The following is a 113,901-nucleotide window of genomic DNA, read 5'->3' as shown; positions in this document are numbered from 1 at the left end:
ACGCCGTCGCGGGTCACCGGGTAGGTCGCGACGGTCGCCTTCTGGTAGTTCTGGTACAGCACGTAGACGCCCGTGGCCAGGGCGATGACCAGCACGAGCGCGCCGATCCCGAGGTTGCGACCGAGCCCGCTCGAGGTGCGTGCGGAGCTGATCCCCGCCGCCTGCAGCCGGGCCTGCGCAGCCTGCCGGCGCTCGCGCTCACTCTGTCCCATCAGTGCTCCTCCGTCGCGTCCGCCGGCGCCCGCCGGTCGTGGTCGTGTGCCGCGGCCCGGTCCTCGCGCCCGTCGAGGGAGAACAGCGTCCGCGGGCGCACCACCAGGTACACCGCGGCCGTGAGGAAGGCGAGGTCGCGCAGCAGGGCCAGGCCGTAGCCGGTGTCGTCGGGGTCGACCGGCCCGCCACCGCCGAAGCAGCCGCAGTCGATCGCCAGCCCGCGCGCCCACGCCTGCACCAGCCCCGCGACGAACGCGAGCAGCAGCACGGTGCCCACCACCGCGGCGAGCCGGGTGGCGAGGCCCGCGAGCAGCAGCAGGCCGAGTGCGATCTCCAGCGGCGGCAGCAGGGTCGCGACCGGCACGACGAGCGCGTCCGGCAGCACCCGGTAGGCGGCGACGGCGACGGCCGTGGTGAACGGCTCGGACAGCTTCACCGCCCCCGACACCAGCCAGACCGCGGCCAGCCCCAGCCGCAGCACGGTGCCCAGCACGTCGAGCGGGCGGCCTGCGGTCACGACCGGGGAGCCTAGCGAGCCCGCCGGTTCAGAACTCCTCGCGGGCGGACTCCTGCTCCAGCAGCGCGTCGAGATCGGTCAGCCGCTTCATCGTGGCGACGGCGCGGGCGGTGCGGTTGTTGCCCGCCAGCATCTCCTCGTGGCGGTGCACGAACTGCCAGTAGCCCGCGGTGAAGGGGCAGGCCTTCTCCCCCACCCGCACCTTCGGGTCGAACGCGCAGCCCGAGCACAGGTCGGTCATCCGGTCGATGTAGGCGCCGCCGGAGGCGTAGGGCTTGGTGGCCATCCGGCCGCCGTCGGCGTGCTGGCTCATCCCGATCACGTTGGCGGGCATCACCCAGGCGAACCCGTCGACGAACGCCGTCGCGAACCAGTCGTTGAGCTCCGCCGGCCGGTAGCCACGCTGCATGGCGTGGTTGCCGAGGATCATCAGGCGCGGGATGTGGTGGGTCCAGCCGCGGTCGCGGACCCCGCCCAGGGCGTGCGACAGGCAGTTCGCGGTGACGGCGTCGGCGTCCAGGTCGGTCCACCAGTCCGGCAGCGGGGTGCGGGCCCGCAGGTGGTTGCGACGCGTGTAGCCACGCCCGAAGCGCCAGTACAGCTGCCAGACGTACTCCCGCCAGCCGAGGATCTGCCGGACGAACCCCTCGACGCTGGACAGCCGGGCGTCTCCGTCGTGGTAGGCCTGCTCGGCGGCGTGCACCGCCTCCAGCGGGTGCAGCGCGCCCAGGTTCATCGGCACCGACAGCAGCGAGTGCGCCATGGCCCAGTCCTGCTCCAGCACCGCGTCCTCGTACGGGCCGAAGGTGTCGAGGCGGTGCCGGACGAAGTGCCGCAGCGCCCGGGTGGCCTCCTCGTGGGTGACGGCGAAGCGGCGCGGCCCGTCCTTGCCGACCGTGGGGTACCCGGCCGCGTCGAGGTCGGCGCGGACCTGCTCGTCGATCCCGTCCTCGCGGGGCTTCCAGGGCGCCTCCACCTCCAGGCGCTCGGCGCCCTTCGGCGGGGACTCGCGGTTGTCGTGGTCGTAGTTCCACTTCCCGCCGACGGGCTTCTCGCCGTCCATGAGCACGGAGAACCGCTCGCGCTGGGCGCGGTAGAACTCCTCCATCCGGAAGGTCTCGCGGTCGCCGGCCCAGTCGTCGAACTCGTCCTTGCCCAGCGCGAAGGTCGGGGTGGGCCGGACCTCGGTGACCAGACCCTCCTTCACGAAACGGCGCACCATGTCCGAGGCCGGGAACGACGTGGGCTGGTGCACCACCACCGGGCGGCCGACCTGCTCCAGCGCCTCGCGGTAGGTGTCGGTGCGCAGGTAGGTGGCCCGGTCGCCGAGCTGCTCGGCGAGGTGACGCATCCCGGACAGCACCAGGTGCAGCTTCTGGCGGTGGTGGCGCCGCCGGCCCAGCGCCCGGGTGGACTCGACGATCACGATCTCGCGGTCGGCGAACTCCTCGGTGTCCCACACGTGGGGGCCGAGCTGGTCGGCGAACAGCCAGAGCGGAGCCGTGTCATCGGACGACATCGACCCAGTGTCGGGGTGGTCGCACACCGCCGCGCGGCGAGCGCGGCCGACCTATCGTTGCAGACGTGAACGATCCGGAGCTGGAGGCGGAGCTCGCCGACCACAGCCACGACCACTCCCACCGTGACGTCTCCGGCGGCTGGCTGCGCGCGGCCACCTTCGGTGCGATGGACGGCCTGGTCACCACGATCGCACTGATCGCGGGCGTCGGGGGCGGCGGGGCGGGCCGTGACGTCATCGTGCTCAGCGGGCTCGCGGGTGTCGTCGCGGGGGCGTTCTCGATGGCGCTCGGCGAGTTCGCCTCGGTCGGCACCCAGAACGACGCGCTCGACGCCGAGGCGGCCGTCGAGCGCCGTGAGCTGGCCCAGCACCCCCGCGCCGAGCAGCACGAGCTGGCCGCCCGGTTCCGGGAGATGGGCCTGTCCGAGCAGACCGCCGACGCCGTGTCCCGGGAGGTGCACCGCGACCCCGAGCTGGCGCTGCGGATGCACATCAGCCAGGAGCTGGGCGTGAGCCTGGACGACAAGCCGTCGCCGTGGGTGGCGGCGGTGTCGTCGTTCGCCGCGTTCGCGGTCGGCGGGCTGATCCCGCTGATCACGTTCCTGCTCGGCTACGGCTCGCTCGCGCTCGGCCTCGCCGTCGGCGGCGTCGGCCTGCTCGCCGCGGGGGCGCTGACCTCGCGGTTCACCTCCCGGTCGTGGTGGTCGGCGGCGCTGCGCCAGCTGGCGTTCGGCGCCATCGCCGCCGGCGCCACGTACCTGGTCGGCATGCTGATCGGCGTCAGCGCCGCCTGAGGGTCAGTCCTCCACACTGATCACCCGGGCCGGGCACACGTGCTCGGCCTCCTTCACCGCGTCCCGGTCGCCCTCGGCGGGCGAGTCGGTCAGCAGCTCGACGATCCCGTCGTCGTCCTGGTCGAAGACGTCGGGCGCGGTCACGACACACTGGCCGGCCCCGATGCACAGTTCCTTGTCCACGATCACGCGCATGGTCATCAGAATGCCACCGGCAGCGCGTGCACGCCGTAGACGGCCATGTCGTCGCGGAACGGGATCTCCGAGTCCGGCACGGTGACCCGCAGTCCCGGGAAGCGCCGCAGCAGCGCCGGGTAGGCGATCTGCAGCTCGAGGCGGGCCAGTGGCTGCCCCAGGCACTGGTGCACCCCGAACCCGAACGCGACGTGCCGGTTCGTCCCGCGGGTCACGTCGACCTCGTCGGGGTGCGGCCACTGGCGGGGGTCGCGGTTGGCGGCCTCGGCGGCGAGCACGACGCCCTCCCCCGCGCGGATCGTGACCCCGCCGATCTCCAGGTCCTCGGTCGCGACCCGGCGGCGGCCGACGTGGGTCACGGTCAGGACCCGCAGCAGCTCCTCGACCGCGGCGCGGACCTGCGCGGCGTCGCCGTCGCGGACGACGGCGAGCTGGTCGGGATGGTGCAGCAGGGTCAGCGTGCCGAGCGCGATCATGTTCGCCGTCGTCTCGTGCCCGGCGACGAGCAGCAGCAGCGCCGAAGCGCTCGCCTCGTCGACGGTGAGGTCCCCGGCCGCGACCCGGGCGGCCATCCCGCCGAGCACGTCGTCGCGCGGCTCGTCCAGCCGCTCCCGGACGAGGCCGGCGAGGTAGTCCTGCAGCGCGTCCGACGCCGCGGCCGACGCCTCCGCGCCCGAGGTCAGGTCGACCATGATCCGGCTCTGCGCCTCGAAGAACGCGTGGTCGGCGTAGGGGACCCCGAGCAGGTGGCAGATCACCAGCGACGGCAGCGGCAGCGCGAACGCCTGCACCAGGTCGGTCGGGTTCTCCCCCGCTTCCATGGCGTCCAGCAGCGCGGTGACGGTCTGCTCGACCAGCGGCCGGAGGCGCTCGATACGGCGCACGGTGAACTCACCGATGAGCATCCGCCGGTGCCGGGCGTGCTCGGGGCCGTCCATCATGATGAAGCTGCGCCGGCGCCCCCGGGAGCGCACGCGGCGCGACCGCGACGCGGCCGGGTAGCCGTCGCGGTCGGCATCGGCGGACAGCCGCTCGTCGGCGAGCGCGGCGCGGACGTCGTCGTAGCGGGTGACGAGCCACGGCGTACTGCCGTCCCAGATCCTGACCCGGGCGACCCCCGGCTCGGCGGGGCACTCGTCGTCCCGGATGCGGGCGAGCTCGGCGGGCGGGTCGAAGGGGCACCCGCGCGTCATCGGGTAGCTGGGCACGAGGTCGGTCACGGCGGTCATCGGCATCACTCCCGCCGAGGATGTTAGCAATGCACAGTTTCATTGCGCAACGACCTGTGCAGAGAGCAGAAACAGGAACGACCCCGTCCCGGGATCGGGACGGGGCCGCTGGGCGGTGGAGGTGCCGGGAATCGAACCCGGGTCCTCCGTCGGTTCACGAGGGCTTCTCCGTGCGCAGTCCGCTCTGTCTCTACTCGGATCCACCGGTCACGCGAACAAGCCGGTGTGACGATCCCAGCCGCTGTTGGATGTCCCCTGCGGTTCCGCGGCCGGACCGCAGGGTGAGTCCCCTGAATGATGTCGGGAACCGGAGCGGGGACGCCTCCGGCCCGACAGCCCCTACCTGAAAATCAGGCAGCGAGCGCGTAAGCGCTCTGGGCAGTGCGACTGTTGTCGGCACTTATTTTTTTGCGACGCATGGTTAACGAGATCATCGTCGCCTTCCTCGGCACGCTTCACCTCGATCAACGATCGGAGTCGAAACCGTTCACCCCCTGGTCGGGTCCCGGAGGACCCGCAGTCCACCTGCACTCCGCTCGGACGTACCCGGGCGGACGCACAGCATAACGCCCCGCGCCCGCCCGATCATCCCGGTTCCCGGTGGCGTCTCATCCCGCCGCGACGTCGTAGGTGTGCCCCGCGGCCCGCAGCCGGTCGACCAGCACGTCACCCAGCGCGGTGGCCGGGGTGAGGCAGCCCGCACGGTCGGGCAGCGCGGACCCGCCCAGGGCCAGTGCGAGGCCCGCCTCGCCGAACATGACCGCGGTGGCCCCGTAGCCGGGGTCGCCGGGGCCGGAGACCCGCACCCGGTAGCGACGCCCGGACTCGGTCTCGGCACGCACGTCCATCCGGAACCAGCCGCGCTCGCGGGTCCGCTCCGACGGCCCGGTCCCGGGCGCGGGCAGCACCCGGTCGAGCAGCGGGCGGATCGGCGGCACCATGAACGCACCGACCAGCGCGCCGAGCCCGCCGGTGACCACACCCGCGGTGACCGCCCCGGACACCCCGCGACCACAGCCCTGGAGCTCGCCGTAGCGCAGTCCGCGGCCGTAGGCGTGGTCGAGCAGCGCGTTGGAACGGCGCACGATCCGGGTGTTGTAGGACGCCATCACGAACGGCGCGGTCCAGGTGCCGTCCGGGAGCCGGGCGGGCGGTCCCGCGTCACCCGGCTGCGACGGCGTCGGCTCGGCCGACGGGTCGGGGCTCAGCGAGTGCGGGCGGGCGGCCAGGCGCCGGGCGTCGCGGTCGGTGCGGACGGTGTCGAGCTGCCCGCGCAACGAGTCCACCGTGCCGCCGGAGACACCGCCGCGCATCGTCGCGACCGTGCGGACCTCGGTGAGCCCACCCGCGCCGTCGGCCTGTGCGGCCCGGTGCGCGAGGAACACCCCCAGGTCGGAGGGGACGGAGTCGTAGCCGCAGGAGTGCACGATCCGCGCGCCGCTCGCGCGGGCGGTGTCGTGGAAGCGGTCGATCGCCTCGCGGACGAACAGCACCTCGCCGGTGAGGTCGGCGTAGTGGGTGCCGGCCCTCGCGCACGACCCGACCAGCCCCAGGCCGTACTTCGCGTACGGGCCGACCGTGCTCAGCACGACGCGTGCGCCCGCGGCGAGCCGGTCGGTCGCGGCCGGGTCGGCGGCGTCGGCGACGATCAGCGGCCAGTCCCGCGCCGACGCGGGCAGCGCCGCCCGGGTCGCGGCGAGCTTCGCCTCGGAGCGGCCGGCCAGCGCGATGCGCACCCCGGGCGGGGCGTGCTCGGCGAGGTGACGGGCGATGAGGCCGCCGACGAAGCCGGTCGCGCCGTAGAGGGCGATGTCGACCGGGGCGGCCGCGCCGTTCCCGTCGTTCTGCGGGCTGACCATGTCTAGGAGCTCCTCGGGGTCTCGGCCGCGGGGCCGGGGGCGGCGTGTCGGACGGGGTCGACGCCCAGCAGCGCGGCCGGGGCGTCGTACAGGACCGAGCGCAGGAACGCCGCGCCGAGGCGGGGCTCGGCGGCGGCCCAGCCGGCGATCGCGGCGAGCTGCTCGGCGTAGGCGTAGGGGATGTTGGGGAAGTCGGTGCCGAGCACGATCCGCCCCGGGTGCTCGGCCAGGCGTGCCGACCAGTCCGGCGGCAGCGGCGCGATCCGCTGGGAGAACGCGGTGCCGACCATCGTCGTGTCGAGCACCAGGTTCGGGAACCGGTCCAGCAGCTCCAGCGCGCCCCGGAAGTCCGGCATGCCCGCGTGCGCCAGCACGATCCGCAGATCGGGGTGCGCCGCCAGCACCTCGGCGAAGATCCCGAGCCCCGTGTGCTCGCCGGGGATCGGGCCGTCGCCGCAGTGGACGACGGCGGGCACGCCCGCGTCGGCCAGCAGGCCCCAGGCGTCGCGCAGCAGGGGGGCGCGCGGGTCGAACCCGCCGACCTGGACGTGCACCTTGACCATCCGCACCCCGTCGGAGACGGCACGGCCGAGGTAGTCCACCACGGACGGTTCCGGGTAGAGCGTCGCGGTGCGCACCGCGCGCGGGTGGGCGTCGGCGAACCCGCCGGCCCAGCCGGTGAGCCACTCCCCCATGCCCGGCTTGTGCGGGTAGGTCAGGGGCGCGAACGCGAGCACTCCGAGGCGTTCGAGGATCGCGTAGCGCTCCTCCTCGGGTAGCCGGTACTGCACCGGCCACGGGGTGCCGTAGTGGGTCTCGGCGTCGTCGAAGTAGGCCCAGACCTTGTCGAGCATCCGCTGGGGCAGGAAGTGCACGTGCACGTCGACCAGGCCGGGCAGGTCCAGCTCGGCGGTCCAGCGGGGCACGTCGGCGTCGTCGACCGGTGGCAGGGGGAGATCCACGGCCCCACCCTAGGCGGGCCGTGGCTCAGCCGCGCAGGTCCCGGGCCCGCCCCTTGGCCGCACGGCCGACGGCGCGCGCGATCTCCTTCTGCGCGTCCTTCTTGGCCAGGTCGCGGCGCTTGTCGTAGTCCTTCTTGCCCTTGGCGAGCGCGAGCTCGCACTTGACCTTGCCGTCGTTGAAGTACAGCGACAGCGGCACCAGGGTGAGCCCGCCCTCGCGGGTCTTGCCCATCAGTCGGTCGATCTCCCCGCGGTGCAGCAGCAGCTTGCGGGTGCGGCGCGGCTCGTGGTTGGTCCAGCTGCCGCGCACGTACTCCGGGATGTGCAGGTTGCGCAGGAAGATCTCGCCGTCGTCGATGGTGGCGAAGGCGTCGACCAGCGACGCCCGCCCCAGACGCAGGCTCTTCACCTCGGTCCCCTTGAGCGCGACCCCGGCCTCGAACTCCTCCAGGATCGCGTAGTCGTGCCGGGCCCGACGGTTCTGCGCGATCACCTTCCGGCCCTGTTCCTTCACACGACAAGCCTACCCGCGTACCGCCACCGGTATCCGACCACGGCGGCCCCGGAGCAGTGCCCGTGCACGTCGGCGCCACCTCGTGCAGATTCAGCGCAAGAGCAATGCTCGCGTATCAGACCGATGATCCCAGAAGCGGACGTGACGACGACGGCGCGGGGTGAGCGCTCAGACCTTCACGTAGGCGCGCAGGGTCACGTAGCCGGTGATCCCGGCGACGAGGGCCCCGGTGGGCACGAGCAGCGCCGAGACCACCAGCACGTCGGTGATCCGGACCGGCGGGATCACGCCGGCCTGACCCATCGCGGCGAACAGGTCGTCGACGACCGCGTACTTGGCGGCGACCAGGCCGATCCCGGCGAGCGCCCCGCCGACGGCCCCGGCGATGGCGGCCTCGACCAGGAACGGCAGCTGGGTGGTCCAGCGCGTCGCCCCGACCAGGCGCATCACGCCGACCTCGGTGCGCCTCATGAACGCCGAGACCTGCACCGTGTTGGAGATCAGCAGGACCGCCGCGAGCGCCTGCACGACGGCGAGCGCGAACGCCACGTTGCGCACGCCGTTGAGGAAGTCGAACAGGGTCCCGACGACGTCGCGCTGGTCGATCACCCCGCGCACCCCCGGCCGGCCCTCGACGGCGGCCCGGGCGGCCGCGGCACCCGCCTGCTGGTCGGTCAGGGTGACCCGCAGCGTGGCGGGCAGCGACTGCGGCCGGGCGACGTCGGCGACCGACTGCCCGGCGAACAGCTCGCGGAAGCGGGTCCAGGCCTGTTCCTGGGACTCGAACGAGACCGAGCCGACGCCCGGGGCGGCCTCCAGCGCGCTCCGCACCGACGCGCACGTCGGCCCGCTGCAGTCCGGGTCGGTCTCCGAGACGTCCGGGGTGAGCGCCACCTGGATCTCGAGCCGGTTCGTGTAGAGCGCGGAGATGTCGTCGATGGTGCGCAGCACGAGCAGGCCCGCACCGACCGACATGAGGGTGACCGCGGTGGTCAGCACCATCGCGACGGTCATCGTGACGTTGCGGCGCAGGCCGGAGGAGACCTCGCGGGTGAGCAGGGCGGGGCGCATCTACCGGCCCGCCCCGTACACCGCGCGGGCCTCGTCGCGCAGCACGCCACCGTCGGCCAGCTCGATCACCCGGCGGCGCATCGCATCCACGATGGACGAGTCGTGGGTGGCCATCAGCACCGTGGTGCCCGCGCGGTTGATGCGCTCCAGGACCTGCATGATCTCCCGTCCGGTCTCGGGGTCGAGGTTGCCGGTCGGCTCGTCGGCGAGCAGCAGCGGTGGGCGGTTCACCGACGCCCTGGCGATCGCGACGCGCTGCTGCTCGCCGCCGGACAGCTCGTGCGGCAGCCGCTCCGCCTTGCCCTGCAGCCCCACCATCTCCAGCAGCTCGGGCACCGCGATCCGGATCTCCGAGGGCGTGCGGCCCAGGACCTCCAGCGCGAACGCGACGTTGCCGGCGACGGTGCGCTTGGGCAGCAGCCGGAAGTCCTGGAAGACGCAGCCGATCCGCTGGCGCAGCTTCGGCACCTTGCGCCGGGGCAGCCCGGCGACGTCGAGGCCGTCGATGAGGATGGATCCCGAGGTGGGGACGTCCTCGCGCAGCAGCAGCCGCAGCAGCGTCGACTTGCCCGACCCGGACGGCCCGATCAGGAACACGAACTCGCCCGCACCGACCGTCGCGGAGACCCGGTCCAGCGCCGGGCGCCCGGACGCCGGGTAGCGCTTGGAGACGTCCCGCAGCTCGATCACGGAGCGGGACGGTACCGCCGCCCGGAGTACACGGGCCGTGACGACACGCCCGTCAGGCCGGTCCGGCGGCGACCGGGTCCCGCGACGGGTCGAGCGCACCGGCGAGCCGGTCCAGGACGGGGACCGCCGCACGCAGCGCGACCGCGTCGGCACCGTCCAGGTCGCCGAGCGCGCGCCGGATCTGCCGCGTCCAGGCGGCGTCGAGGAGCTCGCGGTGCCGGACCGCCCGGGCCGTGGGGTACAGCAGCGCACGACGGCCGTCGGCCGGGTCGGCACGGCGCTCGACGAGGTCGCGCTCGACCAGCGACCGGACGGTGGCACTGACGTTGCTGGGCTGCAGCCCGAGACCGCGGGCCACCGCCGACACCGGATGCCCGGGCCGCGCCGAGACCCACCGGAGCACCTCGTGCTCGGATCCGGTGATCGCGTCCAGGCCGACCGCGCGTTCGCCCGACGCCCGCAGCACCCGCGACAGGTCGTGGACGGCGGCCACCAGCGCCGCCCAGTCCTCGCGCTCCTTGATCTCCGTCACAGACGCGATACTACTCGACCATTCATATATATTTTCATAACTGATCGCCCGTGGGAGAGAGGACCGACATGACCGTGGGTACCGAGCAGGCCGCACCGAGGACCGCGCGCGGCCGCACCGTGCCGGACGGCGTGTGGATCGGCGTTCTCGCGCTGCTGACGGCGGTGGCGCCGCTGGCCACCGACATGTACCTGCCCGTGCTGCCGACCGTGGCGACCGAACTGGGGGCGTCGGCGTCGGCGGCGCAGCTGACCCTGACCGCGTTCCTGGTGGGGCTGGCGGTCGGGCAGCTGGTGATCGGCCCGCTCTCGGACAGCTGGGGGCGGCGACGCCTGGTCCTCGCGGGCACGGTCCTGCTGTTCGTCGCCTGCCTGGCGAGCGCGGTCGCGCCGTCGGTCGCGGTGCTCGTCGTCGCCCGGTTCCTGCAGGGCTTCGGCGGGGCGGCCGGCCTGGTACTGAGCCGCGCGATGATCTCCGACCGCACCGCCGGCGCGCGGACCGCGCAGCTGTTCTCGCTGATGATGGCGATCAACGGGATCGCGCCGGTGGTCGCGCCGGTGATCGGCAGCTCGCTCGGCGGGGTCGTCGGCTGGCGGGGCATCTTCGTCGTGCTCGCCGGGCTGGCGCTGCTCATGCTGGTGTCGTCGCTGCTCGCGGTGCACGAGACGCTGCCGGCCCCGGCCCGTACCTCCGGCGGTGTGCGACGGACCTTCGCCGACGTCGGCGCGCTCCTGCGCCGCCGTCGTTACGTCGGCTACGTGCTCGCGTTCGCCACGTCGTTCTCGATGATGTTCGCCTACATCTCCGGATCGCCGTTCGTGCTGCAGCAGACACTCGGCCTCTCCACGACGCAGTACGCCCTGGCCTTCGGGACGAACGCGGCCGGGCTGGTGCTGGGCAACATCGTCAGCAGCCGGCTCGCCGCGCGGGTCGCCCCGCGCCGCCAGCTCGTCGTCGCCGTCGGGGGGCTGGTCGTGCTGTGCGCGGCACTGCTCGTCGTGGTGCTGCTCGGCGCCGCCCGCTGGCCCGTCCTCGTGCTGCTGTTCGCGACCCTGGCCACGCTCGGGTTCGTGATGGGCAACAGCGCGGCGCTGGCGACCGGCGAGGTCCGCGACCGCGCCGGGACGGGCTCGGCCCTGCTGGGGGCCACCCAGTTCGGCCTCGGCGCCCTGGTCTCGCCGCTGGTCGGGTCGAGCGCGACGGCGATGGCCGTGACCATGCTGACCGCGGCCACGCTCTCCGCCGTGTCGCTCACCGCCCTGACCCGCGGCGCGACCGCGCCGCGCTGAGCCGGCACCGCCGTCCCGCCCGCCCCGGCTCGCGACGCCGAGATGCCGATCAGAGCCGTCCGTCGCCCCGCGCACGACCCTCGACTGCATCCCGACGGGCGCGAGCCCGACCGCCCCGCGACGCCGAGATGCACCTCAGCGGGAGTTGTCGATCTCCGCGGCCCGCTGAGCTGCATCTCGACGCACCGCGGCCGGGTCGGTGCGAGGCGCGAGCGCGGAAGTGCGGGGGCCGTCGTCAGGGGGCGGTGATCTCCACCGGCAGCCCGGGGTCGCTGAAGGAGACGGTCACCGCACCCGGGACCGCGGCGCCGGCGTTCTGCGTCCCGGCGGCCGGGGCCTGCGGCTCCAGGCGCAGCCGGAGCAGCCGTCCGCGGTCGGCGGGGGCGGCGTCGGGAGCACCGAGCCAGGCGGTGAACCGCGGGGTCGGCGAGACCAGCCCGGCGAGCTCGTCGAGCCGGGTCCCGACCGCGGGGTCCGGGGCGCCGGCCCGTGCGGCGGCGAGGTCCACCGACCCGGTGTAGGTCGTCGCGGCGACGCCGTCGACGTCGGCTGCCCCCGGCGCGGCGACGACGTCGCGCAGCCCGGGCGCGGCGTGCAGCATCCCGCCGACGGCACCGACCGGGAGGAGCCCCGTGGACAGCGGCTGCCAGCGGTCGCTGCCGCCGAACCGGACCCAGGCACGGTCGTCGAGCACCCTGACCCGGGCACCACGGGTGCCGAGGGCGACGGTGAGGTCCGCGGCGAACGGGGTGAAGCGGGCGGGGCCGGAGGCGCGCACCGGGCCGGTGACCGAGTCCAGCTCGACGTCGACCCGCGCCGACCCGGCGCCGGCGAGCGCGGTGCCCGCGGCGGCCACGGTGTCCTGCGCCGACGGCGCGGCGGACGCGGCCGGAGCCCCGTCGACGGCCGGCTCCGGGGACCCCGTCGTGCATCCGGCCAGGGCGAGGACGAGGAGGGCGCCGCAGACGGCGGACGCCCGGCGACCCCGGCTCACGAGGCCGATTCGGTCTGCTTGCGCCAGCGGATGCCGGCCTCGATGAACTCGTCGATCTGGCCGTCGAGCACCTGCGAGGGGTTGCCCTCCTCGTGCTCGGTGCGCAGGTCCTTCACCAGCTGGTACGGGTGCAGCACGTAGTTGCGCATCTGGTTGCCCCAGGAGGACCCGGCCTCCTTGAACGAGTCGCGCAGCTCGCGCTCCTCCTGCCGGCGCCGCTCCAGCAGCTTCGCCTGCAGCACGGCCATCGCCGACGCCTTGTTCTGCAGCTGGGAGCGCTCGTTCTGGCAGGCGACGACGATCCCGGACGGGATGTGGGTCAGCCGGACCGCCGAGTCGGTCGTGTTGACGCCCTGGCCGCCGGGCCCGGACGCGCGGAACACGTCGACCCGCAGGTCCTTCTCGTCGATCTCGATGTGGTCGGAGGTCTCGACGACCGGGGCCACCTCGACACCGGCGAACGACGTCTGGCGGCGGCCCTGGTTGTCGAACGGCGAGATCCGCACCAGGCGGTGGGTGCCGGCCTCGACCGACAGCGTCCCGAACGCGTACGGCGCGTGGACGGCGAAGGTGGCCGACTTGATGCCGGCCTCCTCGGCGTAGGACGTCTCGTAGACGTCGGTGCCGTAGCCGTGGCGCTCGGCCCAGCGCAGGTACATGCGCAGCAGCATCTCGGCGAAGTCGGCGGCGTCGATGCCCCCGGCCTCGGACCGGATGGTCACCAGGGCCTCGCGCTCGTCGTACTCGCCCGAGAGCAGGGTGCGGACCTCCAGCGAGGAGATCTCGCTGCGGAGCTTCGCGCGCTCGGCGTCGGCGTCCGCGACGGCGGACTCGTCGCCCTCGTCCTCGGCGAGCTCGTAGAGCACCGGCACGTCGTCGAGGCGGCGGCGCAGGTCGTCGAGGCGGCGCAGGTCACCCTGGGCGTAGGCCAGCCGGCTGGTGATCTGCTGGGCGGCGTCGACGTCGTCCCAGAGGTCCGGCCGGCCCGCCTGCTCGGACAGTTCCTCGATCTCCTGGCGCAGCCGGGGCACGTCGGCGACGGCCTCGATGCTGGACAGCGTGGTGTCGAGGTCCTTCAGGTCGGCCTGGACGTCGGAGTTCACAACGCTCGAGGGTACGCGGGGGTGGGACCCGGTTCAGTCCTGGGGGATCGCGTCGATCAGCTTGATCATCGCCCGGGTGTGGGCGACGGCGAAGTCCGCGACCGGACGGCCGTAGGGATCGTCGGTCGCACGGGCGGCGGCGCGGGCCACCGCGAGCCGCTCGGCGTAGGCCTCGCGGGCGGCCGCGACGAGCTCGGTGCGCTGCTTGACCGTCAGCGTCCCCGCGTGCAGCAGCCGCAGCACCAGCGGGCTGCGGACGGCGTCGGCGTCGCCGCCGGTGGCGAGCCAGTGCTTGAACGACCGCTTGCCGGCGGCGGTGATCACGTACTGCTGGCTGGCCCGCGGGCCCTGCTTGCCCAGGCGCAGCAACGCCTCCTCGGTCAGCGCGGGCAGCTCGCGGTAGACCTGGCTGCGGGTGACCGAGAAGAACAGCCCGAACCGCTCACCGGCCACCGCCACCAGCTGCCCACCGGTCATCGGCCCGCCGTGGAGCAAACCGAGGAGGGCGGCGGCGGTGGCGTTGACCGGTGTGACGGGTGCCATCGTCCGACGGTCCCACGTCCGCGCCGGGCGCGCGAGTCCACAGCGCACATCCGCCCTGAGCAGACGGGGTGCACTGTGGCCTCACGCGGCCCACGGAGGGGTCAGGCCCCGATGGTCAGGGAGGCGATCCGCTCGCGGGAGACGGCGACGTCGCCGTACTGGCCGGCGAGCCGCTTGGCGCGCTTGTAGAAGAAGTGCGCCTCGTGCTCCCAGGTGTAACCGATGCCGCCGTGGAACTGGATCATCGCCGCGGTCGCCTGGAGCGCCACGTCGCTGCTCTTGGCCTTGGCGACGGCGACGGCGAGCTCGGCACCGTCGAGCCCGGTGTCCACCGCGTGCGCGGCGTAGAGTGCCGCGTGCTCGGCCATCGTGACCCCGACGTGCAGGTCGGCCAGCGCGTGCTTGAGCGCCTGGAAGGACCCGACGGGCACACCGAACTGGGTGCGCTCGCGGTCGTAGGCGACGGTGCGGGTCAACGCCTCGCGGGCGATGCCGACCAGGTCCGCGGCGACCAGCACGGTCGCCCGGTCGGTCAGCTGCTTCTGCAGCTCGACGGTGGTGCCGGGCAGCGCCTCGGCGGTCCCGCCGTCCAGCGACGCGAGCCGGGTGGTGCCGTCGTAGCTGCCGACCGGCGACGCCGTGGCGCCGGTGATCAGCGCCAGCCCGGGCAGGCCGTCCTCGGCCGGGGCGACGACGACGTCGGCGAGCGCGCCGTACTCCACCACCGGCAGACCGGTCGCGGCGCTGCCCCGGGTGGTGAACGCACCGACCGCCTCGCCCGCGGCGAGCTTCGGCAGCCAGGCCGCCTTCTGCTCGTCGGAGCCGGCGAGCCGGATCGCGTCGGCGGCCAGCACGGTGCCGCGCCACGGGCCGGGGGCGACACCCGCCCCGAGCGCCCGGGCGATCACCTGGGCCTCGACCAGGCCGAGACCGAGGCCGTCGTGCTCCTCGTCGACGGTGACCGCGGTCCACCCCTGCTCGCCCGCGGCGCGCCACAACGACGCCGGGTTGCCGTCGTCGGACGGGTTCTCGACGACCGTCCGCACGGCGGCGAGGTCGAAGCGCTCGGCCAGGTAGTCGCGCACCGCGGCGCCGAACTCCTGCTGGTCGGAGGTGAGTGCGAAGAACATGTGTCCGCTCCCCTTACCGCGGCAGGCCGAGCACGCGCTCGGCGGTGACGTTGCGCTGCACCTGCGACGAGCCGCCCCAGATGGTGACCGAGCGCGACCACATGGCCTGGGCGTGCAGCGGGCGCAGGTCGGTGCCGTCGGGCAGCGCGTCGAGCGTGGCGTCCTCGCCGAGGATCCGGTCGTAGACCTCCCACAGGTCCTGGAACGCCTCGGACCACTGCAGCTTGGTCATCGACGCCTCGAACCCGAGGTCACGGCCCTGTTCCACCTGGGTGAGCACGTGCATCGAGTGCAGACGCAGGCACTCCAGCTCGGTCAGGACGCGGGCGAGGTCGTCCCGGATCACCGGGTCGTCCGCGCGGCCCAGCCTCCGGGCGACCGCCGCGATCTCGTCGTACTGACGACGGAACTCGGTGTACTGCGAGATCCCCGACGCACCGCGCTCGAAGGACAGCAGCAGCATCGCGGTGCGCCAGCCGTCGCCGATCTCGCCGAGGCAGTCCGCGGCGGGGACACGGGCGTCGTCGAAGAAGACCTCGCCGAACTCGCTGGCCCCGCTCATCTGGCGCAGCGGCCGCGCGGTGACGCCGGGCTGGTCCATGTCGATGAGCAGCATCGAGATGCCGCGGTGCTTCTCCGACCCGGCCTCGGTGCGGACCATGGTGAAGATCTTGTCGCCGTGCACCGCGTTGGTGGTCCACACCTTCTGGCCGTTGACGACGAAGTCGTCGCCGTCGCGCACGCCCTTGGTGGACAGCGCGGCCAGGTCGGACCCGGCGCCCGGCTCGGAGAAGCCCTGGCACCACACGACCTCGTTGCGCAGCAGCGGGCCGATGATCTCCTTCTTCTGCGCGTCGGTGCCGATCGCCATGACCGTCGGCGCGAGGAAGGTCAGCCCGAGCGGGTTGACCGTGCGCGGCGCCTGGGCGCGGACGGTCTCCTCGTCGTAGATCGCCTTCATGCCGGGCGTGCCACCGCGGCCGCCGTACTCGACGGGCCACTGGATGCCGGCGAACCCGGCGTCGGCCTTGTCCCGCTCCCAGTCGCGCCGCAGCCGGAAGCTCTCGGAGTCCTCGAGGGACTCCCAGAACCCGGGGTGGGTCCACTCCTGCGGGATGTGGGCGCCGAGCCAGGAGCGCAGTTCCGCGCGGAACTCCTCCTCGGCCGGAGTGAAGGTGAGGTCCATGGATGAGCACCCGTTCTTCGTGTGAGGTCGGCACTGTCCCGCCCCGGAGCCTTCCATACCCGCCGGTAACCTGCCTCCTGCGGCGTGTCCGTGGCCCGGGCGGTATGCAGGGAGTAGCCTTTCGGTATGCGCAGCGAGCGGGTGACGGTCACGCTGCCGGCGGAGCTGGTGGCCGAGGCGAGGGACGCGGTGTCCCGCGGATCGGCGTCGAGCCTGTCCGCCTACGTGGCGGAGGCCGTGCAGGCACGACAGGACCGGGACCGTTCCCTGGCCACCCTGGCCGACCTCTACGGCGGTCCCCCGCCGGCCGACGAGCTGGATGCCGCGCGCCGTTCGCTGCGCCCGGTCCCGCCCGTGGCCGTCGGCTGAGCCCGCGATGATCGGCGGACGCGTACTCGACTCCTCGGCTCTGGCGGCCTTCGCGACCGGTCGCCCCGTCTACATGCGTGCCCTGGTCTGGGCCGCGGTGGAGGAGAACATCGTGCTCGCGGTGCCCAGCGCCGCCCTCGGTCGCGCCTGGTCGATGGTCGATGCCGAGCACCACGCCGCACTGCAGGTCCTGCTGGGTCTGCCGAACACCGTGATCCACGAGCTGTCCCCGGAGAGCGCCCAGGAGGCCGGACTGCTGCTGGCCTCCCAGGGGCTCGACGACATCGTGACCGGCCAGGTCGTCACCGCCGCCCGGCGGCGGGGCTGGCCCGCGGTCACCGGGGACCCGGGGGCGCTGCGCAAGCTCGACCCGATGGTGCCGATCGAGGAGCTGCCCTGAGCGTGCTCAGGCGCTCCCGTCGCGCAGCCGGGTCCGGAGACGCGCCAGCTCGTCGTCGGTGAGGCCGTTCTCGCGCAGCCAGCCGACCGGACCGCCGTGGCGCTCGTCGAGCAGCCGCAGGAACTCGGCCATGACCTCGGCCCGCGGGCGGTGCCGATCCAGCTCGTCGACACCGGGCATCGGCTCGCCCGAGGCGGTCGTCCACTTCCGGAACAGGGCGTCGATCCGGGTCGCGGACAGCGCGTAGTCGGCGGTGATCTCCTCCCGCGGTACCCCGACCGCGGCGCACACCAGCGCGACGAGCACCCCGGTCCGGTCCTTGCCCGCGGCGCAGTGCACGACGGTCGTCCCGGAGTCCAGTGCCGCGATCCGGCGGACCCCGTCGACGACGTACTCACCGCGGCCCTCCAGGTAGGCGAGGTAGTGGGCGAGCATCGGGTGGGCGTCGCCGAGGTCGACCTCGGGCAGCGCGATCCCGGTCTCGGGGATGAAGCTGAGCCGGTGCACCGGCACCCCGGCTGCGGCGAGCGCACCGAGGCCGTAGGTCGTGCGTTCGTGGTCGGTGCGCAGGTCCAGCACCTGCGCGACGCCCAGCTCGTCGGTGAGGTACGCGACGGCGGCCGGCCCCAGCCCCTCCAAGGACTCGGTGCGCAGCAGGACGCCGGTGCGGACGCGGCCCCCGCCGTCGAGCGGGAGGCCGCCGACGTCACGGGCGTTGGCGAGGCCGTCGACGGTCAACCAGCGGTCCGGTACGAGATCGGTCACGACCCCAGGTTAGGCAGCCCGGGGCGCCACGGCAGCGGTCGCAGGGCAGGGTTCACCGGCCGTGCACCGGCGGGCGGCGCAGCGCGGCGGGCAGCACCCGGGCACCGTCGCCGTACGCGGCGGCGGCGTCGTCGGGGTTGACCAGCCGGCAGGTCGTCATCGACAGGCAGCCGCAGCCGATGCAGCCGTCGAGTCCGTCGCGCAGGGCGGTCAGCGCGTCGATCTGCTCGTCGAGCCTGCCGCGCCAGGACCGCGACAGCCGGGCCCAGTCCGACCGGGTCGGCGTCCGGTCCGCGGGCAGCGCGTCGAGGGCGGAGCGGACCTCCTCCAGCCCGACCCCGATGGACCGGGCCGCCCGGACGAAGGCGAGCCTGCGCAGCACGCTGCGCCGGTAGCGGCGCTGGTTGCCCGAGGTCCGGGTCGCGGAGATCAGCCCCTCGCGCTCGTAGTAGCGCAACGCCGAGTGCGGGAACCCGCTGCGCTCGACGATCTCCCCGATGGTCAGCAGGTCGCCCGCGTCCATGCCCGTCCCCGTCCTATTACCCCGCCGCGGCCGCCCCCACACGCCGGTCCGCGCATCGGGACGGCCCGTACGAACCTCGAGCCGACTCCAGTATTGCGCCGTTCGTCGCGAGCCCGCCACCTGCGGGGACCGCCGTCCGTCGGCCGAGGCACACCGTCCACCGGGTTGCGCCCCGCACGCCATCAAGATCACGGAACCGGTGAACGGTGTCTGTCGCGCGGCGACCGACGACCCCGGGGCTGGACCCCCGCGGCGGGGCCCTCTACGGTCATCCCCAGTCATCACGGCCCGATCACGAGCGGGCTGGAGCCGGACTCCCCGACCGGCTCACCCGGGACCCCCGACCCGGCCGTTCGTGCGCGGCGCCGTCCGTGATCTGAAAGGCGTTTCCTTGCCCGGACACCGCTCCCCCGGTGGCCACCACGGGTTCCCCCGACCCGTGGCGACCACACCCGCAGCGACGGCCGCTGCACCGTCCCTCCGTTCCTCGCGGCACGGCGGCCCCGCGCACGCCGCGCGTCGTGCGGGCACCCGCACGGCCGCCACCGGCGCCGCGTTCGGCGTGCTCGCCTCCGGCGCTTTCGCCGCGATCGTCCCGACCACTCTGGACGGGACCTCGACGCAGGCCGACGCCGAGGAGGGCGGCACCACCGCCGCCACGACGCTGGCCGCGTACTCCGCGAACATCCCCTCGGCCACGAAGGCCACGGACGGATCGACCTCCGGCTTCTTCAGCCCGGTCTCCTTCGCCCAGCCGTCCGCCGCGTCGGGCGCGCTGCAGGCCGCCGCCCCCGCCCAGGACGCCGACCTCGCGTCCATGGGCAAGGCGCACGAGATCGCGACGAAGATCGCCGCCGAGCACGCCAAGGCCGCCGCTGCCGAGAAGGCACGCCAGGCCGAGAAGGCACGGATCGACGCGATCGTCGCCCAGGGCGGGCTGGACGGCTGGATCGCCGAGGCCCTGGACCACATGGGACTGTCCCAGGCCTACGCGAGCGGGCTCAAGCGGATCATCCTCAAGGAGTCCAACGGGAACCCGCACGCCATCAACAACTGGGACTCCAACGCCGCGGCCGGCAACCCGTCCGAGGGCCTCATGCAGGTCATCCCCTCGACGTTCGCGGCCTACGTGCACCCGGACTTCGCGGACCGGTCGATCACCGACCCGATCGCGAACATCACCGCGGGCGTCCGCTACATGATCGACCGCTACGGCATCGACACCCTCGACGCGGGCGGCCGGGTCGGCAGCCACGGCGGATACATCGGATACTGAGCGAGACCCTGACCCCACGAGCGGCGGTCACCGGGGGAACCCGGTGGCCGCCGTCGTCGTTGTAGGGGTCGAATCGTAAACTTCCCTTTACCCGATCGTGCCCGCAACGAGGAGCTGCCACTCGTGTCGTCCCCCGGTGGAGCCCCCGCCAGCCGCACCACGACGACGGCCGGGGGCGTCGCGCGCTCCCGGTTCCGTCCGGAGCTGCAGGGTCTGCGCGCCCTGGCGGTGGTGCTGGTGGTCGTCTACCACGTCTGGGTCGGCCGGGTCTCCGGCGGCGTCGACGTGTTCTTCCTGATCACCGGCTTCCTCATCACCGGTGGTCTCCACCGGGCGGCGGCGCGGGGCGGGGTCGACGTACTCGCCACGTGGCGCCGCCAGTTCTCCCGGCTGCTACCGGCGGTCACGGTCGTCCTCGTCGCGGGCGTGGTGGCCGGGTTCTCGCTGCTGCCGGAGAACCGCTGGATGCCGACCGTCCGGGAGACGGTCGCGTCGCTGCTGTTCCTGCAGAACTGGGAACTGGCACACAACTCGGTCGACTACGCGGCCCGCGACAACGCGGCCAGCATCGTCCAGCACTTCTGGTCGCTGTCCATCCAGGGTCAGTTCTACCTGCTCGCGCCGCTGGTCGTGGCCGGTGTCGCGATCGCGACCCGGCGCGACGGGGCCGACCTGCACCGGCGGCTCACCGGCACGCTGCTCGCCGTCGGCGCGGCCTCGTTCGCGTACTCGGTGTACCTGACGCTGGTGAACCAGCCGCTCGCCTACTTCCACTCCGCGACGCGGATCTGGGAGTTCGCGCTCGGCGGGCTGCTCGCGCTGTGGATCTCCCGGATCGAGGACCGGCCGGAGCTGACCCCCGGCACCCGCGCGGTGCTCGGCTGGGGCGGCGTGGCCGCGCTGGTCTCCTGCGGGATCCTGCTCCAGGTCGACCGCGCGTTCCCCGGCTGGGCGGCGCTCTGGCCGACGCTGGCCGCGGCGATGGTGCTGGTCGCCGGGCGGTCCGGGCACCGGTTCGGCGTCGACCGCCTGCTGTCGGGACGGGTGCTGCGCACGATCGGCGACATCTCGTTCCCGCTGTATCTGTGGCACTGGCCGATCCTGACGCTCACGCTGGTGCGCACCGGGCAGGACCGGCTGGACCTCGAGCAGGGCGCCGCCGTGATCGCGGTGTCGTTCGTGCTGGCCTGGCTGACCCACCGGTTCGTCGAGCAGCGGATCGCCGAGCTCGACGTGCGCCACGCGCTGCGGACCGGCGGGGTGCTCGCGCTGACCGTGCTCGTCGCGGCGGGCTCCTGGTACGGGCTGGCCGCCGCGCGGGCGTCGACGCCGGTACTGGCGGGCTCGCCGTCGCACCCGGGCGCGGTGGCGCTGTCCCCGCAGTTCGACCTCGCCTCGCTCGACCCGGCCGACGCCGAGCTGACCCCGTCGCTGGTGCAGGCGCCCGACGACTGGAGCTACCGCGGCACCCACTGGGACTGCGGGCCCTCCGAGCACGGCGCGGAGCTCGAGGTCTGCACCGTGCCCGCGCCGGACCCGGAGACCTCGGAGCGGACGGTCGCCGTGGTCGGCGACTCGCACGCCCAGCAGTACGCCGCCTCGCTCGCGGTGATCGCCGAGCAGCGCAACTGGTCGATGGTGGGCATGTTCCGCGGGGCCTGCCCGATGTCGGTGCGCTCGGAGACCGTCGCCGACGACCAGGGCTGCACCGACTGGAACGCCGCGGTGCACGACCAGCTGGTCGCGATGCACCCCGACGCGGTCCTGTCACTGGCCAGCCGCGACGTGCGGCCCGGGCTGCACGAGCAGACCCCCGAGGGGTTCGTCCAGGCCTGGCAGCGGCTCGACGCGGCCGGGATCCCGGTCGTCGCCGTCCGCGACAACCCGCGCTTCGACTTCAACGTGGTCGACTGCGTCGCCACGCAGGGCCGGGGCGCACCGGCCTGCGAGATCGACCGGCACACGCTGTACCAGCCGTACCCGCCGTGGTCGGCGGTCCCGGGCGTCCCGCCGAACGTGGTGTTCGCCGACGTGGCCGACGGCATCTGCGACCCGGCGGTCTGCCGCAGCGAGGTGGGCAACGTGCTCGTCTACATGGACGACAACCACCTGACCGCGACCTACGCCGAGACCCTCGCCCCGACGCTCGCGACGGCGTTCGACCACCTCGGCTGGTGAGCCTCAGACCGGGCGGACGCTCCGCCCGGCCACCGAGACGACGTCGCCGCGACGGAGCTGGGCGCCCCGGCGGTGCTCCGGTGCCCCGTTGACCGTGACCTCGCCCGCCTCGAGGATCTCGCGGGCGTGCACGCCGTCCTCGGCGAGCCCGGCGAGCTTCAGGAACTGACCGATCCGGATCGGCTCCTCACGGATGGGCACGTCCTGCGGGGGCTGTGGCGTCCTCATGTCCCCAGTGTCCCCGCCGTAGCATCACCCGGCGTGGGTGACCACTACTTCAGCGCCACGCCGTCCGTCGCGAGCCACCGCGGGTCGGTCCGCCTGCACACGTCCGACGTGGACCTGTCGCTGGTGACCGACACCGGGGTCTTCTCGCACAGCCGCCTCGACCGCGGGACGAGGGTGCTGCTCGACACCGCACCCATGCCGCCGGTCCGCGGCCCGCTGCTCGACGTCGGCTGCGGCTACGGCCCGATCGCGCTCACCCTGGCCAGCCGGCGCCGCCGGCTTCCGGTGTGGGCGGTGGACCTCAACGAGCGCGCGCTGGGCCTCACCCGGGAGAACGCCGACGCGGCCGGGCTGGGCAACGTGACCGCCTGCCGTCCCGAGGAGGTCCCCGACGACGTCACCTTCGCCGGGATCTACTCCAACCCGCCGATCCGCTCCGGCAAGACCGCGCTGCACGAGCTGCTGCTGCGCTGGCTCCCGCGGCTCCTCCCGGACGGGCGGGCATACCTGGTGGTGGCCAAGAACCTGGGTTCGGACTCGCTGCAACGGTGGCTGAGCGACGAGCAGGGCTTCCCGACGACCCGCCTGGCCTCCGAGCGCGGCTACCGGGTGCTGGAGGTCGCACCGGCGCCCTGAGCGGGCGGGAGCAGCCCGTCGACGAGTGCGTCGACGACGGTGTCGGTCGGGGTGTCCGGGTCGATGGACAGGGTCAGCCGGTCCAGGAGCAGGCCGTCGACCGCGTAGTGGAACAGCGCGATCTCCGCGGGCCCGCCGGGCAGTCCCGCGGCCCGGTTGTAGGCGACGTCGGCGGCGAACCCGGTGCGCAGCCACTCCCCCATGACCTCGGCGACCTCCGGGCGCCGGGCGGCCTCCAGGCGGAGCTCGAACAGCGCCAGCGTCACCTCCCGCTCCGCACCGAGCCGGCGCACGATGTCGCGGACGTGGTCGGCGAACATCGCGGGCCCCGCCTCCCCCGTACGCAGCCCGGCGACGGTGTCCGGGTCCGGCGCCAGCCGCTGCCCGATCCGGTCGGCCAGCGCACGGACGAGCTCGGCACGGGTCCGGAAGTAGTTCGACGCCGTGCCGGTCGGGACGCCGGCCTCCCGGTCCAGCGCGCGGTGGGTCAGCCCCCGGGCGCCCTCGCGGGCCAGGACGGCCAGCCCCGCGTCGGCCAGCCGCTGCCTGCGGTCGTCGTTGCGTGCCATGCGGGCACCCTAGACGAACCACGACGCCTGTTGTACTTTCGACGACCACGACACCCGTCGTGGTTGTCTCGACCCGGAGGTCTGCGCATGCGCGAGCTCGTCTACTACGTCGCGGTCTCGCTCGACGGCCGCATCGCGGCCCCCGACGACACCTTCGACGCCTTCCCGCAGACCGGCGACCACATCGACATGATCCTGCGGGAGTGGACCGACACGGTCCCGGCCGTCGGGCTGGAGGTGCTCGGGCTGACCGCGGACAACAGCCGGTTCGACACCGTGCTGATGGGCTGGAACACCTACGCCGCGGGCCTGGCGGTCACCGCCGACCCGTACCCGCACCTGGAGCAGTACGTCCTGTCGCGCAGCCGTCCCGCCGACGCGGTGCCCGCCGGGATCACCCTGACCGGGCACGACCCGGTGGAGCTCGTCCGGGAGCTGAAGCAACGCACCGGCGCCGGCATCTGGCTCTGCGGGGGCGGGCGGCTCGCGGCCGCGCTGGCGGGCGAGATCGACCGGCTGGTGCTCAAGGTGAACCCGGTCGTGCTCGGGGCGGGCAAGCCCCTGTTCGACGACGGCGGCGGGTACCGGCCGCAGTCGTGGGACCTGGTGCGGTCGACGCCGTACCGCTCCGGAGTGATCGTCGCCGAGTACGCGCGGGTCCCCTGACAGGACGAAGGCCCCCGGGGTGCTCCCCGGGGGCCTTCGTGAGTGGTAGCGGGGGCAGGATTCGAACCTGCGACCTCTGGGTTATGAGCCCAGCGAGCTACCGAGCTGCTCCACCCCGCGCCGTCCGGGACCGCGTGCGATCCCGTCTGTGTTGTGTCACCACCGTACACCGGCCGTTCACCGGACCTCCGAGGGGGGTCGCTCCCGGCGACGGGGCCGGACCCCACGAAGAACGAAGGCCCCCAGGAGATCCTGGGGGCCTTCGTAGGTGGTAGCGGGGGCAGGATTCGAACCTGCGACCTCTGGGTTATGAGCCCAGCGAGCTACCGAGCTGCTCCACCCCGCGCCGAACGGAACCACGTGCGTTCCGTCTGTGTTGTAAGAGCAACCCTACACGCCGGGCCGGACCCCACCCGCAGGGGGGTCCGGCCCGACGATGATCAGCCGCCGGCGCCCTGGAACGCCGCGACCGCACGGTCCAGTTCGGCCAGCGCCTCGCCCTGCCTGGCGAAGTCACCGGACTGCTGGGCCGCCTTGAGCTCGTTCAGCGCCGCGCGGATCTGCTGCGCCGCGGTCGCCTGCGCCGCGTTGGGCGCCGCCGGGGTCTGGGCGCCCTGTCCGTTCGGCGTGGCCGGCGTCGTGGGCGTCGTCGGCTGGGCGGGCTGCCCGGTCGTCGGAGCGGCACCGCCCGCGGCGGCACCGGCTCCGGCGCCGAACACCTCGTCGAGGGCCCGGGACAGGCTCGCGTCGTAGCCGAGCCGGTCGCCGTAGAACACCAGGACGCGGGCCAGCTGCGGATAGGTCGAGTTGTCCTGACCGCCCGCCCGCTCGATGTACACCGGCTCGACGTAGAGCAGACCACCGGCCACCGGCAGCGTCAGCAGGTTGCCGTAGTCGATCGTGGTCTGGTTCTGCCGCAGCAGGTTCAGCTCGGAGGAGACCTCGGGCGAGCCGAGGAACCGGGCCTGGACCTGCTGCGGGCCGAGCGTCTGGGTCTCGTTCGGCAGCTGCAGCACGGTCAGCTTCCCGTAGGTGTCCGGGTCCGAGCTGGCCGAGACGTACGAGGCGAGGAACTGCCGCCGCAGGCTCACCAGCGCGCTGGTGAGCTGGAACGACGCGCCCTCCTGCCCCGGAAGACCCGCGTAGATGTAGTACGGCGGCTGCGCGTCCTGGCTGCCGCCGTTGCCGCCCTGCACGGTCGGGTCGGACGGGACGTCCCAGAACGACACGGTGGAGAAGAACTCGTTCGGGTCGTCGACGTGGTAGCGGGTCAGCAGCTCACGCTGGACCTTGAACTGGTCCTCCGGGTAGCGCAGGTGGGCCTGCAGGTCCGGGGTGATCGCCGAGCGCGGCTCGACCGTGCCCGGGAACGCCTTCTCCCAGGTCTGCAGCACCGGGTCGGACTCGTCGAAGGCGAAGAGCTTCACGGTGCCGTCGTAGGCGTCGACCGTGGCCTTCACCGAGTTGCGCAGGTAGCTGATCGTGTCGTTCGGCAGCTGCTGGCCATTGGGCCCGAGCCGGGAGTCCGACGTGGCGTCGCCCAGCTGCACGCGCTCGGCGTAGGGGAAGTTCTGCAGCGTGGTGTAGCCGTCGACGATCCACTGCACCCGCCCGTCGACGACGGCCGGGTACGGGTCGTTGTCCAGCGTCAGCCACGGGGCCACCGCCTGCACGCGGTCCCGCGGGTTCCGGACGTACATGATCCTCGAGTCGGCGTTGATGGAGTTGTTGAACAGGATGTTCCGCTCGCCGTAGGCCAGCGCGAACACCGAGCGGTTGAACAGCCCGCCGATCGGGACGCCGCCGGCGCCGGTGTAGGTGTACTGCGCCTCGTCGGAGTCGTACTCCCGCGGCGCGGTACCCGGCTCGGCACCGACGATCGAGTACTGGTTGTCGAGCAGCTCGCCGTAGTAGATGCGGGGCTGCTGGACGGGCACGAAGCCCTGCTGCTGGGTGTCGGAGACCTGGAAGTTCGGCAGGCCGCCGGAGCCGCCCGCATCCTCCAGGGCCTCGTTCACCTGGTTCGCCGGAGCGGCCACGATCCCGTTGCCGTGGGTGTAGACCAGGTGCCGGTTGATCCAGTCCTGCTGGTTGTTCACCAGGCCGTTGGCGTTCATCTCGCGCGCCGCGACGACGTAGTCACGGGTCTCGCCGTCGACGGTGTAGCGGTCGATGTCGAGGTTGGGCGAGAACCCGTAGAAGTTCCGTCGCTGCTGGAGCTGGGTGAACGTGCGATTGAGCTTGCCCGGGTCGAGCAGCCGGATGTTGGGGATGGTGTCGGTGTCGGCCCGGACCTGGGCCGGTGTCGCCTCCGACGTGCCCGCGTAGGGCGCGATGTCGACCTTGTCCGGCCCGATGCCGAAGGCGTCCCGGGTCGCCGCGATGTTGCGTTCGATCGACGGGGCCTCGTTGACGTTCGCGTTGGGCGCGACGACGAACTGCTGCAGCACCAGCGGGAACGCCGTGCCGACCAGGATCGAGGAGACGACCAGCATGACCACGGCGACCGCCGGGATCTGCAGGTTCTGGCGGAACGCGGCGACGAAGAACGCGAGCGCGCAGATCACCGCGATGACCAGCAGGATCAGCTTGGCCGGCAGGACCGCGTTGAGGTCGGTGTAGGTGGCGCCGTAGAACGTCTGCGCATTGCGGTTGGACCACAGCAGGTCGTAGCGGTCGAACCAGTACGCAACGGCCTTGAGCAGCACGAACACTCCGGCGAGCACGGCGAGCTGGGCACGCGCGGCGGTGGAGACGAAGCCGGAGCGGCCGGACAGCCGGATGCCCCCGAAGATGTAGTGGGTCACCAGCGCGAGCACGAAGCAGATCGCGACGGCGACGAACAGCCAGTTCAGGCTCATCCGCAGGAACGGCAGGGTGAAGGCGTAGAACCCGATGTCGTTGCCGAACTCGGGATCGGCGCGGCCGAACGGGGTGCCGTGCAGGAACATCTGCACGGTCTGCCACTGCGTCGGCGCCGCGAGCCCGGCGATCAGGCCGATCACGACCGGAACACCGACGGCGAACAGGCGCAGGCGCTGGATGATCGTGGTCCGGTAGCGCGCGACCGGGTCCTCGGGTCCGGACACCGGCACGAAGACCGGGCGGTAGCGGTAGGCCAGCCACAGCGTCAGCGCGACCAGGCCGCCCACCACCAGGGCCACGACCCCGAAGAGCACGATCTGGGTGAACAGCCGGGTGAGCTGGACGCTCCGGAAACCGACCTCGCCGAACCACAGGTAGTCGACATAGAAGTTCAGCAGCCGCGAGCCACCGAGCAGAAGCACTACGAGGACGCCCGCGGCGACCAGCAGGATCCGGGTTCGGCGGGTCAGCGACGGCGCTCCCACAGGGGGCCGCATGGACGACACGGGCACACTCCACAGTTCGGGTACGACTCGTGGAGAGCGCGGCCGGCTGGGGCGACGGCACGGTTCTCCGAGGGCAACTGTACGGAGGTTCGGTGAAGTCGCGGTCGGGTCCCGGTGTGTCGGGACGAAAACGACACATCGGGCGGCACCCACCGGGCTCTCCGACCGCATCGTCGCAGGACGGGCCGGGGTCGGGCGCGCCGTCGTCGTCGCACGATCGTAGGGTTCCCTCCCGTGGGCGTTCGATCTTCGACGTGGGTGACCGCGGTCCTCGTACTGCTGGCCCTCACGGCGGTCGGGACCGTGGTCCCCGCGCCGGTCGTCGCCCTCGGGCCGGGGCCGACCTTCGACACCCTCGGTGAGGTCGAGGGCACGCCTGTCGTGTCCGCGGAGGGCCTGCCGACCTACCCGACGACCGGGCACCTGAACATGACCACCGTCGGCGTCACCGACGGGATCTCGACGCTGCGGGCGCTGGGCATGTGGGCCTCGGGCACCTACCGGCTCGCGCCGCGCTGGTCGCTGTACCCGCCCGGCGAGTCCACCGAACAGGTCACCCAGGCCAACCAGCAGGAGTTCGACGGCTCGATCGCGAACGCCGAGGCCGCGGCGCTGACCCACCTGCGCCTGCCGACCCGGGTCACGGTCGGCGCGCTGACCGACGGCTCGCCGTCGGCGGGGGTGCTGGAACCCGGCGACGAGATCCGCGCCGTCGGCGCCACCCCGGTGACCTCGGTCCAGGGCCTGCTCGACGCCATGGGGACCGCCCGCCCCGGGCAGCCGGTCACTCTCACCGTCCGCCGCGGGGACGCCGCGCCGCGCCAGGTCGCCGTCACCCCGGCCGCCCACCCGGACGACCCGGCGCGGGCCTTCCTGGGCATCACCCCGGCCACCTCCCCAGCCGAGGGACAGAAGCTGACCATCACCCTGGGCGACGTCGGCGGCCCCTCGGCCGGGCTGATGTTCAGCCTGGCGCTGGTCGACAAGCTGACCCCGGGTCCGCTGACCGGCGGCCGGTTCGTCGCCGGCACCGGCACCATCGACGCCGAGGGCCGGGTCGGGCCGATCAGCGGCATCCGGTTCAAGATGCTGAAGGCCCGCGAGGTCGGTGCGCAGACGTTCCTGGTGCCCGCCGCGAACTGCACCGAGGCCGCCGAGGACGCGCCCGACGGGCTCCGGCTCGTGCGGGTCGGGACCCTCGACGAGGCGGTCGGGGCGCTGACCACCCTCGACACCGGCGGTACGCCGGCCGGCTGCTCGTAGTTCCCCGGTCCGCTCCCGGCGAACACCGCCCCACCAGGCCCGATCCACCGGCTGTCGGGGCGGCGACCACCCCCCGGGCCCGCGTACGGTGGACGCCATGAGCGACGTCCCCTTCGGCTTCGGCCCCGCCGACCGTGACCGCGACCGCGAGCCCGGCGACCAGCCCGACTCGGGTTCCGGCGACGCCTCCGGCAAGGACGGGGGCACGTCGGGCAAGGACGGGAAGGGCGAGCCCGAGGGCCCGAAGGACCCGTTCGGCTTCGGGTCGCACCCCCAGTCCGACGACCCGTCGGGCGCCTCCGGCGGCGCGGGCCAGAACCCGTTCGCGGCGTTCGGCATGGGCGGGATCCCCGGCATGCCGGGTATGCCCGGCGGGGGCCAGTTCGACATGAGCCAGCTCGGGCAGATGCTGTCCCAGCTCGGCCAGATGCTCTCCAGCAGCGGCTCCTCCGACGACGGCCCCGTCGACTACGACCTCGCCGCCCGGATCGCCACCCAGCAGCTCGCGCAGTCGACGTCGTCGCTCACCGACGCCCAGCGCACCGGGGTCGCCGAGGCCGTGAAGCTCGCGGAGCTGTGGCTCGACCCGGCGACGTCGTTCCCCTCCTCCGGCGGTGAGGTGAAGGCCTGGACGCCGTCGGACTGGGTGCGGGCCGGCATGCCGACCTGGAAGCGGCTCTGCGACCCGGTCGCGACGCGGCTGTCGTCGGCCTGGGTCGAGGGTCTGCCCGAGGAGGTCCGCGGCGCGGCGGGCCCGATGCTGGGGATGCTCGGCAAGATGGGCGGGATGGCGTTCGGCAGCCAGCTCGGCCAGGGCCTGGCGCAGCTCGGCAAGGAGGTGCTGACCTCCACCGAGCTCGGCATCCCGGTCGGCCCGGAGCGCACCTCCGCACTGCTGCCCGAGGCCGTCGCCCGGTTCACCGAGGGCCTGGACCGCCCGGCCGGTGAGGTCACGCTGTTCCTCGCCGCGCGCGAGGCCGCCCACCAGCGGCTGTTCACCCACGTGCACTGGCTGCGCGAGCGGCTGCTCGGCGCCGTCGAGGAGTACGCCCGCGGCATCACCGTGGACACCTCGCGGATCGAGGAGCTCGCCCGCGGGATCGACCCGTCGAACCCGGAGTCGATCCAGGAGGCCATGCAGTCCGGCATGTTCGAGCCGGAGGACACACCGCAGCAGAAGGCGGCGCTGGCCCGGCTGGAGACCCTCCTCGCCCTGATCGAGGGCTGGGTGGACACCGTCGTCGCCGAGGCGCTGACCGAGCGGCTGCCCGGGGCCGAGGCGATGCGCGAGACGATGCGCCGCCGCCGTGCCTCGGGCGGGCCCGCGGAGCAGGCGTTCGCGACGATCGTCGGGCTGGAGCTGCGGCCGCGGAAGCTGCGGGCCGCGGCGGACCTGTGGAAGCTGCTGGGCGCCGAGCGCGGCGTGGAGGGCCGCGACGCGGTCTGGGCGCACCCGGACCTGATCCCGTCGGCCGACGACCTGGACGACCCGGCCGCCTTCGTGCGCGGCGGTGCGACCGGCGGGGCCGTCCCGGACGACCCGATCGCCGAGCTGGAGCGCCAGATGGCGGCCGACGCGGAGAAGGGGAAGACCGAGGCGTCCGGGACCCCGGAGGAGCCCGGGACGGAGAAGCCCTCCGCGGAGGACACCGACGGCGAGGACGGGACGGACCGGAAGGACTCCTGAGCCCGGCTCAGGTCCCGGTCGCGCGGACCGGCTCCATCCCGGGGCCGGTCCCGCCGAACCCGCCGACCTCACCGTCGGCGTCGGCGACCCCGTCGGGCTCGTCGGCAGTGGCCGGGTCGCCGTCGACACCGGTGATGCCGAGCTCCGCGGCCGCGTTGAGGCCCTCCAGGTAGCCGATGGCCCGCTCCGTGCGCGGGTAGCGGCGCACCCAGGACCAGAAGACGTCGTCGTGCGCGGCGGACAGCAGGTGGGCCAGCTCGTGCACCAGCACGTAGTCGACGACCCAGCCCGGCGCGTCCCGCAGGCGCTCGCTGATCCGGATCGTGGCGTCGTCGGGGGTGCACGACGCCCAGCGGGTGCGCATCGTCGGCACCCACCGGATCGACGACGGCCGCGCGCGCCCCTCCAACCAGCGCTTCGACAGCTCCAGGCCGCGGCGCGCCAGTGCCTCGTCGTTGTTGCGGCCCGGTGAGCGGCGGCGGGCCTCGCTCGCCTCGACGCGCCGCACCATCTCCGCGACCCAATCGCGTTCCTGTTCGGCGGACATCCAGCCCGGGATGAACACGACGAGCCGTTCCCCCTCCCGCCGGGCACTGACCATGCGCTTCCGGCGGGCGCTGCGTCGGACCTCTACCGGGGGACTCGCCATGGCTCCAGGGTAGGCCGCCCCGGTTCGCGGATGCGAACGGCGCGGACGTGTTCCGGCCCCGTCGCCGCACGGAGCGGGCACCGTGGCACCGGTGACCGGACTGCCCGCACGGCTCGCGCTCGCCGCCCACCTCGCCGTCCTCCCGGCCGGGCCACGAGCCCGCCGGATCGGGTCCGGCCCACCCCGGGCCCGGCTGCTGGAGGAGCTGTCCCCCGCCGCCGTCGACGCACTGGACCGGCTCGCCGACGGCCCGTGCCCGACCGGTGCGCTCACCCGGGGCGACGACGAGGTCGCGGTGCTGCTCGCCGTCCTGTGGCGGGCGGGGCTGCTCGCCGACCCGGACGTCGTGGACCGGGTCCGGCGGCGCCGGGAGGGCACGCTGGTCGAGGTCCGCGGCGACGGCGCGCTCGCCGTGGCGGTCGTCGCCGGGCTGGCCCGGGCCGGGATCGGACAGCTGTACCCGCAGGTCGGCGGGGTGACGGGCGCCGACGACGTGCTGGCCGGGCTGCCGGTGGGGCCGGGCCGGGACCGCGGGGAGGAGCTGCGCACGTTCCTGCGCGACGCCGGTGTCGACACCGATCCGCCCCGGCGGGTGCCCGCGGACCTGGTGGTGCTCGCCGACGACGGGCCGATGCCGCCGGAGGCTCCGTCGGAGCACCTGTTCGTGGCCCTGCGCGACGGCCGCGGCGTGGTGGGGCCGCTCGTCCTGCCGGGCCGGGGGCCGTGTCCCGGTTGTGCGGGGGCGCCCGGTGCGGCCGGCGGACCGTCGTCGGCGGCACCGCACGTGCTGGTCGCGACGGCGGCGGTGGCGGTCGGCCAGGTGCTCGCCGCCGTCGACGGGCCGGTGCGTGGCGGCCGGCCGCCCGCGTCGTGGGGAGCGGTGCTGGAGGTCGACGCGGACGCGGCGACGGTCCTCACCCGTCCGGGGTTCCGACGACCCGGTTGTTCCTGCGGCACAGCGGCTGCAGCGGTACCGGACAGCGCACCGGGGCCCACCGCGCCGTGCGGGAATCCCCCGGCCGGGTGGACAATCACCGTGTGAGCGACATTCCCCGAAGAACCGCCTCGCGCACCGCCAAGCTCGCCGGCCTCCCGCTCGGCGTCGCCGGACGTGCCGCAGCAGGGTTCGGGCGCCGTCTCACGGGTGGTGACCGCGACGAGATCGCGGCCCAGCTCGCGACCAAGAGCGCCGAGCAGCTGTTCGAGGTGCTCGGCGAGCTCAAGGGCGGCGCGATGAAGTTCGGGCAGGCGCTCAGCGTGTTCGAGGCGGCCGTGCCCGACGAGTACGCCGAGCCCTACCGTGAGGCGCTCACCAAGCTGCAGTCCGCGGCGCCGCCGATGCCCATGGCCGACGTCGACTACATGCTCACCCAGCAGTTCGGGCGGTCCTGGCGGTCCCGGTTCGCCGACTTCGACGAGACGCCCGCCGCCTCGGCCAGCATCGGCCAGGTGCACCGCGCGGTCTGGAAGCGCGACGGCCGCGAGGTCGCGGTCAAGGTGCAGTACCCCGGCGCCGAGGAGGCGCTGCGCTCGGACCTGCGTCAGCTCGGGCGGATGAGCCGCATCCTGCAGCCGCTGGTCCCCGGTATGGAGATCAAGCCGCTGGTCGCGGAGCTCAAGGACCGCATGGAGGAGGAGCTCGACTACCGCGACGAGGCCGCGTACCAGCGCGAGTTCGCCGCGTTCTACGAGGACGACCCGGACGTGAAGATCCCCCGCGTGGTCGGTTCGGCCCCCAAGGCCGTCATCACGGAGTGGGTACAGGGCCGCCCGCTGGCCTCGATCATCCGCGACGGCACCCGCGAGGAGCGCGACCACGCGGGCAACCAGCTGGCCCGCTTCCACTACTCGGCGCCGGACCGCGCGCACCTGCTGCACGCCGACCCGCACCCCGGTAACTTCGGGATCCTCGACGACGGCCGTCTGCTCGTCCTCGACTTCGGTGCCGTCGCCCGGATGCCCGACGGCATGCCCCCCGAGCTGGTCACGATGACCAAGTACGCGCTCGAGGGGCGCAGCGGCGACCTGATGGCCCTGATGCGCTCGGCCGGGTTCGTCCGCGACGGCGCCCGGATCGAGTCCGAGCAGATCCTCGGCTACCTCGCACCCTTCACCGAGCCGCTGGGGTCCGAGGAGTTCCACTTCAGCCGCCGATGGATCCAGAAGCAGGCCGAGCGGGTCGGTGATCTCCGTAGCCCGGAGGCGGCGATCGGCCGGTCGCTGAACCTGCCCCCGCGGTTCCTGCTGGTGCACCGGGTGACGATGGGGACCGTCGGCATCCTGTGCCAGCTCGACTCCCACGTGCGGCTGCGGGAGATCGTCGCCGAGTGGCAGCCGGAGATGTTCGAGCCGGACGCCCCGACCGGCTGACCTCCCTTCGCTACTCCGGTCCTGCGGGACGGGGGTGTCCTGTCGTCGCTTTGCTCTGCTCACCGATACGCAGCAGCGCAGGTCGGCGCCGCTGGCGGGGTCTTCGGGGGCGTCGTGGGGTCAGGGGCGGACGCGGAGCCCGTCGAGTACCCGGTCGAGCGCGGCCCGCGCCGCGCCCCGGTCACCCGCGCTCCCCGGTCCGGTCGTCCTACCGCCACCCCGTCGTGGGTCCGACCCGCCGGTCGGCGGTTCCGCGCCGGCCCCGGGTCGCTGGCACCGGGCCGCTCCCGGTCGGCGCCGGCTCCGGGTCTCGCTCCCCATGGGCCGTGCCGGGCTCCGCGAGCCACATGGCGTGCTCGTTCATGGCTCCCGACAGCAGTCGGGCCAGCGGCTCGACCGACTGCGCACCGGCGCCCCGCGCTCGCCGGGATCGGCCGGCGCCTCGACAAGGTGCCGTCCCGACGACTCGGCGCCCAGCTCGCGCCGGCGCGCCCCAGCCCAGCAGGCCGTGCCCGTCGACGAGCATGATCCGCGCCGCCGACGGCTCCGTGCGGCGCCGAGGAACACCCGGCACCCGGCGACGAGCCGCCCCCACGGGTCGGGGACCGCCTCCCCGCGTCGACCACCCGATCCGCCACCCGGTCCGCCACCGCTCCAGGACCGCGGCGAACAGCGCCGCGCTGCCGTCGAACTGATGGGAGGGCGAGCCCGTCGTCACCCCGGCCCCGGCGACGACGGTCGGCAGCCCGACCGCGCCGTACCCGTTGTGGGCGAACAGGCAGTCCGCCTCGTCCAGCAGCGCCTACCGGGTCCGCTCGCGCTGTCCGGACCGAACGCCACGCCCCCTCCCCAATTGACGTACCGATGGTACGTCACTAGATTTCACATACCGTATGTATGCGAATGGGAGGGTGCCGTGCTCCGCAGCTGCTACCCGGTCCTCGCGACGGCCGATGTCCCGGCCGCCCGCGCGTTCTGGACCGGCCCGATGGGATTCGAGGTCGTCTTCGACACCGACTGGTACGTCAGCCTCCGTCGCGGACGCTTCGAGCTCGCCGTCCTCGACCGGGACCATCCGACGATCCCGGCGGCGTACCGCGGCCGGTCCGCCGCCGGGACGCTGGTGAACCTCGAGGTCGACGACGTCGACGCCGAGTGGGACCGTCTCGTCGTCCGCGGTGGGCTGGAGGCGCTGCTCCCGGTACGCGACGAGGACTTCGGGCAGCGGCACTTCGTCGTCGCCGGGCCGGACGGGGTACTGGTCGACGTGATCACCGAGATCGTTCCGTCGGCGGAGTTCGCCGACGCCTTCACGGAGTCGCCGGCGCCCTGAACTGGGGTGTTGCGTATCGGTGAGCAGAGCAAAGCGACGAGGAGGCACCCTCTCCCACCGGCGGACCGGCAGGTCCCGGACACGACGGTGCCCCGCCCGGACGTCGGGTCCGGACGGGGCACCGATCGCATCGGTCGGCGGCGGGATCAGCCGGCGCGCAGCCGCGCCCGCTCGGCGCGGGAGGCGGCCCAGGCCGCGATCCGGGACCAGCCGCGGCCCGCGGTGAGCCGGCGTGCGAGCCGGTGCTCGGCCGCCGCCCGTTGTGCCTCCTGCTGATGGGATCTCGCCAGCGCTTCCTGGATGAGCGTCATCACGTTCTCCTGGTTCACGAGGTGGGACGAACGGTCGGTGCGGGGAATCGGTCGCACGGCCGGTACCGGCTTCAGGTCGTTCATGTCTCGGTCTCCTCGGGTCTGGTGGGTCGGCGGCGCCGCGGTGCGCGTCGCGCCCGTACGGCTGCGGTCAGCGGCTCGCGGCCAGGGCCAGGGCCCGGTCGCGCTCCAGGTCGGCCTTGCGGGGACGCCCCCTCGGGCGCTTGCGTGGGATCACCCGACCGTGGTCGAAGATCTCGCCTCCCCACACACCCCACGGCTCGGCGCGCTCCAGCGCACCGTCCAGGCAGGCCTGCCGGAGCGGGCAGCCGCCGCAGCGGGACTTCGCCTCCTCCAGCTCGGCCGGGGCCTCGGCGAACCACAGGTCGGCGTCGCCGTTGCGGCAGGGCAGGGCTGAGCCCACGCTCGGCACGGACCGCAGCCGCACCTCGTCGGGTCCGGCGCCGCCGCCGGACTGCTCGGTGATCATTCCGCCGTCACACGGAACGGATCGCACGTACACGATCGACCTCCTCGATCGAACTTCTCTGTAACTGGTCAGACCGGTCTGGTCGGGATCTGTCATCTCTCGGGACGGAATCGGGGACAAAAAAATCGGGGCCGCGGAACCCGTGTGCGTGGGTTCCGCGGCCCCGATGGGACTCGCTGGGTGCTGAGGGTCAGGTACCCCCTCGGCGCCCGGGAACGAACGCAGCTGTGCACTTGTCATCGAAGATCGGGCCGGTGACCGCGACCGGCATGCCGCCCAGCGGGTACACCTCACCCGTGGCGCGGAGCGTCGACGGCGCGAGCAGCGCCACCCCCTGGTGGCGACGACGGACGCCGGACTCCCCGGTGACCGCGATGCCCGCGTGAGCGACGTCGTGCGCGACGACGGTCTGCTCCGGGACGCACACCGGGGCCGGGACGGACAGGGTGGTGCCGATCAGGTCGGTCGTGTCGATCGTGCCCATCTCGTCACCTCCTCCGGTTCCGTCCGCGGTCTCCCGCGCGACGCGTCTGTGTCGGGAGCATGGCGCTCCACCTGGTGCCGACGACAGTAGAAGTGCTGCGCACGGCACGGCAACCGATTATTCGAAGTCTCGCCGGAAGTTCACGCCGATCCCTACCGAAGAGGGGGTCGTGAACCCTCCGCCGCGTGCTCGGCGAGCACCCGCAGCACGTCGTCGCCGTAGCGGTCCAGCTTGGCCGCGCCGATCCCCGGGATGCCCACCAGCGCCGACGGTCCGGCGGGCCGCTGCTCCGCGATCGCGGTGAGCGTCGCGTCGGTGAGCACGACGAAGCCGGGCACGTCCTGCGCCTTCGCCGCCGCCGACCGCCACTGCTTGAGGCGGTCCAGCAATTCCAGGTCCACATCGGACGGGCAGTCGTCGCAGCGCAGGAGCTTGGTAGCGGTGGTCCCGAACAGCGGGGTCCCGCAGACGCGGCACTTGGGCCGGGCGCCCCCGGGCCGGCGCTCGCCGGCCACCCGGGACGCCGGGTGCGAGTCCGGGATCAGTCCGTACAGGAACCGCGAGCGGCGTCGCTTCGGCCCGCGCCCGGAGGCCCGGGTCAGCGACCACGACATCGACAGCACCCGCCGGGCGCGGGTGACGCCGACGTAGAACAGCCGGCGTTCCTCCTCGACGGCGGCCTCGTCGTCCCCGGCGTGACCGATGGGGAGGGTGCCGTCGGCGAGCCCGACGAGGAACACCGCATCCCACTCCAGGCCCTTCGCCGCGTGCAACGACGCCAGCGTGACGCCGTTGACGACGGGCGCCTGCGCGTGGTCGGCGCGGGTCTCCAGCTCCCCGCACAACCGGCGCAGGTCGGCCTGCCGCTCGACCGCGGCCAGCTCCTCGGCGACGCCGACCAGCGCCAGCAGCGACTCCCACTGCGCGCGCAGCGTCGCGCCCTTCGGCGGCTCGTCGGTCAGTCCGGCGCGGGCGGTGAGCACCGCGCGGGTGACGTCGACGAGGTCGGTGCCCGGCCGCTGGTCCGGCGCCGCGGTGCGCAGCGCGAGCATCGCCCGGCGGATCTCGGGCCGGTTGAAGAACCGCTCCCCGCCGCGGATCTGGTAGGGCACGCCGGCGTCGGACAGGGCCTGCTCGAACGCCTCGGACTGGGCGTTGATCCGGAACAGCACCGCGATCTGCGACGGCTCGGTGCCGTCGTTGATCAGGGTCAGGATCCGGCCCGCGACGGCGGCGGCCTCCCCGGCCTCGTCGTCGTGCTCGGAGAAGTCCGGGTCGGGGCCGGGCGGGAGCTGCCCGATGAGCTGCAGCCGGGACCCGGCGGGCCGGTTGCGGGCGGCGCCGATCAGCTGGTTCGCGCAGCCGACGATCTGCGGGGTGGAGCGGTAGTCGCGCTGCAGGCGCACGACCGCGGCGTCGGGGAAACGGCGCGGGAACTCCAGCAGGTACCGGGGGGAGGCGCCGGCGAAGGTGTAGATCGTCTGGTTGGCGTCGCCGACGACGGTGAGGTCGTCGCGGTCGCCGAGCCAGGCGTCGAGCAGGCGCTGCTGCAACGGGGTGACGTCCTGGTACTCGTCGACGACGAAGCACCGGTAACGGGACCGGAACTCCTCGGCGACGCCGCCGTGCTCCTCCAGCGCGATCGCGGTGTGCAGGAGCAGGTCGTCGAAGTCGAGCTGCTCGCTCGCGTTCTTCAGCTCCTCGTACGCGGCGTAGACGGCGGCCACCTGCTCGGCCGGGCCGGGGGTGTCGCGGCGACGGCGGGCGACCTCGGCCGCGTAGTCCGACGGGGCGACCAGGGTCGACTTCGCCCACTCGATCTCGGAGGCGAGGTCGCGCAGCGCGTCGGAGTCGGTGCCGGCCCGGGCGCGGGCGGCCGCCTGGCCGACGAGCCGCAGCTTGCCGTCGAGCAGCGGCCACGGGCTGCCGCCGACCATCTGTGGCCAGAAGTAGCGCAGCTGACGCAGCGCCGCGGCGTGGAAGGTGCGGGCCTGCACCCCGGAGGCGTCGAGGGCGCGCAGCCGGGTGCGCAGCTCCCCCGCGGCGCGGGCGGTGAAGGTGACGGCGAGGACCTGGGTGGCGGCGACGTGGCCCGAGGTCACGAGGTGGGCGATCCGCCGGGTGATCGTGCGGGTCTTACCGGTGCCCGCCCCCGCGAGGACGCAGACCGGGCCGCGCGGCGCGTGCACCGCGGCCCGCTGCTCGGGGTCCAGACCGTCCGCGCCGATCGGGGCCGCCGGGTCCGGCACGGCGCGGGTCGCACGGGCGGGGCGGGTGGTAGATCGGGACGGCACCCACCCATCCTGACACCCACCCCCGACGGTCACGGGTCGCCCGTCCCGCCCGTCCGGGTGCCGGGCAGGTCACAGCGGGGCGGGAAGAATCCCGCGAGCGGGCCCGTTGCACCCGGTATGGCGGACCTGACGATGTACACGACCAGCTGGTGCGGCTTTTGCCGTCGTCTCAAGCTGCAGCTCGACCAGGCCGGCATCGGCTACCGCGAGATCGACATCGAGCGTGAGCCGGACGCCGTGGCGTTCGTCGAGAAGGCCAACGGCGGCAACCGCACGGTGCCGACCGTCGTCTTCCCGGACGAGTCGGTCGCGACGAACCCCAGCTTCTCCGAGGTGAAGACCCGGCTCGGGGTCTGACACCTCCCCTGATCTCCCACCACGGAGCGCGGCGGCCCGCCACCGGTACCTCACCGGGGGCGGGCCGCCGCTTCGTCTGCGGGGTCAGTTCCCGGCGGCGGCCCAGGACTCCAGCATGGTGCGTGCGATCGAGACCTTCCCCGGCAGCATGACCACCGGTCCGTCGGTGGGGTCGGGCTCGTCCCGGGTGCCCCAGTCGCCGCGGGCCAGTGCCGCCCGCAGCGTGTCCCGGGTGATCCACACGGCGTCGGCGATCTCGCCGTCCTGCGGCGTCAGCGGGACCTCCGGGTCCCCGATCGCGTGGAAGCCGACCATCAGCGACCGCGGGAACGGCCACGCCTGGCTGCCGAGGTACCGCACGTCGGACACGGCGATGCCGACCTCCTCGGAGATCTCGCGGTGCACGCACGCCTCCAGCGACTCGCCGGACTCGACGAACCCGGCGAGCACCGAGTAGCGCCCGGCCGGCCACACCGGCTGGCGGGCGAGCAGGACGCGGTCCGCACCGTCGTGCACCAGGCAGATGATCGCCGGGTCGGTGCGCGGGTACTCCTCGTGGCCGTTGTCGCAGACCCGGGCCCAGCCCGCGTTGTGCGGGCGGGTGCGGGTGCCGTCGATCGCGCAGAACCGGGCCCGGTCGTGCCAGTTCAGCGTGGCGACCGCGCCGGTGAGCAGCCCGGACCCGAGCGGGTCGAGGAACGCGCCCGCGGCGCGCAGGTCCGCCCATTCCCCCTCGCCGGTGAAGATGTCGCTGTCGGCGGTGCGTTCGGTCCCGACGCGCACCGCCCAGTACGGGACGCCCTCGCGCTCGCCGAGCAGCACGGCCTCGGCCGGCGGCTCCGCGGCGACGTCGGTGCCCGCGCGGGTCCGGACGTGCCCGCCACGGCCCGCCGCGTCGTCCCAGGCGGCGGCGTCGACCTCGCGGAACTCGCGGCCCGGTTCGACCTCCCAGTCCACCGGGGTGCGTCCGGACTCGTCGACGACGACCACGCGCGCCGTCGCCCACGTGTCGCGCACGTAGGCCGGGTCCAGGCGCCGGTTCTCGTCGCGGGAGAGCGCGTTGCGCGACAGCACCGGCTCCTGGGTCAGGGAGAAGTCCCCGGGGCTCATCGCCCGCCTCCGCGGACCACGCCGCCGAGCGCGGCGAGCGGTGGCCCGACCACGTCGGCGTCACCGACGACCACCCCGGTGAACCGGGTCGGTGCGAACAGCGCGGTGGCGGCCGCGGCGACCTCGTCGACGGTGACCGCCTCCAGCCGGCGCGGCCGGTCCCGGAGCCAGTCGACGTCGAGCCCGGCGGCGTGCAGCGCGGACAGGGTGCCGGCCAGCGCGGACTGGCTGTCCAGCGAGATCAGCAGCGAGCCGATCGCGTAGCGACGGGCCGAGGTGACCTCCTGCTCGGTCGGCGGGACCGCGACCATGCGGCCGAGCTCGTAGCGGGTCTCGAGCAGGGCGGCGGCGGTGACGTCGGAGGCGACGTCGGCGTCGAGACCGAGCACCGCGCCACCGGGCACGAACTCCTGCCCGGAGTGCGCGCCGTAGGTGTAGCCCTTGTCCTCGCGGATGTTCTCCATCCAGCGCGAGGAGAAGTAACCGCCGAACACGAGGTTCGCGAGCTGGAACGCGGTGTAGCGCTCGTCGGTGCGGTCCAGGCCGGGCGCGGTGAGACGCAGCTGGGACTGCACGGAGCCGGGCCGGTGGACCAGCTCCAGGTCGCCCGCCTGCGGCACCGGCGGGGCGGACAGCCACCGGGCGGGGTGGTCTCCGGTCCACCCCCCGAGCCGGCGGGCGACCTCGGCGATCGCGGCCTCGGGGTCGATGTCCCCGACGAGGACCAGGCTCGCCCCGTCCGGGACGACGAGGTCGGCGTGCAGCTCCCGCACGCGCCCGGGGGTGACCGCGGCGACGGCCTCGGCGGTCGGCATCTCCGAGACGATGGGGTGGTCGCCGAAGCGGCGGCGCATCAGCGCCTCGCGGGCGACGGTGCGCGGCTGCGCGCGGGCGACGGCGATCCGCTCGGCCAGCCGGGACCGCTCGCGGGCGACCTCGACGTCGGAGTGGGTGGCGGCGGTGAGGACGTCGGCGAGGACGTCGAGGACCGTCGGCAGACCGGTGGCCAGCGCGGAGCCGCCCGCCTGCAGGTACTCCGGGTCGACGGCGACGCCGAGTTCCCCGCCGACCGAGGCGAGCGCGTCGTCGATACCGATCCGGTCGCGGCCCGCGGTGCCGGTCAGGATGGTCTCGGCGAGCACCTCGGTGCCCGCGGTGCGGGCGGCGTCGGCGACCGGCTCCGGCGAGGCGGCCGGGATACGCAGGACGGTCTCGACGAGCGGGACCCCGGGGCGGCGCGCGGCCAGGACGGTCAGCCCGTTCGGCAGGGTCTCGGTGAGCACGTCCGGCAGCGGCACCTCCCTGGTGCGGCCGAGCGCGGGCAACGGGCGGGGGCCGCGCTCGGTGCGGCCGATCTCCTCCGCGCTGCGGTGTGTGCGGGCGGCGCTCACGCGGAGCCCCCTTCGGTGTGGTTCACGGTGCCGGGACGGGTCGGGGCGCTCACGCGTCGCCGTCCCCGGACGGTTCGGCGGCCGGCTCGACCAGCAGAACGGCCCGCCCGGCCGAACGCAGCCGGGCGGCCGCGGCGGCGACGTCGGCACCGGTCAGGGCGGCCAGCCTGCCGGGGAGCTCCACGGCGAGCTCGGCGCGGCCGTAGAGCAGTTCGCGGGCGCCGAGCCCGAGCATCCGGTACATGACACGGTCGTCCTCGCGGTGCAGCGCGGCGACCCAGCGGGCGGTCTGGCGCTCCAGCTCCTCGGTGCCGGGGCCCTGCTCGGCGAGGCGGTCCAGCTCCTCGTCGACCGCGGCGGTGACCCGGTCCGCGGACACCTCGGCCGGGTGCACCGCGGTGATCGTGAAGGTGTCGGGGTCGCGGGCGTCGAACGGGCCGCCCATCAGGCCGTTGGACGCCGAGACGTCGGTGACCAGGCCGGCTCCGTCGGCGCCGCCGTGGACCAGGCGGCGCTGCAGCCGCGAGGCCTCGCCGTCGGCCAGGACGGTGGCGAGCATGGCGTGGGCCAGGTAGGCGTCGGGCTCCGCGGCCGGGTCGGGGACGCGGTAGCCGAGCGCCAGGGCGGGTAGCGGGGCGTGGGCGTCGGCCACGGTCTGCCGCCGCTCCGCGCCGGGAGCGGGCTCGGCGAACGACGGCCGCTGCGGGACGGGCCGGGCGGGGATGTCCCCGAAGTGCCGCTCGACCAGGGCGAGGGTGCCGTCGACGCCGTGCTCGGACAGGTCACCGTGCACGGTGACCAGCGCGTTGCCCGGCGCGTAGAAGGTGTCGAAGAACGCGGCCGCGTCGTCCAGGCTCGCCTGCTCCAGCTCGGAGAAGTCGCCGTAGCCGTTGTGCGCGTTCGGGAAGGTGTCGTAGAGGACCGGCGGCAGCAGGATCCACGGGAACCCGCCGTAGGGGCGGTTGTGGACGTTGAGCCGGATCTCCTCCTTCACGACGTCCACCTGGTTGCGCAGGTTCTCGACGGTGAGCTTCGGGGCGCGCAGCCGGTCGGACTCCAGGAACAGCGCCCGCTCCAGCGCCGCACCGGGCAGCACCTGGAAGTAGTCGGTGTAGTCCTGGTGGGTCGAGCCGTTGAAGATCCCGCCCGCGGACTGGACCTGCCGGAAGTGCTCCAGCTTCTCCAGGCTCTCGCTGCCCTGGAACATCAGGTGCTCGAACAGGTGCGCGAAGCCGGTGCGGCCCTCCGGCTCGGAACGGAAGCCCACGTCGACGTGCACCGAGACCCCGACCACCGGGGTGGCCGGGTCCGGGACGACGAGCACGCGCAGCCCGTTGGCCAGCGTGGCCCGGTGCAGCTCGAGAGCGGATTTGTCGGCGATCACGGACACGGGAGCGAGGCTATCCCCCACCCCCGACAACCTGCCCGGTCAGGCGTGCTCGGGCGGCAGGATCACGAACTGGCGCAGCCCGAGGTCGCGGTAGGTGACCGGGCCGCGGGGGCCGGGGGTGTGATCGACGTTGATGCCGGTCTCGGGCAGCCCCAGCAGCTTGTAGCCGTCGAGCAGCCGCGACGGCGCGTTCCAGAACACCCCGGTGCCGGTGTAGCGGTCGATGAAACGGTGCGCGACCTGCTCGTCGGCGGCGCAGATCGTCGCGGCCAGGCCGGAGGTCTCCCGGGCGGCGGTGTCGGCGGCGTCGTCGGGGCCGTCGACGACGGCGACCGTCACGTGCGCCTCGGCGCCGGAGTCCAGCGCCCACTCGTGACCGAGCGGGTGGTCGTGCGGGGGCAGCGACAGCGCGATGCCGCGGGCGTCGAGGGCGGCCTTCGCGACCGGCAGCAGGGTGTCGTAGACGGGCCGGTCGACGAGCAGCAGGTTGAGCCGGTTGCAGACGCCGAGCCGGTCGGTGGAGTCGGTGACCAGGCGCGTGACGTCGGCCTCGGTGGCGCTGGCGTCGAGGTAGAGGACGCCGCCGCCGTCGGCGTGGGCGAGCACCCGGGTGCCCGCGGTCGCGCCGAGCACGGACAGCTTGCGGGTGACGTCCCCGGACCCGCGGACGACGACCAGCGGCACCAGGTCGGGCAACCCGACGAGGGCCTCGGCGCCGGCGTGGCCGGGCAGCGGGACGAGCTGCACGGCGGCCTCGGGGAGCCCGGCGTCGGCCAGTGCGGGGCGCAGCACCTGCTCGACGAGCGCGGTGGCACTGCCGAGCGCGGCGGACCCGGTGCGCAGGACGGCGGCGCTGCGGGCCTTGAGGACCTGCGAGGCGACGTCGACGGTCACGTTCGGCCGGGCCTCGAACACCGCGCCGATGACGCCGACCGGGATGCGCCGCTCGAACACCCGCTCGCCGGTCTCCAGCGTGCGGACCGGCCACTCGGTGGGCGGCTCGGGGGTCGCGGCGAGCACCTCGAGCTGGGTGGCGATGCCGGCGAGCCGCTCGGGGTCCAGCCGCAGCCGGTCGAGCAGGCCCGCCGCCATGCCGTTCCGCTCGGCGGCGGCGACGTCGGCGGCGTTGACCTCGAGCAGCTCGTGCGCCCGGTCCCGGATCAGCGAGGCGGCGGCGCGCAGGGCGTCGTCGATCCGGCCCTCGCCCGCGGCGCGGACGGCCGGGGCGGCGGCCCGGGCGCGCTGCGCGGCCTCACGGACGGCGGCGGACTCCGGCGCCTCGGTCGTCTCCTGCGGGGTGGTCACGGTGCTGCTCACGCAGGTCAGGGTAGGCGGTCGTCGCCACGGGCCCGACCGGGTATCCGGCGAGGACGGCTCAGGGCGCAGCGGCCGGCACGGCGTAGACGACGATGTTCGACTCGTAGCTCCCCGCCGCCGGGTCGAACACCCCGCCGCAGGTGACGAGGACGAGCTGCGGGTCGCCGTCGCGGCGGAACACCTCGCGGGGCAGGTCGTGCTTGCCGTACTCGCGACGCGCGACGACCCGGTAGGCCGCGGTGCGGCCGTCGGCGCCACGGACGACGACCGGCTCGCCCGCGACGAGCTGCGGCAGCACCGACAGGAACCCGATGCCCTGGGTGCGCGAGTCGACGTGACCGGCGATCACGGCGCTCCCGGACGCGCCGCCCGGGAGGACACCGGGGGCCCACCAGCCGACCGTGCGCACCTGGTCGGGGACGACCATCCCGCCGTTCGGGGCGGTGCCGACCGCGTCGACGGGGGCGGACAGGCCGCGGGCGGGGAGCTCCAGGACGGACGGGACGACCGGCGGCGACGCGGCACCGGGCTCGGCCACGGGCAGCGGGTAGACCGCCGAGACGGTCCACGGCTCGCGCGGCGCGATCGGCGCCGGGCCGGTGGAGCGGGGCAGGGGGCCGGTGCGGTCGCCGGGGCCGGGGAGCGGGCCCGCCGGGAGCCCGGCGGACGCGGGTGGGGGCGGGACCGAGGGAGCGGGCGGGCCGGAAGGACCGGGAACAGCCGCCCCCGGCAGCGCCGCGGCGTCGGGCGCCCCGACCACCGGAGCCGGGTCCGGCGGCGCCAGGACCGGCACCGCCCGGGCCACCGGCACCGCACGCGTCGCGGCGGGGGCGGTTCCCGCGGGCACGGCGCCGAGGTCGCTCGCCTCGACGCGGGCGTCGTCACCGAGTGCGAGACCGGCGCCGGCGCCCAGCAGGGCGGCGCCGAGGATCAGCAGCGCGGCCGCTCCCCGTACGCCCCCGGCCGGGCGCCGGCGCCGCGGTGTCACGCGCGGGCGCGACGCAGCCGGACGGCGCCGGCGACGAGCAGCAGCAGCCCGGCACCGCCGAGCGCGACGGGCAGCGCGGCGTCGGACGCCGACGCGGCCTGACCGCCGGTGCCGGCGTCGACGGCGGGCGCGCCGGAGCCGCCCCGGCCCGCGGCGTCACCGGAACCGGAGGCCGAGCCGTTGCCGGTGCCGTTGCCGGTGCCCGCACCGGGCGCGGTCCCGTCGCCGGACCCGGCGGCGTTCCCGTCGGCGCCGTTCCCGTCGGTGCCGTTCCCGTCGGTGCCGTTCCCGGGGTTGTCCGAGCCGGAGCCCGGGGTCGTGGCCCCGGCCTCGGCCGCGGCCTGGTCCAGCTTGGTCTTCAGCTCACCCAGGTTCGTGAGCTGCGCGCGGGCCTGATCGAGCTGCTCCGGCGGCAGGCCGGGGACGTTCAGCAGCTGCTGGGCCTGGTCGCTGAGCTGTCCGACCTGCTCCTGCGCGGCCTGCAGCCAGCCCTGGTCGAACTGCTCACCGGTGCGGGCCTTGAGGTCGTCGACCTGGGACTGGATCTCCGGGGAGACCTGGTCGGGCAGCGAGACGCCGATCGACGACGCCAGCCCCCGCAGCTTGTCGTTGATCTGCTGGCCCTCGCCCTGCACCTGCGGCGCGAGCTCCTTGACCTTGTCCCCGACGCCCTGCTCCAGGCCGATGCCGCCGAGCGCGGCGAGGCCGAGCGCCTTCTGGTGCGCGTCGCCGAACGCCTGGCGCGGGTCGCCGACGCCCGGGACCTGCGGGAGGTTGTCGGGCAGGTTCGGCACCTGCGGCGTCTCGCCACCGCAGGCGGTCAGCCCCACGAGTGCGGCCGCGGCGACGGCGGCACCGACGGTGCGGCTGATCCGGCGCGGGTGGTTCGTGGTCGTCGTCATGCGAGTCATCCCCCGGAGGTAGCGGTGTACGCCTGATGGGCTATCGGCTTACTCCGGACGTTGCAACTCGAACCACACGACAGGTCCTACGCGGGCGGCGAGTGGTTATCGCCGACGGCTGAGCGGTGCCGGGGCCGAGGGCGGCGGGACGACCGGGCCGACGTCGCCGTCGGGGGCCTCGTCGAGGTCCAGGACGACCGGGGCGTGGTCGCTGGGGAGCTTCCCCTTGCGCGCCTTGCGGTCCACCCACACCGCCGCGCGACGGTCGGCCGGGCCCGACCCGGCCAGCACCAGGTCGATCCGCATCCCCTGGTCCTGGTGGAACCGGCCGGCCCGGTAGTCCCAGTAGCTGAACACGCGCTCGTCGGGCCAGCGCTCGCGCAGGACGTCGCGCAGCCCGGTCCCGAGCAGCGCGGCGAGCGCGGCCCGCTCGTCGGGGGTGACGTGGGTGGCGCCGTCGAACAGGGAACGGTCCCAGACGTCGTCGTCGGTGGGGGCGATGTTCACGTCCCCGGCCACCACGGTCGACGCGGGGTCGCCCGTCGCGACCAGCTCGCGCAGTGCACCGAGCCAGCGCAGCTTGTAGGCGTAGTGCGGGTCCTCCGGGCTGCGGCCGTTCGGCACGTACACCGAGGTGACCCGCAGCCCGCCGCAGGTGGCGGTGACGGAGCGCGCGTCCGGGACCTCCAGCCCGCCCTCGGTGAAGACGGGCTCGTCGGGCAGGCCGCGCACGACGTCGTCCAGACCCACCCGCGACAGCAGGGCGACGCCGTTCCACCGGCCCTGGCCGTGGTGCGTGCTCGCGTAGCCGCGCTCGGCCAGTGCCTCGTCGAAGGCCGCGGCGAAGTCGTCGTCGGAGAGCTTGGTCTCCTGGAGGCAGACGACGTCGGGTTCCCGCTCGTCGAGCCACGGCAGCAGCCGCGGCAGCCGGGACTTCGCGGAGTTCACGTTCCAGGTGGCCAGACGCACGCCCCGACCCTACGAGAGGAAGCGCGTCACCGACCGGCGGATGCCCGCGACGTCCAGGCCGTGCGCGGCGTCGTGGTCCTCCGGGCTGCCGTAGCGACGCAGATCGGCGGCGCCGACCCCGAGCCCGAGGACCCGGTGCCGCAGGTCGGCGAGCGCGTCGGAGACGTGCCGCACCGAGGTCCTGGCGAGGTAGGGCTCCACGAGCACGACGTCCGGCTCGGACAGCGTGGCGCGCAGGCCGGCCGCGTCGAACGGGCGGACGGTCCCGGCGTACAGGACGGTCACGTCCAGGTCGGCGACGGCGGCGAGCGTCCGGTCCGCCAGGGGCCCCACCGCGACGACCGTCCCCCGGCGCCCCCGCCGCAGCACCGTCATCGACGGGCCCGCCCCGTAGGGCCGCGCGTTGGACGCGCCCGAGAGCCGGACGTAGACCCGGTCGTCGCCGGGCAGGGCGGCCCGCAGCTGCGCCTCCGCCTCGTCGGCGTGCCCGGGCACGTGGACGGTCCAACCGTCGAGGGTGTCGAGCAGCGGCACGTCGCGCGGGCCGAAGTGGGTCTCCCCCGCACCCGCCATGTCGTAGGACCCGCCGGCCGACACCAGCAGCGCCCCGACGCCCTGGTGCCCGAGGTCGAGCTTGAGCTGCTCGTAGGGCCGTTCGACGAGGAACGGCGCGAAGGTGTGCACGACCGGGCGCATCCCGGTCAGCGCGAGCCCACCGGCGGCGGAGACGAGCAGCTGCTCGCGGATACCGACGTTGATCACGCGGTCGGCGAGGTCGGGCGGGACGTCGACGTAGCCGGCCCCGATGTCGGCCAGCAGCGCGACGGCCCGCGGGTCGAACGCGATCAGCTCCGGCAGCAGCGCATAAAAGCGTTCCCGCAGGTCGGGCGGGGTCACGGGGTCGGAGGGAGTGGGCTGCTGCGTATCGGTGAGCAGAGCAAAGCCGGTCATCGGTGGCTCCCCTTCGGTTCGACGTGCGCGACGACGGCGAGCGGTCGGTCGGGGTGTGCGGTGCGGAAGGCGCGTTCCAGGTCGTCGTGATCGCGGCCGTCGGCGTCGACGGCGACCCAGCCCTCCGCGGTGAAGCGTCCGGCGATCCCACCGGGCCAGCCGTGCGACGCCGAGCTGTTGTCGACGACGACGGCGCTCAGCCCGGACAGCCCGGCGCGGCCCGCGTACTGGATCGCCTCGAAGTTGGAGCCCTCGTCGAGCTCGGCGTCGCCGACGAGGACGACGGTGCGCGCGTCGCGGCCCTGCAGCAGCAGCCCCGACGCGGTGCCGACGGCCAGTCCGAGCCCGTGGCCGAGCGAGCCGGAGGAGATCTCCACCCCGGGCACGAGCGTGCGGTCGGGGTGGTGCCCGAGGGTCGAGTCGTACCCGGCGAACCGGTCGAGCAGGTGGTCGTCGAGGAACCCGCGGGCGACGAGGACGGCGTAGAGCGCCATCGGGCCGTGCCCCTTGGAGACCAGGAAGCGGTCGCGGTCGGGGTCGTCGGGGTGCTGCGGGTCGACGCGCAGGATGCGGTCGTAGAGGACCCACAGGACGTCGAGGGTGGAGGTCGCGGCGGGTTCGTGCTTCTCGTCGCCGGTCATCCGGGTCATCAGCCCGGCGAGGTCCGCGTAGCCGGTCGGTGATCGCATGCGACCACTCTGTGACCTGAAGTCGGCTTCAGGTCAAGGGCCGAGCTACTCCTCGTCCGGCGGGGTCGCCTTGCGGACGTAGAGCAGCTGGTCACCCCGCTCCAGCGCGTCGACGGCGGCCGAGTCGACCCGGTGGAGCTGCTCGCCGCGCACCACGCCGAGCACGATGTCAGGCAGGTGCCGCGGGGAGCCGCCGACCTCGGTCGGCTCGACCTGGCGCTGGGAGATCGCGAAGCCGGCGTCCGGGGTGAGCAGGTCCTCCACCACCTCGACGACGGCGGGCGAGCGGGTCGCGACGCCCAGCAGCCGCCCGGCCGTCTCGTCGGACACGATCACCGAGCTGGCGCCGGACTGGCGGAGCAGGTGCACGTTCTCCGCTTCGCGCACCGCGGCGACGATCGAGATCGACTTGGACAGCTCACGGGCGGTCAGGGTGACCAGCACCGCGGTGTCGTCGCGGTCCAGGGCGACGACCAGCGTCGTCGCCAGCTGCACCCCGGCGATGCGGAGCACCGCGGAGCGGGTCGCGTTGCCGGACACGGTGACCAGGCCCAGCCCGGAGGCCACGTCCAGCCGCGCCCGGTCGGTGTCGACGACGACGATCTTCCCGGGGTCCACGTCGTCGCCGAGCAGCGTCTCCACCGCCGCGCGCCCCTTGGTGCCGTAGCCGACGACGACGATGTGCTCGCGCACGCGCGACCTCCAGCGCTGGATCCGGAACGACTGCCGCGAGCGCTCGGTGAGCAGCTCGACGGTCGTACCGACGAGGACGATCAGGAACAGCACCCGCAACGGGGTGATCACCGCGATGTTGATGGAGCGGGCCATCGGGCTGACCGGCACGATGTCGCCGTAGCCGGTCGTCGACAGCGACACCGTCGCGTAGTAGAGGGCGTCGAGCAGCGAGATCTCGCCCGTACCGTTGTTGTCGAGGTAGCCGTCACGCCCGAAGAAGACGATCAACGTCGTCGCGCCGAGCGCGAACACCGCGATCGCCAGGCGGGTCACCAGCGAGCGCACCGGGCCCGACCGCGGGTCCGGCATCCGCAGCGCACCCTCGACCTGGGGGTCGAGTTCGCTGAGCCGGGTGGAGCCGATCACGTGCGAAGGCTAGCGCCCAGGTCGCGCCGCACCGACCGTCCGGGCCCTATCCTCACTCAGGTGTCGGCCGAGGGGGACCACGAACGTGTGACGCCTGCTGCGCGCACGTCGCTGCGGCCGCGGCTGAGCGCGCGCCGGTTCCGCGGCGGTGCCGCACCCGGACCGGACCCGACCGAGGCCCTCGAGACGGGCGTCGCCGTGGCCGCGGGCCTGCGCGAGCCCGCCGGGTCCGCCGCCGCGACCGAGGCGCTGCGCCGGCTCGCCGGGCTCTGCGGCGCCGAGGCGGCGGGCCTGGTCCGGCCCGGCCTGCCCGACTCGTGGTGGGGCCCCGGCCGCGCCGACGGCGTCGCGCTCGCCGGGCGGGCCCGCGGGCGACGGCTCACCGAGGCCGGCCGCACCGCGCTGCCCGTCGGCGACGGGCCGGTGCTCGTCCTGGCCGGTGGGGTCGGGTCGGCCGCCGCCCGCCGGACCGCCGCGTTCGTCGCCGACGCCCTCGAACGCGCCCGCCTGACCGACGGCGAGGCCGAGGCCGAGGCCGCCCGGCTGCGCGCGCTGCGGGCCCAGATCTCGCCGCACTTCGTCTACAACGCGCTCACCACGATCGCCTCGTTCGTCCGCTCGGACCCGGCGCGCGCCCGCGACCTGCTGGAGACCTTCGCCGAGTTCATCCGGCACTCGCTCGCCGCACGCGGCGACTACGTGCCGCTGGCCGGGGAGTTCCGCTCGGTCGAGGCCTACCTGACCCTCGCCCGCGCCGTGCTCGGCGAGCGGCTGCGGGTGCAGGTGCGGGTGGCGCCGGAGGTGCTGCCGGTGCCGGTCCCGGTGCTGGCGCTGCAGCCGCTGGTGGAGAACGCGGTGCAGCACGGCGTCGAGCGCTCCCCCGACGGCGGGCTGGTACAGGTCAGCGGCGAGGCCGAGGGGGACGTCTGCGTGATCACCGTCGACGACGACGGGCCGGGCATGAGCCCCGAGCACGCCCGCGCCGTACTGGCCGGCACCGCCGAGGGCGCCGGGCTGGCGCTGGTGAACGTCGACCGCAGGCTGCGCGCGGTCTACGGCCCCGATCACGGCCTGGTCATCGAGACCGCGCCCGGCGCGGGCACCCGGATCGTGCTGCGGATCCCGCGGTTCCAGCCCGGGGTGGTGATCTGAGGTGACACCCCCCGCCGAGCCACTGCGCGTACTGGCCGTCGACGACGTCGCCCCCGCCCTCGACGAGATCTGCGCGCTGCTGGCCGACGCGCCCGACGTCGGCGAGGTCGCACGGGCCGGCGGCGCGGTGGAGGCGCTGCGCGCGATCCCCACCGGCCGGTTCGACGCCGTCTTCCTCGACATCACCATGCCCGGGATGGACGGCCTGGAGCTCGGCGGTGTGCTGGCCGCGATGGCCACGCCCCCGGAGATCGTCTTCGTGACGGCGTTCGAGGAGCACGCCGTCGCCGCGTACGGCCTCGGCGCCGTCGACTACCTGCTCAAACCGGTCGGCGCGGACCGGCTCGCCGACTCGCTCGGCCGGGTGCACCGGGCCCGGGCGGGCCGCTCGGCCGCCGGGCCGGGCACCGCGGGGGGGACCGCACCGGAACCGGCCGGGCCCGCGCTCCCCCGCGTCGACGAGCTCGCCGTGCTGCCGGTGGAGGCCGCCGGGCGCACCCGCTACGTCCGCCGCGAGGACGTCCGCTTCGTCGAGGCCCACGGCGACTACGTGCGGCTGCACCTGCCCGGGGGCTCACACCTCGTGCGGATCCCGCTGTCCCGGCTGGAGGAGCACTGGGACCCGCACCGCTTCGTCCGCGTGCACCGCAGCTTCCTGCTGCACCTCCCCGCGGTCCGCGAGCTGCGCAGCGACGCCGGCGGCGGCCTGCTCGCCCACACCGATGCCGGTGACGTGCCGGTCAGTCGTCGCCACGCCCGGGACCTGCGCGACCAGCTGCTCGCCGCGGCCACCGCCGGGGCGCTCGACGGCCACCGCGCCCCCGACGGCGACGGCCCGGGAAGCGGCCGGGGGCGGCCGTGACCGCCCGCCCGCGCCGGGTCGCGGTCAGCGCACCGCCCGAGCGGGGTACCGCCGTACCGCGCCCACAGCCGGCCGCGGCGCTCGACCCGGGGCTGACCGAGCGGGCCCGCGGGCTGCGCCGGGCCCAGCTGCGGCGCGCCGTGGTCACCCTGGCCTGCGCCGCGGTGCTGCTGTTCGGGCTGCCGGTGCTGCTGCGGCTCGCGCCGGATCTGGCCCAGTGGCGGGTCGGGGGGCTCCCGCTGGGCTGGATCGCGGTCGCCTGGCTCCCGTACCCGCTGCTCGGCGGGCTGGCGTGGTGGCATCTGCGCCGGGCCGAACGCGCGGAACGCCCGTGACGGCCGCCGCGGTCGTCGCCCTGCTGCTGGTCACGGTGCTGATCGGGGCACGTGGCGTCGCGGCGATGCGCACCACCTCGGACTTCCTCGTCGCGTCCCGGCGGACCTCGCCGATGCTCAACGCAGCCGCGGTCTCCGGGGAGTACCTGTCGGCGGCGTCGTTCCTCGGCGTCGCCGGGCTGGTGATCAAGGAGGGCACGGGGGCGCTCTGGTACCCGGTCGGGTTCGCCGCGGGCTACCTGCTGATGCTCGCGCTGGTCGCCGCGCCGATGCGCCGCTCCGGGGCACTGACCGTGCCCGGGTTCGCCGAGGCCCGCCTCGGGTCGCGGTCGCTGCGCCGGTTCTGCGCGGTGGTCGTCGTGGTGATCGCGGTGCTCTACCTGGTGCCGCAGATCGTCGCGGCCGGGCAGCTGCTCACGCTGGTGTCGGGCGTCGACTACTGGGTCGGGGTCGTGGTGTCCGGGCTCGCCGTCGGCCTGACCCTGGCGCTGGGCGGGATGCGCGCCGCCACCTACGTGCAGGCGTTCCAGTTCGCGCTCAAGCTCCTGCTGTTCGCCGGGCCCGCGATCTGGCTGCTGCTGCTCGCCGGGCCGCAGCTGCGCGCCGACATGGTCGCCCCGCCGGAGTTCACCCGGTTCACCGCCGAGACCCCGGTGGACTTCCGGCTCGACACCGAGCTCGTGCTGACCGAGCCGACCGTCGTGGTCGTCGACGGGATGCCGGTCCCGCTCACCCCTGGCCCGCACCACGCCGCCGCCGACGCCGTCTGGGTCTTCCCCGACGGTGCCGCCGTGCCCGAGCTGGGCGGCGACGGGGCGTCGCTGCCGGTGCCCGGCGGCGCCGAGTGGGCACTGCCGCTGCTCGGCACCGCCGATACCTCGCCGCTGCTGACGACCTGGTCGGTGCTGGTCGCGACAGCGCTGGGGACGATGGGGCTGCCGCACATCATCGTGCGCTTCCACACCAGTCCGGACGGGCGCGGCGCCCGGCGCACCGCGGCGATCACCGTCGCGATGCTCGGCGCGTTCTACCTGTTCCCGATCGTCTACGGGCTGCTCGGGACGGTGCTCACCCCCGAGCTGTACCTGTCGCAGGGCACCGACACCGCGATCGTCACGCTGCCCGGCCGGGTCACCGGCGGCGGCACCGCGGCGGCCCTGACCGCGATGCTCACCGCGGGGGCGTTCGCCGCGTTCCTGGCCACCTCGCTCGGGCTGCTGCTCGCGCTGTCCGGGGCGCTCGCCCACGACCTCATGCCCTCGGGGCTGCGCCGGCTGCGGCTGACCGCGCTGGCCGCGTCGGCGGCCGTCGTACCGGCGGCGCTGCTGATGGTGCGCGTCGACGTCAGCGCGGCGGTGACCTCGGCGTTCACCGTCGCGGCGTCGACGTTCTGCCCGCTGCTGGTGCTCGGCCTGTGGTGGAAGGGGCTGACCGCGCGCGGCGCGTACGCAGGGATGGTCACCGGGCTGCTCGCGACGGTCGGGTCGATGGCGCTGGGCGCCGCGCTCGGGCTCGGCGGGACGGCGGGCATGCTGCTCGCCCAGCCCGCGCTGTGGTCGGTGCCCTGCGCGTTCCTCGTCATGATCGCCGTGTCACTGGGCGATCACGTTCCGTCGAACGCGGAAGCTACGATGCTGCGGCTCCATCTGGCCGATCGGGAGTGAGCGCTTTAGCGTAGCGGCGACATCGAAGTCAAGACCGCTCGTCGTTCGGTGCCGCGCTCGATCGTCCGGTCGTCGGCCGCTTGCATCTTGGGCCGCCCGGAGCGTGCGTGTGGGGTTCCGCACACGGCCCGAAGGCCCTTTCCTGGGTCCGGTCCCGTGGCCGTGCGTGGCTTGTGCAAGGAGGCATACGTGAGTACGACCGAGTCCGACGAGCAGCCCGGCGGTCCGACGCCGGGAACTCCCGACTGGGCCGCCGCACAGGCGAGCCCCGACTTCCAGGAGCTGCGCAGGCGTCTGCGCGGGTTCGTCTTCCCGGTCACCGCCGGGTTCCTGGCCTGGTACCTGCTGTACGTGCTGCTCGCGACGTTCGCGACGGACTTCATGGCGATCCCGGTGCTGGGCAACATCAACCTGGGTCTGGTCCTCGGGTTGCTGCAGTTCGTGTCCACCTTCGCGATCACCGTGGTCTACATCCGCTTCGCCGGCCGTGTGCTCGACCCGCTGTCGTCGAAGCTCCGCGGAGAGATCGAGGGAACCCGATGAGCCCGACCGTCCTGGCGGCGACCGCGGACAGCAACCCGGCGCTGAACATCTCCATCTTCCTGGCGTTCGTGATCGTGACGCTGGGGATCGTCTTCTACGTCAACAGTCGGCAGGCGAGGAAGACCGCCGCCGACTTCTACACCGCGGGCGGGGGTTTCTCCGGCACCCAGAACGGGTTCGCGATCGCCGGTGACTACCTCTCGGCGGCGTCGTTCCTGGGCATCGCCGGCGCCATCGCGATCAACGGCTACGACGGCTTCCTCTACTCGATCGGCTTCCTGGTCGCGTGGCTGGTCGCGCTGCTGCTGGTCGCGGAGCTGCTGCGCAACACCGGCCGTTTCACCATGGGCGACGTCCTGGCGTTCCGGATGAAGCAGCGCCCGATCCGCGCCGCGGCGGCCACCTCCACCCTGGCGGTGTCGTTCTTCTACCTGCTCGCGCAGATGGCCGGTGCCGGTGCACTGGTCTCGCTGCTGCTCGGCATCTCGGGCGGGTTCGCCCAGGGTGTCGTGATCGCCGTCGTCGGCGTCGTGATGATCGCCTACGTCCTCATCGGCGGCATGCGCGGCACCACCTGGGTCCAGATGATCAAGGCGGTGCTGCTCATCGTGGGCGCGCTGGTCATGACGATCTGGGCACTGGCGCTGTTCGGCTTCAACTTCTCGTCGATCATGCAGGCCGCCGCGGACGGCTCCCCCAAGGGCGAGGGCCTGTTCGCCCCCGGCCAGCAGTACGGCGCGTCGTTGACCTCGAAGATCGACTTCATCTCGCTCGGCATCGCCCTGGTGCTCGGCACCGCGGGCCTGCCGCACGTGCTGATGCGCTTCTACACCGTGCCCACGGCCAAGGAGGCCCGCCGCTCGGTCGAGGTCGCGATCTGGCTGATCGGCCTGTTCTATCTGTTCACGCTGGTCATCGGCTTCGCGGCCGGTGCGCTGGTCGGGCCGGAGGCGATCCAGGCCGCGCCGGGCAAGGTGAACTCGGCCGCGCCGCTGCTCGCCGCCGCCCTCGGCGGACCGGTGCTGCTCGGCATCATCGCCGCGATCGCGTTCGCGACGATCCTGGCGGTCGTCGCCGGGCTGACGATCACCGCGTCGGCGTCGTTCGCGCACGACGTCTACATCAACGTGATCAAGCGGGGCGAGGTCGAGGACACCGAGGCCACCCAGGTCCGGGTCGCCCGGCGGACCGCGATCGTGATCGGCATCGTCGCGATCGTCGGCGGCATCCTGGCCAAGGACCAGAACGTCGCCTTCCTCGTGGCGCTGGCCTTCGCGGTGGCTGCGTCGGCGAACCTGCCGACGATCCTGTACTCGCTGTTCTGGAAGCGGTTCAACACCACCGGCGGCCTGTTCTCGATCTACGGCGGTCTGATCAGCACCCTGGTGCTGATCGTCTTCTCGCCGGTGGTGTCGGGCGCCGAGACGTCGATCTTCTCGGGTGTGGACTTCGCCTGGTTCCCGCTGGCCAACCCCGGCCTGGTCTCGATCCCGCTGTCGTTCCTGCTCGGCGTGGTCGGGACCTACATCGGGCAGAAGCGCCACGACGGCAGCAAGTACGCCGAGATGGAGGTCCGGTCCCTGACCGGTGCCGGCATCGCCAAGGCCGAGGCGCACTGACCGCAGGCCACCCCCACGCGGAGAGCCCGCGTCCCCGTCCCCGGGGGCGCGGGCTCTCCGCGTCCTGCGGCTACACCTCGGCGGCGGAGACGGTCGGCACCCCGGCGACGAGCTCGTGCAGCGCGCGGGCGTCGAGCAGGTCCGCCGGGCGCAGGGTGACGCCGTCGCGGACGTAGTGGAACGCCGCCCGCACCCGGTCCGGCTCGACGTCCTGCAGCGCCGCCCATGCCAGCCGGTACGCGGCGAGCTGCACCCCGACCGCCTGCCTGCGGTCCTCGGCGGGCAGGCGACCGGTCTTCCAGTCCACGACCGTCCAGCCGCCGTCGGGGTCGGCGAACACCGCGTCCATCCGGCCGCGCACGGCGACCCCGGCCAGCACCGTCTCGAACGACACCTCGACGTCGACGGGCCGCCGGTCCGCCCACTCCGACGCCTCGAACGCGGCCTGCAGCTCGGCGAGCTCGGTCGCGTCGGCCTCCGAGGAGACCGACTCGTCGGCGGCGCCGGGCAGCTCGTCGATGTCCAGCAGGCGTTCCGCGCCGAAGCGCTGTTCCAGCCAGGCGTGGAACGCGGTGCCGCGGCGGGCGTGCTGGTCGGGCGGCATCGGCACCGGACGGCGCAGCCGCACGGCGAGCGCGTCCGGGTCGTCGGCGAGCTCGACGAGCCGGCTCACCGACAGCCGCCCGGGCAGCGACACCGTGGGCCGCTGCGCGGCGGCGGCCCGCTCCGCGAGCAGGACGTCGACGTCGGCGGCCCAGCCCTCGGGATCACCCTCGGCGTCGACCACGCCGGCCCCGGGCTCCGCGTCGGGAGCCGCCGGCAGCTCCAGTGCGAGCTGGTCGGCGGGCGCGGCGCGGCGCGGCCGCTTCGGGCGCCGGGCCCGCAGCGCGGTACGGACCAGGTCGGCCCCGGAGCGCACGTCGTCGGCGCGGTCGCCGAACGGGTCCGGCGGCCACTGCGCGGTCCGTTCGACGCCCAGCGCCGGGTTGCCGGTGTCCAGCTCGGGCGGCGGTGCCCACTGCTCCAGCACACCGACCTCGGAGCCGCCGGGGCCCTCCAGGATCTCGGCGAGCTCGGTCAGGAACACCGACGGTTCCTTCGGCTTCTCCCCCGTCGCGGGCCAGCGGTGCCCGGACACCAGCAGCACCCGTTCGGACCGGGTGAGCGCGACGTAGAACAGCCGGCGTTCCTCGGCGAGGCGGCGCTCGTCGAGGGCGTCGTCGTGGTCGTCGAGCGCGGTCTCGACCTGTTTGCGGTCGGCGCCGGGCGGGGGCAGGTGCAGGCCGGGCAGGTCGTCGGCGTCGCCGCGCAGCGGGACCGGCAGCGCGGCCGGGTCCTTCAGCCAGGAGCCGGACATCTTGCGGCCGGGGAAGACCTGCGCGACCAGGTGCGGGACGGCGACGACCTCCCACTCCAGCCCCTTCGCCGCGTGCACGGTGAGGATCTGCACCCGGTCCGGCGCGACCTCCACCTCGCCGGGGGTCAGCCCCTCCTCGGCCTGCTCGGCGGTCTCCAGATAGTCGAGCAGACCCGGTAGCGACGGCACGTCCGCACCGGCGGCGAAATCCGCGACGACGTCGGCGAACGCGTCGAGGTGCGCCCGGCCGGTGGGGCCGGGGCGGGCCATCGTCTCGACGTCGAGGAGCAGGGTCCGCTCGACGTCGGCCACCAGGTCGGTCAGCGGGGCCGCGGTGCGGGCGCGCAGCTGGGCGAGCTCACGGCCGATCCGCCGGATCCGGTCGAACCCGGCCGGGGAGTAGCGCTCCGGGCCACCCGGGTCGTCGAGGGCGTCGACGAGACCGGCCTGCTCGGCCTGCTCGCCGGGCAGTGCGCCGAGGGCCAGGTCGGCGGCCGACAGCGGCCCGGGGCGGGCCGGGCGGTGCGGGACGAGCTCGCGGGCGCGCTGCCACAGCGCGGCCAGGTCGGCGATCCCGAGCCGCCACCGCGGCCCGGTCAGCAGCCGGACGGCGGCCGGCCCGGCGAGCGGGTCGGACACCACCCGCAGCGCGGAGACGAGGTCGCGGACCTCGGGGGTGGACAGCAGCCCACCGAGTCCGACCACCTCCACCGGGACCCGCCGGTCGCGCAGCGCGGCGGCGAGCGCGTCCATGTCGGAGCGGCGCCGGACCAGCACGGCCGCGGTGGGCGGGGTGCCTTCGTCGTGTCCGGCGTGCCAGCGCCCGGCGATGCCGTCGGCGGTCCAGGCCACCTCGGCCGCGACGTCGGGCAGCAGGGCGGCCCGGACGTCGCCGGGGCCGGCGCCGTCGAGCGGGCGCAGCTCCCCCACCCGCACGGTGCCGGGCGCGGTCCGCAGCGGCTCGGAGACCCGGTTGGCCAGGACGAGCACCTCGGCCGGGTTCCGGAAGCTGGTGAGCAGCCCGTGCACGGGCGCGGGGTCACCGCCCGTGGCGGGGAAGTCGGTGCGGAAGCGCGCCAGGTTCCCGGCGCTCGCGCCCCGCCAGCCGTAGATCGACTGGCAGGGGTCGCCGACCGCGGTGACCGAGCGGTGGTCCGGGCCGTCGTCCGGCTCCGGGGCGAGCCCGGGCGGCACGCCGAACAGGGCGCGGAGCAGCACCCGCTGGGCGTGCCCGGTGTCCTGGTACTCGTCGAGCAGCACGGCCCGGTACTGGGAACGCTCGATCCGCCCGACCTCCGGGTCGGCCTCGGCGATCCGGGCCGCGAGGGCCATCTGGTCGGCGAAGTCCATGGCCTGCTCGGCCTGCTTGCGCCGGGCGAACTCCTCGACCAGCGGCAGCAGCTCGCAGCGCATCCGCTGCCCGGCGATGCGGGCCTTGTACCCGGCCGAGGGCTCGGCGCGCTGCCGCTTGCCGGGCGGGGCGTGCTCCAGCACCGGCAGCATCCGCTCGGCGAGGCGCCGCACCTGGTCCGGTTCGACGAGGTGCTCCCCCAGCTCCCCGGCCAGGGAGAGCAGGTAGCCGGTGACGGTCGCGGGGACCCGGTCGATCTCCAGGTCCGCGGCCCAGGTGGAGACGACCCGGTGGGCCAGCTGCCAGGCCGCCGTCGGGCCGAGCAGCCGGGCGGCGGGCTCGGCGGGCAGCCGCAGCGCGTGCTCACCGACCAGGCGACCGGCGTAGGCGTGGTAGGTCGCGACGGTGGGCTCGCCGGCCAGCAGCGCGGCGCGCCGGGCACCCGACGGGTCCAGGTCGTCGAGCAGCCGGGCCCCGGCGAGGCGGCGCAGCCGGGACCGGACGCGGGTGCCGAGCTGCTGGGCGGCCTTGCGGGTGAAGGTGAGCCCGAGGACCTGCTCGGGCAACACCCGGCCGGTCGCGACCAGCCAGACGACGCGGGCCGCCATCGTCTCGGTCTTGCCGGCCCCCGCCCCGGCGACGACGAGCGCCGGCCCGGCGGGCGCGGCGATGACCGCGGCCTGTTCCGCGGTCGGCGGGTGCAGACCGAGCGCGTGTGCCAGCTCGGCGGGGGTGGGGTCCACGCGGACCGTTCTACCCGGCGTCACCGACAGGTCCGCCACCCGGCGCCGTCCCGGCCCGGCCCCGGCGGCGGATCAGCGGCCGGCGTCGTCGACCGGTGCGAGGACGCGGGCCCAGTCGACCTGCAGGCGCACCTCGTCGGGGGTGGTCGCGTCCGGGCCGGGGATCCACCCCGACGCCGGGCCCTGGTCGAGCTGGATGGCCAGGTGCATCGGGGTGGTGGGGATCGCGCGGCGGTCGGTGACCTCCCACTTCTTCACCCCGTCGACGTACCAGGTGATCCGGTCCGGCAGCCACTCCAGGGCGAAGGTGTGCCACTGGGTGAAGTCGCCGGGGGTGTCGGTGGACAGGATGTGGTTCTGCGCGCCGTAGTGGACGAAGGCGGTGGCCGCATGCCGGTCGCCGAACGGGATCTCCATCATGTCGAGCTCCCCGTCGTCGGGGAACCGCTCGGAGTCCGGCCAGAGCAGGATCGCGGGGCTGTAGCCGTTGCCGACGTCGGTGCGGGCGCGGAACTCCCAGCGGCCGTAGAGCTGACCGTCGTGCATCGCGACACCGCCGGAGACGCCCCCGCCCGTGGCCCGGGGGCGCGCGGTCACGGTGAGCAGGCCGTCGCCGACGCCGACCGCGGACGGGCGGCGCAGGCCGTTGCCGAACCCGCCGGGCGAGTTGTAGACGCTCCAGGTGGAGCGGTCGACGCGGGAGCCGTCGAACTCGTCGCCACCGACCTGGCGCCACTGCTGCGGCGGGGGCGGGGGCGGGGGCGGCGGGGGCGGCAGCTGGTTGTCCAGTGCGGAGGTCGCCGGGTCGGCGGCGACGGCCGTGCCGTCCGGCGGGACGAGCACGGTCCAGGTCAGCCCGGCGACGGCGACGAGCACCAGCGCCATCGCGCCGGTGCCGTGCGCGATGCGGCGGCGCAGGCCGGTGACGGCGCGGTCCGGGCGCTCACGACGTTCGGTCCGCCCGGCACGGTCCGCCCGTCCGGCACCGTCCGGGATCTCGGCCCGGACGACCGTGGCACGGGCTCCGCGGTCGGTGGGGCGGATACGGGAGGTCGCGTCGACCGGCTCCGGCGTCGTGGGGACACGCACCACGGGGGTCCTCGCCACCGGGGGCCGGACCGCGGGTGCCTGCGCTGCCGCCGGAGGCCGGGGCGCTCGGCGTGGGCCGGGGACGGGGTCCGGGGCGGTACGCGTCCCCGGGGCGGCGTGCGACGGCGCGGGCACCCCGCGTACGGAGCGGCGGGACTCCGGGACTCGGTCGACGGGGGCGCGGTCCGCGGCGGGCAGGGCGACGGTCGACGCCACGATGTCCTCGGGGCGGGCGACGGGTCCGCGGGCGGCACGACGCCCGTCGACGGGCGGCTCGGGCGAGCGGTGCCGACCGGAGTCCGCGGTGTCCGGCCGGTCCTCGGAACGGTGGGAGCCGGGACGGCGGGCGTCGGACCCGGCGGGGGCGGCGTGGCGCGACGGGTCCGGGCGCTCCCCGGCCCGCGACACACCACTCCCCGATTTCTCCACGCAAGCAGGACGCGCGGGCCCCCGTTCGGTTGCCCCGTCAGGAGGTCGCGCGCGTCACCCCGCCTGCGACCCGGGATCAGGCCGGCGGGTTCCCGACGGTCGCGGGGGCACCGTAGGACCGCAGGACCTCCGGCACCGTGACCGTCCCGTTCGCGTCCTGGAAGTTCTCCATGATCGCGAGCATGGCGCGGGCGGTGGCGCCGGTCCCGTTGAGCGTGTGCACGTTCTCGGTCGGCGCTCCGGCCTCGCGACGGAACCGGACGTTCAGGCGTCGTGCCTGGTAGTCGGTGGTGTTGGAGCACGAGGTGATCTCGCGGTAGCGCTCCTGGACCGGGAACCAGGCCTCGATGTCGTACTTCTTCGCGGCCGGGTTGCCGAGGTCGCCGACGGCGATGTTCTGCACCCGGTAGGGCAGCCCCAGCTCCTGCACGATCGACTCCTCGTGGGCGAGCAGCTCCTCGTGCACGTCCTGGGAGTTCTCCGGCAGGCAGTAGACGAACATCTCGACCTTGTCGAACTGGTGCACCCGGAACATGCCCTTGGTGTCCTTGCCGGCCGCGCCGGCCTCGCGGCGGAAGTTCGTGGAGAACGCGACGTAGCGCGCGGGCAGCGTGTCGAGCTCGACGATCTCGTCCATGTGGATCCCGGCGAGCGCGACCTCGGAGGTGCCGGTGAGGTAGAGGCCGTCCTTCTCCAGCTCGTAGAGGTTCGACGCCTCGGTGGGCAGGAAACCGGTGCCGTACATCGCCCGCTCGTTCGCCAGGACCGGGCCGAGCACCGGGACGAAGCCCTCGCCGGCGAGCTTGTCCATGACGTAGCGGAACAGGGCCATCTCGAGCCGCGCGACGTCGCCGAAACGGTAGGCGAACCGCGACCCGGACAGCCGCGCGCCGCGGGCCATGTCGACCCGGCCCGTCGACGACGCCAAGTCCAGGTGGTCGCGCGGGGTGAAGTCGAAGACCGGCGGCTCGCCCCAGGTGCGGACGGTGACCGCGTCCTCCTCGGCCATGCCGTCGGCGGCGGTCGGGTCGGGCAGATTCGGGATGCGGGCGAGGAGCTCGGAACGCTCGACGTCGGCGGCGGCGAGGGAGTCCTCGGCGGCGCGCAGCTCCTCCTTCTCCTGCTTGAACTGCTCGACCTGCTCGGGGGTGGGCTTGCCCTTGGGCCGCTGCTTGGCCGCGGCGCGCAGGCTGCCGACGCGGTCGGTGGCCTCCCGCCAGCGGGCGTCGACCTCCAGCAGGGCGTCGAAGTCCGCGGACGCGCCGCGACGGGACAGCGCCGTGCGGAAGGTGTCCGGGTCCTGTCGGGCCGCCTTGAGGTCGATCACTGCTGTTCCAGCCTCTCGCGTAGTGGAGGGGCCATCGTAGGACCGGGAATGATCGGGCCCGCGCGGTGGTACTCACCACCATGAGTGTTTCCCTCGGCAGGTACGGCGTCTGGCGGCACGAGACCGGGTTGTCCCCCGATCTCGCCGTGGAGATCGAGAAGCTCGGGTTCGGTGCGGTGTGGGTCGGCGGCTCCCCGCCCGGGGACCTCGCGCTGACCGAGTCGCTGCTCGACGCGACGACGTCGCTGGCCGTGGCCACCGGCATCGTGAACATCTGGGCCACCCCTGCCGACGAGGTCGCGGAGTCCTTCCACCGCATCGAGGCGCGGCACCCGGGCCGGTTCCTGCTGGGGATCGGCGTCGGGCACCCCGAGGCCACCAGCGACTACACCCGCCCGTACGCAGCGCTCGTCGCCTACGTGAACCGGCTCGACGAGCTCGGCGTCCCCACCGAGGGGCGTGCCCTCGCGGCGCTGGGCCCGAAGATGCTCGACCTGGCCCGTGAGCGGTCCGCCGGGACGCACCCGTACCTGACCACGCCCGAGCACACCCGTTCGACCCGCGAGCGCTACGGCGCCGGAGCGCTGATCGCGCCGGAGCACAAGGTCGTGCTCGACGACGACCCGGCCGCCGCCCGCGCCCTGGGCCGCCCGGCCGTCGAGAAGCCCTACCTGGGCCTGGTCAACTACCGGAACAACCTGAAGCGGCTCGGCTGGGCCGAGTCCGATCTCGACGACGGCGGCAGCGACGCCCTGATCGACGCGCTCGTCGCGCACGGCACCCCCGAGCAGGTCGCGGCCCGGCTCGAGGAGCACCTCGACGCCGGCGCCGACCACGTCTGTGCCCAGGTCATCACGCGCGGGATGGCCGAGCCGGAGGGCGACCTGCGGCGGCTGGCGAGCGCGCTGGGGCTCGGCAGCGCGGGCTAGCCCGGGCCGGGTGCGCCCCACCCCCGACGACCTGTCCCTGCTGGGACCGTTGCGACGGCCGGCGCCACTGATCGTGGCGGCGGCCGTCGCCGTCGTCGCGGTCCTGGCCTGGGCCTACCGCGGCGATGCGACCGCCGGGGCGGAGCGACCGGGGCGCCGACCGCCGGGTCCGGGACCGGACCCGCTCACCCGTCCACCACCGTCCGGCCGGTCTCGACTGCGGGGCAGCTGGTGCGGACCGGGCACCGGTCGCAGTCCGGCCCGGCGCGGGCGACGAACACCGCACCCGCCGAGTCCTCGGCGCAGGTCATCAGCACGTCGCGCCAGTGCCCCATCTCCTCCGGGCGCAGCGCCGCCTGCTGCGGCTCCTTCGCCTCCCCGTTGGCTTTGCGGTCGGCCAGGAACAGCAGCCGCGCCCCGCCCGGCTCCACCCCACCCCCGACGAGCTGGTCGAACGCGCCGAGCGAGGCCGCGAGCTGGTAGACGGCCAGCTGGTGGTGCTCGGCGGTGGCCCGGGCCGAGGTGGCCGTCTTCCCGGTCTTGACGTCGACGACGACCGGGCGCCCCTGGTCATCGCGTTCGAGCCGGTCGACCCGGCCGCGGAGCCGGACCCGCCGGGCCGCCCGCGCGGCCCCGCCGCCGCGCCCGGCCGCGCCGTCGCCGTCGGTGTCGACCGGCAGGAGCGCGGCCCCCGCCGGGTCGTCGTCGCCCGCACCGATGCCGCCGGGGGGCAGGCCCGGGTCGTCGCCCTCGCTGTCGCCCTCGCCGTCCAGGTCCAGCTGCACCGGCTGCTCGACGGCCACCAGCTCCAGCCCCTCGGTACGGCTGCGGCGGACCCAGTCGTCGAAGGCGGCGAGCATCTCCCGCACCCGGACCAGCTCGCGGCGCCCGAACCACGGCGCCCCGGAGTCCAGCCGCCGCCACGCCGAGCGCAGCGCCTCCTCCAGCTCCACCGGGTCGGCCCCGGCGGCGCGGGCCTGCACCAGCGCGTGCACCAGGGACCCGGTGACCGCCGACAGCGCGCCGGTCTCGTCGCCGCCGTGCCGGGACAGCACCCAGCGCAGCGGGCAGCCGGCGATCGTCTCGACGTCGGAGGGCGAGATCGGGACGAGCTCGCCCTCGGCGCGCAGCGGGGCGCCGTCGGACAGGTCGGCGACGCCGTACCAGTCGTCGGGGTGGGCTCCGGGGACGCCGTCCGCGGCGAGCCGGGCCAGCTGGGTCGCCGCCCGGTGACGACGTGCGGCCCGTCCCGGGTCGCCGTGGTCGGGCTCGGTGACGGCGCGCCGCAGCTCCCCGACCAGCTCGGCCGTCACCAGGGAGCGCTCGGGCCGGTGCACCGGGCGGGCCTCGGCGGCGTCGGCGGGGCGGGGGTCGAGCTCGTCGAGGAACCGGGAGGGCTGCTCGTCCTCCCCCTGCACGGCGCTGACCAGCAGCGTCGTCCGGGCACGGGTGCAGGCGACGTAGAACAGCCGCCGCTCCTCGGCGAGCAGTGGCGCCGTGCGGGAGACCGCGTCGTCGGGGGCGGCGACCCCACCGACGAGGTCGACGAGCCGTTCATGGCCGAGCAGGCTGCCGCGCAGCCGGACGTCGGGCCACAGCCCCTCCTGCACCCCGGGCACCGCGACGACCGTCCACTCCCGGCCGCGGGCGCCGTGTGCGGTGAGCAGCTCGACCGCGCCGCCCCGGGGCGCCTGCGGGGCCAGCGTCTCCCCCGGCAGCTGCTGGTCGAGCAGGTACTCCAGGAACCCGCCGACGTCGGCGCCGGGCAGCCGGTCGGTGTAGCGGGCGGCCGCGTCGAACAGGGCCAGGACCGCGTCGAGGTCCCGGTCGGCGGCCGCTCCGCCGGGGCCGCCGCGGGCGCTGGCCTCGCTCCAGCGCTTCGCCAGGCCGGTGCGCCGCCACACCTTCCACAACGTCTCCTCGACCTGCTCGCCCGCGCCGATCGAGCGGGCGGCCGTGTCGAGGAGGCGGCCCACGTCGCGCATCGGGGCGGCCTCGGCGGGCGAGAGCATCGGCAGCGGGTCGGGCCGGCCCGCGACGGCGTCGCGCAGCATCCCGACCAGCAACGGGTCGCTGCTCGCCGCGGCCGGGTCGACCTCGCCCGCCTCGACGCGCTCGTCGTCGGCGAAGGTCCGCACGTCGTGCCCCGCGGCGGCGTGCATCCGCAGCAGGCCGCGGCGCAGCCGTCGCATCCGCATCGGGTCACCACCGCCCAGCGGTGAGGTGAGCAGGGAGGTCGCGAGGTCGGCGTCGACCGCGGACGGCCGCCATGCCGCGCGCAGCACCAGGAGCAGCGGCACGACGGCGGGCTGGCGCGGCAGCGGCACCTCGTCCGGTGGTGCGGCCAGCGGGACCCCGGCCGCGGCCAGCGCCCGGCGCAGCGCGGGCAGGGTGCGCCGCGCGGACCGGGACAGCACCGCCATGTCCGACCACGGCACCCCGTCGACGAGGTGTGCGCGCCGCAGCCGGTCGGCGATCCAGCCGGCCTCCGCGGAGGGCGACCCGAACACCCGGACCTGCAGGGACTCCCCCACCCCGGCGCCCGCCGCAGCCGGCACGGCGTCGGGCACCGGTTCCGGTACCGCGTCCGGGGTCGGGTCCGGCACCGCGTGGTCCCCCGGGGCGGGCCCGGGACCGCGACGGGTGCGGGTCACCCCGGCACCGGGCAGCTTCTCGGCCACCCGCAGCCCGGCCGCGCGGACCCCCGGCTGCTGGCGGTGGTCGACGGTGAGGACCTCGGTGGGCGCGTCGAGCACGGTCAGGCCCTGCGGGTCCGCACCACGGAAGGTCAGGACCGCCTGGTCGGGGTCGCCCGCGAGCAGCGTGGACCCCGCGTGCTCGGCCAGCGCCGCGACCAGCTCCATCTGCTGCGGGTCGAGGTCCTGCGCGTCGTCCACCAGGAGGTGACGGACCCGGCGCCGCTCCTGCTCCCGCAGGTCCGGGTCCGCGGCCAGGGTGTCCAGCGCGGCGGCGACGAGCTCGGCGGAGTCCAGCGCCGGGGCCGTCGCCTGTGGTGCGCCCCGCCCCGCCGCCCCGCGGAGCAGCGTGACCTCCTCGTAGGTGCGGAAGAACCGGGCCGCGGCGACCCACTCCTCGCGCCCGTGCTCGCGTCCCAGCTCGGCCAGCTCGCGTGGCCCCAGTCCGCGCTCGGCCGCCCGCAGGAGCAGCTCCCGCAGCTCCGCGGCGAACCCGGGCAGCCCGAGGGCCGGGTCGAGCCGCTCCGGCCAGCCCGAGCCGGTGACGGTGCCGCCCCAGCCGTCGATCTCCCCGGCGAGCAGCTCGCGGACCACCACGTCCTGCTCGGCCGAGGCCAGCAGCCGCGGCGGCGGGTCCTCGTAGCGCGCGGCGTGCAGCCGCAGCACCCCGAACGCGTAGGAGTGCACCGTCCGCACCAGGAGCTCGCGGGTGGTGTGCACCCCGAAGTCCCCGGCGAGCTCACCCCCGCCCGCGGTCAGCAGCGACGTGAGCCGGCCGCGCAGCTCCTCCGCGGCCCGGCGGCTGCCCACCAGCAGCAGCACCGACCCCGGCGGCTCCCCGGCCCGGATGCGGCGGACCACCGCGTCGAGCAGCAGGCTCGTCTTGCCCGTGCCCGGGCCGCCCAGCACCCGCAGCGCGCCGCGCTCGTGCGCGAGCACCCGCGCGGCGGCACCGGTCCACTCCCGCACGGGAGCGGGCCGGGGGTCCGCACGCACCAGGCGCGGCGACGCCTGCTCGGGGGCTGTTCGGCTCATGGGGCGATGAGACCACGGGGCACCGACAGCGTCAGACTGCAGGCGTGGACTCCGAGACCCTGGAACGGGTGCGCGAGGTCGTCCGGTCGATCCCGCCCGGGCAGACCCTCAGCTACGGCGAGGTGGCCGAGCTGGCCGGGATCCGCTCGGCGCGCCTGGTCGGCCGGATCCTCGCCGAGGACGGCCACGACCTGCCGTGGCACCGGGTGCTGCGCTCCGACGGGCGCTCGGCCCCGCACATCGCCGCCGAGCAGGCGGCCCGGCTGCGGGCCGAGGGGATCCTGATGGTCGACGGCCGGCTGCCCCGCGAGCACCGCAGACGCTGAGCCGGTCCTCGGCCTCGCGGAGCTGCCGCGCCTGCTCGACGCCGTCGCGACCGGGGGCTCCGGATCCCGCTGCGGGTGGCGGAGCTGGGCGACGTGGAGCGGGCCTGGACCGCGGACGCTCCCGGACGTCTGGTGGTCACGACAGCCTGAGCGCTCTGCTCACCATGACGCAGCACGTGGCCCGCCGCCCGATCGAGGCGCACGTTCTCGCCCTCGCCGGGGCGGGAACGTGCATCTCGATGCGCCGGGCCGAGCGACGTCACGAGGCTCGACGGGGCTGCCGGGGGCTGCTGCGTATCGGTGAGCAGAGCAAAGGGGCGGCCGATCAGGGCGCCGCGCGACCTTCCACCCAGGTCGCGTCGCGGTCCCGGTCGTGCCCGATGTGCGCGACGAGACCGTGCCCGCCGAACACCTGCGCCAGCACCGGAGCCTGGGCCGTGCCCGTCTCGATCAGCAGCGCCCCGCCCGGCGCGAGCCACTCCCCAGCCCCCGCGGCCACCCGGCGGGCCGGGTCGAGGCCGTCGCGGCCGCCGTCGAGTGCGGTGCGGGGCTCGTGGTCGCGGGCCTCCGGGGGCATCGAGCCGATCGCGCCGCTGGGTACGTAGGGGGTGTTCGCGACGAGCACGTCGACGCGTCCCCGCAGCCCGGTGGGCAGCGCGGCGAACAGGTCACCGGTGTGCACCGCCCCCACCCCGGCCAGGTTCTCCGCGGCACAGACGGTCGCGACCGGGTCGGCGTCGGCGGCGTGGAGGTCGACGGCGGCCCGGCGCGCGACGGCGAGCCCGAGCGCACCGCAGCCGCAGCACAGGTCGACCACGAGCGGGCGCCCGGGATGCGCGGAGCCCGGCAGCGCGGCGACGGCCGCGTGCACCAGCGCCTCGCTGCGACGGCGCGGCACGAACACCCCCGGGGTGACCCGCACGGTCAGCCCGTCGAAGTCCACCCGGCCGAGGACGTGCTCGAGCGGCTCCCCGGCGATGCGGCGGCGCACCAGCACCTCCAGCTCCGGCCCGTCGGCCGCCGCGGCGAGCAGCGCGGCCTCGTCCTCGGCGAACACGCAGCCCGCCGCCCGGAGCCGGGCGACCAGGTCCGGGTCGGGCCGGGGCACGGTCAGGCGGCGAGCACCGCGGCGGCCCCGGCGGCGTAGCGCTTGAGGACGGCGGTCACCACGTCGTCGTGCACGCCCAGCGGGTCGGCGACGACGTCGGCCCCCGATCCGAGCAGCCGCGTCTGGAAGACCCCGGGGGCCAGGAGCCAGGACGCGACCGCGACCCGCTGCTCCCCGGCGTCGTGCAGCCGGGCGACCAGCTCGGTCACCGACGGGCTGCCGGTGGCGGCGAACCCGACCGGGACCGGACGGCCGACCCGGCGGGCGAGCATTCCGGCGCTCGCGTGCACCTGGGCGACCGCGGACGGGTCCGACGAGCCGGCCGCGGCGAGGACGACGGCGTCGCCGTCGCGGTAGCCGGCCGTGCGCAGCCGGTCCAGGGCCGCGGCGGCGAGCAGCGGGTCGGGACCCATGGAGCGGGTGACCGGGAACCGGGCCGGGTCGGCGCCGACCTCGGCGAGCTGGGCGGGCAGGTCGGTGCGCACGTGGTAGCCGGCGGCGAGGAACGCGGGGACGACGACGGCGCCGTCGTGGCCGCGGTCCCGCAGGCCGATCACGGCGTCGACGACCGTGGGACCGCGGACGTCGACGTAGCAGACCTCGACCTGCGGGCCGCGTGCGGCGACGGCCGCGGCGAGCGACCGGATCACCGCGTCGGCGGCGTCGGAGCGCGACCCGTGCGCGACGAGGAGCAGCGGGAGCCCGGTCACCGGGTCACCTCCGGGTCCTCGGCGCAGTGCGCGCCGTGCTCGGGTTCGAGTGCGAGCCGGTAGCCGCGGCGCACCACGGTCTGCACCAGGCCGGGGACACCGAGCGCCGCGCGGAGCCTGCCGATCGCGTTCTCGACGGCGTGCTCGTCGCCCGCCCCACCGGGCTGCGCGGCGAGCAGCTCGGCGCGGGACACGACACGGCCGGGACGCTTGGCGAGCAGCCGCAGCAGCGCCATGGGCGTCGGCGGCAACGGGCACAGCGTGCCGTCGACGAGCACCGCGTGTCCGCGCAGCTCCAGCTGGTGGCCGCCGACCGGGAGCCTGCGGGCGCGGGCCGGGGCGACGGACTCGCAGGTCCGCACCATCGCGCCGAGCCGGGAGCGCTGCGGCTGCACGGTCGGCACGTCGAGCGCCTCCAGCGGCGCCGCGGTGACCGGGCCGACGCACAGCGCCAGCACGGGGCCGCGCAGCGCGGTGAGCAGGTCCTCGCGGAGCCCGCGCTCCCCAGCGCGGGCGAGGATCCCGGCCGCGGCGGGAGCGCTGGTGAATGACAGGACGTCGATCCCGCCGGCCAGGGTGGTGTCGATCAGCCGGTCCAGCGGGCCGAGGTCCAGCGGCGGCGCCCACCGGTAGACCGGCACCGTGACGACCTCGGCGCCCGCCATCTCCAGGGCGTCGACGACGTCGGGCAGCGGCTCGCCGTGCAGCTGCACCGCGATCCGGCTGCCCTCGACGCCGCGGTCGAGCAGGTGCTCCAGCACCTCGGCGGTGGACTCCGACTCCGGGGACCAGGCGTCGACCAGGCCCGACGCGCGGATCGCGCCACGCGCCTTGGGGCCGCGGGCGAGCATCTCCGAGCGGCCGAGCGCGGCGAGCAGGTCCTCGCCCAGCCCCCAGCCGTCGGCGGCCTCGATCCAGCCGCGGTAGCCGATCCCGGTGGTCGCGACGGTGATGTCCGGTGGTGCCGCGACGAGCTCGCGGGTGCGGGTCTCGAGGTCGGCGTCGTCGGCGAGGGCCACGATGCGCAGCGCGGGCCCGTGCTGGATGGTCGCGCCGCGGCGCTCCAGCATCGTGGCGAGTTCCTCGGCGCGCCGGGCGGCGGTGATGCCGACGGTGAACCCGGCCAGCGGTGGCACCACGGCCGCGTCGGGCGCGGCGGCGGTGTCTCGTGCGGCGGATCGGGTCACCGGTTCTCCGTTCCTCCGATACCCCGGCCGGCCGGCGCGGAGGACGCGCGGAGGTCGCCGGGAGCGTCGCGGGTGGTGGTGGGCACGACGGCGTGGGAAGGCCCGTTCACCGTAGCCCGACCTGCAGCGCGTCGCCCATGACCCGCACCGCGAACGCGGGCAGGCTCACAGCGTCGCCGTCGGCACCGTCGAGGCAGCGGCCGTCACGCAGGGCGAAGACCTGCTTGTACAGCGGCGAGGCGACGGTCGGTTCGCCGCCGCGGTCGCCGACGATGCCGCGCGAGACGACCGCGGCCCCGGTGAACGGGTCGATGTTGCCCAGGGCGTACACCGAGCCGTCGGCGAGACGGAACAACGCGACCTGGGTGTCGCCGACGAGTGCGGCGGCCCCCCGGCCGGGCTGCAGCCGGTCCACCGGGCAGACGGTGAGCCAGCCGGTGGGCTCGGTCCCGGCCGGGGCGGGCGCGGCGGTCGTGGTGGTGGTCGCGTCGAGCCGGGTGGTCATCGGGAGGACACCTCCGGGAGGCCGATCAGGACGGGCTCGTCGGGACGGCCGGGGGCCGGGACGTTCTGTCCCCGCTCCTCGACGAACCGGACGGTGGGGTCGGGGGTGTCGGGCGCGTTGACGAAGGAGACGAACCGCTCCAGCTTCTGCGGGTCGGCCAGGACGCCGGCCCACTCGTCGGCGTAGGAGTCGACGTGACGGGCCATCGCGGCGTCGAGCTCGCCGCAGATGCCGAGCGAGTCGTCGACGATCACGGCGCGCAGGTGGTCCAGCCCGCCCTCCATCGCCTCGATCCACGGCGCGGTGCGCTGCAGCCGCTCGGCGGTGCGGACGTAGAACATCAAAAACCGGTCGATCGTCCGGACCAGCGTCGCGGTGTCCACGTCGGACACGAGCAGCTCGGCGTGGCGCGGGGTGAAGCCGCCGTTGCCGCCGACGTAGAGGTTCCAGCCATGCTCGGTGGCGATCACGCCGAAGTCCTTGGACCGGGCCTCGGCGCACTCGCGCGCGCAGCCGGAGACGCCGGACTTGAGCTTGTGCGGACTGCGCAGCCCGCGGTAGCGCAGCTCCAGCTCGACGGCGAGGCCGACCGAGTCCTGCACGCCGTAGCGGCACCAGGTCGTGCCGACGCAGGACTTCACGGTGCGCAGCGACTTGCCGTAGGCGTGCCCGGACTCGAACCCGGCGTCGACCAGGCGGCGCCAGATCGCCGGCAGGTCCTCGACGCGGGCGCCGAACATGTCGATCCGCTGTCCACCGGTGATCTTGGTGTAGAGCCCGTAGTCGCGGGCGACCTCGCCGATGACGATCAGGCCCTCGGGGGTCACCTCGCCGCCGGCGATCCGCGGCACCACCGAGTAGGTGCCGTTGCGCTGCATGTTCGCGAGGAAGTGGTCGTTGGTGTCCTGCAGGGTCGCGCGCTCGCCGTCGAGGACGTGCTCGTTGTAGAGCGTCGCGAGGATCGACCCGACGACCGGCTTGCAGATGTCGCAGCCCGACCCGCGGCCGTACCGGGAGATCAGCGCGGAGAACGAGGTGATGCGCGCCCCGGCGACGATCTCGAAGAGCTCGGCGCGGGAGTGGTCGAAGTGATCGCACAGGGCCTTCGAGACCTCGACGCCCTGCTGGGCCAGGATCCGGGCGAGCGCCGGGACGCACGAGCCGCAGGTGGTACCGGCGCGGGTGCACGCCTTCAGCTCCGGCACGGTGTGCGCACCGTCGGCGATCGCCGCGCACAGCGTGCCCTTGGTGACGGCGTTGCACGAGCAGATCTGGGCCGAGTCCGGCAGCGCGGACGCGTCGGGCTCGGCGCCGCCCTTGGAGATGAGGGTGACCGGGTCGTCGGGCAGCCGGGACCCGACCAGCGGGCGCAGCGCGCCGTAGCGCGACGCGTCGCCGACCAGGACACCGCCGAGCAGGGTGGACGCGTCGTCGGACACGACCAGCTTGGAGTAGGTCCCCTCGACCGGGTCGTTGACGACGATCTCCAGCGCGCCCTCGGTGACCGCGTGCGCGTCGCCGAAGCTGGCGACGTCGACGCCGAGCAGCTTGAGCTGGGTGGACATGTCCAGCTCCTCGGGCGTCATCCGGGCCTCACCGCCGAGCAGCCGGTCCGCGACGACCTCGGCCATCGCGTAGCCGGGTGCGACCAGGCCGTAGGTGCGGCCCTCCAGCGCGGCGCACTCGCCGATCGCCCAGACGGCGTCGTCACGGGTGCGGCAGCGGTCGTCGACCCAGACGCCGCCGCGCTCGCCGACCGGCAGGCCGCAGTCGCGGGCGAGCTGGTCGGAGGCCCGGATGCCGGCGGAGAACACGACCAGGTCGGCGTCGAGCTCGACGCCGTCGGACAGCGTCCCGACCAGCCTGCCGCGGTCGGTGGACACCGCGGCCAGCGACACCCCGGTCCGCACGGCGATGCCCTGCGCGGTGACCAGTCTCTCGAGCAGCGCACCGCCGCCCGCGTCGACCTGCACCGGCATCAGCCGCGGTGCGATCTCGACGACCTGCGGGGACAGCCCGAGCAGCCGCATCGCGCGCGCCGCCTCCAGGCCCAGCAGCCCGCCGCCGACGACGATCGCCGACGGCCGTCCCCTGCGGCCCGGGTCGTCGGCGGCGGCCGCGGCGGCGGCCTTGATCGCGTCCAGGTCGTCGAGGGTGCGGTAGACGAAGCAGCCGGGCAGGTCCTTGCCGGGGACCGGCGGGACGAACGGGTACGAGCCGGTGGCGAGCACCAGCGCGTCGTAGGTCAGGGTGCGGCCGGACGCGGTGGCGACCCGGCGGGCGTCGCGGTCGACCGTCGCGACGGCGTCACCGAGGTGGTAGGTCACCAGCGGGTCGCCGCGCAGCTCGTCGTCGTCGAGGCGCAGCTCCTCCTCGGAGCGTCCGTCCACGTAGGAGGACAGGGCGACCCGGTCGTAGGCGCGGCGGGTCTCCTCGCCGAGGACGGTGATCTCCCAGTCCCCGGCGGTGTCCCGGTCCCGCATCGCGGCGACGAGGCGGTGGCCCACCATGCCGTTCCCGACGACGACCAGACGGCTCATGCTCTGCTCCTTCATGCCGCGCTCTCCTGCGGCGGGTCGATGTCGGCCAGCCAGTCCCGGATCCCGCAGACGACGTCGCGGCAGCTCCCGCAGCCGGTGGCGGCCCGGGTGCGCCGCGACAGCGCGTCGACGTCGTGGGCGCCCGCGCGCCACGCGGTGACCAGCGCGTTCTTGGTGACGCTGTTGCAGCGGCAGACCACGGCACTTCCCGGCATCCGGACCGGGTCGGTGGCGGGCGACGTCTCGCCGGGCAGGGCGCGGCCGAGCAGCAGCGCGAGCCGGTCGGAGGGAGCGGGGGCGCCGGAGTCGTACAGCTCGGTGATCATGGCTGCGGCGTCGGGGAGTCCCATGAGGACGGCCCCGACGACGCGGTCGTCGCGCAGCGCGAGCACGCCGTAGCGGCCGCGGCGGGGGTCGGAGACGCGCAGCTCCTCGTCGCCCGCGGTGGGGTCGCCGAGGGCGGCGAGGTCGATGCCGCGGGCCTTGAGCCGGGTGACCGGGCGGGTGCCGCGGTAGCGCGCGGCCGGGTCGGTGCCGGTCAGCAGGTCGGCGAGGACGGCGGCCTGCTCCCAGCCGGACTGCACGAGCCCGCCCGGGGCGCCGGCGTGCTGCGCGCAGTCGCCGAGGGCGTGCACCCGGCCGTCGTCGGTGGCGAGGCGGTCGTCGACGAGGACCGCGCGGTCGACCGCGAGCCCGGCGTCGGCGGCCAGACCGGTGTTCGCGCGCACCCCGGCGGCGACGACGACGTGGTCCGCGGCGATCCGGGAACCGTCGTCGCAGTCCAGGCCGGTCTCGGGGTCCCAGGCCTTGGCGCCGACACCGCAGCGGACGTCGACCCCGAGCCCGCGCAGCGCGGTCGCGAGCACCTCGCCGGCGCCCGCGTCGAGCTGGCGCTCCATCAGGTGGGTGCGCGGGTGCACGAGGGTGACGGCGACACCGCGTCCGGCGAGCCCGCGGGCGGCCTCGACCCCCAGCAGACCGCCCCCGACCACGGCGATCCGCGCGCCCGGCACGGCCGCGTCGAGGATGCGCCCGCAGTCGTCGAGGTCGCGGAACAGGCTCACGCCGGGGGCCGGGACCTCCGGGGCGCCGGGGTCGGCGAGACCGTCGACCGGCGGCAGCCAGGCGCGGCAGCCGGTGGCGAGGACCAGCTCGTCGTAGGGGTGGACGGTGCCGTCGTCGGCGTGGACGACGCGCGCGGTCCGGTCGAGCGCGGTCGCCGCGACGCCGGTGTGCAGGTCGACGCCGTCGACGACGGGCAGCGTGACCATGGCGGGCCGCAGCCCGCCGGCGAGCACGGCGGACAGCAGCACCCGGTTGTACGCGGGGCGGGACTCCGCGCCGAGGACGGTGAGCGTCACCCGCTCGCCGTCCGGGTCGCGCCGGCGGACCTCCTCCACGAAACGGGCACCGACCATGCCGTGCCCGATCACCACCACGCGCCTGCTCATGACACCGACGGTAGGAACGGGGGGTTACGGGCAGAACGCCGGCCGTTGCACGGGCGTTACGAGGTCCTCATTCTCGGCGGGCGGCGTCCGTGAGCCGGGACCTCGCAGCGGTTCCTCCCACCTCGCAGCCTCTGCAGGATGTGCGAGGTGGGGCGGGACCGTGCGAGGTGCGCCTGTCGCAGCGGGGGCGGCGCCCACCGCCCGCGCGGTGATCCGCAGAGCGCGCGGTGATCCGCAGAGCGCGCGGTGATCCGCTGCTCGCGCGTGTCCCGACGCGCGCGAGCCGCGGATCAGCGCGCGGACCGACCCGCGCCGGTGGGGCTCAGCTCGGCGGCGGTGCCGGTCCCGGATCCGTCGGACGGGTTCCGGCCCGGCGAGGCGGGTTCCAGCCGCACCGCGGCCACCTTGAACTCCGGCATCCGGCTCACCGGGTCCAGGGCCGGGTTGGTGACGTTGTTCGCCGCCCCCGCCCCACCGAAGTGGAAGGGCAGGAACACCGTGTCCGGGCGCAGCGAGGCGACGCAGCGGACGCGCGCCGTCGTCCTCCCGCGCCGGGACACGACGTCGGCCAGGTCGCCGTCGGCGAGACCGTGCCGGGCGGCGGTGTCCGGGTGCACCTCGACGAACACCTCGGGCGCGACGTCCGCCAGCTCGGCGACCCGCCGGGTCTGCGCGCCGGACTGGTAGTGCACCAGCACCCGCCCGGTCGTCACGGTCAGCGGGAAGCCGCCGCCCGTGCCCTCGTCCGGCTCGACGTGGTCGACCGGCAGCATCCGGGCACGTCCGTCGGGGTGGCCGAAGCGCTCGGTGAACAGCCGCGGGGTCCCGGGGTGGTCGTCGGCGGGGACGGGCCAGTGCAGGGCCTCGCCCGCGTCGAGCCGGTCGTAGGACACGCCCGCGTAGTCGGCGATCCCACCGGCCGAGGCGCGCCGCAGCTCGTCGAACACGGTCCGCGGGTCGGCGGGGAACTCCCCCGGCGCGTCGAGGGCCGCGGCCAGTCCGGCGATCACCTCGAGGTCGGTGCGCACCCCGGGCGGCGGGGCGAGCGCGCGACGGCGGCGCAGGACCCGTCCCTCCAGGTTCGTCATGGTCCCCTCCTCCTCCGCCCACTGGGCGACGGGGAGCAGGACGTCGGCGCGCAGCGCGGTCTCGCCGGGCAGCACGTCGGCGACGACGAGCAGATCCAGTGCGTCGAGCCGCTCGGCGACGGCGCGGGCGTCGGGCGCGGAGACGAGCACGTTCGAACCGAACACCAGCAGCGCACGCGGACCACCGGGGCGGCCGAGGGCGTCGAGGAGCTCGACCGCGCTGCGGCCGGGCCCGGGGATCGAGGGCTCCGGCACCCCCCACACCCGTGCGACGTGCGCGCGGGCGGCCGGGTCGGCGATGTGCCGGTAGCCGGGGAGCTGGTCGGACTTCTGTCCGTGCTCGCGCCCGCCCTGGCCGTTGCCCTGCCCGGTGATCGTCCCGAACCCGGAGCCGGGGCGGCCGGGCAGGCCGAGCGCCAGCGACAGGTTGATCCACGCCGTCACGGTGTCGACGCCGTGCGCGTGCTGCTCGGCACCGCGCGCGGTGAGCACGTAGCGCCGCGTGGACTCCGCGAGCCAGCGCACGACGGTGCGCATGTCGGCGGCGGCGACGCCGCAGACCCGCTCCGCGCGCTCGGGCCACCACTGCGAGGCGATCGCCCAGATGTCGTCGAAACCGGTCGTCCGGCCGTCCACGTAGGACAGGTCGAGGTGCCCGTCGACGACGGCGGCGTGCAGCATCCCCAGCGCCAGTACCAGGTCGGTGCCCGGGCGCGGCGCCAGGTGCAGCCCGCCGGAGGCGAGCGCACGCTCCGCGGTCGGGGTGCGCCGCGGGTCGACGACGACCAGGCGCGCGCCGGTCAGGTGCGACATCAGGGGCGGCATGGTCTCGGCGACGTTCGCGCCGGCGAGGACGACCAGCTCGGCGTCGTCGAGGTCGGTGACGGGGAACGGCAGCCCGCGGTCGACGCCGAACGCCCGGTTGCCCGCGGCGGCCGCCGAGGACATGCAGAACCGTCCGTTGTAGTCGATCTGACTGGTGCCCAGCGCGACCCGGGCGAACTTCCCGAGCAGGTAGGCCTTCTCGTTGGTCAGCCCGCCCGCACCGAACACCGCGACCGAGTCGGGTCCGTGCTCGGCACGCAGGGCGGCGAGCCGAGCGGCGACGCCGGTGAGCGCGTCGTCCCAGCCGGTCTCGACGAAACCGGCCGTCCGCGAGGTCCTGACCAGCGGCGACGTCAGGCGTTGCGGATGGGTGAGCAGAGCGCCGGAGGTCCAGCCCTTCTGACACATGCCCCCGGCGTTGGTCGGGAAGTCACGGGCGTCGACCTCGCCGGACGGGCCGACCCACTGCCCGCACTGCAGGGCGCAGTACGGGCAGTGGGTGGCGGTCCGGTCGTCCGGACCCACGGCTCAGACCCGGGCCATCGCGGCGGCCTCGGTGCTCCCGGCCGGTGCCGGGCGCGGCCGCACGTACACGGCCCAGGTGACACCGATGCAAAGGACGTAGAAGGCCAGGAAGCCCCAGAACGCGGGCGTGCCGGACTGCACCGTCATGAACGACTGACGGAAGGCGAGGTTGATGAACAGCCCGCCCAGCGCGCCGACCGCACCGGCGATGCCGATGACGGCGCCGGACAGCCGTCGCGCGGTGTCGAACGAGGTCCCGCGGTCCGCGCCCCCGGCGATCGCGACGCGCGCCCGCCCGGTGAAGATCGCCGGGATCATCTTGTAGGTCGACCCGTTGCCGACGCCGGACAGCGTGAACAGGGCGATGAAGCCGATCGTGAACAGCGTCAGCGACTCGATCCCCGACGCGAAGATGATCACCAGCGTGGCGACGGCCATGCCGACGAAGTTCCACAGGGTGACCATCGCGCCGCCGAACCGGTCGGCGAGCTTGCCGCCGTAGGGGCGGATCAGCGACCCGATGAGCGGGCCGATGAAGGTGACCGCCGCGGCCTGCAGCGGCGTCCGGTCGAACTGGTTCTGCAGGACCAGGCCGAAGGCGAACGAGTAGCCGATGAACGATCCGAACGTCCCGATGTAGAGGAACGACATGATCCACGTCTGGCGGTCGCGGCAGGCCTCGGTGAAGGCGCCGGTGTCGTTGGACATCGCGGCGATGTTGTCCATCCGCTTCCACGCCAGGAACGCCGAGATCGCGATGAACGGTAGGTAGACCGCCAGCAGCACCCGCGGGGAGCCCGCGCCGAGGGTGGCGATGACGAGCAGGCCGAGCAGCTGTGCGACCGGCACGCCGAGGTTGCCGCCGCCGGCGTTGAGCCCCAGCGCCCAGCCCTTCTCCTTCTCCGGGAAGAACGCGTTGATGTTCGCCATCGACGACGCGAAGTTGCCGCCGCCGACCCCGGCGACCGCGGCGACGACCAGCAGCGTCGTGTACGACACGCCCGGCTCCAGCACGACCATCGCCAGGATCGTGGGCACGATCAGCAACGACGCCGCGAAGATCGTCCAGTTGCGGCCGCCGAAGCGGGCGACGGCGAAGGTGTAGGGCAGCCGCAGGATCGACCCGACCAGCGTGGGTACGGCGACCAGGAAGAACTTCTGCGCCGCGGTGAACCCGTACTCGGGCCCCATGAACAGCACCAGGACCGACCAGATGGTCCAGATCGAGAAGCCGATGTGCTCGGAGAAGATCGACTGCCACAGGTTGCGACGGGCGATCGCCGAGCCTGTGCGCTGCCAGAACCCCTCGTCCTCGGGGTCCCAGTGGTCGATCCAGCGGCCGCCGATGCGGCGCCCCGGGGCAGAGGTGGTGGTCACGGATCGGTCTCCTGATCGCCGGCGGTCACGTCGACGACGACGCTAGGGAGCCCCAGTTTCCGACGGGTGGCCCCGTGTGACACCCCCGCAACGCTTATCTCACACGGGTGTCGCGACGGCTGTGAGCCGCCTCAGCGCATCGGGACGCCGAGCGGGGCGTCGCAGAACGCGCCGCCCACCCGGTGGTGCACCGGGTCGGCCGGGTCCGGCTCCGCGCCGTCGAGGAGCTCCTCGGCGAAGACCTCGGCGTCATCGCGCGGGTGGAAGCCGATCGCGGCGCCCTCCGCCGGCGACCACCAGCGACGGGTGTTGGCCGACACGCCCCACACGACGTGGTGGCCGCGGGTGCCGGGGGCGACGGCCGCCTCGACCAGGCGGGCGGCGTCGTCCGGGGACAGCCAGGTCGCGAGCATCCGGGCGTTCGACGGCCGCGCGAAGCAGCTGCCGATCCGCGCGGAGACCACGGTCAGGCCGAACCGCTCGTGGTAGAGCCTGCCCAGCCCCTCCATCGCATGCTTGGACCAGCCGTAGTAGGTGTCCGGGGCGGGCCCGACGGTCGCCGGCAGCGGGACGCCGTCGTCGCGGGTGCGGAAGCCCGCGGCGTGGTTGCTGGAGGCGAGCACGACGGTCCGCACCCCGGCGGCGACCGCCGCGTCGAGCACGGTGCGGGTCCCCTCGACGTTGACGGCGAGGATGTCGTCCCAGCCCGCCTCACCGCTGATCCCGGCGAGGTGGACGACGGCGTCGGCACCGGCCGTCGCGGCGGCGACCGCGTCCGGGTCGGTCACCGAGCCGGTGCGGACCTGCTCGCCGGGACGGGCCTGCAGCTCCGCGGTGTCGAGCAGGCGCAGGATCCGGCCGTCGCGGGCCAGCCGGGGACGTAACAACGTCCCCATGTTCCCCGCGGCGCCGGTGAGCAGCAGCGTGCTGGGAGCGGCCACGTCAGAGCCGGCGGCTGACCAGGCTCGCGACCCGCTCGATCCCGGTGAGCGACTCGGTCGTCGCGTCCGGGTGCTGGGCGTGCAGGGCCAGCCGGTAGAGCACCGCCCGCAGCAGCGACTGCGGCCACTCGGGCAGCTCCGACCAGCGCTCGATCAGCTCCTCGTCGGCACCGCCCCAGGCGACCGCGTCGACGACGACGACCGCCGCCGCCCACTCCGCGGGCCGCCAGAACGGCACGAGGTCGAGCACCGCGGGCCGCCCCGTCGGGTCGAACAGCATGGCGCCGAACAGCTCGCCGTGCACGACCTGCGGGGTGAGCCGGATCGTGCGGCGGTGCGCGGCGAGCTCGGCGAACAGCCGGCCGCCGGTCTCGGGGTGCAGGTCCAGGCGGCGCTCGCCGAACGCAGCGGCCGCGGACCGGGACAGCAGGTCGTCGCGGTCGTCGAGCAGGCGCGGGCGCAGCACGGTCGCGGTGGCGGCGTGCAGCCGCAGCGACGCGGCGACGACCTCGTCGTGCCGCGGCTCGGGGACGCCGGGCACGTGCCGGGACGCGGCCCAGCCGCCCACGACCCACCGGCCGTCCGAGCTGCGGACGGGGCGGGCGAGGCGGACGCCGTCGACCTCGAGGTTCTCCAGGACCGTCGCCGACCAGGCGGCGACGACGTGGTCGGACACCGGCCGCAGCAGCACGTCGCCGCACTGCCAGGCCCGCTGGCCCGCCCACACGACGGGACGGGGGGACGTCTCGCGCACGCCGAAGGCGGTGCGGACGTGCTCGGGCAGGACGCTCGCGGCCGGCGCGGTGGCGAGCGTGCGGGCAGCGGTCACAGCGGGGACGGTACCCGCGTCATCGGCCCGCGATCGTCGCGCCACGCCCGAACCGCGCGACGCGCCACGACCGATCGGGTGAACGGTGGACCGATCGGGGCCGGTGGAGCAGCTACCGGGCCGCGCGCGGGTGCGCTCCCCACGGCCCCCGGGTGGACGGCTCCGTACGAGCCGGCCGCGGGCGGCCCCGTCAGTACCAGGAGCTGCCGCCGCCCTGGTCCGAGTCCGACCCCGACGACCGCGAGCCGGAGTCCGAGGACGAGGAGCGGGAGTCGTCCGAGCTGCTGCTCCGCGACGACCCCGAGTCCGACGACCCCGAGTCCGACGACCCCGAGTCGGAGGAGGACGAGGAGCCCGAGCCGGACGACCGGGACGACGACGAGCCCGGGTCCGACGACCGGGCGGACGAACCGGAGTCCGAGGACCGGGACGACCGCGACCCCGAGGATCCGGAGTCGGAGTCCGATCCGGAGGAGCGGGAGCCGGAGGACCGCGAGTCCGATCCCGAGCCGTCGGAGGAGCCGGACGAGCCGCCGGGCCGGGCCCCGGAGGACCCGCTGCGCTCGGCCATCTGCTCCGCCGCCTGCCGGTCGGCCTCCGCCAGCACCGGCGCCGCCGCCTCCCGCCCCATGGCGGACTCGACGTAGGACCCGGCCACGGCGCTGACGATGCCGCCGGAACCGCGGCTCCCGCCGGACCCCTGCGCTCCCGAGCCGGAGCGCTCCGTGCCGGAGCTCTCCGCCGGGGCGGTCGACGCGGGCGGGCTCGCAGGGGACGCGGCCGCGCGCGGCGCGGGCTCCTCCCGCGGCGCGGGGTCCTTCCGTGGCGCGGGGGCGGACCGGGCGGGGGTCCCGTCGGACGGACCGGAGGAGCCGGAGGACCCGGAGGACCCGGTGTCCGAGCCGCCGGAACCCGAGCCGGACTTCTTCCCGGTCAGCCCGCCCGCGACGTCGTCGACACCCCGGCCCAGCGATTCGGCGGTGTCCCCGACGCCCTGCGCGGCCTCGCCGACGCCGTTTCCGACCTTCTTGACCGGCCCCTCGGACGACGCCGGTACGACCTCGGGCCGATCGGCCTTCTTCGCGGCGCCCGAACCCGCACCCGGACCCGCACCGGAGCCCGCGCCGTCCCCGGGGCCCGGCTCGCCACCGGTCAGGCCGGCGACGCCGTCGGCGGCACCGGACACGGCACCACCCAGCTTCTCCCCCGGGCCTGCGTCACGGCCGGGCGTGCTGCCCGGGCCGCGGGCCGAGGCGCCCTCCGGCCCCTCGGCCCGCGGCCGGGTCTCGTCCAGCGGGCCCCGCGGGTCCGGCGGGCCACTGGTGCCGACGTCGTCGCGCTCGCGGTCCCCGGCGGTCTCCCGGCCCCCGGCCAGTACCTCGGGGTTGCGGCGCACCCCGGACGGCTCCGGGGTGGCGGGGTCCTCGCCGCGGGCGAGGGCCAGCACGTCGTCGGAGACCTTCTCGGTCTCGTCGCCGTCGCCGGGCAGCGGGGCGGTGCGGGCCCGGTCGATGCCGTCGTCGATGGCGGCCAGCCGCTCCGCGCAGGCGTCGCGGTTGCGGGCGCGCAGGTCGCGCTGCTCCTCCAGCGACGCGGCCGCGGCCATCTGGTCGGGAGTCCGGCGGGTGGCCGGCGGCAGGTCGGCGACGATCCGGTCCATCTCGGCGAGCTGCTGCTCGGCGGCGGCCAGCGCGTCCACGGCGTCCTGCCGGGACGTGTAGACCTGCAGCTGCGACTGCAGGGCGGCGCGCTGCTGGAGCAGGGTGTCGCGCTGCTGCTGCAGCTTCGCGACAGCGGCCGGGGTGCGGTCCGACTCGTGCGCGGACGCCTGCCAGGTCCGTTCGCTCGCGTTGAGTGTCCCGAGCTCGTCGTCGAGCGCCGCCAGCGCGATCCGGGCCTGCCCGGCCCACTGGTCGGCGGTGCGGTCCTGCGGCGCCGGGGCCCCGGTCACCGCCGGCGAGGTCGTCAGCGCGTACCCGCCGAGGAGCACGGCCGTCGCCCCGATCAGGGCCAGCGTGCGCCGGTGCCGCAGCGGGCTGCGCGGGGCACGCAGCGGTCCGGGTCGGTCCGGGCCCGCCGACGCGGCCTGCCGCGCCACGACGGGACGACGGGTCGCCGTCCCCCGCCGGGCGGGCTCCACGCGCTCGTCGGCCTCGACGGCCTCGGGCTCACGCAGCCACGGCAGCGTGTCGGCGAGCCGCTGGTCCCCCGCCGCCTGTGCCGCGGCCCGGCGGACCTGGCGGGCCGCCAGCCGGTGGGCGGCGGAGCAGTAGCGCCGCTGTGGACGGTCGCCGGACACGTCCCCCGTGGGCTCCAACGGTGCGTCGCACCCCTGCAGGGCGCATGTGCGCAGCGAGTCCTCCACCGAGCGTCCTCCCGACCTAGTGATCGCGTGCATCCCCATGTCGCGGCGATCGGTCGACATGTTTCGCCCAACGGGCGAAATGCAGGGCTGAACGGACGATGTTCACTCGGACGGTCGCGTGCGATCGATAAGCGGTCACGCTGTGCCACACCAGGAACGGCGACGGCCGCCGTCCCGGGTGTACCGGTGACGGCGGCCGTCGGTGTAGGGCGGAGCGGGTCGGCCCCGGTCAGTAGGTGGGCTGCGACGGGTCGATCTGCTTGACCCAGGACAGCACCCCGCCGCCGACGTGGACGGCGTCGCGGAACCCGGCCTTGTGCAGCGCGGCGAGGGCCTCGGCGGACCGGCCGCCGGACTTGCAGTGCAGCACGACCGGCTTGTCCTGGGCGATCTCCGACAGCGCGGCACCGGACAGGATCCGGTCCTTCGGGATCAGGACCGAGCCCGGGATCTTCACGATCTCGTACTCGTGCGGCTCGCGGACGTCGATGAGCTGGAACTCCTTGCCCGCGTCGATCATCTGCTTGAGCTCGCCGACGGTGATCGTGCTGCCGGCGGCCGCGTCCTGTGCCTCCTGCGTCACGGTGCCGCAGAACGCCTCGTAGTCGATCAGCTCGGTGATCTTCGGCGTCTCCGGGTCCTTGCGGATCTTCACCTGGCGCCAGGTGGTCTCCAGCGCGTCGTAGATCACCAGGCGGCCGAGCAGCGGCTCACCGATCCCGGTGAGCAGCTTGATCGCCTCGTTGACCATGATCGAGCCGATCGACGCGCAGAGCACGCCCAGCACGCCGCCCTCGGCGCAGGACGGGACCATCCCGGGCGGCGGCGGCTCGGGGTAGAGGTCGCGGTAGTTGAGGCCCTGCCCGTTCGGGGCGTCCTCCCAGAAGACCGACGCCTGACCCTCGAACCGGAAGATCGAGCCCCAGACGTAGGGCTTGCCGAGCAGCACCGCCGCGTCGTTCACCAGGTAGCGGGTGGCGAAGTTGTCGGTGCCGTCCAGGATCAGGTCGTAGTCCCGGAAGACGTCCAGCACGTTCTCGCTGGTGAGGCGCTCGTCGTGCAGGCGGACGTCGACGAAGGGGTTGACCTCACGGATCGAGTCGCGGGCCGACTCGGCCTTCGGGCGGCCCACGTCGGACTGCCCGTGGATGACCTGACGCTGCAGGTTCGACTCGTCGACGACGTCGAACTCGACGATGCCGAGGGTGCCGACGCCCGCGGCGGCCAGGTACAGCAGGGCGGGCGAGCCGAGGCCGCCCGCGCCGACGACCAGCACCTTCGCGTTCTTCAGGCGCTTCTGCCCGTCCATCCCGACGTCGGGGATGATGAGGTGGCGGCTGTACCGCTCCACCTCGTCCTTGGTGAGCTCGGCTGCCGGCTCCACCAGTGGCGGTAGCGCCATCTCGTCCACTCCTCGCGGGTTGCGTGCGGGTCTCAGGGCGTCTCAACGCGCCACGTGCGCGTCATCTTCCCGCACCCGCTCCGACCGGCACCGTGTCCCACAGCGCGGCGACGGCGTCGGCCACCGCCGCGGGCCGCTCGATCTGCGCGACGTGCCCGGCCCGGGGCAGCACCAGCAGCCGCGCCCCGGGCAGTGTGGCCGCCGTCCGCGCGGCCAGCCGCGGGGACACGATGCGGTCCTGCTCGCCCCACACCACCAGCGACGGCACCCGCACCCGGGCCATCCGGCGCCAGATCTCGCGCCCGGCCCACAGCCCGAGCAGACCGCGGGTGGCGCCGTCGGTGGCCGCGCCGGCCCAGGGCAGCGTCGCGCGGTGCTCGTGCTCGGAGATCAGCTCCTCGAGCCGGCGGGCGGAGCCGCGCTGCGGGTCGGCGAAGCAGACCTTCACGATCCGCTCGGCGCGGGTCCGCAGCGGCTCCTCGGCCAGCGCCCGCCGCGCGCCGCGCCCGAGCAGCGGCACCATGGCCAGCGCCATCCGCGGGTCCGACAGGCGTCGCGGGTCGGGGCGCCGGTCCGGCACCGCGGGCGAGACCAGGGTGAGGCTGCGGACGAGCTCGGGACGGCGGGCCGCCACCGTCGTCGCGATCACGCCGCCGAGGGAGTTGCCGACCAGGTGCACCGGGCGGTCGCGCCCGGCCAACCAGCACAGCAGCGCGTCCGCCATGCCGTCCGGGCCGAAGTCGGCGACGGCGGTCGGCTCGGACAGCCCGAACCCGGGCAGGTCGACGGACAGGCCGGCCGCCCGTGGGGCGAGGAGCCCGGCGAGGTCGGTCCAGTTCGTGGCCGACCCGGCGAGCCCGTGGACGTAGACGGCGTCGGCGTCGGCGGAGCCGGGGGTCTCGCGCACGTGCAGGGTGACCCCGCCGGAGGTGACCGCGCGGCCCGGCCACGGCGGGCGCTCCGCCGCGGCCCGTTCCGCGTCCGCCGGTCCCGCGGTGCCCGGGGACGTCGCGGCACCCGGCGCCGTCACCGGGGCGGGCACGGTGACGGGCGGGTGAACGGACATCGACGAGGCGGCGACCATCCGACCAGCATGACGTGTCGTGCGCGTCACCCGCCGCGCCGGGTGATCCCCGTCTCGCTGTGATCACCGTCCGCATCCGGCACTCCACGGAGCGCAACGAGATCGCGCCCCGGACGTTGTACCCCGTGGACGACGCGACGGAGGAGGTGGGCATGGGGCGGATCGCGGGATCGGCCGCGGCCCGGCTTGCCGGTTTCGGCGCCGCGTCGGTGCTGGTGTTCACCGCGGCCTGGACGGCGGGCGGTGCGGTGGGCACGCTCTCGGCGACCCCGGCCGCCGACGCGCGTGCCGGCGACGAGCGCGGCGACGACGGAGTCCTCGCGGCCGGCCTGGCCACCGGCGACGCGACGACCGGCGCGGGCGGCGTGCTCACCACCGCGGCCGGCTACACCCTGACCCCGGTCGGGACCGTCCACCCCTGGCGCGAGCCCACCGAGGTCGCGTTCACCGTGACCGGTTCCGACGGCGCCCCGGTGACCCGGTTCGACGCCCCCGCCGACGGCTCCGGGGTCCTGGACGTCGCCGTGCTGCGACGCGACGTCGCCGGCTACATGCGGCTGCGCGCCACCCAGGGCCCCGACGGCGTGTGGCGGGCACCGGTCCGGTTCCCCGGCCAGGGCGTGTGGCGGCTGTACGCCGGGTTCACCCCGACCGGCGGCCCGCACCTGGACCTCGGGACCGACCTGCACGTCCCCGGCACCTACGGTGCCTTCACCTTCCCGGCCGAGAACCGGGCGGGGCTCTGCGGGGGCAGTGACCAGCAGGTCCGTCTCGACGGCGCCCTGGTCCCCGGCGGGGATTCCCGGCTGTTCGCGACGGTCGGGCGCGACGGCACCCCGGTCACCGACCTCGAGCCCGTCGACGGCGGCGCGTTCGGCCGGATGACCGCGGTCCGCCAGGGCGACCTGGCCCGGTTCCCGGTCCGTCCCGAGATCACCGGCGCGGCCGCGACCGACCGGTCCGGCCCCGGGGTGGCGTTCGCGGTGTCGGTCCCCGCCCCGGGCAGCTACCGGCTGTTCCTCGACTACCGCTCCGGCGGTGTGCTGCGGTCGTGCGAGTTCACGCTCCCGACCGCCCCGGGGAGCTGACGGCGGTTGCGTCCGGTCCTGCGGGCCGTCGCCCCGCCGGTGGCGGCCCTGTTCGCCCTGCTGCTGCCGCTCGCCGGCCCGCCACTCGCCGGCGCGGCGTGGGCCCCGCCCTGCGCGGCGGCGGCCCTGCTGGTCGCCCTCGCCGTCGTCGCGACGACGGGGCGCCCCGGTCTGGGCGTCGCCGGGCGTGGCCTGCGGGAGGGCACGGTGACCGCCGAGACCGGCGTCGCGGCGGCCGTGCTCGCCGCGCTGGGGTGGTCGGCCGCGGTGCTGGCCGTCGCGGCGGTCTCGCCCGCGGGTCCGGACGCGGTGCCGGCCGACCCGCTCGCCGGGCCCGTCCTGCTGCCCGGCGCCGCCGCGGTGCTGACCGTCGTCGCGGCCGCGGTGCAGCGCACCGGGCGCCCGGCCGACGGGGACGCCGACGAGGTCCGCGCGGGCCTGCGCACCGTCGCGGACCGGTGGAGCGCCCTGCTCACCCCGCCCGCGGCGCTGGCCGCGGTCGCGGTGACCGCGTTCGCGGCGGGCACCGGCACCCCGTGGCCCGTCGCGGTCCCGGCCGGGATCGCGGTGCTGGTCGGGGCCTGCCCGGTGCCGCTGCTGGCCGCGTTGCCGGCGGCGCTGCGGGCCGCGGACCGGGCGGGCGGGGACACGGTGCGGCTGCCGTCGCCACTGCCCGGGCGTCGCGAGCCGGTGGGCTGGACCGGGCCCGCGGGCGGCCCGGGACTCGTGGGCCGGGTGGACACCGTCGCGCTGGCCGGGCCGGACGTGCTGACCGGCACCGGCCCCGGGACGGTCACCGTGCACGCGGGCCGGGGCGAGGACCCGGCACTGGTGGTGCGGCTGGCCGCGTCGGTCGCGGCGGGCGCGCGGCCCGGGTCGGACCTGCGCGTCGCGGCGCGGGCGCTGGCCGACGCCGTCGACGGCCCGGTGCCCGACGTCGCCGAGGCCGACGAGCAGCCCGGCCTCGGGGTGTCCGGCCTGGTGGCCGAGCTGCGGGAGCCCGGCCCGGGCGACGGCGGCACCACGGCGACCGTCGTCGCGCACGCGGTCCTGCTCGGCGGCCCGGACTGGCTGGCCGAGCACGGGATCCGGGTGCCCCCGCCGCTGTCGGTGCAGCGCGAGCGGGCGGTGGCCGAGGGCCGCGCCGTCCTCGTCGTCGCCTGGGACGGGTGCGCGCGCGCCGTGCTCGCGCTGCCCCGGGCGCCGCACCCCGCGGCCCGACCGGGGGTGACGGAACTGGCCGCGGCCGGGGTCGCGCCGGTCCTGCTCACCCCCGACGACGACGGCGCCGCCCGCGCCCTCGCCGCGGCGTCCGGTCTCGACCCGGCCGACCCCGACGCCGTCCGCCCGGGGCTGGACGCGGCGGCGCGGGCCGCGGCCGTCGCCGGGCTGCGGGTACGCGGCCGCACGGTCGCGGTGGCGGCCGACCCGGCCACCGACGAGGCCGCCCTGGCCGCCGCCGACCTGGCCGTGGAGCTGGTGCCCTGGCCCGCCGCCGACGGGGCCGGACCCGGGGCCGCGGACGGCCCGGACGACGGCCCGGACGCGCGGCCGGACCCGGTCGTGGTGCCCGCACCCGGATCGGAGAGGATCTGCGCCCGTGGCGGCCCCGCTGAGGTGGCCGCCGCCCTGCTGATCGCCCGCCGCGCGCGGGCCCAGGTCCGCGCGTACGTCCGTGCGGCCGTGGTGCTCGCCGTCGCCGGCGTGGTCCTCGCCGTACTGGGGACGCCCGCGGTCGTGGTGGCCGCCGTGCCGGTCCTGGGTGCGCTCGGGCTCGCCGCCCGGGGCCCGCACCGCCGATCGTGAGAGGTTGTCACCCTTCTGCGGAGAAGCCCGTTCACGGATCGTTCGTCAACGCGGTTACCTGCTAGTAGGGTATTCCCACGACGGGTGAGAGGTAGGGGGCCCATGACCGGAACCGCCACGCCACGGGGCGCACGACTGTCCCGCGGTGCGCGGCGCGCCCAGCTGCTGCTGGCCGCCCGCGACGTGTTCGCCGACCAGGGCTACCACGCCGCCGCGATGGACGACATCGCCGAGCGGGCAGGCGTCTCCAAGCCCGTGCTGTACCAGCACTTCCCCGGGAAACTGGAGCTGTACCAGGCGCTGCTCACGACCTACGCCGAGGAGCTCGTCGAGCGGGTCTCCAACGCCATCGAGCGGACCGAGCACAACAAGGAGCGCGTGCAGGCCGCCGTCGCGGCGTACTTCGACTTCGTCGCCGGCGAGGGCAAGGCCTACCGCCTGGTGTTCGAGTCCGACCTGCGGGGCGACCCGGAGGCCGCGGCGCTGGTGGAGAGCGCGCTGGACCGCTGCATCGACGCGGTCGCCGGCGCGGTCACCACCGACGCCGGCCTGGACCAGGACCGTGCGCGGCTGCTCGCCGTCGGTCTCGTCGGGCTGAGCCAGGTCGGCGCCCAGTTCTGGCTGGACTCCGACCAGCGGGTCCCGCGCGACGAGGCCGTGGCGCTGATGGCCTCGCTGGCCTGGCGGGGCATCGCCGGGTTCCCGAAGCAGGGCCTCGACCAGATCTGACGACCCGGCCCCGGCGGCGGGGCGAGCGGCTCAGGCCGCCTGCTCCGCCCCGGCCCGGCGCACCAGCGCGGCGATCCGGTCGGTGACCCCGCCGACCCGCTCCACCGGGAGCATGTGCCCGGCGCCGGGGAACACGGTCAGCTCGGCGCGCGGCAGGCTGCGATGGATCCGCCGGGCGAACCGCGGCGGTGTGAGCCGGTCCCGGGTCCCCACGAGGATCTCCACCGGCAGCGACGAGAACGCCGCCAGCGCCTCGTCGCGCTCGTGGCTGGTGAGGGTCGGGGTGAACCCGGAGACCGTCGTCGGGCGGCAGTCGGCGATCGCCTCGCAGGTCGCGCGGACGGCGAGCCGGTCCGGCCGGGTGCCGAGCAGCAACGGCTGCAGCCCGGCCCGCAGCAGCGTCGGGTGGGTCGACAGCGACCGGCGCCCGGTCCACAGCGGGCTGACGGTCACCTTGTCCTTGCCTGCCAGGAACATCTTCGCGGGCCGCCCGGTCATCCCGAGCGTCGCCGCCGCCCCGAGGCCGCCGCTGGCGGTCGCGACGAGCGCGACGCCGGTGACCCGGGACGCGACGAGGTCGGGGTGGCGCTGGGCCAGCGCCATCGCCGTCATCCCGCCCATCGAGTGCCCGGCGATCACCAGCGGCCCGGTCGGGGCGAGCCGGGTGATCACCTCGGCCATGTCGTCGGCGAGGACGTCGAGGGTCTTGAGCTCGTCGGGGGTGTCGTCGGAGCGGCCGTGCGCGCGGTGGTCGTAGCGGATCACCCGCGGCGCGGGGCCGCCGCCGGGCGCACCGACGGCGAGGGCGTCGGCGACCGGGGCCCAGCAGCGCTCGTCGAGGGTCCAGCCGTGCGCCAGCAGCACCGTGACCGGCGCCGACTCCGGGCCCGAGACCCGGGCGAACAGGCCGGTCCCGTCACGGGTGACGATCCGTGTGCTCATCGCGGGATGCCTCCTCAGATCAGGTGGGCGCGCTTCCACAGGGTCTCCGTCGGGCCGCCGACGATCCCCTGCTCGCGCAGGAACGGCACGAGCTTGCGCGAGGACCAGCGCAGCATCTCGTGGTGGTGCGGGTTGGCCAGCGCCGCCTTCCGCCCGACGGCCGGGGCGATCCCGACGCTGCGGTACACCTCGGGGTGGATGAGGTTGCGGGCGAGGACGAACGCGATCCGCGCGGTGAGGTAGCGGGCCCAGGCGCGCTCGGCGCGGTTGGTCCTCGGCATGATCCGCTGCAGCTCCTCCCGGGCGTAGCGGACGTGCCGCGCCTCCTCGGTGACGTGGATCTTGTTGATCATGCGGGACAGCGGCTGGACGCGCTCGTCGCGCATGCCCTCGCGTTGGAGCTGGTCGAGGATCTCCTCGACGAACAGGGTGCCGGCGAACATCGCCGGGCCGGTCCCGATGGTCTTCATCAACCGGCCCTGCTCGTGGGTGAGCCGCCGCGGGGCGTAGTCCGGCACGCCGTAGCGCTCGGTCGCCTTGGCGAACATCATCGAGTGCCGGCACTCGTCGGCGATCTCGACCAGGGCGTACTGGATGTGCGCGCGACGCGGGTCGCGGTCGTAGGCGTAGCGCAGCAGCATCTGCATGAGGATCATCTCGAACCACAGCCCGATCCGGGCGACGCTGCAGAACTCGTGCACCGACAGCGTGATCCGCTGCTCCTCGGTGAGGCCGTCCCACAGCGGCGTGCCGTAGAGCGACACGCGCTCGGGGACGATGCCGTACCTGCCCTCGACCAGCGGGGCGTCCCAGTCGATGTCGATCGACGGGTCGTAGGAGGTCGTGACCGAGCTCTTGAGCAGCCGTCGGGCGGTGTCCTCGCGGTCGGCGAGGTTCGTCTTGCTGCCGGTGCGGGCGGGAGCGCTCATCGGTCGCGCCTTCCTGCTGGGAGGGGCCTGCGGTGGCGGGTTCCACACCCGGAACCCTTGCTGTTACCGACGGTAACGGTTACCACTGGTAACGTGCCCCAGGACACGAGGGATGTCAAGCCGGACGCGCGCAGCCGCCGACGGGAGGAACGGCGGACCGAGATGGTCTCCGCCGCCGTCGAGGCGATCCGCGAGCACGGCCCGGGGGTCTCGGTCGCCCAGATCGCGGCCGCGGCCGGCATCACCAAGCCGGTGCTCTATCGGCACTTCGCCGATCGCGCCGACCTGCAGCGGGCCGTCAGTGAGCACGCCGCGGACATGTTGATGCAGCGGATCTACCCGGTGCTGGCGATCGATGCCGAGCCGATCGAGCACGTCGCCGCCGTCATCGACGCCTACCTCGGGATGATCGAGGACGAGCCCCAGCTGTACCGGTTCGTCGTCGCGAACCCGGCCGAGCCGGTGCCGGGTGCCGAGATCGCGCAGGACGTCCGCGGCCAGATCGGCGCCCTGCTGACCACCCTGTTCGGGGAGCGGCTGCGCGCCGAGGGCCGCGACTCCGGCGGCGCCGAGGCGTGGGCACACGGGATCATCGGGATGGTCCAGACCGCGGGCGAGTGGTGGCTGGAGCGCCGGACGATGAGCCGAGACGCACTCACCAACTACCTGTCCGCGCTGATCTGGGGCGGGATCGCCGGCGTCGCCGGGATCGACTCCCCCACCGCGAACGCCGACATCCTGCGGCTGGTCCCCGAGCCGCAGGTGCACGACGCCTCGGGGCGCGACCGGTGAGCGGCGACCACGATCACGACGAGGGCTACCGCGGCCCCGCCACCCTGGTGCTCGACGGGGAGACCGTCGACGTCGAGGTGCTCCTCGACGCCCGGCACGAGCCCTTCGACGGCAGGCTCCACTGGTCCGGCCGGGTCGCCGCGCACCCCCGGCTCACCGCGCTGCTCGGCAGCCGCGGCGGCACCGCCGAGGTCCGGACGCCCGGGCACGCCGCCGTCGGCACGCTGTCCGAGCCGGACGTGTGGGACCGGTTCCGGATCACCGGCACCGGCAGGCCGCCGTTCGCGCTGGACGGGCCGCCCCCGCCGGAGACCGACTGACCCGCGCCCACCGGCTCCGGACACGCGTCGGGCCCGGTCCCGCGGACGGGTACCGGGCCCGGACGACTCCGTGTGCGTTCAGCCGCTGAGGCCGAATCCGACCCGGCGCTCCTCGGACGGGCCGATCTCCACGTACGAGATGCGCGCGACCGGGACGACGTAGCGACGGCCCTCGTCGTCGGTGAGGTCCAGCAGCCCGTCGTCGGACTTCATCGCCCCGCTCACGAGCTGGGCCACCTCGTCCGGCGTGCGGTCGCTGGACACCACGAGCTCCCGCGGGGTCTCCGCGATGCCGATCTTGACCTTCACCGGTGGTCCTCCCGATCCGTCACTTCTGATCACCTTGCCCGCGCCAGGCTAGTCCAGATCGGGCCGGAGCATCGGCGAGCCGGGAGCGGACGGCCGGGCCGGGGCTCAGGAGAGTCCGAGCCTGCCCATCCGGCGGCCGTGCGCGGTCTGCACCGTCCGGATGAGCCCGGCCACGCCGCCCTTCTCCCCCGAGCCGAGCACGATGAACTCGGCCAGCTCGTCGCGCTCGGCGACGACCCGCTGGGCGTGGGTGACGGCCTCGCCGAGCAGCCGCCTGCCCCACAGGGCGAGCCGGTCGCGCTGCGCCGGGTTGGCGGCGCAGGCGGCCTGCACCTCGCGCTCGGCGAAGGCGGAGTGCCCGGTGTCGGCGAGCACCCGCTGCACCAGGTCGCCGGTGCCGGGGTCCACCCAGCCCGCGACCTCACGGTAGAAGTCGGCGCCGAGACCGTCGCCGAGGTAGGCCTTGACCAGCGACTCCAACCAGCTCCGCGGGGCGGTCGAGGCGTGGTAGCTGTCGATCAGCGCGACGAACGGCGCCATCGCGTCGGCGACGGTGATCCCGCTGCGGCCCAGGTGGTCCTCGATGAGGCGGAAGTGGCCGATCTCGGCGGCGGCCATCGTCGACAGCTGCGCGCGGCCGGCCAGCGTCGGCGAGGCCCGGGCATCCTCGGCGAGCCGGTCGAACGCCGACAGCTCGCCGTAGGCCAGCACGCCGAGCAGCTCCACGGTCGCGGCCGTCGGCGCGTCGCCTCCAGTGGTCATGACCGTCACCCTAACCGGGCCGCACGGGCCCGCCGGGCGGCCCGCGACGGCCGCCCGGGCCACGGGGCGAGACAACTCACCACACCCGGCGACGCCCGCGCCGTCGTGTTCGCGCGCCGCGACGGGTACCATGCGGGCAGCGCGTCACCGGATTTCGGGCTCATGGAACTCCATGCGGACGCGCCCACCGCGCGGGGACCGGGTAACGGGACGAGCGGCCGACACGGCCGAGCACGTCTCACCGGGACCCGCACCCGAACTGGTGCGCGCAGCGCCTCGGCGGCTCTCCCGCCCGGACCGTCCCCGACGGCCCGGGGCCGGTCGACGAGCCACGCCACGGCTCCTGTGCGCGGAGAGAGGCGATCACACTGTCCCGAGTCGACAGCACCGACACCCCCGAGGCCGACCCGGGCTTCCTGCCCACCGGCATCACCCCCAGCGAGACCCCGCTCGGCGTGACCAACCCCGGCGGCGAGAAGCTCCCCCCGACCTTCGCCGAGCTCGGCGTCCGGCCCGAGATCGTCTCCGCGCTCGCGGAGAACGACATCGTGCGCACGTTCGCGATCCAGGAGCTCACCCTCCCGCTGGCGCTCGCCGGCGAGGACGTCATCGGCCAGGCCCGCACCGGCACCGGCAAGACGCTGGGCTTCGGCGTCCCGCTGCTGCAGCGGATCACCCCGCCCGGTGAGCGTGCCGCGGCCACCGCCGAGGGCGAGGCCGCCGACCGCACCAAGGACGTCCCGCAGGCGCTCGTCGTCGTCCCGACCCGCGAGCTGTGCGTGCAGGTCGCCCGGGACATCGCCGCCGCGGGCAAGAACCTGGGCGTGCGCGTCGTCGCCATCTACGGCGGCCGTGCCTACGAGCCGCAGCTGGAGGCCCTGCGCAAGGGCGTCGACGTCATCGTCGGCACCCCGGGCCGGCTGCTCGACCTCGCCGAGCAGCGCCACCTGGTCCTCGGCCGGGTCAAGGCGCTCGTCCTCGACGAGGCCGACGAGATGCTGGACCTGGGCTTCCTGCCCGACGTCGAGCGGATCCTGCGCATGCTCCCCGAGGAGCGGCACACGATGCTGTTCTCGGCCACCATGCCGGGCCCGATCGTGCAGCTCTCGCGCGCCTTCCTGACCCGCCCGACGCACATCCGCGCGGAGGAGGCCGACCAGGGCTCCATCCACGAGCGGACCAAGCAGCTCGTCTACCGCGCGCACGCGATGGACAAGGTCGAGCTGGTCACCCGGGCCCTGCAGGCCAGGGACCGCGGCCTGACAATGATCTTCACCCGGACCAAGCGGACCGCCCAGCGGGTCGCCGACGACCTCGCCGAGCGCGGCTTCGCCGCCGCCGCGGTGCACGGTGACCTCGGCCAGGGCGCCCGTGAGCAGGCGCTGCGCGCGTTCCGCGCGGAGAAGGTCGACGTGCTGGTCGCGACCGACGTCGCGGCCCGCGGCATCGACGTCACCGGCGTCACGCACGTCATCAACTACCAGTGCCCCGAGGACGCCAAGACCTACGTGCACCGGATCGGCCGCACCGGCCGCGCCGGGCGCGAGGGCGTCGCGGTCACGCTGGTGGACTGGGACGAGACCCCCCGCTGGAAGATGATCTCCGACGACCTGTCGCTGGGCATCGACGAGCCGGTCGAGACCTACTCGACCTCGGACCACCTGTTCACCGACCTCGACATCCCGACGACGGCGTCCGGGCGGCTCCCGCTGTCCGCGCGTACCCGCGCCGGGCTCGACGCCGAGTACATCGACTCCGAGGGCGACCACCAGGGTGCCCGCAAGCCGCGCGGCAGCCGTCGTGACGGCGCCGGGCGCGACGGCGGCGGCCGCGAGGGCAGCCGCGACGGCGACGGCGACGGCGACGAGGGCGGTCGCCGCCCGCGGCGCAACCGGTCCCGTTCCCGGACCCGCGGCGGGGTCGCGGTCGAGGCGGGTGCCTCGGCCCCCGCCGAGGGTGCCGCCTCCGCGGGCTCCGCCGAGGGCGCCCCGCAGAACGGGCCGGACGCCGGCGCGTCGGCCGAGGGCGGGGCGGCCAAGCCGCGCCGCCGTCGTCGCCGCGGCGGCTCGCGGCGCGGACCCGGCGGCGGCGAGTCCGCCGACGGGGCCGACGCGGCCGCCAGCTGACCCCACGCGTGCTGCGCGGCCGACCCCTGCGGGACCGGCTCCCGCTCCCGGGCGTCCCCGCCGAACGACGACACCGCGGCGACCGACTGGTCGCCGCGGTGCTCGTGCTGCTGCTGGCCGGGGTCGCGGTGCTCTACGCCGTGCAGAGCCCGGCCGCACACACCGAGTCGGTGACGGCAGCGACCGCGCCCACCCCACCGCCGCCGGTCGGCCCGGTCCCGGCCGGGTTCGGCGAGCTGTGGCGGGCGGCCAGCCCGGACACCCCGGTGCCGCTGGCGGTCGGGGACGGCGTCGTCGTCGCCGCGGGGGCGCGGGTCTCCGGGCACGACGCCCGCACGGGCGCCGAGCGCTGGAGCTACTCCCGTGACCTGCCGCTGTGCACCACCGGGTTCGCCGACGGCCGCGTGCTCGCGCTCTACCGCAACGACGAGTACTGCTCCGAGCTGTCCACGCTCCAGCCCGACTCCGGGGCCCGTGGACCGGCCCGGACCCTCGACGCCCGGCCCGGCACCCGGCTGATCGGCCAGGACCCGGTGGTCGCGACCGGCCAGGACTACGTCGAGACCTTCCGCTCCGACCTGGTCCGCACCGCCGAGTACGGCACGGTGCGCGCGCTGGAGGAGCCCGGCTCGCAGCCGCGGTCGGGGTGCACGTTCCGCTCCTTCGCCGCCGCCGAGGACCGCGCCGCGATCCTGGAGCGCTGCCCCGGCGAGCCGTCCGAGCGGCTGACGGTGCTGCGCCCCAGCGGGACCGAGGGTGACCGGCCCGCGTTCGACTCGTCGTCGGTCACCGGTACCGACGGCGCCCAGGTGGTCGCCGCGTCGTCCGAGCGCGTCGCCGTCCTGCTCCCGGGCGCACCCCGCCTGGCCCTCTACGACCGGTCCGGGCGCAGCATCGGCGAGTTCCCGGTCGACGCGGGGGCGACGGTCGCCGCCCCCGCCGACGGTGTCGCCCGCACCACGGCCGACGACCGGCGCCGCTACTGGTGGACCGGCGGCGCGACGGTCGCGCTGGACACCCGCAGCCTCCAGCCGCTCTGGAGCCTGCCCGGCACGCTGGGCCCCGGGACCCGCTACGGCGACCGGCTGCTCGTGCCCGTCCCCGGCGGCATCGCCGACGTCGACCCGGCCACGGGTGTCGTCGCCCGGACCCTGCCGGTGGACCGCGGCCCGGTCACCGCGCCGGTCCTGCTCGCCGTCCAGGGCGCCCTGCTGGTCGAGCTGCGCGGCGACGAGCTCGTCGTGCTGGGGCCCGCCGGCTGAGCCGGCGTCGGCTCCGCGCGGCTACAGGAACCAGCCGAACCCGAGCACCAGCGACGCCGTCACGACCACCCCGAGCGCGGCGAGCAGACCGGCGCGGTCCCGCCGCCGGTCCGCGACGACCTGGCCGACGACGGCGACGACCGCCGCCCCGACGTGCGCGACGATCGCGCCGGAGCCGGGCCCGGGGACCCCGCTGTTCCCGGCCGCCCACTCCACGGCGACCAGCCCGAGGGCGAGCACGACCAGCCCGCCGGCGAGCACGCCGGCCAGGCCGCGCACCAGCCGGGCCCCGGCGCCGTCGACGTCGGGTCCGGGTGTGCGGCGCCGCGCCCGCCGCCGGCCCTCCTCGGCGCGGCGGCGGTCGGCCCGCCGGCCGGGCGCGCGGGCGGCGGGGTGCTCGTCGGCGCGCGGTGGCTCGCCCGCGCCGGAGGACAGCCCGCGGCGGGACCCGGCGTCGCCGCGGCGCGGTGCGCGGCGGGCCCCGGGCAGGGCCTCGGTGGGGTGCGGACCGGCCGGAGGCCCGAGGCCGCCGCGCCGCCCGGGCGGGCCGGACGGCAGGGCCGGCGGGCGGGGGCCGTAGCCGTCGGGGCCGGGGTGCGGGCGTCCGTGCGACGGCCCGGCGCGGTACGGGGCGGGCGGGCCCGGCGGGCGGGGCGGGAGCGGGGGGCGGCCGCGGGGCGGCGGGCCGGGGAACTGCGGGTCGGCGGTCACGGTGCGAGCAGGTCCCACGGTCGCGGCTCCGGGACGGCGGCGCGGCCCGGGGCGCAGTTCCGGCGGACCGCGCAGGTCCCGCAGTGCGCGCCGGTGCGGGCCGGGAAGAGCGCGGCGGCGTCGCCGCCGTCGGCCAGCGCGGTCGTCGCCCCGGCGGCGGCGTCGGCGGACTCCGCGGCCGCGGCGACGTGCCGGTCGAGGGAGGCCTGGTCGTGGGTGTGCGCGGCGACGGTCCCGGTCGGCACGTGATGCAGCTCGACCGTGCGGCAGGGACGGCGGAACACCGCGGCGGTGGCGACGGCGTAGAGCGCGAGCTGCCGGGAGTCCGCGGCGTCGGCCGCGGTCGGCACCCGGCGCCCGGTCTTGAAGTCGACGACGACGGCCTCGCCGTCGCGCGCGTCGATCCGGTCGACCCGGCCCTCGACCAGCAGCGGCCCGGCGGGGGCCCGCACCCAGCGTTCGACGGCGAGCGGCTCGTCCCGCCCGGCCGGGCCGTCGACGGCGGCGGCCAGCCAGTCCCGAGCGCGCTCACGGTACCGGGCGGCCTGGGCGTCGTCGGCGAACCCCTCGCCGGTCCAGTGCCGGTCCACCAGGGACGCGGCCTGCTCCGGGGTGCGCCGCTCAGCGGGCAGGGCCGCCAGCGACCGCAGCGCCAGGTGCACGACCGCACCGAGCGTGGTGTGGGCGAACCCGCCGCCGCGCGGCGGGGCCGGGCGGTCGACGTGCACCATCCGGTAGCGGCGCGGGCAGGCGTCCCAGGTGTCGAGCCGGGCCGGGGTGACCCGGTGCAGCGCGGTCGCACCGAAGCCGGGGTCGAGCAGGTCCAGGCCGAGCTGACCGTCCGGGGTCCCGGTGGCGGGAGCGGTGGTCCGGGCCATGGGCGCCACGGTACTCCGGGACGGTCACCGACCGTCGATCACTCCCGGCGACGCACCGTCACGCGGTGCCGCCGGATCCGCCGTGCAGCACGGGGACGCCGGTGGCCCGTTCGGTCAGTGCCGCGTAGACCTCCGAGTCGGTCGTCTCCTCGGCGAGCGGGGTCGTCTTGTTCGTGCCGTGGTAGTCGCTGGAGCCGGTCGTGAGCAGGCCGTGCTCGAGGGTGATCCCGCGCAGCAGCTCGCGGTCGGCCGGGGCGTGGTTCGGGTGGTCGACCTCGATCCCGCCCAGCCCCCAGCCGACGAGGTCGACGAGCACCGACGGCTCCACGACCACGCCGCGCCTGCGGGCCAGTGGGTGCGCGAACACCGCGACCCCGCCCGCCGCGACGATCATCTCGACGGCCGTCTCGACCCGGGTGTCGGCCCGCGGCACGTAGTAGGGGCTGTCGTTGTGCAGCAGCTCGGAGAAGGCCTCGTCGACCGACCCGACGACGCCGGCCGCGACGAGCGCGCGGGCCAGGTGCGGCCGGCCCGCGCTGCCGCCCTCGGGCAGGTGTGCGAACACGGTGTCGACGTCGACCGGGTACCCGTCGGCGGCCATTCGCCCGATCATCGTCTCCAGTCGCTGCACGCGCTCGGACCGCAGCCGCTCCTGCTCCGCGACGATCGCGGCGTGCTCCGGGTCGAACAGGTAGCCGAGCAGGTGTACCGAGCAGCGCGGCTCGCCCGTGCGGCCGGTCGGGCTCAGGCAGGAGAACTCCGCGCCGCGCACCAGCGCGAGACCGGCCGGCAGCGCGGCCCCCGCCTCGGCCCACCCGGCGGTGGTGTCGTGGTCGGTGATCGCGACGACGTCGAGCCCCGCGGCGCCGGCCGCCCGGACCAGCCCGGCCGGGGAGTCGGTGCCGTCGGACGCGGTGGAGTGGGCGTGCAGATCGATGACGGACACGTGACCGACACTAGCGCCGCGCGGCGCGCGCGCATCCCGCGACGGGACACGCGGGTCAGCGCCGCCAGCGCGGTTTGGCGAGCATGCCGGTCGCGCGGGTCTTGCCCTTCTCCCCGAAGACCAGCTCGGAGAGCGCCTCGTAGATCTCCTCGGGGCGCGGCATGTAGTCGATGCGGTTCAGCGCCTGGATCTGGCCCGCGGACTCGACGACCATCGTCCCGTAGCCGAGCATGCGCCCGGACAGCGAACGCTGGAACGTCAGGTCGGTGACCTTGCCCAGGGGCATCATGCCGACGTTGTGCACGATGATCCCCTGGGCGATCATCACCCGCTTGTCGGTGATCACGATCCGCTCGATCCACCAGAGGATCGACAGCGCCGTGTAGCGCAGGACCGCGACGACGACCAGGTAGAACGCCAGGTTGTCGACCACGACGTCCAGCACCGGGTCGACCCCGGGCCCGTCGAGCAGCTGCTCGACACCGATCACCACGATGATGAACAGCGCCGTCTGCCAGATGTGTTTGACCATCACCGCCCAGTGCTGGCGCACACGGATGACGCGCCGCTCCGTGGGGAGCAGGTACTCGTCGATCTCCCGGGGCGCGAGCACGGGCTCAGATCAGGTTGGTGACGAAGGTCGAGACGGACTGCGCCGCGTCGTAGAGGATGTTGCCCACGTTCGAGACCGAACCGGCCGCACCATTGGGATTGGTGATCACCAGGAAGATCCCCAGCGCCACCGCTACCAGGATCAGGATCTTCTTCACGTTCCCTGCCCACCCGTTTCTCGGTGTGTCGGACACACAGACATGTCATTGGTACCGGAGGGCCGACTGGCCCCGGTACCGGCACCCGAGCAGCGTACCGTCGTTCCGGATGACCGACAGTAGCCGACACGTCGCCTGCGTGGGTGGAATCGTGTTCGACCCGGACGGACGATTGCTGCTCGTCCGCAGGGCGAACGAGCCTGGTCGGGGGCTCTGGTCGGTCCCCGGCGGCCGGGTCGAGGCGGGCGAGAGCGAGCACGAGGCCGTGGTCCGCGAGCTCGCCGAGGAGACCGGTCTGACGGTCGTCCCCGGGCGCCTGGCCGGGGTGGTCCTCCGCGGCCCGTACCGGATCGCCGACTACGTCTGCACCCTCGCGACCGGCGACGGCATCCCGCGGGCCGGCGACGACGCCACCGACGCCCGGTTCGTCGACCGGGCGGACTACGCGACGCTGGCCGTCGTCGAGGGCCTGACCGAGACCCTCGGCGGCTGGGACTGCCTGCCCCGGACCTGACCGCCACGGCGGGTGCCCGTCCGGCCCCGCGGTATGCGTGTGGGTGACACACGACGGCCCCCGCTCCGGGACGGAGTCGGGGGCCGGTGCCGGCGTGGTGTGCCGCGGGTCAGACCTGCGGCGTGGGGCGGCCGGGCTGCTCCCCGCCGCGGCTGTCGCCGTAGGACCGCTTGGGCACCATGACCTTGCGGCGGAAGGTGCACACGACGGTGCCGTCCTGCTTGTAGCCGCGGGTCTCGACGTACACGACGCCGCGGTCGTCCTTCGACTTCGACGGGGTCTTGTCGAGGACCTCGGTCTCGCCGTAGATCGTGTCGCCGTGGAAGGTCGGCTTCGTGTGCTTGAGCGACTCGACCTCGAGGTTCGCGATCGCCTTGCCCGACACGTCCGGCACGGACATGCCCAGCAGCAGCGAGTAGATGTAGTTGCCGACCACGACGTTCTTGCCGAAGTCGGTCGTCTCCTCCGCGTAGTGCGCATCCATGTGCAGCGGGTGGTGGTTCATGGTGAGGAGGCAGAACAGGTGGTCGTCGTACTCGGTGACCGTCTTGCCGGGCCAGTGCTTGTAGACCGCACCGACCTCGAACTCCTCGTAGTAGCGCCCGAACTGCACCGTTCACGCTCCCATCACGCTGTCGATTCGTTGCGGGGGTAATCTATCCGGTGGCCCGCGCGAGGAAGGGCGGTCCGGCTCACACGTGCACGGTCGGGGATGTCACATCTCGGTGACGTCCGCCCGCGCACGGACGAGACACAGGACGTCCACCGGAACAGCTAGGGAGGTGAGTGCGGTGTCCGCGTCCCAGACACCGGCGAGCAGTAGGTGCCGCCTCCCGCTGCACACGGCCCCGGAGCACGTCACGGGCTGATCCCGGCGGGAGGCGAGTTCCGGCCCGGCGGCCGCCCTGCGCGGTCGCACCGTTCCCCGGTGCCGCTCGCCCCCCGAGCCGCACCGGCACGCCCGGAGGTGGTCCTCGTGATGCCCTCGCTCTCCCAGCTCCGCCCCACCATCCGCCCGTCCCGCCGCGCCGAGCGCGCCGCGGCGCGGGCCGCCGCGAGCCCGCCCGTCCGGCTGCGTGTTCCACTGTCCGCCTACGTCGTCGACTGCGCCGTCTACGTCGACGGCCGCCGGCTCCCCGGCCGCTGGACCCACGACGAGGCGATCGCCGAGGTCCGCGAGCGCGGCGAGGGCTTCGTCTGGATCGGGCTGCACGAGCCGGACTCCGAGCAGATCGCCGGCGTCGCCGAGACCTACGGGCTGCACGAGCTCGCCGTCGAGGACGCGGTGCACGCGCACAACCGCCCCAAGCTCGAGCGCTACGACGACACGCTGTTCATGGTGCTCAAGACCGTCCGCTACGTCGGGCACGCCGACCCGACGACGTCGAACGAGATCGTCGAGACCGGTGAGGTCATGGCCTTCCTCGGGCGCGACTTCGTCGTGACCGTCCGGCACGGCCGCCACACCGGCCTGCGGGAGGTACGGCGGCGGCTCGAGGACGACCCGGAGCAGCTGTCCCTCGGCCCGGCCGCGGTGCTGCACGCCATCGCCGACCACGTCGTCGACTCCTACATCGAGGTCTGCGGGCAGATCGAGGACGACATCGACGCCGTCGAGGCCGAGGTGTTCTCGCCGCGCTCGACGATGAACCCCGAGCAGATCTACGTCATGAAGCGCGAGATCCTCGACCTGCGTCGTGCGGTGATGCCGCTGGTCGGGCCGATGCGCAAGCTCGCCGAGGGTTACAGCGCGCTGGTCCCGCACGACGTGCGGTCCTACTTCCGCGACGTCGACGACCACCTCGGCGGCGTCGCCGAGCAGGTGGCCGGTTTCAACGAGCTGCTGACCACCCTGGTCGACGCGGTCCTCGCGAAGATCAGCATGCGGCAGAACAACGACATGCGGAAGATCACCGCCTACGCGGGCCTGATCTCGGTGCCGACGATGATCGCCGGCGTCTACGGCATGAACTTCGACTCGATGCCCGAGCTGCACTGGGACTTCGGGTACCCGATGGTCCTGATCGTCATCGCGACGCTGTGCGGGCTGCTGTACCGCAACTTCCGCCGCAACGGCTGGCTGTAGGCCCGGGACGCCCGCCGGTCAGACCCGGCGGGTGCCCGTCGGCGGGGTCGGCGGCTCGTCGTCCCCGGCGGGCGGGGGCGCGTCCCCGGGGCGTGGCCGCGGGGGGCCGGGGCGCCGGAGCCCGACCGGGCGGCGCGGACGAGGGCCGGGCGTCGGGCGCCGGGGGCCCGTGGTGCCGGGTCCGGCAGGTCCGGGCTCGGCAGCGCCGCGGTCGGGTCCGGCGGCACCGGGGTCGGACTCGGCGGCACCGGACCCGGGTTCCGCGGCGCCGGGGTCGGAGGGCTCGGGACGGGGGTCCGGCAGCCCGTACCGCAGCGCCCGGGCCACAGCGTGCCCGCGCGGGCGGGTGTCCGGGTCGTCGTCCTCGGTGGGGGCGGGGTCGTCCGCCGCACCGGACGGGGCCGGGTCCGCGGCGCCGTCGGCGTCACCCTCCCCCACCTCCACCCCGTCGTCCTCGAGCACCTGCTCCGGGAGTGTCTCGGCGTAGCCGGGGTCCTCGGGGCCGCCCTCGTCGACGGGTTCGGTCGTGTCCCCGGGAGCCGGGGCGGGCTCGTCCCGGAGGGGCCGCCACCCCGCGGCGGCGATGGCCGAGCGGCGGGCGCGGCGTTCCTGGCGCTCCCCCACGACGTCGGGCTCGTCGGGGCGCCGTCCCAGGAACGTGTGCACGAGGTGCTGCTGGACCCCGCCGACGGTCTGGACGCGGACGTCGTCGAACCCGGCCCGTTCCATCCGGTGCACCATCTGCTCGGGCCCGCCGGCCGTCGCGATCCGCCTGGCCCGGTAGCGGGCGAGGTCCGCGGCCCCCCAGCGCAGCGAGGCCATCGGGAGCATCCAGGTCCAGTTCGCCGTCGTCCAGCGCATCCGGCTCCGGCCGCCGACGGCGTAGTCGTGCACCGCCAGCGGGGCGCCGGGCGCGAGCAGGCTCAGCAGCCGGCGCAGGCCGTGCTCGGCGTCGGGCAGGTTGGACACCAGGAAGGACGCGAGGATCCCGTCGAACGGGCCCTCGATGCCGGCCTCGGCGAGGGTCTCCAGCCGGGAGTGCACGAACGTCACCCGGGGCGACCAGTTCTTCTTCCGGGCGACGGCGAGCATCTCCGCGGACGCGTCGACCGCGACCACCTCGGCACCTCCGACGCTGGTCAGCAGCGCCTCGGTGGACACCCCGGTGCCGCAGCCGACGTCGAGCAGACGCAGACCGTGGCCGTCGCCCAGGCCCATCCGCGACGCCGACACCCGCAGGTGGGTGCGGTAGCCGGGCAGGGTCGCGACGAAGGCGTCGAAGCCCGCGGCACCCCGCCCGTAGGCACGGTGCACCGTGGCCGGGCGGATCTGGTCGCTCTCCTGCCACGCCTCGCCGCTCACAGTGCCTGATCCTGCCCGCAGCAGCCCGTGTCCGGAACCCGACGCGCCCTCCCCGGTGGGGTGTGACACCCACCCGGGAGGGCGCGCTGGGCCGAACGTGCAGCTCCGGCCACCCGTGCGGCGCAGCGGGTCCGGCCGGAGGCGGGGTGCCGCCTCAGCAGCAGCGGCCCTGCGGGTTGCTCTCCTGGTACGCGGTGCGGGCCCGCCAGTACTCCCGCTCGGTCATCGGCGGGTGGTCGTGTCCGCTGCGACGGTGGTGGTCGAGGTAGCGGTCGTACAGATCCGCCCCGATCACCCCGCGCCACCAGCCGTGCAGCGCCCGCAGCCGGGCCAGCGTCGTGGCCGCCACGGTCGGTGCCGCCACGGTCAGTGCCCCGACCGGGCCGGGGTGCCGACCGTCTCGGTCCACTCCTTCTCCAGCTCCTTCTCCGCCGGGGTCGCGACCAGGCCGGCCGGGGCGTAGAGCCGCGAGGGAACCGGTTCCTCCTCGTGGTCCGGGCGGCCGCCCGTCGAGATCGACGTCCGGGCGGCCAGGACCGCGGCGACGATCACGACGAGCGCGAGCGTCACGAACAGGATCGACAGCGTGCCCTGGACGAAGGTGTTGCGGACGACGGCCGCCATCGCCTGCGGGGTGCCCGCGGTGCCGAAGCTCGTCTCCCCGGACGCGATGGCCTCCCGGAAGGCGAAGTGCTGCGCCCAGTACCCGATCTTCGGGTTCGAGGAGAAGATCTTGTACATCGACGCCGTGACCGTCACGACGGCGGCGAACGCCAGCGGCACGACGATGATCCACAGGTAGCGCACGTGCCCGCGCCGGGCCGCGATCGCCAGGCAGACCGCGAGCGCGATCGCCGCCAGGAGCTGGTTCGCGATGCCGAACAGCGGGAAGAGCGTGTTGATCCCGCCCAGCGGGTCGGTCACGCCCATCAGCAGGATCGCGCCCCAGGCACCGACCATCAGCCCGGTGCAGATCCAGGCGGCCGGCCGCCACGAGGTGTCCTTAAACCTCGGGGCCACGGTGCCGATCGCGTCCTGCAGCATGAAGCGCGCCACCCGGGTGCCGGCGTCGACGGCGGTGAGGATGAACAGCGCCTCGAACATGATCGCGAAGTGGTACCAGAAGCTCATCATCCCGGGCCCGCCGATGAACTGCTGCATGATGTTCGCCAGGCCGACCGCCAGCGTCGGCGCACCCCCGGTGCGGGAGACGATCGACTCCTCGCCGACCAGTGCCGCGGTCGTCGCCAGCTGGTCGGGGGTGACGTTGACGTTCATCAGGCCGAGCGAGTTCACGAACGCGGCCGCGCCCTCGACGGTGCCCTCGGTCAGCGACGCGGGCACGTTCATCGCGAAGTAGAGCCCGCGGTCGATCGACAGCGCCGCGACCAGCGCCATGATCGCCACGAAGGACTCCATGAGCATGCCGCCGTAGCCGATGAAGCGGGTCTGGCGCTCCTTCTCGACCAGCTTGGGCGTGGTACCCGAGGAGATCAGGGCGTGGAAGCCGGACAGCGCGCCGCAGGCGATCGTCACGAACAGGAACGGGAACAGCGACCCGGCGACGACGGGGCCGTCGTCGCGGCCGGCGAACTCGCTGAACGCGGGCGCCGCGACCTCGGGGCGGACGACGATGATCGCCACCGCGAGCAGCACGATCGTGCCGATCTTCATGAACGTCGACAGGTAGTCGCGCGGGGCGAGCAGCAGCCAGACCGGGAGCACCGCGGCCACGAAGCCGTAGACGATCACGCCCCAGGCGATGGTGGTCCGGTCCAGGGTGAACAGCGCCTGGCCCCAGCCGGTCTCGGAGACCCAGCCGCCGGCGACGATCGCGCCGATCAGCAGCACGAAGCCGATCCAGGAGACCTCGGAGACCTTCCCGGGCCGCAGGTACCGCAGGTAGACGCCCATGAACAGGGCGATCGGGATGGTCAGCGCCACCGAGAAGACGCCCCACGGGCTCTCCCCGAGCGCGTTCACCACGACCAGCGTGAGCACCGCGATCAGGATGATCATGATGGCGAGGGTCGCGATGATCGCCGCGATCCCGCCGACCCGGCCGAGCTCCTCGCGGGCCATCTGGCCCAGCGAGCGCCCGCCGCGGCGCATCGAGAAGAACAGCACCAGATAGTCCTGGACCGCGCCGGCGACGATGACGCCGACGATGATCCAGATCGTGCCGGGCAGGTACCCCATCTGCGCGGCCAGGACCGGTCCGACCAGCGGACCGGCACCGGCGATCGCGGCGAAGTGGTGGCCGTAGAGGACCCGCCGGTCGGTCGGCAGGAAGTCCTGGCCGTTCTCCTTGTACTCGGCCGGGGTGGCGCGCCGGTCGTCCGGACGCAGGAGCTTGTTCTCGATGTAGCGGGAGTAGAACCGGTACGCGATCGCGTAGGTGCTCACCGCGGCGAACACGAACCAGATCGCGTTGACCGTCTCCCCGCGCACCAGCGCGAGCATCACCCACGCCAGCCCGCCCAGCAGGGCGATCCCCGCCCACACCGCGATCTTCCACGGTGTCCACGCCCGCTGTTCGGCGAGGAGCACCTCCTCGTCCACCGCCGCCGGCGGGAGCTCGCGCCCCGCCGGTCCGCCCGACACCTGTGTCATCGCGCCCCTCCGATATGTCCGACGCGCGAACTATAGGAGGCGGTGTGCCCGGTGGGAACCGATGTCCGCTTGCCGGCGCACGACGGCCGCCGCCACCCGGTCGGGTGACGACGGCCGCGGGGTCGTGCGGGCGGGGCGGGGGCCGGTCAGAAGCCCCCGCCGGGGCCGCCCATCGCCAGCTTGGCCAGCATCTCGCGGGCCCGCTCGGCGTTGCGCGGCTCGCACAGGACGTCGTAGCGGCCCGCCACCATCTGGCTGGCGGACTGGAAGTCCCGGCGGCCCTTGCTCGCGCTGTAGCTGACCGCGGCGAAGGCCATGAAGAACACCGCCCCGGACACCAGGCCGACGACGATGGGCAGGAAGTTGCCGTCCGGGGAGAACACGAACAGCAGGACACCGACGAACAGACCCAGCCAGGCACCCTGCGCCGCGCCGGAGGCGAGCACCCGGCCCCAGGTCAGGCGGGCGATGACCCGCTCGACGAGCATCAGGTCGACGCCGACGATCGTCACGTCGGCGACCGGGAAGTCGGAGTCGGCGAGGTGGTCGACGGCCCGCTGCGCCTCCTCGTAGGTGGCGTAGGAGCCCACCGGCCACCCGGTCGGCGGAGTGGGCAGCTGCGGCAGGCCCGGAGCCGGACGAGTCTGGCCGCCGAAGGGGTTGGTCATGGCGTGCTCCTCGTGGAAGATGTCCTGTCTCGTCGTCGGTGCAACGTTCGACCCGACCGCGACGTGCCCCGAACACTAGTCGCGGAGCCGCAGGTCACACCCCACCGACCGGACGACACGGCCCCGCACCCCGGGACGGGGTACGGGGCCGTGGACGCGGGTGCGGTCAGCGCAGCTTGTAGTCGCGCAGCAGACCCCGGGAGATGATCGTCTTCTGGATCTCCGAGGTGCCCTCGCCGATGAGCAGGAACGGCGCCTCGCGCATGAGACGCTCGATCTCGTACTCCTTGGAGTAGCCGTAGCCGCCGTGGATGCGGAACGCCTCCTCGGTGACCTCCTTGCAGTACTCCGAGGCGAGCATCTTGGCCATGCCGGCCTCGACGTCGTTGCGCTCGCCGCGGTCCTTGAGGCGCGCGGCGTTGACCATCATCAGGTGCGCGGCCTCGACCTTGGTCGCCATCTCGGCGATCTTGAACGCGATCGCCTGGTGCTGGACGATCGGCTTGCCGAAGGTCGAGCGCTGCTGGGCGTACTCGACGCCCAGCTCGAACGCCCGGATCGCGATGCCGCAGGCACGGGCGGCGACGTTCACGCGGCCGACCTCGACGCCGTCCATCATGTGCGCGAAGCCCTTGCCACGCTCCCCGCCGAGGATCTGCTCGCCGGAGATCCGGTGGTCCTTGAACACCAGCTCGGTGGTGTCGACCCCCTTGTAGCCCATCTTGTCGATCTTGCCCGGGACGATCAGGCCGGGGGCGACCTCGCCGTAGCCGGTGGGCTTCTCCACCAGGAACGTGGTGAGGTTCTGGTGCGGACGCTCGGCGCCCTCGTCGGTCTTCACCAGCACCGCGGTCAGGTTCGACGTGCCACCGTTGGTCAGCCACATCTTGGCGCCGTCGATGACGTAGTCGTCGCCGTCCTGCTTCGCACGGGTCTTGATCGCCGCGACGTCCGAGCCGAGATCGGGCTCGGACATCGAGAACGAGCCACGGGTCTCGCCCGTGGCCATCCTCGGCAGGTACTTCTCCTTCTGCGCCTGCGTGCCGTGCTGGCGGAGCATGTACGCCACGATGAAGTGGGTGTTGATGACGCCGGAGACGCTCATCCAGCCGCGGGCGATCTCCTCGACCACCAGGGCGTAGGTGAGCAGCGACTCGCCGAGGCCGCCGTACTCCTCCGGGATCATGAGGCCGAACAGCCCCATCTCCTTCATCCCGTCGACGATGTCCTGCGGGTAGGTGTCCGCGTGCTCCAGCGCCGTCGCGTGCGGGATGATCTCCTTGTCCACGAACGAGCGGACGGTGGACAGGATCTCGGTCTGGATGTCGGTCAGACCGGCGGTCTGGGCGAGCCGGGCCATGCTGATTACTCCTCGGTGAGCGTCGTCGGTCGGCGGGCGGTCGGGGCCTCAGCGCTGAGGTTCGTTGCGCGAGCTGCGCTCACGCCTCCGGCGGGGTCCACTTGTCGGTGCGGGTCATGCCCGCCGCGCGGCCCTTGCCCGAGATCACCAGCGCCATCTTGCGGCTGGCCTCGTCGATCATCTCGTCGCCGATCATCGCCGCGCCGCGCTTGCCACCGGCCTCGGAGGTGAAGTACTCGTAGGCGTCGAGGATGTTCTCGGCGTGGTCGTAGTCGCTCTGCGCCGGGGAGAAGGTCTCGTTGGCGGCGTCGATCTGGCCGGGGTGCAGCACCCACTTGCCGTCGAAGCCCAGTGCCGCGGACCGGCCGGCGACCCGGCGGAACCCGTCGACGTCCTTGATCTGCAGGTACGGGCCGTCGATGGCCTGCTTGTCGTGCGCGCGGGCCGCCATCAGGATCGACATGAGGATGTGGTGGTAGGCGTCGCCCACGTCGTAGCCGGGGGGCTGCTCGCCGACGACCAGCGACTTCATGTTGATCGAGGCCATGAAGTCGGCCGGGCCGAAGATGATCGTCTCGACCCGCGGCGACGCGGTGGCGATGGCGTTGACGTTGGTCAGGCCCAGCGCGTTCTCGATCTGCGCCTCGATGCCGATCCTCCCGACCTCGAGACCGTTGGTCTTCTCGATCTGGGTCAGCAGCAGGTCGAGCGCGACGACCTGCTCGGGGGTCTGCACCTTCGGCAGCATGATCGCGTCGAGGTTGGCGCCGGCGCCCTCGACGACCTCGACGACGTCGCGGTAGGTCCACTCGGTGGTCCAGTCGTTGACCCGGACGACGCGGATCTTCTCGCCCCAGCCGCCCTCGTTGAGGGCCTCGACGATCGTCGTCCGCGCACCGGGCTTGGCCAGCGGGGCGCAGGCGTCCTCCAGGTCCAGGAAGACCTGGTCGGAGTTCAGCGTGCGAGCCTTGTCGATGAACTTCTGGCTCGATCCGGGCACGGCCAGGCAGGACCGGCGGGCGCGGAGGGTGGTGCTCACAGGCGGGCTCCTCGTCGAGATCGTCCTCGCCCGCGTCGCGGCGACGACGTCGTCACGACACGGGCGTTCGGGCTGGGGACTGATGCTGGCACGACGACGGCCGCGGCGCCCCGTCCAGGTGATTGGTTTCTCACCCGCCGGTGGTCAGGTGGGGTTACCCGTCGGTCACCCCTGTTCGGGAGGTGGGGTCAGGGAGCCCCTGGCCACCGCGACGACGGTCCCGCCGACCCAGCTCCCGACGGCCCGGCCGCCCTCGGTGCGCACGCCGGCGTACAACGTGGACGGACGGCCCATCTCCACCCCCTGGGTCACGACGAAGGAGTGCTCGCCGTCGTCGGTGACCAGGCCGCGGTCGGCGAGGAAGATCCCGAGCGCGACGGCGGCCGAGCCCGTCGCCGGGTCCTCGGGGACCCCGATCCCGATGCCGAACATGCGGGCGTGGACCCGCTCGGCGGTGGCGTCGACGGCGGCGACGAGCAGCCCGGTCGCGCCGCTGTCGGCGACCGCGGCGGCCAGCGCCGCGGGGTCGGGCACCGCGCGGGCGACCGCACCGGCGACGACGAGCAGGATCGCGAAGTCGGTCCCGGCACCGGCCACACCCGGCACGGCGGCGCCGTCGACGTCGTCGGGGCCGAGGCCGAGCGCGGCGGCGAGGCGGACGGCGTTCAGCTCGGCGCCGACCGACGGCGCGCCGCCCCACACCCGGGCGCCGGTGTCGTCGACCCGCACGGGCAGCAGCCCGGCCCCGCACTCCTGCACGCGGTCGCCCTCGCCGATGACGCCGTCACGGGCCAGCACCCAGGCCGTGCCGACGCTGGGGTGCCCGGCGAAGGGCAGCTCGGCGAGCGGGGTGAAGATCCGCACCCGGTAGTCGGCGCCGCTCTCGCCGTCGCCGGTCGGGGCCAGCGGGAACGTCGTCTCCGACAGGTTGAACTCCCGCGCGATCGCCTGCATCCGGGCCGTGGACAGCGCCTCGGCGCCGTGCACGACGGCCAGCGGGTTACCGGCGTACGGACGGTCGGTGAACACGTCGACGATGTCGTAGCGGAGGGGTTCGGGGCCCTGGCCGGGATCGTGCTGCGGCTCGTTCACGGCGGGCGAGCCTAGTCACACGTCCGGGGCGGTCGCGGTACCGCCGGGGGTTCTAGTCTCGGCGCCATGGCCTCGGTACGGGTGTTCGTCGCGCGGATGGCCGGCCTGGCCGTCTACGGCCCGGACGGTGAACGGATCGGCAAGGTCCGCGACGTCGTGGTCTCGCTGCGCGTGGACAGTCATCCACCGCGGGTGCTGGGCCTGGTCGTGGACCTGTCCGCACGCCGCAGCATCTTCGTGCCGATGCTGCGGGTCGCCGACATCGCGCCGACCGCGGTGACGCTGGCCAGCGGCTCGGTGAACCTGCGCTCGTTCGACCAGCGCCCGAACGAGACCCTCGTGCTCGGGCAGCTGCTGAACTCCCCCGCGACGGTGCGCGAGGGCGGGACCGAGGGCTCGGTCATCGACGTCGCGGTCGAGCCGAGCCGGACCCGGGACTGGGTGATCACCAAGGTGGCGCTGCGGTTCCGGCGGACCCGGCTGGCGCGCAGGCCGCGGGTCGAGGTGTTCGGCTGGGAGGCCGTGTCCGGGCTCGACGTCGCCGCCGCGCAGGGCGCGGACCGGCTGCTCGCGGTGTTCGACTCGATGCGCCCGGCCGACGTCGCCGCGGCACTGTCGCGGCTGCCCGACGACCGGCAGCGCCACGTCGTCGACGCCCTGGACGACGAGCGGCTCGCCGACGTGTTCGAGGAGTTGTCCGAGTCCGACCAGCGCGAGCTGCTCGGCTACCTCGACGACGACCGCGCCGCCGACGTCCTGGAGGCGATGAGCCCGGACGACGCGGCGGACCTGCTCGGCGAGCTCGACGACGACGAGGCGGGCCGGCTGCTGGAACTGATGGAGCCCGACGAGTCCGAGCCCGTGCGCCGCCTGCTGCGCTACGAGTGGGACACCGCGGGCGGCCTGATGACCCCGGAGCCGATCACCCTGGCGCCGGACGTGACCGTCGCCGAGGCGCTCGCCCGGGTGCGCAACCCGGAGGTGCCCCCGGCGCTGGCGTCGATGGTGTTCGTCGTCCGCCCGCCGACCGCGACCCCGACCGGGCGCTACCTGGGCTGTGTGCACACCCAGCAGCTGCTGCGGGCGGCACCGTTCGAGCTGGTCGCGGGCATGGTCGACGCCGACCTGCCGCAGCTGGGGCCCGAGGCCGGGCTCGGCGAGGTGACCCGCTACTTCGCCAGCTACAACCTGGTGGCGGGCCCGGTCGTCGACGCCGAGGACCACCTGCTGGGCGCGGTCACGGTCGACGACGTGCTGGACCACCTGCTGCCGCAGGGCTGGCGCGACCGCGACCTCGCCCCGGGCGAGGTGCACGGCGGCGCGGTGCGGGCCGCGGACGGCGCCGGCGACCGTACGCACGACGGGGAGGTGCACGGTGCCTGAGCCCGGGATCGGACGGCGGCTGGACCAGCCGCGCGTCGGGCGTCGGCGGTTCGAGGTGGACCCGGACGGCTTCGCCCGCTTCTCCGAGCGGATCGCCCGGTTCCTCGGGACGGGCCGCTTCCTCGCGATCCAGTCGGTGATCGTCGTCGTGTGGATCGCGCTGAACCTGGTCGCCTGGTCGATCCAGTGGGACCCGTACCCGTTCATCCTGCTCAACCTTGCCTTCTCCACCCAGGCCGCGTACGCCGCACCGCTGATCCTGCTGGCCCAGAACCGGCAGGACGACCGGGACCGGATCGCGCTGGACGAGGACCGGCGGCGCGCCGAGCGGACGAAGGCCGACACCGAGTTCCTCGCCCGGGAGCTGGCGGCGCTGCGCCTGGCCGTCGGGGAGACCGCGAGCCGGGACTACCTGCGCGGCGAGCTGGAGAAGCTGGGTGACCGGCTCGACGACGCCGTGGCCCGCAGCCGCGGCGAGGAGCTCCCGGTCGAGCCGGGTGCCCGGAAGAAGATGCGCAAGAAGGAACGCTGATCGCTCAGGAGCGGTCGGGGACCAGGCGGCCCATGATGCGCTCGAGCGCCGCGAGGTCGTCGGCGCCGAGCCGCTCCACGAAGTGCGCGCGGACCCCGCGCAGATGGGTGACCGCGGCGGTGCGCAAGCGGTCGTAGCCGGTGTCGGTGAGCCGGGCGGTGACCCCGCGGCCGTCGTCGGCGACCTTGGCCCGGGCGACGAGCCCGACCCGTTCCAGCCGGTCGACGAGCCGGGTGACCCCGGAGCGGGAGAGCAGCACGGCGTCGGCCAGCTCGGTCATCCGCAGCCGGTGGTCGGGCGCCTCGGACAGCTGGACCAGCACGTCGTAGGCGGCCAGGGACAGCTGCTGCTCGCCCTCCAGCTCGGTCTCGAGCTGCTTGGTGATGCCCGCGTGCGCGCGCAGGAAGCTGCGCCACGACGCGAGCTCGGCCGGGGTCGGGACCACGCGGCGGCGCGCCGGGTGCTCGCGCGTCGGGGCGCCGCTCGTGTCGTCCATCGCAGGGATGCTAGAGACACCCGCACCACCTCGTCAGCGCGGACGTGCCGCGCGACACCGCCGGTGACCCGGAGACCCCGGAACCACCCACGTAGCATGGGGTGACGCGAGAGGAAAGAGGTCGTAGGAGCCCATGTCCGTCACCGGCAGCACCAGCACCGTCGTCGAGGCCGTGCGCGCAGCCCTCGGCACCGTCGAGGACCCGGAGATCCACAAGCCGATCACCGAGCTGGGGATGGTCAAGAGCGTCGACGTCTCCGCCGACGGCCTCGCCCACGTCGGGGTCTACCTGACCGTCGCGGGCTGCCCGATGCGCGAGACGATCACCTCTCGCGTCACCGAGGCGGTCTCGAAGGTCCCCGGCGTCGAGCGGGTCGAGGTCGAGCTCGACGTGATGAGCGACGAGCAGCGCACCGAGCTGCGCCGTTCGCTGCGCGGCGACGCCGACGAGCCCGTCATCCCCTTCGCCCAGCCCGGCTCGCTGACCCGCGTGTTCTGTGTGGCGTCCGGCAAGGGCGGCGTCGGCAAGTCCTCGGTCACCGTCAACCTGGCCGCGGCCATGGCCCGGCGCGGGATGAAGGTCGGCGTGGTCGACGCCGACATCTACGGCCACTCGGTCCCACGCATGATCGGTGCCGCGGACCGGCCCACCAAGATCGAGAACATGATCATGCCGCCGCAGTCGCACGGCGTGAAGGTCATCTCGATCGGCATGTTCACCGACGGCAACACCCCGGTCGTCTGGCGTGGCCCGATGCTGCACCGCGCGCTGCAGCAGTTCCTCGCCGACGTGTTCTGGGGCGACCTGGACGTGCTGCTGCTCGACCTGCCCCCGGGTACCGGCGACGTCGCCATCTCCACCGCCCAGCTCGTGCCGAACGCCGAGCTGCTGGTCGTGACCACCCCGCAGCAGGCCGCCGCCGAGGTCGCCGAGCGGGCCGGGTCGATCTCCACCCAGACCCGCCAGCGCCTGGCCGGGGTCGTGGAGAACATGTCCTGGATGGAGATGCCCGACGGCTCGCGCAACGAGATCTTCGGCTCCGGTGGCGGGCAGATCGTCGCGGACTCGCTGAGCCGCACGGTCGGCACCACGGTGCCGCTGCTGGGCCAGATCCCGCTCGATGTCGCGCTGCGCGAGGGCGGCGACGCCGGCACCCCGATCGTGCTCGGCAAGCCCGAGTCGGCCGCGGCGCAGGCCCTCGACGCGATCGCGGAGAAGCTGACCGTGAAGGCCCGCGGTCTGGCCGGGATGAGCCTGAACATCTCTCCCGTCGGGCGCTGACCCGCACCTCCGACGACGACGAGGCCCCGCACACCGGCAGGTGTGCGGGGCCTCGTCCGTTCCCCCGGGGGCGGATCTCAGGACAGCGCGTCGTTCAGTGCCTTGGTCCAGAGCGCCAGGCCCTCGTCGACCTGCTCGGCGGTCACGACGAGCGCCGGGATCATCCGGACGACGTTGCCGTACACACCGCAGGTCAGCAGGAGCAGGCCCTGCGCGGCGGCCGCGGCGTGCACCTTGGCTGCGGTGGCGCCGTCGGGCTTGCCGTCGGCGTCGACGAACTCGATGCCGACCATCAGGCCCCGGCCGCGGACGTCGCCGATGGCGGCGATGCCCTGCGCGGCGT

The 113,901-nt window shown here is 74.6% G+C and carries 107 protein-coding genes, 2 tRNA genes and 1 other RNA gene (2 of these 110 running past the window's edge); 34 read left to right on the top strand and 76 right to left on the bottom strand.

What is annotated here, in order from left to right:
• The 3 genes in view from ATL51_RS21730 to ATL51_RS21720 are tightly spaced (at most 28 nt apart) and all read right to left on the bottom strand, a layout consistent with a single transcriptional unit that may run on beyond the window.
• A protein-coding gene (locus ATL51_RS21730; protein WP_100879769.1) for a DsbA family protein crosses the window boundary here: on the bottom strand, positions 1–212 show its 5' end (the start). Its footprint begins 526 nt before the window's first position; the window shows 212 of its 738 coding nt (coding positions 1–212); its start codon is at positions 210–212; its stop codon lies beyond the left edge, outside the window.
• Positions 212–730, bottom strand: coding sequence for a MauE/DoxX family redox-associated membrane protein (locus ATL51_RS21725; protein WP_100879768.1), 519 nt, complete (start codon positions 728–730; stop codon positions 212–214). The genes ATL51_RS21730 and ATL51_RS21725 overlap by 1 nt, the downstream gene beginning before the upstream one ends.
• 28 nt (positions 731–758) lie before the next feature.
• Positions 759–2,249 carry a cryptochrome/photolyase family protein gene (locus ATL51_RS21720; protein WP_100879767.1) on the bottom strand — a complete coding sequence of 497 codons (1,491 nt, stop codon included), beginning with the start codon at positions 2,247–2,249 and terminating at the stop codon, positions 759–761.
• 65 nt (positions 2,250–2,314) lie between these two features.
• On the opposite strand from ATL51_RS21720, the gene ATL51_RS21715 reads away from it, so the two are divergent.
• Entirely contained in the window at positions 2,315–3,043 is a 729-nt protein-coding gene (locus ATL51_RS21715; RefSeq protein WP_073578369.1) for a VIT1/CCC1 transporter family protein, read from the top strand.
• 3 nt (positions 3,044–3,046) lie between these two features.
• Here ATL51_RS21715 and ATL51_RS21710 read toward each other — a convergent pair whose 3' ends face one another.
• The 9 genes from ATL51_RS21710 to ATL51_RS21670 all read right to left on the bottom strand — a co-directional run bounded on the left by ATL51_RS21710 (position 3,047) and on the right by ATL51_RS21670 (position 10,095).
• A complete protein-coding gene (locus ATL51_RS21710; protein ID WP_392567380.1) occupies positions 3,047–3,244 on the bottom strand; it encodes a ferredoxin in 198 nt (65 codons plus the stop codon).
• Positions 3,244–4,467 carry a cytochrome P450 gene (locus ATL51_RS21705; RefSeq protein ID WP_073578395.1) on the bottom strand — a complete coding sequence of 408 codons (1,224 nt, stop codon included), beginning with the start codon at positions 4,465–4,467 and terminating at the stop codon, positions 3,244–3,246. Before ATL51_RS21705 ends, ATL51_RS21710 begins: the two co-directional genes overlap by 1 nt.
• A 113-nt stretch (positions 4,468–4,580) precedes the next feature.
• Positions 4,581–4,962, bottom strand: a transfer-messenger RNA (tmRNA) gene (gene ssrA / locus ATL51_RS21700).
• 113 nt (positions 4,963–5,075) lie between these two features.
• Positions 5,076–6,326: a saccharopine dehydrogenase family protein gene (locus ATL51_RS21695; protein WP_073578368.1), complete on the bottom strand. Its 1,251-nt coding sequence runs from the start codon at positions 6,324–6,326 to the stop codon at positions 5,076–5,078.
• 2 nt (positions 6,327–6,328) lie between these two features.
• A complete protein-coding gene (locus tag ATL51_RS21690; protein WP_100879766.1) occupies positions 6,329–7,288 on the bottom strand; it encodes an amidohydrolase family protein in 960 nt (319 codons plus the stop codon).
• 25 nt (positions 7,289–7,313) lie between these two features.
• Positions 7,314–7,802 (bottom strand): SsrA-binding protein SmpB, encoded by a 489-nt coding sequence (gene smpB / locus ATL51_RS21685; RefSeq protein ID WP_073578366.1) that lies wholly within the window; start codon positions 7,800–7,802, stop codon positions 7,314–7,316.
• Positions 7,803–7,970: 168 nt separating this feature from the next.
• Positions 7,971–8,873 (bottom strand): permease-like cell division protein FtsX, encoded by a 903-nt coding sequence (gene ftsX / locus ATL51_RS21680; RefSeq protein WP_100879765.1) that lies wholly within the window; start codon positions 8,871–8,873, stop codon positions 7,971–7,973.
• Positions 8,874–9,563, bottom strand: a complete 690-nt coding sequence (ftsE, locus tag ATL51_RS21675) for a cell division ATP-binding protein FtsE (RefSeq protein WP_073578394.1) — start codon at positions 9,561–9,563, stop codon at positions 8,874–8,876. It abuts the gene before it with no gap.
• A 52-nt stretch (positions 9,564–9,615) separates the two neighbouring features.
• Complete coding sequence (locus ATL51_RS21670) at positions 9,616–10,095, bottom strand: MarR family winged helix-turn-helix transcriptional regulator (RefSeq protein ID WP_157818479.1); 480 nt, start codon at positions 10,093–10,095, stop codon at positions 9,616–9,618.
• A 68-nt stretch (positions 10,096–10,163) separates the two neighbouring features.
• On the opposite strand from ATL51_RS21670, the gene ATL51_RS21665 reads away from it, so the two are divergent.
• Entirely contained in the window at positions 10,164–11,384 is a 1,221-nt protein-coding gene (locus ATL51_RS21665) for a multidrug effflux MFS transporter (protein ID WP_100879763.1), read from the top strand.
• Positions 11,385–11,619: 235 nt separating this feature from the next.
• Here ATL51_RS21665 and ATL51_RS21660 read toward each other — a convergent pair whose 3' ends face one another.
• The 5 genes from ATL51_RS21660 to ATL51_RS21640 all read right to left on the bottom strand — a co-directional run bounded on the left by ATL51_RS21660 (position 11,620) and on the right by ATL51_RS21640 (position 16,340).
• The gene (locus ATL51_RS21660; RefSeq protein ID WP_100879762.1) at positions 11,620–12,378 is read right to left on the bottom strand and encodes a hypothetical protein; all 759 of its coding nucleotides are present in this window, start codon (positions 12,376–12,378) and stop codon (positions 11,620–11,622) included.
• On the bottom strand, positions 12,375–13,481 hold the full coding sequence (gene prfB, locus ATL51_RS21655) for a peptide chain release factor 2 (RefSeq protein ID WP_073578362.1): 1,107 nt from the start codon (positions 13,479–13,481) through the stop codon (positions 12,375–12,377). The genes ATL51_RS21660 and prfB overlap by 4 nt, the downstream gene beginning before the upstream one ends.
• A gap of 33 nt (positions 13,482–13,514) precedes the next feature.
• A complete protein-coding gene (locus ATL51_RS21650) occupies positions 13,515–14,024 on the bottom strand; it encodes a helix-turn-helix transcriptional regulator (protein WP_100879761.1) in 510 nt (169 codons plus the stop codon).
• Between the two features lie 101 nt (positions 14,025–14,125).
• Positions 14,126–15,154: an acyl-CoA dehydrogenase family protein gene (locus ATL51_RS21645; RefSeq protein ID WP_073578361.1), complete on the bottom strand. Its 1,029-nt coding sequence runs from the start codon at positions 15,152–15,154 to the stop codon at positions 14,126–14,128.
• Positions 15,155–15,167: 13 nt separating this feature from the next.
• Complete coding sequence (locus ATL51_RS21640) at positions 15,168–16,340, bottom strand: acyl-CoA dehydrogenase family protein (RefSeq protein WP_100879760.1); 1,173 nt, start codon at positions 16,338–16,340, stop codon at positions 15,168–15,170.
• 126 nt (positions 16,341–16,466) lie between these two features.
• Here ATL51_RS21640 and ATL51_RS21635 point away from each other — a divergent pair, with 126 nt between their 5' ends.
• Positions 16,467–16,709, top strand: coding sequence for a ribbon-helix-helix domain-containing protein (locus ATL51_RS21635; RefSeq protein ID WP_062400609.1), 243 nt, complete (start codon positions 16,467–16,469; stop codon positions 16,707–16,709).
• A 7-nt stretch (positions 16,710–16,716) separates the two neighbouring features.
• Positions 16,717–17,109 carry a hypothetical protein gene (locus ATL51_RS21630; RefSeq protein WP_073578360.1) on the top strand — a complete coding sequence of 131 codons (393 nt, stop codon included), beginning with the start codon at positions 16,717–16,719 and terminating at the stop codon, positions 17,107–17,109.
• A gap of 6 nt (positions 17,110–17,115) precedes the next feature.
• Here ATL51_RS21630 and ATL51_RS21625 read toward each other — a convergent pair whose 3' ends face one another.
• On the bottom strand, positions 17,116–17,874 hold the full coding sequence (locus ATL51_RS21625) for a tyrosine-protein phosphatase (RefSeq protein WP_100879759.1): 759 nt from the start codon (positions 17,872–17,874) through the stop codon (positions 17,116–17,118).
• A 52-nt stretch (positions 17,875–17,926) separates the two neighbouring features.
• The gene (gene soxR, locus ATL51_RS21620; protein WP_073578358.1) at positions 17,927–18,397 is read right to left on the bottom strand and encodes a redox-sensitive transcriptional activator SoxR; all 471 of its coding nucleotides are present in this window, start codon (positions 18,395–18,397) and stop codon (positions 17,927–17,929) included.
• Between the two features lie 439 nt (positions 18,398–18,836).
• On the opposite strand from soxR, the gene ATL51_RS29550 reads away from it, so the two are divergent.
• Together ATL51_RS29550 and ATL51_RS21610 are read left to right on the top strand one after the other, a co-directional pair.
• Positions 18,837–19,673 carry a transglycosylase SLT domain-containing protein gene (locus ATL51_RS29550; RefSeq protein ID WP_100879758.1) on the top strand — a complete coding sequence of 279 codons (837 nt, stop codon included), beginning with the start codon at positions 18,837–18,839 and terminating at the stop codon, positions 19,671–19,673.
• A 123-nt stretch (positions 19,674–19,796) separates the two neighbouring features.
• Entirely contained in the window at positions 19,797–21,851 is a 2,055-nt protein-coding gene (locus ATL51_RS21610; RefSeq protein WP_100879757.1) for an acyltransferase family protein, read from the top strand.
• A 3-nt stretch (positions 21,852–21,854) separates the two neighbouring features.
• Here ATL51_RS21610 and ATL51_RS21605 read toward each other — a convergent pair whose 3' ends face one another.
• On the bottom strand, positions 21,855–22,079 hold the full coding sequence (locus ATL51_RS21605; protein WP_100879756.1) for an RNA-binding S4 domain-containing protein: 225 nt from the start codon (positions 22,077–22,079) through the stop codon (positions 21,855–21,857).
• Between the two features lie 33 nt (positions 22,080–22,112).
• Here ATL51_RS21605 and ATL51_RS21600 point away from each other — a divergent pair, with 33 nt between their 5' ends.
• A complete protein-coding gene (locus tag ATL51_RS21600; protein ID WP_073578356.1) occupies positions 22,113–22,715 on the top strand; it encodes a class I SAM-dependent methyltransferase in 603 nt (200 codons plus the stop codon).
• Here the strand turns inward: ATL51_RS21600 and ATL51_RS21595 are convergent.
• Entirely contained in the window at positions 22,682–23,284 is a 603-nt protein-coding gene (locus tag ATL51_RS21595) for a TetR/AcrR family transcriptional regulator (RefSeq protein WP_100879755.1), read from the bottom strand. The genes ATL51_RS21600 and ATL51_RS21595 overlap by 34 nt on opposite strands.
• Positions 23,285–23,371: 87 nt before the next feature.
• Between ATL51_RS21595 and ATL51_RS21590 the strand changes: the two genes are divergently transcribed.
• The gene (locus ATL51_RS21590; protein ID WP_100879754.1) at positions 23,372–23,950 is read left to right on the top strand and encodes a dihydrofolate reductase family protein; all 579 of its coding nucleotides are present in this window, start codon (positions 23,372–23,374) and stop codon (positions 23,948–23,950) included.
• 43 nt (positions 23,951–23,993) lie between these two features.
• On the opposite strand, the gene ATL51_RS21585 is transcribed toward ATL51_RS21590, so the two are convergent.
• The 3 genes from ATL51_RS21585 to ATL51_RS21575 all read right to left on the bottom strand — a co-directional run bounded on the left by ATL51_RS21585 (position 23,994) and on the right by ATL51_RS21575 (position 27,312).
• Positions 23,994–24,070 (bottom strand) — tRNA-Met (locus ATL51_RS21585).
• A gap of 149 nt (positions 24,071–24,219) precedes the next feature.
• A tRNA-Met gene (locus ATL51_RS21580) sits at positions 24,220–24,296 on the bottom strand.
• A 94-nt stretch (positions 24,297–24,390) separates the two neighbouring features.
• A complete protein-coding gene (locus tag ATL51_RS21575) occupies positions 24,391–27,312 on the bottom strand; it encodes a UPF0182 family protein (protein ID WP_073578391.1) in 2,922 nt (973 codons plus the stop codon).
• A 267-nt stretch (positions 27,313–27,579) separates the two neighbouring features.
• On the opposite strand from ATL51_RS21575, the gene ATL51_RS21570 reads away from it, so the two are divergent.
• Positions 27,580–28,584, top strand: coding sequence for a YlbL family protein (locus ATL51_RS21570; protein ID WP_100879752.1), 1,005 nt, complete (start codon positions 27,580–27,582; stop codon positions 28,582–28,584).
• A gap of 97 nt (positions 28,585–28,681) precedes the next feature.
• Positions 28,682–30,271: a zinc-dependent metalloprotease gene (locus ATL51_RS21565; protein WP_100880857.1), complete on the top strand. Its 1,590-nt coding sequence runs from the start codon at positions 28,682–28,684 to the stop codon at positions 30,269–30,271.
• 7 nt (positions 30,272–30,278) lie between these two features.
• On the opposite strand, the gene ATL51_RS21560 is transcribed toward ATL51_RS21565, so the two are convergent.
• On the bottom strand, positions 30,279–30,920 hold the full coding sequence (locus ATL51_RS21560) for a M48 metallopeptidase family protein (protein WP_083659144.1): 642 nt from the start codon (positions 30,918–30,920) through the stop codon (positions 30,279–30,281).
• A gap of 91 nt (positions 30,921–31,011) precedes the next feature.
• Here ATL51_RS21560 and ATL51_RS21555 point away from each other — a divergent pair, with 91 nt between their 5' ends.
• Together ATL51_RS21555 and ATL51_RS21550 are read left to right on the top strand one after the other, a co-directional pair.
• Positions 31,012–31,962 (top strand): hypothetical protein, encoded by a 951-nt coding sequence (locus ATL51_RS21555; RefSeq protein ID WP_157818478.1) that lies wholly within the window; start codon positions 31,012–31,014, stop codon positions 31,960–31,962.
• The gene (locus ATL51_RS21550) at positions 31,959–33,290 is read left to right on the top strand and encodes an ABC1 kinase family protein (protein ID WP_073578350.1); all 1,332 of its coding nucleotides are present in this window, start codon (positions 31,959–31,961) and stop codon (positions 33,288–33,290) included. Before ATL51_RS21555 ends, ATL51_RS21550 begins: the two co-directional genes overlap by 4 nt.
• 208 nt (positions 33,291–33,498) lie before the next feature.
• Here ATL51_RS21550 and ATL51_RS29925 read toward each other — a convergent pair whose 3' ends face one another.
• Positions 33,499–34,086 carry a helix-turn-helix domain-containing protein gene (locus ATL51_RS29925; RefSeq protein WP_392567408.1) on the bottom strand — a complete coding sequence of 196 codons (588 nt, stop codon included), beginning with the start codon at positions 34,084–34,086 and terminating at the stop codon, positions 33,499–33,501.
• 120 nt (positions 34,087–34,206) lie between these two features.
• Between ATL51_RS29925 and ATL51_RS21540 the strand changes: the two genes are divergently transcribed.
• A complete protein-coding gene (locus ATL51_RS21540; protein WP_100879749.1) occupies positions 34,207–34,623 on the top strand; it encodes a VOC family protein in 417 nt (138 codons plus the stop codon).
• Positions 34,624–34,769: 146 nt separating this feature from the next.
• Here the strand turns inward: ATL51_RS21540 and ATL51_RS21535 are convergent, their stop codons facing one another.
• From ATL51_RS21535 to ATL51_RS21520, 4 genes are all read right to left on the bottom strand, one after another.
• Positions 34,770–35,018, bottom strand: a complete 249-nt coding sequence (locus ATL51_RS21535; protein WP_100879748.1) for a hypothetical protein — start codon at positions 35,016–35,018, stop codon at positions 34,770–34,772.
• 67 nt (positions 35,019–35,085) lie between these two features.
• Complete coding sequence (locus ATL51_RS21530; RefSeq protein ID WP_083474559.1) at positions 35,086–35,424, bottom strand: WhiB family transcriptional regulator; 339 nt, start codon at positions 35,422–35,424, stop codon at positions 35,086–35,088.
• A 190-nt stretch (positions 35,425–35,614) separates the two neighbouring features.
• Positions 35,615–35,908: a hypothetical protein gene (locus tag ATL51_RS21525; protein WP_100879747.1), complete on the bottom strand. Its 294-nt coding sequence runs from the start codon at positions 35,906–35,908 to the stop codon at positions 35,615–35,617.
• A 152-nt stretch (positions 35,909–36,060) separates the two neighbouring features.
• Complete coding sequence (locus tag ATL51_RS21520; protein ID WP_167410092.1) at positions 36,061–38,157, bottom strand: ATP-dependent DNA helicase UvrD2; 2,097 nt, start codon at positions 38,155–38,157, stop codon at positions 36,061–36,063.
• 177 nt (positions 38,158–38,334) lie between these two features.
• Here ATL51_RS21520 and ATL51_RS21515 point away from each other — a divergent pair, with 177 nt between their 5' ends.
• Positions 38,335–38,559 carry a glutaredoxin domain-containing protein gene (locus tag ATL51_RS21515; RefSeq protein ID WP_280118320.1) on the top strand — a complete coding sequence of 75 codons (225 nt, stop codon included), beginning with the start codon at positions 38,335–38,337 and terminating at the stop codon, positions 38,557–38,559.
• A gap of 84 nt (positions 38,560–38,643) precedes the next feature.
• Here ATL51_RS21515 and nudC read toward each other — a convergent pair whose 3' ends face one another.
• The 10 genes from nudC to ATL51_RS21465 all read right to left on the bottom strand — a co-directional run bounded on the left by nudC (position 38,644) and on the right by ATL51_RS21465 (position 49,310).
• Complete coding sequence (gene nudC / locus ATL51_RS21510; RefSeq protein ID WP_100879746.1) at positions 38,644–39,669, bottom strand: NAD(+) diphosphatase; 1,026 nt, start codon at positions 39,667–39,669, stop codon at positions 38,644–38,646.
• Positions 39,666–41,060 (bottom strand): M16 family metallopeptidase, encoded by a 1,395-nt coding sequence (locus tag ATL51_RS21505; RefSeq protein WP_100879745.1) that lies wholly within the window; start codon positions 41,058–41,060, stop codon positions 39,666–39,668. Before ATL51_RS21505 ends, nudC begins: the two co-directional genes overlap by 4 nt.
• Positions 41,061–41,109: 49 nt before the next feature.
• Positions 41,110–42,450, bottom strand: a complete 1,341-nt coding sequence (locus tag ATL51_RS21500; RefSeq protein ID WP_208623046.1) for a M16 family metallopeptidase — start codon at positions 42,448–42,450, stop codon at positions 41,110–41,112.
• A gap of 39 nt (positions 42,451–42,489) precedes the next feature.
• Positions 42,490–43,767 carry an aldehyde dehydrogenase family protein gene (locus ATL51_RS21495; protein WP_083659143.1) on the bottom strand — a complete coding sequence of 426 codons (1,278 nt, stop codon included), beginning with the start codon at positions 43,765–43,767 and terminating at the stop codon, positions 42,490–42,492.
• A 58-nt stretch (positions 43,768–43,825) separates the two neighbouring features.
• Positions 43,826–44,755 (bottom strand): class F sortase, encoded by a 930-nt coding sequence (locus tag ATL51_RS21490; RefSeq protein WP_100879744.1) that lies wholly within the window; start codon positions 44,753–44,755, stop codon positions 43,826–43,828.
• Entirely contained in the window at positions 44,752–45,657 is a 906-nt protein-coding gene (locus ATL51_RS21485) for a DUF4142 domain-containing protein (RefSeq protein ID WP_167410031.1), read from the bottom strand. The genes ATL51_RS21490 and ATL51_RS21485 overlap by 4 nt, the downstream gene beginning before the upstream one ends.
• A 105-nt stretch (positions 45,658–45,762) precedes the next feature.
• Positions 45,763–46,626, bottom strand: coding sequence for an exodeoxyribonuclease III (locus ATL51_RS21480; protein ID WP_100879742.1), 864 nt, complete (start codon positions 46,624–46,626; stop codon positions 45,763–45,765).
• A gap of 9 nt (positions 46,627–46,635) precedes the next feature.
• Positions 46,636–47,577 carry a transketolase family protein gene (locus ATL51_RS21475; protein WP_100879741.1) on the bottom strand — a complete coding sequence of 314 codons (942 nt, stop codon included), beginning with the start codon at positions 47,575–47,577 and terminating at the stop codon, positions 46,636–46,638.
• Entirely contained in the window at positions 47,574–48,266 is a 693-nt protein-coding gene (locus ATL51_RS21470; RefSeq protein WP_100879740.1) for a thiamine pyrophosphate-dependent enzyme, read from the bottom strand. Before ATL51_RS21470 ends, ATL51_RS21475 begins: the two co-directional genes overlap by 4 nt.
• A gap of 45 nt (positions 48,267–48,311) precedes the next feature.
• Positions 48,312–49,310: a potassium channel family protein gene (locus tag ATL51_RS21465; protein ID WP_202416755.1), complete on the bottom strand. Its 999-nt coding sequence runs from the start codon at positions 49,308–49,310 to the stop codon at positions 48,312–48,314.
• Between the two features lie 117 nt (positions 49,311–49,427).
• Between ATL51_RS21465 and ATL51_RS21460 the strand changes: the two genes are divergently transcribed.
• The 6 genes from ATL51_RS21460 to ATL51_RS21435 all read left to right on the top strand — a co-directional run bounded on the left by ATL51_RS21460 (position 49,428) and on the right by ATL51_RS21435 (position 55,542).
• Positions 49,428–50,519, top strand: a complete 1,092-nt coding sequence (locus tag ATL51_RS21460) for a sensor histidine kinase (RefSeq protein WP_301549119.1) — start codon at positions 49,428–49,430, stop codon at positions 50,517–50,519.
• Between the two features lies 1 nt (position 50,520).
• Positions 50,521–51,381: a LytR/AlgR family response regulator transcription factor gene (locus ATL51_RS21455; protein WP_100879739.1), complete on the top strand. Its 861-nt coding sequence runs from the start codon at positions 50,521–50,523 to the stop codon at positions 51,379–51,381.
• Positions 51,378–51,716, top strand: a complete 339-nt coding sequence (locus tag ATL51_RS21450) for a hypothetical protein (protein ID WP_073578338.1) — start codon at positions 51,378–51,380, stop codon at positions 51,714–51,716. The genes ATL51_RS21455 and ATL51_RS21450 overlap by 4 nt, the downstream gene beginning before the upstream one ends.
• A complete protein-coding gene (locus ATL51_RS21445; RefSeq protein ID WP_100879738.1) occupies positions 51,713–53,380 on the top strand; it encodes a sodium/solute symporter in 1,668 nt (555 codons plus the stop codon). Before ATL51_RS21450 ends, ATL51_RS21445 begins: the two co-directional genes overlap by 4 nt.
• A 189-nt stretch (positions 53,381–53,569) precedes the next feature.
• A complete protein-coding gene (locus ATL51_RS21440; RefSeq protein WP_073578336.1) occupies positions 53,570–53,923 on the top strand; it encodes a DUF485 domain-containing protein in 354 nt (117 codons plus the stop codon).
• Positions 53,920–55,542 carry a solute symporter family protein gene (locus ATL51_RS21435; RefSeq protein WP_100879737.1) on the top strand — a complete coding sequence of 541 codons (1,623 nt, stop codon included), beginning with the start codon at positions 53,920–53,922 and terminating at the stop codon, positions 55,540–55,542. The genes ATL51_RS21440 and ATL51_RS21435 overlap by 4 nt, the downstream gene beginning before the upstream one ends.
• Positions 55,543–55,612: 70 nt before the next feature.
• Here the strand turns inward: ATL51_RS21435 and ATL51_RS21430 are convergent, their stop codons facing one another.
• The 3 genes from ATL51_RS21430 to serS all read right to left on the bottom strand — a co-directional run bounded on the left by ATL51_RS21430 (position 55,613) and on the right by serS (position 61,838).
• Positions 55,613–58,993 (bottom strand): ATP-dependent helicase, encoded by a 3,381-nt coding sequence (locus ATL51_RS21430; protein ID WP_100879736.1) that lies wholly within the window; start codon positions 58,991–58,993, stop codon positions 55,613–55,615.
• A 72-nt stretch (positions 58,994–59,065) separates the two neighbouring features.
• A complete protein-coding gene (locus tag ATL51_RS21425) occupies positions 59,066–60,082 on the bottom strand; it encodes a glycoside hydrolase family 16 protein (protein WP_157818477.1) in 1,017 nt (338 codons plus the stop codon).
• Between the two features lie 505 nt (positions 60,083–60,587).
• Positions 60,588–61,838, bottom strand: coding sequence for a serine--tRNA ligase (gene serS / locus ATL51_RS21420; RefSeq protein ID WP_073578332.1), 1,251 nt, complete (start codon positions 61,836–61,838; stop codon positions 60,588–60,590).
• 80 nt (positions 61,839–61,918) lie between these two features.
• Here serS and ATL51_RS21415 point away from each other — a divergent pair, with 80 nt between their 5' ends.
• Positions 61,919–62,767 carry an LLM class F420-dependent oxidoreductase gene (locus ATL51_RS21415; protein WP_073578331.1) on the top strand — a complete coding sequence of 283 codons (849 nt, stop codon included), beginning with the start codon at positions 61,919–61,921 and terminating at the stop codon, positions 62,765–62,767.
• A gap of 185 nt (positions 62,768–62,952) precedes the next feature.
• Here the strand turns inward: ATL51_RS21415 and ATL51_RS21410 are convergent, their stop codons facing one another.
• Positions 62,953–66,498, bottom strand: a complete 3,546-nt coding sequence (locus ATL51_RS21410) for an ATP-dependent helicase (RefSeq protein WP_100879734.1) — start codon at positions 66,496–66,498, stop codon at positions 62,953–62,955.
• Between the two features lie 44 nt (positions 66,499–66,542).
• On the opposite strand from ATL51_RS21410, the gene ATL51_RS21405 reads away from it, so the two are divergent.
• Positions 66,543–66,824 carry an MGMT family protein gene (locus ATL51_RS21405; RefSeq protein WP_073578330.1) on the top strand — a complete coding sequence of 94 codons (282 nt, stop codon included), beginning with the start codon at positions 66,543–66,545 and terminating at the stop codon, positions 66,822–66,824.
• Positions 66,825–67,149: 325 nt separating this feature from the next.
• On the opposite strand, the gene ATL51_RS21400 is transcribed toward ATL51_RS21405, so the two are convergent.
• The 13 genes from ATL51_RS21400 to ATL51_RS21340 all read right to left on the bottom strand — a co-directional run bounded on the left by ATL51_RS21400 (position 67,150) and on the right by ATL51_RS21340 (position 84,761).
• Positions 67,150–67,932: a putative protein N(5)-glutamine methyltransferase gene (locus ATL51_RS21400; RefSeq protein WP_100879733.1), complete on the bottom strand. Its 783-nt coding sequence runs from the start codon at positions 67,930–67,932 to the stop codon at positions 67,150–67,152.
• 2 nt (positions 67,933–67,934) lie between these two features.
• Positions 67,935–68,642, bottom strand: coding sequence for a sirohydrochlorin chelatase (locus tag ATL51_RS21395; RefSeq protein ID WP_100879732.1), 708 nt, complete (start codon positions 68,640–68,642; stop codon positions 67,935–67,937).
• Positions 68,639–69,829 carry a uroporphyrinogen-III synthase gene (locus ATL51_RS21390; protein WP_100879731.1) on the bottom strand — a complete coding sequence of 397 codons (1,191 nt, stop codon included), beginning with the start codon at positions 69,827–69,829 and terminating at the stop codon, positions 68,639–68,641. The genes ATL51_RS21395 and ATL51_RS21390 overlap by 4 nt, the downstream gene beginning before the upstream one ends.
• Positions 69,830–69,935: 106 nt before the next feature.
• Positions 69,936–70,334, bottom strand: a complete 399-nt coding sequence (gene nirD / locus ATL51_RS21385) for a nitrite reductase small subunit NirD (RefSeq protein WP_100879730.1) — start codon at positions 70,332–70,334, stop codon at positions 69,936–69,938.
• Complete coding sequence (gene nirB, locus ATL51_RS21380; RefSeq protein WP_100880853.1) at positions 70,331–72,874, bottom strand: nitrite reductase large subunit NirB; 2,544 nt, start codon at positions 72,872–72,874, stop codon at positions 70,331–70,333. Before nirB ends, nirD begins: the two co-directional genes overlap by 4 nt.
• Before the next feature lie 11 nt (positions 72,875–72,885).
• Entirely contained in the window at positions 72,886–74,325 is a 1,440-nt protein-coding gene (locus ATL51_RS21375) for an FAD-dependent oxidoreductase (protein ID WP_100879729.1), read from the bottom strand.
• Positions 74,326–74,615: 290 nt separating this feature from the next.
• Entirely contained in the window at positions 74,616–76,763 is a 2,148-nt protein-coding gene (locus tag ATL51_RS21370) for a molybdopterin oxidoreductase family protein (RefSeq protein WP_100879728.1), read from the bottom strand.
• Positions 76,764–76,766: 3 nt separating this feature from the next.
• A complete protein-coding gene (locus ATL51_RS21365) occupies positions 76,767–78,140 on the bottom strand; it encodes a nitrate/nitrite transporter (protein ID WP_100879727.1) in 1,374 nt (457 codons plus the stop codon).
• Positions 78,141–78,271: 131 nt separating this feature from the next.
• Entirely contained in the window at positions 78,272–79,081 is an 810-nt protein-coding gene (locus ATL51_RS21360; protein ID WP_301549118.1) for an NAD-dependent epimerase/dehydratase family protein, read from the bottom strand.
• A gap of 1 nt (position 79,082) precedes the next feature.
• A complete protein-coding gene (locus ATL51_RS21355) occupies positions 79,083–79,910 on the bottom strand; it encodes a TIGR02569 family protein (protein ID WP_083474553.1) in 828 nt (275 codons plus the stop codon).
• A 190-nt stretch (positions 79,911–80,100) separates the two neighbouring features.
• On the bottom strand, positions 80,101–82,275 hold the full coding sequence (locus ATL51_RS21350) for a hypothetical protein (RefSeq protein ID WP_100879726.1): 2,175 nt from the start codon (positions 82,273–82,275) through the stop codon (positions 80,101–80,103).
• 229 nt (positions 82,276–82,504) lie between these two features.
• Entirely contained in the window at positions 82,505–83,677 is a 1,173-nt protein-coding gene (gene moeZ, locus ATL51_RS21345) for an adenylyltransferase/sulfurtransferase MoeZ (protein ID WP_100880851.1), read from the bottom strand.
• Positions 83,678–83,738: 61 nt separating this feature from the next.
• On the bottom strand, positions 83,739–84,761 hold the full coding sequence (locus tag ATL51_RS21340) for an alpha/beta fold hydrolase (protein ID WP_100879725.1): 1,023 nt from the start codon (positions 84,759–84,761) through the stop codon (positions 83,739–83,741).
• A gap of 125 nt (positions 84,762–84,886) precedes the next feature.
• Between ATL51_RS21340 and ATL51_RS21335 the strand changes: the two genes are divergently transcribed.
• The 3 genes from ATL51_RS21335 to ATL51_RS21325 all read left to right on the top strand — a co-directional run bounded on the left by ATL51_RS21335 (position 84,887) and on the right by ATL51_RS21325 (position 88,384).
• Complete coding sequence (locus ATL51_RS21335; protein WP_157818476.1) at positions 84,887–85,849, top strand: glycoside hydrolase family protein; 963 nt, start codon at positions 84,887–84,889, stop codon at positions 85,847–85,849.
• 6 nt (positions 85,850–85,855) lie between these two features.
• Positions 85,856–87,655: an HAD family hydrolase gene (locus ATL51_RS21330; RefSeq protein WP_100879723.1), complete on the top strand. Its 1,800-nt coding sequence runs from the start codon at positions 85,856–85,858 to the stop codon at positions 87,653–87,655.
• Between the two features lie 102 nt (positions 87,656–87,757).
• Positions 87,758–88,384, top strand: a complete 627-nt coding sequence (locus tag ATL51_RS21325; protein ID WP_062400521.1) for a TetR/AcrR family transcriptional regulator — start codon at positions 87,758–87,760, stop codon at positions 88,382–88,384.
• 30 nt (positions 88,385–88,414) lie between these two features.
• On the opposite strand, the gene ATL51_RS21320 is transcribed toward ATL51_RS21325, so the two are convergent.
• Both ATL51_RS21320 and ATL51_RS21315 read right to left on the bottom strand, forming a co-directional pair.
• Positions 88,415–89,326, bottom strand: coding sequence for an alpha/beta fold hydrolase (locus ATL51_RS21320; protein WP_100879722.1), 912 nt, complete (start codon positions 89,324–89,326; stop codon positions 88,415–88,417).
• 14 nt (positions 89,327–89,340) lie between these two features.
• Positions 89,341–90,255, bottom strand: coding sequence for an AurF N-oxygenase family protein (locus ATL51_RS21315; protein ID WP_100879721.1), 915 nt, complete (start codon positions 90,253–90,255; stop codon positions 89,341–89,343).
• Between the two features lie 93 nt (positions 90,256–90,348).
• Between ATL51_RS21315 and ATL51_RS21310 the strand changes: the two genes are divergently transcribed.
• Both ATL51_RS21310 and ATL51_RS21305 read left to right on the top strand, forming a co-directional pair.
• Positions 90,349–91,047, top strand: a complete 699-nt coding sequence (locus tag ATL51_RS21310; RefSeq protein ID WP_073578317.1) for a TetR family transcriptional regulator — start codon at positions 90,349–90,351, stop codon at positions 91,045–91,047.
• On the top strand, positions 91,044–91,367 hold the full coding sequence (locus ATL51_RS21305) for a DUF4873 domain-containing protein (protein ID WP_062400515.1): 324 nt from the start codon (positions 91,044–91,046) through the stop codon (positions 91,365–91,367). Before ATL51_RS21310 ends, ATL51_RS21305 begins: the two co-directional genes overlap by 4 nt.
• A 78-nt stretch (positions 91,368–91,445) precedes the next feature.
• Here the strand turns inward: ATL51_RS21305 and ATL51_RS21300 are convergent, their stop codons facing one another.
• Both ATL51_RS21300 and ATL51_RS21295 read right to left on the bottom strand, forming a co-directional pair.
• Complete coding sequence (locus ATL51_RS21300; protein ID WP_020625913.1) at positions 91,446–91,676, bottom strand: DUF3107 domain-containing protein; 231 nt, start codon at positions 91,674–91,676, stop codon at positions 91,446–91,448.
• A gap of 105 nt (positions 91,677–91,781) precedes the next feature.
• Positions 91,782–92,438, bottom strand: a complete 657-nt coding sequence (locus ATL51_RS21295) for a ferritin-like fold-containing protein (RefSeq protein WP_100879720.1) — start codon at positions 92,436–92,438, stop codon at positions 91,782–91,784.
• 455 nt (positions 92,439–92,893) lie between these two features.
• On the opposite strand from ATL51_RS21295, the gene ATL51_RS21290 reads away from it, so the two are divergent.
• Positions 92,894–94,564, top strand: a complete 1,671-nt coding sequence (locus tag ATL51_RS21290) for a DEAD/DEAH box helicase (RefSeq protein ID WP_392567379.1) — start codon at positions 92,894–92,896, stop codon at positions 94,562–94,564.
• A gap of 8 nt (positions 94,565–94,572) precedes the next feature.
• Positions 94,573–95,826, top strand: coding sequence for an Rv3212 family protein (locus ATL51_RS28720; RefSeq protein WP_100879718.1), 1,254 nt, complete (start codon positions 94,573–94,575; stop codon positions 95,824–95,826).
• Between the two features lie 21 nt (positions 95,827–95,847).
• Here ATL51_RS28720 and ATL51_RS21280 read toward each other — a convergent pair whose 3' ends face one another.
• From ATL51_RS21280 to ATL51_RS28715, 5 genes are read right to left on the bottom strand one after another with little or no spacing between them, the layout of a single operon-like run.
• On the bottom strand, positions 95,848–96,537 hold the full coding sequence (locus ATL51_RS21280; RefSeq protein ID WP_100879717.1) for a hypothetical protein: 690 nt from the start codon (positions 96,535–96,537) through the stop codon (positions 95,848–95,850).
• A complete protein-coding gene (locus ATL51_RS21275) occupies positions 96,534–97,415 on the bottom strand; it encodes a RecB family exonuclease (protein ID WP_100879716.1) in 882 nt (293 codons plus the stop codon). Before ATL51_RS21275 ends, ATL51_RS21280 begins: the two co-directional genes overlap by 4 nt.
• Before the next feature lie 58 nt (positions 97,416–97,473).
• Positions 97,474–98,361, bottom strand: coding sequence for a PHP domain-containing protein (locus tag ATL51_RS21270; RefSeq protein ID WP_100879715.1), 888 nt, complete (start codon positions 98,359–98,361; stop codon positions 97,474–97,476).
• A gap of 55 nt (positions 98,362–98,416) precedes the next feature.
• Positions 98,417–98,974 carry a PH domain-containing protein gene (locus ATL51_RS21265; RefSeq protein WP_100879714.1) on the bottom strand — a complete coding sequence of 186 codons (558 nt, stop codon included), beginning with the start codon at positions 98,972–98,974 and terminating at the stop codon, positions 98,417–98,419.
• Positions 98,975–98,978: 4 nt separating this feature from the next.
• Positions 98,979–99,131, bottom strand: coding sequence for a hypothetical protein (locus ATL51_RS28715; protein WP_167379107.1), 153 nt, complete (start codon positions 99,129–99,131; stop codon positions 98,979–98,981).
• A 109-nt stretch (positions 99,132–99,240) separates the two neighbouring features.
• On the opposite strand from ATL51_RS28715, the gene ATL51_RS21260 reads away from it, so the two are divergent.
• Positions 99,241–99,645, top strand: coding sequence for an NUDIX hydrolase (locus ATL51_RS21260; protein WP_100879713.1), 405 nt, complete (start codon positions 99,241–99,243; stop codon positions 99,643–99,645).
• Between the two features lie 109 nt (positions 99,646–99,754).
• On the opposite strand, the gene ATL51_RS21255 is transcribed toward ATL51_RS21260, so the two are convergent.
• Entirely contained in the window at positions 99,755–100,258 is a 504-nt protein-coding gene (locus ATL51_RS21255; protein ID WP_020623563.1) for a MaoC family dehydratase, read from the bottom strand.
• Between the two features lie 366 nt (positions 100,259–100,624).
• Between ATL51_RS21255 and corA the strand changes: the two genes are divergently transcribed.
• Positions 100,625–101,731, top strand: a complete 1,107-nt coding sequence (gene corA / locus ATL51_RS21250; RefSeq protein ID WP_062404203.1) for a magnesium/cobalt transporter CorA — start codon at positions 100,625–100,627, stop codon at positions 101,729–101,731.
• A gap of 18 nt (positions 101,732–101,749) precedes the next feature.
• On the opposite strand, the gene ATL51_RS29105 is transcribed toward corA, so the two are convergent.
• From ATL51_RS29105 to ATL51_RS21215, 7 genes are all read right to left on the bottom strand, one after another.
• The gene (locus tag ATL51_RS29105) at positions 101,750–103,093 is read right to left on the bottom strand and encodes a class I SAM-dependent methyltransferase (RefSeq protein ID WP_208623045.1); all 1,344 of its coding nucleotides are present in this window, start codon (positions 103,091–103,093) and stop codon (positions 101,750–101,752) included.
• A gap of 154 nt (positions 103,094–103,247) precedes the next feature.
• Entirely contained in the window at positions 103,248–103,457 is a 210-nt protein-coding gene (locus tag ATL51_RS21240) for a YbdD/YjiX family protein (RefSeq protein WP_208623044.1), read from the bottom strand.
• Positions 103,458–103,459: 2 nt separating this feature from the next.
• On the bottom strand, positions 103,460–105,706 hold the full coding sequence (locus ATL51_RS21235) for a carbon starvation CstA family protein (protein ID WP_100879712.1): 2,247 nt from the start codon (positions 105,704–105,706) through the stop codon (positions 103,460–103,462).
• Positions 105,707–105,852: 146 nt separating this feature from the next.
• The gene (locus ATL51_RS21230) at positions 105,853–106,374 is read right to left on the bottom strand and encodes a general stress protein (RefSeq protein WP_062400497.1); all 522 of its coding nucleotides are present in this window, start codon (positions 106,372–106,374) and stop codon (positions 105,853–105,855) included.
• 166 nt (positions 106,375–106,540) lie between these two features.
• Entirely contained in the window at positions 106,541–107,734 is a 1,194-nt protein-coding gene (locus ATL51_RS21225) for an acyl-CoA dehydrogenase family protein (protein WP_062400495.1), read from the bottom strand.
• A 79-nt stretch (positions 107,735–107,813) separates the two neighbouring features.
• Complete coding sequence (locus ATL51_RS21220) at positions 107,814–108,773, bottom strand: HpcH/HpaI aldolase/citrate lyase family protein (protein WP_062400493.1); 960 nt, start codon at positions 108,771–108,773, stop codon at positions 107,814–107,816.
• Between the two features lie 165 nt (positions 108,774–108,938).
• A complete protein-coding gene (locus tag ATL51_RS21215) occupies positions 108,939–109,865 on the bottom strand; it encodes a PhzF family phenazine biosynthesis protein (RefSeq protein WP_100879711.1) in 927 nt (308 codons plus the stop codon).
• A 66-nt stretch (positions 109,866–109,931) separates the two neighbouring features.
• Between ATL51_RS21215 and ATL51_RS21210 the strand changes: the two genes are divergently transcribed.
• Both ATL51_RS21210 and ATL51_RS21205 read left to right on the top strand, forming a co-directional pair.
• The gene (locus tag ATL51_RS21210) at positions 109,932–111,248 is read left to right on the top strand and encodes a magnesium transporter MgtE N-terminal domain-containing protein (RefSeq protein ID WP_301549117.1); all 1,317 of its coding nucleotides are present in this window, start codon (positions 109,932–109,934) and stop codon (positions 111,246–111,248) included.
• Positions 111,241–111,780, top strand: a complete 540-nt coding sequence (locus tag ATL51_RS21205; RefSeq protein WP_301549116.1) for a DUF1003 domain-containing protein — start codon at positions 111,241–111,243, stop codon at positions 111,778–111,780. The genes ATL51_RS21210 and ATL51_RS21205 overlap by 8 nt, the downstream gene beginning before the upstream one ends.
• 4 nt (positions 111,781–111,784) lie before the next feature.
• Here the strand turns inward: ATL51_RS21205 and ATL51_RS21200 are convergent, their stop codons facing one another.
• Positions 111,785–112,276 carry a MarR family winged helix-turn-helix transcriptional regulator gene (locus ATL51_RS21200; protein WP_100879710.1) on the bottom strand — a complete coding sequence of 164 codons (492 nt, stop codon included), beginning with the start codon at positions 112,274–112,276 and terminating at the stop codon, positions 111,785–111,787.
• Between the two features lie 133 nt (positions 112,277–112,409).
• On the opposite strand from ATL51_RS21200, the gene ATL51_RS21195 reads away from it, so the two are divergent.
• The gene (locus ATL51_RS21195) at positions 112,410–113,558 is read left to right on the top strand and encodes an Mrp/NBP35 family ATP-binding protein (RefSeq protein WP_062400483.1); all 1,149 of its coding nucleotides are present in this window, start codon (positions 112,410–112,412) and stop codon (positions 113,556–113,558) included.
• Positions 113,559–113,635: 77 nt separating this feature from the next.
• Here ATL51_RS21195 and ATL51_RS21190 read toward each other — a convergent pair whose 3' ends face one another.
• Positions 113,636–113,901 carry the 3' portion of an aspartate aminotransferase family protein gene (locus ATL51_RS21190; RefSeq protein ID WP_100879709.1) on the bottom strand. The gene runs 991 nt beyond the window's last position, so only the last 266 of its 1,257 coding nucleotides appear in the window; the start codon falls outside the window, past its right edge; it ends in the stop codon at positions 113,636–113,638.

It is taken from the genome of Pseudonocardia alni, assembly GCF_002813375.1.
In the GTDB taxonomy this organism is placed as follows: Bacteria; Actinomycetota; Actinomycetes; order Mycobacteriales; family Pseudonocardiaceae; genus Pseudonocardia; species Pseudonocardia alni.
This window is presented reverse-complemented; position numbering and strand designations above follow the sequence as displayed.

Excerpts from the sequence above, each read along its gene's own strand:
- ATL51_RS21720 (WP_100879767.1), bottom strand. The coding sequence starts at position 2,249 with ATGTCGTCCGATGACACGGCTCCGCTCTGGCTGTTCGCCGACCAGCTC.
- ATL51_RS21710 (WP_392567380.1), bottom strand. The coding sequence starts at position 3,244 with ATGACCATGCGCGTGATCGTGGACAAGGAACTGTGCATCGGGGCCGGC.
- ATL51_RS21705 (WP_073578395.1), bottom strand. The coding sequence starts at position 4,467 with ATGACCGCCGTGACCGACCTCGTGCCCAGCTACCCGATGACGCGCGGG.
- ATL51_RS21695 (WP_073578368.1), bottom strand. The coding sequence starts at position 6,326 with ATGGTCAGCCCGCAGAACGACGGGAACGGCGCGGCCGCCCCGGTCGAC.
- ftsX (WP_100879765.1), bottom strand. The coding sequence starts at position 8,873 with ATGCGCCCCGCCCTGCTCACCCGCGAGGTCTCCTCCGGCCTGCGCCGC.
- ATL51_RS21665 (WP_100879763.1), top strand. The coding sequence starts at position 10,164 with ATGACCGTGGGTACCGAGCAGGCCGCACCGAGGACCGCGCGCGGCCGC.
- ATL51_RS21650 (WP_100879761.1), bottom strand. The coding sequence starts at position 14,024 with ATGGCACCCGTCACACCGGTCAACGCCACCGCCGCCGCCCTCCTCGGT.
- ATL51_RS21645 (WP_073578361.1), bottom strand. The coding sequence starts at position 15,154 with ATGTTCTTCGCACTCACCTCCGACCAGCAGGAGTTCGGCGCCGCGGTG.
- ATL51_RS21640 (WP_100879760.1), bottom strand. The coding sequence starts at position 16,340 with ATGGACCTCACCTTCACTCCGGCCGAGGAGGAGTTCCGCGCGGAACTG.
- ATL51_RS21635 (WP_062400609.1), top strand. The coding sequence starts at position 16,467 with ATGCGCAGCGAGCGGGTGACGGTCACGCTGCCGGCGGAGCTGGTGGCC.
- ATL51_RS21630 (WP_073578360.1), top strand. The coding sequence starts at position 16,717 with ATGATCGGCGGACGCGTACTCGACTCCTCGGCTCTGGCGGCCTTCGCG.
- soxR (WP_073578358.1), bottom strand. The coding sequence starts at position 18,397 with ATGGACGCGGGCGACCTGCTGACCATCGGGGAGATCGTCGAGCGCAGC.
- ATL51_RS21605 (WP_100879756.1), bottom strand. The coding sequence starts at position 22,079 with ATGAGGACGCCACAGCCCCCGCAGGACGTGCCCATCCGTGAGGAGCCG.
- ATL51_RS21595 (WP_100879755.1), bottom strand. The coding sequence starts at position 23,284 with ATGGCACGCAACGACGACCGCAGGCAGCGGCTGGCCGACGCGGGGCTG.
- ATL51_RS21590 (WP_100879754.1), top strand. The coding sequence starts at position 23,372 with ATGCGCGAGCTCGTCTACTACGTCGCGGTCTCGCTCGACGGCCGCATC.
- ATL51_RS21575 (WP_073578391.1), bottom strand. The coding sequence starts at position 27,312 with ATGCGGCCCCCTGTGGGAGCGCCGTCGCTGACCCGCCGAACCCGGATC.
- ATL51_RS21565 (WP_100880857.1), top strand. The coding sequence starts at position 28,682 with ATGAGCGACGTCCCCTTCGGCTTCGGCCCCGCCGACCGTGACCGCGAC.
- ATL51_RS21560 (WP_083659144.1), bottom strand. The coding sequence starts at position 30,920 with ATGGCGAGTCCCCCGGTAGAGGTCCGACGCAGCGCCCGCCGGAAGCGC.
- ATL51_RS21535 (WP_100879748.1), bottom strand. The coding sequence starts at position 35,018 with ATGAACGACCTGAAGCCGGTACCGGCCGTGCGACCGATTCCCCGCACC.
- ATL51_RS21530 (WP_083474559.1), bottom strand. The coding sequence starts at position 35,424 with ATGATCACCGAGCAGTCCGGCGGCGGCGCCGGACCCGACGAGGTGCGG.
- ATL51_RS21525 (WP_100879747.1), bottom strand. The coding sequence starts at position 35,908 with ATGGGCACGATCGACACGACCGACCTGATCGGCACCACCCTGTCCGTC.
- ATL51_RS21515 (WP_280118320.1), top strand. The coding sequence starts at position 38,335 with ATGTACACGACCAGCTGGTGCGGCTTTTGCCGTCGTCTCAAGCTGCAG.
- nudC (WP_100879746.1), bottom strand. The coding sequence starts at position 39,669 with ATGAGCCCCGGGGACTTCTCCCTGACCCAGGAGCCGGTGCTGTCGCGC.
- ATL51_RS21485 (WP_167410031.1), bottom strand. The coding sequence starts at position 45,657 with ATGACGACGACCACGAACCACCCGCGCCGGATCAGCCGCACCGTCGGT.
- ATL51_RS21475 (WP_100879741.1), bottom strand. The coding sequence starts at position 47,577 with ATGACCGGCTTTGCTCTGCTCACCGATACGCAGCAGCCCACTCCCTCC.
- ATL51_RS21470 (WP_100879740.1), bottom strand. The coding sequence starts at position 48,266 with ATGCGATCACCGACCGGCTACGCGGACCTCGCCGGGCTGATGACCCGG.
- ATL51_RS21465 (WP_202416755.1), bottom strand. The coding sequence starts at position 49,310 with ATGCCGGACCCGCGGTCGGGCCCGGTGCGCTCGCTGGTGACCCGCCTG.
- ATL51_RS21435 (WP_100879737.1), top strand. The coding sequence starts at position 53,920 with ATGAGCCCGACCGTCCTGGCGGCGACCGCGGACAGCAACCCGGCGCTG.
- ATL51_RS21415 (WP_073578331.1), top strand. The coding sequence starts at position 61,919 with ATGAGTGTTTCCCTCGGCAGGTACGGCGTCTGGCGGCACGAGACCGGG.
- ATL51_RS21410 (WP_100879734.1), bottom strand. The coding sequence starts at position 66,498 with ATGAGCCGAACAGCCCCCGAGCAGGCGTCGCCGCGCCTGGTGCGTGCG.
- nirD (WP_100879730.1), bottom strand. The coding sequence starts at position 70,334 with ATGACCACCCGGCTCGACGCGACCACCACCACGACCGCCGCGCCCGCC.
- nirB (WP_100880853.1), bottom strand. The coding sequence starts at position 72,874 with ATGAGCCGTCTGGTCGTCGTCGGGAACGGCATGGTGGGCCACCGCCTC.
- ATL51_RS21375 (WP_100879729.1), bottom strand. The coding sequence starts at position 74,325 with ATGAGCAGGCGCGTGGTGGTGATCGGGCACGGCATGGTCGGTGCCCGT.
- moeZ (WP_100880851.1), bottom strand. The coding sequence starts at position 83,677 with ATGGCGCTACCGCCACTGGTGGAGCCGGCAGCCGAGCTCACCAAGGAC.
- ATL51_RS21340 (WP_100879725.1), bottom strand. The coding sequence starts at position 84,761 with ATGGTCGCCGCCTCGTCGATGTCCGTTCACCCGCCCGTCACCGTGCCC.
- ATL51_RS21325 (WP_062400521.1), top strand. The coding sequence starts at position 87,758 with ATGACCGGAACCGCCACGCCACGGGGCGCACGACTGTCCCGCGGTGCG.
- ATL51_RS21320 (WP_100879722.1), bottom strand. The coding sequence starts at position 89,326 with ATGAGCACACGGATCGTCACCCGTGACGGGACCGGCCTGTTCGCCCGG.
- ATL51_RS21315 (WP_100879721.1), bottom strand. The coding sequence starts at position 90,255 with ATGAGCGCTCCCGCCCGCACCGGCAGCAAGACGAACCTCGCCGACCGC.
- ATL51_RS21295 (WP_100879720.1), bottom strand. The coding sequence starts at position 92,438 with ATGACCACTGGAGGCGACGCGCCGACGGCCGCGACCGTGGAGCTGCTC.
- ATL51_RS21275 (WP_100879716.1), bottom strand. The coding sequence starts at position 97,415 with ATGGCCCGGACCACCGCTCCCGCCACCGGGACCCCGGACGGTCAGCTC.
- ATL51_RS21260 (WP_100879713.1), top strand. The coding sequence starts at position 99,241 with ATGACCGACAGTAGCCGACACGTCGCCTGCGTGGGTGGAATCGTGTTC.
- corA (WP_062404203.1), top strand. The coding sequence starts at position 100,625 with ATGCCCTCGCTCTCCCAGCTCCGCCCCACCATCCGCCCGTCCCGCCGC.
- ATL51_RS21235 (WP_100879712.1), bottom strand. The coding sequence starts at position 105,706 with ATGACACAGGTGTCGGGCGGACCGGCGGGGCGCGAGCTCCCGCCGGCG.
- ATL51_RS21230 (WP_062400497.1), bottom strand. The coding sequence starts at position 106,374 with ATGACCAACCCCTTCGGCGGCCAGACTCGTCCGGCTCCGGGCCTGCCG.
- ATL51_RS21225 (WP_062400495.1), bottom strand. The coding sequence starts at position 107,734 with ATGGCCCGGCTCGCCCAGACCGCCGGTCTGACCGACATCCAGACCGAG.
- ATL51_RS21210 (WP_301549117.1), top strand. The coding sequence starts at position 109,932 with ATGGCCTCGGTACGGGTGTTCGTCGCGCGGATGGCCGGCCTGGCCGTC.
- ATL51_RS21200 (WP_100879710.1), bottom strand. The coding sequence starts at position 112,276 with ATGGACGACACGAGCGGCGCCCCGACGCGCGAGCACCCGGCGCGCCGC.
- ATL51_RS21195 (WP_062400483.1), top strand. The coding sequence starts at position 112,410 with ATGTCCGTCACCGGCAGCACCAGCACCGTCGTCGAGGCCGTGCGCGCA.